Source organism: Amycolatopsis sp. NPDC114478 (genome assembly GCF_055633805.1).
Genome location: NZ_JBVKDO010000002.1, coordinates 54,767 through 163,827 on the forward strand (window position 1 = coordinate 54,767; position 109,061 = coordinate 163,827).

The window sequence follows — 109,061 nt, forward strand, 5'->3', positions numbered from 1 at the left end:
GGCGATCGCGGCGTCGGCGTTCTCCGGGTGCAGAGCGCAGTGGAACCAGTCGAGCATGGTCGTGACGCCGGAGTTCAGGGCTTCGAGGCGGCCGAGGAGGTTGCCCAGGTAGACGTCCTCGGGCCGGTAGTGCGGTTTGAGCGTGCCGTGCGCGGCGACGCGGTACTGGTCGAACGTCCAGTCCGCGCCGAGGCCGCGGAACGCCGTCTGCCAGGTGTGCCGGTGCGTGTCGACGAACCCGGGCAGCACGATCTTCCCCGTCGCGTCGACGATCTCGGCGTCGGCGTCGAGCGTGGCGCCGATGGCGGCGATCCGGCCGTCCTCGATGAGCACGTCGCCACGGGGCAGGTCCCCGAGCGCCGGATCCATGCTGACCACCATGCCGCCGCGCAGCAGTGTCTTCATCGGTCTCCTCCCAGAGTTGACGCGTCAACTCTGTATGCTACGCCCATGTTGGAGCCGGCGGAGTGGGAGTTCTGGGACACCTGGATGCGCGCCCAGCGGCGGCTCGCCGGTGAACTCGACCGCGGGCTGCAGCGCGACTGCGGCATCTCGAAGGCCGAATACAGCGTGCTGAGGACGCTGACCCGCCCGATGCGCGTCGGCGAGCTCGCCGACGCGCTCGACTGGGAGAAGAGCCGCGTCGCGCACCTGCTGACGCGGATGGAGAACCGCGGCCTGGTGGCGCGGACCGAGGACGGCGCCACCGGCCGGCGCACCGGGGTCGAGCTGACCGGCGAAGGCCGTCGCACGGCGGAGCGGGCGACCCGGGCGCACGGCGCCAACATCCGCCGGCTCGTCCTCGATCGCCTCACACCCGGCCAGGCCGCGGCGATCCGGGCGTGGAGCGAGCAGCTGCTCGAGCAGAGCTAGAAGAGCGCCGCGACGAGGGCGACCGCCGGGGGAACCGCCTGGGCGAGGGCGCCGCCCCGGCCCGCGCCGCGGGGCCGGCTGAGGGCGAGCAGGTCGGACACGCCCAGGACGATCCCGGCCAGGGCCATGTACGCGCAGGTGTAGAGCACGAGCGCGCGCCCGGCGGTGGTCTGACCGGTGTGCAGCAGGACCAGCCCGGCGATCGGCCCGGCGGCCAGGAACAGGTTGTAGAACCCGACGTTGAACGACCACAGCCGGGTGGCGGGCAGGTTCGCCGTGGGGATCTTGAAGATGCCCTCGTGCACGCCCGGCCGTTCGAACAGCAGGACCTCCCACGTGAACGCGAGCAGGTGCACCAGCGCGGCGATCCCGGCGCAGACCTGGACGACGGCGTTCACGGCCGCACCAGCTCGACGCCGTGCCGGCTCGCGACCTCCGGGATCCGTTCCGCCGGGGCCTGGTCGACGTCGCGGAAGAAGCGGCCCATGGCGTCGGTCAGGCTGACCGCGAGGAACTTCGCCGACGGCGTGTGCACGGTGAAGGTGTTGACCGCGCCCGCCGGGATGCTGATCGACGCGCCGGGGCCCAGGTCGTGCAGCTCGCCGTCGACGTAGACCGTGATGCGGCCGTGCAGCACGTAGAAGCTCTTCGCCCAGGGCTCGGCGTGCGGCGGGACCGACGGCCCGCGGGGCGCGTCGACCTCGAACAGCTCGTAGGCCCCGCCGGTGTGCTCGGCACCGACCTTGACGGTGATCCGGGCGTCCTTCGAATCGAGTTCCGGGCCTTCGCCCGGGGCGCTGAAGTGGGTCATGGGCCCGACGCTAGGAACCGGGCGGGCGGGGGACCATCCCGGGAATGTGGGATACCCGCACCGGCGCGCGGCGGCGCATACTGCGCTCATGTGGGAGGGTCGGGCGCAGGGCGCGCGGCGCGACATCGCCGCACTCGCGACGGCGGGCCTCGGGGTCGCCGAGCTGCACGCCGCCGCCATCGAGCTGGTCGAGCGGGTGGTGCCCACCGAGCTCAGCTGCTGGGCGTCGCTGGACCCGGACACCGCGGTGATCAGCTCGATGACCAGCGGCCGCGCCCGGATCCCCGGCGAGTACGAGCCGTTGCTGGCGACCTACGAGTACGACGGCGCCCAGCCGCACACCTTCGCCGAGCTGGCCGCGCGCCCGGTGCCGGTGGCCCGGCTCTCGGACCTGCCGCACCGGGACGTCGAACGCAGCGGCCGGCTCAACGACGTCTGGCGGCCGCTCGGCCTCGGCCACGAGCTGCGTGCGGTGTTCCGCGTCGACGGGACGTCGTGGGGCGCGGCCGGCCTGGTGCGCCGCGGCGAGTTCAGCGACCGCGAAGTCGAGTTCCTGACGGCGATCGCGCCGGCGGTGGCGGCCGCGACGCGGGTGGCCGCGCGCACGCGGGACGCGGGGGAGCGGGCCGACCCGGCGATCGTCGTGGCCGGCCCGGACGGCAGGCAGCGGGCGGCCACCGCGGCGGCCGCGGCGTGGCGGTCCGAACTGGACGAGATCGCCGCCGGCCGGTTCGCGGTGCTGCTGTGCGCGGTGGTGACCGGCGCGCGGGCGGCGGTGACGGGCACCTTCCGCGCCCGCGTCCGCGACGCGCGCGGCGGCTGGATCGTGTTGCACGCCAGCAGGTTGGTCGCCGAGGACGCCGACGAGACGGTGGTGACGGTCGCCCGCGCGTCGGGGGCCGAGCTGCTGAGCGTGCGGCTGGCGGCCTACGGCCTGACCGCCCGCGAGCGCGACGTCTGCCGCGAGGTGCTGGCCGGCCGGTCCACTGTGGACATCGCGGACCGGCTCGGCATCTCGGCGCACACGGTGCAGGACCACCTCAAGGCGGTGTTCGCGAAGGTCGCCGTCCGCAGCCGCGGCGAACTGACGGCGAAGCTGCTTTCCTGACCGTTTCCGCGGGCCGCCGGAAACGGCCGAAGAACCGCGGGGTTTTTCCGCCCGGAATTGCGGTGCCGGTTTTCCCGACTGCATGCTACGGTCCGCAAATTGCCGGGCCAGCCGAGCCGAGGGGGCAGCATGTCCGACGACACCACGCGCTACTTGTGCGCGGCTTCCTACCTCGATCCCCGCTACAGCACCGAGGCGATCACCGAGTTCCTCGTCGAGCCGACCCGGCCGGTCCCGCCGTCACCGGGCCTCGACGCCGGCCGCGTGCTCACCGAAGCGGTCCGGGCGCGGGCGCGGCGCAAGAACTACGACGGCCTGCTGGTGGGGCTGATGGCCGTCGTCATCGGGCTGTCGTGGGACAACCCGCTGCTGTACGGCTGGATCGTGCTGTCGGCCGTGCTGGTGCTCGCGCGGGCGGGCAAGAACGCGTACGCGAACGAGCGGGTGTTCACCCCGAAGACGCTCGCCTTGCTGATCGCCGCCGTCGTGGTCGCGTGGCTGCTGCTCTACTCGGACCAGATCTTCGGCTCTTCGAGCTCGTATTCGTCGCGCTACGCCGAGGACATCGACTACGGCGGCACTTCCGGCGACGGCACCGCCCGGTTCGTCGTCGGCGTCGTGCTGGCCGTGGTCGTGCTGATGGTCGTCACGTTCGAGCGCTGGTCGCTGTGGAACCTGCTGACGACCCGCTTCAAGCGCTTCGCCCCGCCGGCCCCGGACACCGGCAGCCTTTCCGGGCTGTTCACCGAGGACTTCCGCGAGCAGCTCGGCCGCTACCGGCGGGGTGACGAGTTCGCCGGGGTGCCCGGCGCGCCGCTGGTGGTGTACCGCGGCTACAAACCCTTCGTGGGCGCGGGTTTCCGCCGGGACGCGTGGTCGATGGCGATCCCGCTGGAGCGGCTCGAAGACGACGAGAGCGACCCGGAGACCCGGCGGGAGCTGACCACCGAGACGCTGTACGAGGAGATCCGCGGCGCGATCGCGGACCTGCGGCAGTCGGCCGCCCTGTCGCCGGACCGGCGGCTGGGCGGCCTGACCGTGACCGACGCGGTGTTCACCCCGGCCGCCGAGCTCATCGACCACCTCGCGGAGGGCGACGCCGCGTCCTTCCTGCCGGACATCGAGTACCCGCCGCACACCCGGCTGACCGAGGCCGAGGTCGAGCGGATCCGGCGCGAGCCCAAGGAATGGGCGCGCTACTACCTGTGCTTCCAGGTGGAGACCTGGGACCGGGACCTGGTGCTCACGACGTTCCTGCACGTGGCCGTGGACGACACGACGCTCTACGTCGAGTGGACGCCGTTCATGCTGCCGCCGATCCGCGCCGAGTACCGCGTCGTGGACAAGATGCGGCAGGAGTCGCTGCGCCCGTTCGGGCAGGGGCTGCTCGCCTGGCTGGAGCTGCCGGCGAGCCTGCCAGGCCGGATCGCCAACCTGGCGTCGTGGATCCGGCGGCCGAAACGCGAGGCCGGCGTGATCGACCCGGAGCGCTACGGCGCCGCGCGCACCCTGCGCGAGCTCGCGGCGGTGAACCTCTTCACCGACTACTTCCAGCTCGTCGACGTCGAACGCTACGAGAAGATCATCGGGAGCAGGCTGCTGCCGACGATCGGCAAGCTGCTCGGCGACGCCGGGTTCTCGACGGCGAAGTTCGAAGAGCAGGCGGCGGTCGTGATCAACAACGACATCAGCATCGGCGGCGACAATCGCGCCCCGATCACCCAGACCGGTCAGCGCGGCCCGCGGCCGCGCGTGCCGAAGACGAACGGCCGCAACGCCGGCACGGAGGCCTGATGGGACACCGGATCACGAACAAGGTCAGCATCGGCGGGGACAACTCGGGGAAGATCACCCAGACCGGCATCGAAGGCACCGCCGCCGACGACCCGGTTCCCGCGCTGCTGCGGCTGGTCGAGCGGCTGACGGCCGAGGTGCGCGGGAAGGACCTCGCGAAGCAGGAGGTGCTCGAAGACGCGCTGACCGACCTGGCGGGCGACCTGCGCGCGGGCGAGGCGGCGGAGCCGGCCGTGGTGCGCAGCCGCTGGGAAAAGATCAAGGGGCTGCTCGGCGGGCTGGCGCAGTTCTCCGAGCTCGTCGCGAAGATCTCCGACCAGGTGCAGAAGATCTTCACCTGAGCCGGGTCAGAGAACCTTCCGCAGCAACGCGGTGACCTCGTCCGGCCGTTCCATCGCCGGCAGGTGGCCGGTGTCGGGGAGTTCGGCGAGCTCGGCGTTCGGCAGCGACGCCGCGAGGTGGTGGGACAGCTCGACGAGGCCGGGCGCGTCCGCCGTCCCGATCACCACCAGGCCCGGGGTCGTGATCTCGCCCAGCCGGTGCCGGGTGTCCGGGATCTTCTCCGTCCACTGTGGAGCGGTCCAGTCGTGCCGGTAGACCTGCTCGCACATCTCTCGCACGAGCGTGACCATGTCCGGCGGCAGGACCGAGACGTCCCGCTCGGGCCCGGCGACGAGGTAGCGGAGGTTCGCCTCGGCCATCGCTCGCACGTCCGCCGGGTCGACGTCGATCTCCCGGGCGGCGTACTGGGCGAGCCGCCCGGCGGGGAGCACCTCCGCGGTCAGCCGGGCGATGTCAGCCTGCATGTGGTCCGGCCAGGTGTGCCCCGTCAGGCCCGAGCCGAGCAGCGCGAGCCGGGTGATCCGCTCCGGCGCGGCCAGGGCGGCGTCCAGCGCGCACGCCCCGCCCATCGACGCCCCGACCAGCGCGGCCCGCTCGATCCCCCGGGCATCGAGCAGGGCCAGCAGGTCCTCGAAGTGGGCGTACTCGCCGGGGCCGTCGGCGGTTTCGCCGAAGCCGCGGCGGTCGTAGCGGATCACCCGGTGCGTGGCGGCGAGCGCGGTGAACTGGGCGTCCCACATCCGGCGGTCGCCGATCGCGGCGTGCAGCAGCACGACCGCGGGCCCCTCTCCCGCTTCGTCGTAGCCGAACGCCGTCCCGCCCACCTCGATCATCGCCATGCCCCCAAGCTAGCCACCCGACCGTGTCACACACCGCAGTTTTCGCTCAGGGCGAGAAGCTAGGGTGCCAACCATGACCGACGGATTCGAGCTGACGCGCGACGGCGAAGTCGCCCGGCTCACGCTGACCCGCCCGGAGAAGATGAACGCGATCACCTACGGCATGTGGTCGGCGATCCCGGACGTCGTGGCCGAGGTCGACGCCGATCCCGCGGTGAAGGTGCTCGTGATCGCGGGCGCCGGGAAGCACTTCTCGGCGGGCGCGGACATCAGCGAGTTCGGCGAGCTGCGCACCACGGCCGAGGGCGCGGCGAGCTACGACAAGGCGGTCGAGGGCGCGGTGGCGGCGCTGACCGCGCTGCGCAAGCCGTCGGTGGCGATGATCCAGGGCAACTGCATCGGCGGCGGCTGCCAGGTCTCGGTCGCCTGCGACTTCCGGTTCGCCGCCGACGGTTCCCGGTTCGGCATCACGCCGGCGAAGCTCGGCATCGTCTACCACTTCGACTCGACGCGCCAGCTCGTGTCGCTGGTCGGGCCGGCGCACGCGAAGTACTTCCTGCTGTCGGGCGAGCTGATCACCGCCGCCCGCGCGCGCGAGATCGGCCTCCTCAACGACGTCTTCCCGGCCGCGGCGCTGGAGTCGTCGACGCAGGAGTTCGTCGCGACGCTCTGCTCGCGGTCGCAGGCGTCGATCCGCGGGATGAACCGGATCATCGAGAAGATCGTCGCGGGCCAGGAGACGCCGGACGCCGAAGTCGAGGAGATCCGCTCCGAGGCCCTGCACGGCGTCGACTACGCGGAGGGAGTCGCCGCCTTCCTGGAGCGCCGCCCGCCGCGGTTCACGTTCCGCTGAGGAGCCTGCGGACTGTCGCGTTCGGACAGTCACGCGTCCAGGTAGGGGCGGAAGTGCTCGGCGACGATGTCCGTCACGCCGGCGGGGTCGAGCCTGCCGTCGATCTCGATGACGCGGATGCCGAGCTCGCGGGCCGAGCGCACGGCCTGTGCGGCGAGCATCCGGTCACGCGTCAGGCGGGTGCGCTGGCGCGGGATGGCGGGCTCGTCCGACTGGTGCCGCAGCTGGTGCTGGCGGAACAGCTCGGTCGGCACCAGCACGACCATCCGGCTCGGCGAATCCACCAGCGGCGCCACCAGTTCCGGGCGCAGCCCCCGGCCCTCGGCGACGATCGGCCGCGGCGAGGTCAGGGCCCGCAGGTCGGCCAGCGCGCATTCGAACCGCTGCCGGAACTCGGCCAGCAGCGCGACCAGCTGGTCGCCGGCGGGGGCGTCGTCGGCCGGGCCGGCAGCGGGCCGGGTCCGGTCGTCGTGGTGGTAGGTCGTCAGCCCGTGCCGCTCGGCCAGCAGCCGGGCGACGGTCGACTTGCCCGTCCACGGGGCACCACCGATCCAGAGCGTTTTGCGCAGAGTCCCGAACGGATCCGAGGTCATCGTTCGACTATTGCGGCACCGGCGCCCCGAGGCCAGCGTTCGGGCGCTGGTTGATCCGTTCAGCTCAGGGATCGCTTTCGCCGTCCACCACGAGCACGGTGGAGTCGTCGGCGAAGTCCGGTTTCCCGCCCACCCGGACGTGGAACCGCGAGCCGGGCCGGACCGCCGCGATCACCTGGGTCTCGGCCGTGTCGAGCACGATGATCGCGAGCTCGGTCGTGATCGGTTCCGGCGGCCGCAGGACTTCCGGCACGACCGGGATCGGCAGCGTGCCGCTGACCGAGCCGGAGCCGTCTTCGCTTTCTTCGACCGGTTCGAACGGCGGCGGCGGAACGAGCCGCGGCCGGCGGCGCCACCAGAGCCCGGCGATCAGGCCGGTCAGCACCCCGCCGGTGCCGCTGACGGCCGAGGCGAGCCCGACGCCGAGACCGGAAGGTTCCTCGGTGGGTTCGGCCCGCGGTGGGGCGGGAGCCGGGGGAGTGGCCGGCAGCGGCCCGAACCGCACGGCGGGGTCGCGGGCGTCGTCGGGCAGCTGCAGCACCTGGCCGGGTTCGATGGCGGCGGGGTCGGTGAAGGGCGTCCCGTCGGGTCTCGGCCGGCCCTGGTTCAGCTTGAAGATCTCGGGGAACCGGTTGCCGTCGCCGAGGGCTCGCTCGGCGATCTTGAACAGCGTGATGTCTTCCGGGTTGTCCGCGTGCGGAACGATGAAGTACTTGACGGCCGGCGGAGGCGGCTGGGTCTGCGCGAGCGCGGGACCCCCGGCGAGCACGGCGAAGAGGACACCGGCTGCCCCGGCCCGCCCGAGCACGCGGCGCACCGCGGGGTTTGCGACCATCGTCGGCCCCTCTCCCCGGTGACCCCGGCGGGTCCCGGTGTTGCCCCTCTACACGGGGGCGGAGCGGATGCGGTTCAGATCTCGTCCCACGGCACGGTTTCGTACGCCTCGGCGAGCAGCTTCACCGCGCGGTCCGCGGGCGGCAGCACGAGGTCGTCGACGGAGGCGACCGCGCGCCCCGGCGTTTCGGAGTTCGTCACGAACATCGCGTCGAAATCGCGCAGGTCCGCGGGCCGTACTTCGCGCGTCTCCTGCGGGACACCGAGGCGGCGCAACGCTTCCTTCTGCACCAGCATCGTGATGCCCGGCAGCACCGCGGCTTCCGGCCACACGACGGTGTCGCCGGCCAGGAAACCGGTGTTCCACACCGAGGCCTCGCTGATCCGGCCGGCCGGATCGATGAACAGCGCATCGTCGAAACCGGCCAGCTCGGCCTGGCGGGAGTGGTAGATCAGCCCGAACGTGCCGAGGTGCTTCACCTGCGGCAGATCCCGCTGGTACCGGACCGTCGCCAGGCGCAGGGGTGCCGGCTCGGGCGGGTGCGGCGGGAGCGTCCGGACCAGGATCTCCGGGGTCATCGGCTCGGCGAACGAGCGCGTGAGGACCATGACCCGCACCGAAAGCGCCGGTTCGCCGGCGATCGCCTGGCGGACGTACGACCGCACGCGGTCGACGTCGAGGTCGGTGCCGAACAGCAGCCGGGTGCTCGTCGCGAGCCGTTCGAGGTGGAAGGCGAGCCCGCGGACCCGCCCGTCCCGGACCTGCATCGCGGTGAAGTGACCGTAGGAGGTCATTCCCGCGACGAAGGCGTCCGGGCCGAGCGGGTCCCCGTTCAGCTCGATGCGGGCCGCCACTACTGGACGGTCACGCCCGTGAACTTCACCTGCTTCGTCGGCGCCCCGGTGCCGTCCTGCGGGTTCGGGTTCGCGATGCCGGCCTTGGCGACGGCGTCGAGGACCTTCAGGCCCTCGTCGCTGATGCTGCCGAACACCGAGTAGTCCGCCGGGAGGCCGTCGGCGTTGCCGTAGACCATGAAGAACTGGCTGCCGCCGGAGTTCGGGGCGGACGTCTTCGCCATCGCGAGGATGCCGCGGCCGTACTTGATCTGCGGGAACGCCTCGTCCGGCATCGTGTAGCCCGGTCCGCCCTGGCCGTCGGCCGTCGGGTCGCCGGTGGCCGAGGGGTCACCGCACTGCAGCATCTGCAGGCCCTCTGTGCCGAGCCGGTGGCACATGGTGTCGTTGTAGAAGTTCTGCTTCGCCAGGCTGATGAAGCTCTGCACCGCGCACGGCGCCAGCGCCCGGTCGAGCGTCAGCGGGATGTCGCCCGCCGTGCTCTTCAGCGTCACGTTCACCGTGCCGGTCGACGGGACGTTCTTGCCGTCGGGCAGGTTCACCTTCTTCGGCGCCTTGCCCGTCGTGTCGGCCTTGAAGTCGCACGTCGTCGGGTTCGGCAGGGCCGTGGCCCGCTTCGGCAGCGCCGCGCGCTGCGTCGGGATCCGGAGGTCGGTCGGCGGCGGCGCGGCCGAAGACGACGCCGCCGGGTTGGCGGTGTTGTCGCCGCCGTTGGCGCTCACGATCCACACCACCACGCCCGCCACGACGAGCACGGCAACGCCGACGACACCAGCGCCGATCCTCCTGCGTCGCTTCTGCTGCTCCAATCGGCGCTCGAGCTGCCTCTCGAGCTTGCGCTTCGCAGCTTCGCGGCGCTGCTGGTTGGTCGCCACCCCGTACCCTCCAGGTTTCCGCTCGTGTCACACGTCTGAGGTAGCGGCAGTGTATGGGCACAGCCTGTGAGGACCATGTACAGGGCCCGCTAGTCTCAACCCGATCGTGATCGGCGCCATCCGGCGCGGATGTCCGGGAGGCGTTCGGTGCTCGTCGTCGGGTTCGGCAGCGGCCCGCTGCAGGCCAACTGCTACCTGCTGGCGGAGGCCGCCGGCGGGCCGTGCGTGGTCGTGGATCCGGGGGAGGACGTCACCGCCCCGCTGACCGCCGCGCTCGCCGAGCACCGGCTGGTCCCGGCGGCGCTGGTGGCCACCCACGGGCACCCGGACCACGTCGCTTCGGCCGCGTCGCTGTCGGCCGCGCACGGCGTCGCGCTGCACCTGCACGCGGGCGACGCGGAGCTCTACGACGGCGACTTCGTGCCGCTCGAAGCGGGAACCTTCGCCGGTTTGGCCGTCGACGTCCGGTACGTGCCCGGGCACACGCCGGGTTCGGTGGTGCTGAACCTGGGGACGGCCGAGGGCGGGCGGCTCGCGCTGACCGGCGACACGCTGTTCGCCGGGTCGGTCGGCCGCGGGGCCGACGCGGAGGCCGTGCGGGACCTGCTGGAGAGCCTGCCCGACGACACGGTGGTGCTGCCGGGCCACGGACCGGCCACGACGATCGGGCGGGAACGCGCGGGCAACCCGTTCCTCGCCGGGACGGGGGCCTGAGCATGGCGGAAGAGACGACCGAGCGGCTCGCGCTGTTCGAGGAGGACCCGCGGGGCCGCCGGCGCCGCGGGATCTCGGGCCTGATCGGCGTGCTGATCGTCGCGGCCGCGTTCGGCGGCGTCGCGGGCCTGATCGGCGGCACGCTGATCGGCCTGGTCGTGGCCCTGGTCATCGCGCTGCCGCTGCTGTACGTGATGGCGGTCAGCATTCGCCGCCGCGTCTGGCTGGAGGGCTCGACGCTGCTCGTGCGCACCTGGGGCCTGCGCCGCGTCGACCTCGTCACCGCGACGCGGCTGGACCTGGTGATCGGCGACGTCCGCGGCTCCCGCACGGTGAGCCTGCTGGTCAACGCCGGCCAGCGCGGCAAGGTCGGGAAGGTCGACCTCGCGGTGTTCTCCGGCACCGGCGGCCGCGAGCTGGGCATCCTCCAGCTGCGGAAGCTGGCGAACGCGCTGATGAACAACACCGAGGCGAACGGCCTGGTGTTCGGCGAGCTGCTGGTTGCCGAGCTGAAGGCCGAGGCGCGCGGCTCCGGCGTGGCCGACCGCCCGCTCTACCGGCTGGCGTCGGTGGCGCCGTCGGGCAAGTACGTGCAGCGGTTCACGATGGAGGCCGTCAGCCGGTTCGTGGCGACTCTCGACTGAGCTCCTCGTCCGCCTCGCGCAGCTGCTCGAGCTGGTAGACGAGCTCCGGCACCTCCTGCGCGATGTACGCGGCGAGGCGCTCGACGTGGTGCAGGGTGGCCCGGACGTCCTCGAGCGCCGCGGCGATGCGCGGCAGCGACTCCACGGCCTGGACGGTGGCGGTGACCACCCGCAGCGCCCCTCGGACGAGGCATCGCGGACCGGCGAGCAGGAACATGGCGCCTCCCGGGTCGGCTGCCGCCTTCCTACCGCGTTCTCGCCGGTCAGGCTCGGTCGGGGTCCGCCGGTGTGTTACGGGTGGGACGGAACGGCCTTCGTGGTGCTGCTGAGGTACCCGGCGGGCTCGCGGGAGGCGATCAGCGCGGCCAGGATCGTCGTCACCGGGACGGCCGCCACGATGCCGACGCTGCCCGCGAGCGTCCGGATGATCTCCTGCGCGATCTCCTCGCTGCCGAGCAGCGAGCCCAGCCCGACGCCGGAGATCGACGAGTACAGCAGCACCGGCAGCGCGGCGCCCGCGTAGGCCATCACGAGCGTGTTGACCGCCGAACCGACGTGGTCGCGGCCGATCCGCAGCCCCGAGTGGTACAGCTCCCGCCAGCTCAGGTCCGGGTTGGCGCGGCGCAGCTCCCAGACGGCGCTGGTCTGGGTGACGGTCACGTCGTCGAGCACGCCGAGCGCGCCGATCACGACGCCGGCGAGCAGGAGGCCCCGCGAGTCGATGCCGTGGCCGAGCGACCCGATGAGCGTCGACGTGCTGTCGTCGAGCCCGGTCAGCGAGGCCGCGGCGGAGAAGATCGCCGACAGGACGCCGATGAGGGCCAGGCTGACCAGCGTGCCGAGGACGGCCGCGGACGTTCTCGCCGACAGCCCGTGGGTCAGGTAGAGGGCGATGAACATGATCGCGCCGGACCCCGCGATGGCCACGACCAGCGGGTTCTCCCCGGCGAGGATGGCCGGGAGGATGAACAGCGCGATCACGAGGAAGGACAGGCCGAGCGCGACGAGCGCGGCGACGCCCTGCCAGCGGCCGAGCACCAGCACGGCGACCGCGAAGAGCGCGGCGAGCACGAGCAGCGGGGTGCCGCGCTGGAAGTCGACGAGCTGGAAGCTGGCCGGGTCGCCGGCGTTGCCGCCGTTGTAGGCGAGCACGACGGCGTCGCCCGCGGCGAACCGCGGCGTGCTCGGCTCGATCGGGACGGTCAGCTTCAGCCGCTTCCCGCTCGCCGGGCCATCGGTCATGGTGAGGTCGACGGTCAGGCAGGGCTTCGCGTTCGGGTCGGTCTGGTCGCCGACCTGGACCTGGCCCTGGGCGAGGCAGGGGCCGGTGGCGGTGGTGCTGATGTCCGCGGCCACCGGCGTGCCCTGCGGGACGACGCTCTTCGGGTCCGGCTTGCCCCAGGGGTAGAGCACGATCATGCCGACGACGGTCGCCAGCGCGAGCGGGGCGAGCAGCCAGATCAGCAGGAGCTTGACGCGCTTCGACGCGGGGGCGGCGGGCCCGTGGCCGTGTCCATGCCCGTGCCCGTGCCCGGTTTCTGGCTCGGGTTTTTCGGCCGTGCGGGCCGGGCGGCGGCCGGGTTCGGCGGCGCGCTGCGGCCCGGTGTCGCCGCGCCGGGAGGTGCGCTGGGGCCCGGTGTCGGCGCGCTTGTCGTGGGGAACGCGCGCGGCGCCGGCGTCGTCGGCCGGGACTCGCTGGGGTCCGGTGTCGGTGCGCCGGCGAGCGGGGTCGGCGGCGCGGCGCGCGCCTTCGGGCGGCGGCGTCCGGCGAGCGGGTTTCCGGGGCGTACCCGGCGTTCCGGACGAACCGCGCGCCGGCGAAGGGGACACCTCGTCCGTGATCCGGCGAATCGGGCCGGTTGCGTCGTCGTCGGGGTCGGGGCGGTCCACGCGCACATCCTGACAGCGGGATCGCGCCGCTCGCACGAGGGGCCGCCGTGGGTCCGGTTCCTCCCGATGCGTCAGCCGTAGGCCTGGCGGACGTGGACGCGCCGGTAGGCCGACGGCGGGGTGTCGAAGTGGTCGAGGAAGGCCTGGCGCAACGTCTCCGTCGAGCCGAAGCCGCAGCGGCGGGCGATCGTCGCCAAGGGGAGGTCCGTGCCCGACAGCATCCTCGCCGCGTGCTCGGTGCGGACCGTGCGGACGTACTTGCCCGGCGTCGTGCCGAGGTGGGCGTCGAAGAGGCGGGTCAGCTGGCGGGTGCTCAGGCCCGCCCGCGTGGCCAGCGCCGGGGTACCGAGGTCGGCGTCGAGGTTCTCGGCGATGTACGCGGTCAGGTCGCGGACCTCGCGGTGCTCCGGTGGCGGGCCGGCCAGGAACAGGCTGACCTGGGCCTGGTTGCCGGGCCGCTGCAGGTACGTCACCAGCGACCGGGCCACTTCGCGGGCCAGCGTCGGGCCGTGGTCGGCCTCCACGAGCGCCATGGTCAGGTCGAGCCCGCTGGTCACGCCGGCGGCCGTGTACACGTTGCCGTGCTGGATGTAGAGCGGCACCGGATCGACGGTCACCTCCGGGTAGGCGTCCGCCAGCCGCGCCGCCCAGCGCCAGTGGGTCGTCGCGCGGCGGCCGTTGAGCAGGCCCGCCGCGGCGAGCACCTCCGCGCCGGTGCAGACCGACGCCACCCGCCTGCTGGTCTGGGCGAGGCGCCGGATGTGGGCGAGCACCCGCTCGTCGGACGCCGCCGTCGTGCTGCCCCAGCCACCCGCGACGACCAGCGTGTCGAGGTCGGCCGCCACCTGGTCGAGCCGCAGGTGGGGCTGCAGGACCAGGCCGGAGCACGTGCGGATGGCCTGGCCGTCGATCGTGGCGAGCCGGATCTCGTACGGCGGGCGGGCGCCGTGGCGGTTGGCGGCATCGAGGACGTCGGCCGGGCAGGCGACGTCCAGCAGTTCGACGTCGGGGAATCCGACGATCGTGACCCGTCTGGGTGAGCCGGCCATGATCGCACGCTAGCAGCCGGACCGGCCTTCGGACGCGGTTCGCAGGATTTCGGACATCCGCGTCCGGCCCGGCGGGGGCCGCCGCCAGGGTGAGGGCCATGACCGCTGAGCAGAAGACCCTCGCCTTCGTCGTCTACCCGGGCCTGACGCCGCTGGACCTGGTGGGCCCGCTCCAGGTGCTGAGCGCCTTGGCGCAGCTGGACCCCGGCTACCGGACCGTCGTCGTGGGGGCCACGAAGGACACCGTCGGAACCGACACACCGCTGAGCGTCGCGCCGAGCCACACGTTCGACGAAGTCCCGTCGCCGTACGCGGTCCTGGTGCCCGGCGGCACCGTCCCGACGCTGCGGGCGATGGCGGACGAGCGCCTGCTCGCCTGGCTACGCGCCGCGGCCGCGGGTGCCGAGCTGGTGACGTCGGTCTGCACCGGCTCGATGGTCCTCGGCGCGGCCGGGCTGCTCGAGGGCAAGCGCGCGACGACGCACTGGATGTTCCGCGACCTGCTCGCCGGCCTCGGCGCGACGCCGGTCGCCGAGCGCTGGGTCGAAGACGGCCGGGTGATCACCGCGGCGGGCGTCTCGGCCGGTATCGACCTGGCGCTGCACCTCGTGGAACGGCTGGCCGGACGGCAGGTCGCGACGAACATCCAGTTCGCCATCGAGTACGACCCCGAACCGCCGCAGGGCCGGCTGGACTGGGCGAACCAGCCGTACGGCGACCTCAAGCCGCTGCGGGAGCACACGCTGCGGGCCGGGCTGGCCGGCCACCCGGAGCTGCTGGGCAAACTGTTGGCAAAAGCCTGAACCAACGGCGTCGGCCATCCGGGTGATCGAGGGAAAAGCCCAGCTTCCGGCGGCTAGATTCAGCTCGCTCGATCAGGTGATCTCGCGGGTGGGGTGTAGCCGTGCGGTTCGAGGTCCTCGGTCCGATGACCGCCACCGTCGCGCTGCCGTCGGCGGCCCAGCCGCGGCGGCTGCTCGCCGTGCTGCTCGCGCGCGCCGGCCAGTTCGTCGGCCGCGACACGCTGGTCGACGAGCTGTGGCCGGACGGCGCACCGTCGAGCGCCGCGGCGATCGTGCAGGTCACCGTTTCGAAGCTGCGCAAGACGCTCTCGCCCGGCCTCGGGGCCGCGGAGGCCGGGCAGCGCCTGCGGTCCGGGCCGCGGGGCTACGCACTGTCCGTCGAGCCCGGGGAGCTGGATGCGGACGACTTCCTGACGCTGCTGTCCGCCGGTGCCGACGACCGGGCGCAACGCCGCCGCGCGCTCGAACGGGCGCTGGCGTGCTGGCGGGGTGACGCCTTCGCCGACGTCGCCGGCGGGCCGCTGCTGGAAGCACACAAGCTCTGGCTGGAAGACCGGCGCTCGGCGGCGCTGCTGCAGCTGGTCGAGCTGGAACTGGCCGACGGCGACGGCCGCGCGGTCGTCGAGCGGCTCGACCCGGTGGTCGCGGCCCGGCCCGCCGACGAGCGCTTCGCCGCCCGGCTCGCGTCCGCGCTCGGCGCCGTCGGCCACCGCGAATCGGCCCTGGAAGTGCTTCGCCGGACGCGGCGGGCGCTGTGGGAAGAAGCGGGTGTGTGGCCGGGCGACGACCTCGTCGCGGTCTACCGCCGGATCGCCGGCACCGAGTGGACGACGCCGGGCCCGCCCGCCGAGCTCCCGCCGGCGGTGCCCGACTTCACCGGCCGCGTGGCCGAGCTCGCCGACGTCGGCCGGGCCTTGCGCGGCCCCGGACCGGTCGTGCTGCACGGCGCCGCCGGGGCCGGGAAGTCGGCGCTGGCCGTCCAGGCGGCCTGGCGGGCGCGCCGCCGCTTCCCGGACGGCCAGCTGACCGCCTCGCTGCGGGGCACCGAGCCGGCCACCGTCCTCACCCGGTTCCTGCGCCTGCTCGGCGCGACGCCGGCCGAACTGGCCGATCGCGTGGGCCTGACCGGGTTGTGGCGCAGCTACACGGCCGACCGCCGGCTGCTGGTGCTGCTGGAGGACGTCACGACCGAGGCGCAGGTGCGGGCGCTGCTGCCGAGCGGGCCCGGCTGCGCGACGCTCGTGACGGCGCGCCGCGAGCTGCCGGGCCTGTGCGGGGCGCGGCCGATCCCGGTCACCGGACTGTCCACAGAGGACGCCTGGGCGCTGCTCGCGGCGATCGCGGGGGAACCGACGCTGCGTGCGGAACCCGAAGCGGTGCAACGGCTTCTCGGGTGCTGTGCCGGGCTCGCGCTCGCCGTCCGGATCGCCGGCGCGAAACTCGCGGCGCGCCCGAACCAGCGGGTGGCCGAACTGACGGCCCGCGTGGCCGACGACCGCCGCCGGCTCGACGAGCTGGCCACCGGTGACCTCGCTCTCCGCGCGGTGGTGACCTCGGCCCTGCGGGAGCGGCCGGCGCCGGATCGGTCGCTGCTGAGGCTGCTCGCGGCGTTCGAGGGGCCGGTGCCGGACTGGTGCGTGGCCGCGCTGCTGGACTGCCCGCTGGACGAGGCCCGCGACCGGCTGGAGGCGTTGGCCGCGGCGCACTTGGTGGACCGGGCCGACCCGGCGTCGAGCGAGGGAACCGGTGACCGGCCCGGCGAAGGAGTGCGTTCGCTGTCCGCCCTCGCCGATCCGGCGGATCGAGCCGGGCCGGCGTCGAGTGAGGGAACCGGTGACCGGCCCGGGGAAGGAGTGCGTTCGCTGCCCGCCCTCGCCGACCCGGCGGATAGAGCCGGCGAAGAACCCGGCGGCCGGTCGTCGGCCTACTCCGGGCCGGCCGACCTCGCCGCACCCCGCTGGGCCTTACCACCCTTCACCCGGCTCCTCCTCACCGAAACCCCGGAAACCGACACGGCCGCCCTCCGCCGGGCCTGCGAAGCCACCCTCGCCCTCGCCGAGCACGCCCGCGGCCGTCCGCCCGTCGACCTGCCGAAGCCCGATCCCGCCGCCGCGAAACGGGTCGCCGGCGATCCGGGCGCCTGGGCGGCCGAGGAGACCGCGCACCTCGCCGCGGCCGCGCGGCTCGCCGCGGCGCACGGCTGGCACGACCTCACCGAACGGCTCGCCGACGCCTGCACCGCGCTGGCCGGCACGCCGTGGCTCGGGCACGCCGCACGGGCCGTGTCGGTGCTCGGGCTGGCCGCCGCCCGCCGTCGGCAGGACCCGCGCGCCGAAGCCGAGAAGCTCTACAACCTCGGCTCGGTGCACTGGCAGCACGGCCACGGCCGGCAGGCCCGCAACTACTTCGTCATGGCCGAGCACCGTTTCCGGCGGCTCGACGACCCGCAGGGCACCGGCGCGGTGCTGGCCGCGCTCGCCGACGTCCACCTCGACGGCGGTGACCCGCGGGCCGCCGAGGCCGAGCTGGTCGAGGCCCTCGGCCTGCTGGGCGCGTGCGGCGACCGCCACGGGCAGGCGGCCGCGGCCGCGCAGCTGGGCTCGCTCGCCGAGGACGTCGGGGACGTGCGCCGCGCGGTCGAGAGCTTCGAAGCCAGCATGCTGCTCGCGAGCGAATGCGACGACGAACGCGGGCACGACCAGGCGGCCAAGCGCTACGCCGACGTCCTGCGCCGCCACGGCGGCTACGACCGGGCCGCCGACCTGCTCACCGGCGCGCTCGGCGGCGCCGTCCGCACCCGCGAGCGGCACTGGGAGGCGCACGTCCTGCGCAGCCTGGGCGCCCTGCACACCGAGGCCGGCGAGCCCGGTGACGGCGAACGCTTCCTGACGCGGTCGCTGACGCTGTTCGAGCAGATCGGGCACCGGCACGCCGCCGCCTACACCCACCGCTGCCTCGCCGAAGCGCGCCGCAGCGCGGGCGACCCGGCGGGCGCGCGGTGGCACCTGCGCGTCGCGATGGGCGTGTTCCGCGAACTGGGGGACCGCCGCGGCGCCGGCTACACCCTGCTCAGCCTGGGCCGGACCCACGCGGACGAGGGCGCCGGGCCGGAGGCCGCGCGGCTCCTGCGGACCTCGGCCGGCCTCTTCCGCGAGCTCGGGTTCCCGCTGTGGGAGCTGCGCGCGCTGCGTGAGCTCACCGCCGTCACCAGTGAATCCCCGGTCCGGGACCGCACTCGTGAAGTCTTGACGAAGATCAGCACCTGACCCGCCGCCGTCCCGGCCCGCGGGGGTGGGCGTTTGGCGAAGTTATGGCCCTCCCGATTTGGCTGCCGCCGTTCGGATCGTCGTACCCGAGGAGGCAAGGCATGCCGGGACAACGGATGCTCGCGCGTGTGGCAGTGGGACTGACCGCTTCGGCCGCGACGGTGGTCTTCGCGACCATCGGCACCGCGTCGGCGACCGTCGAGGTCACCAAGCTCACCCAGGCGCGGGCGGCGTCGCAGCTGTCCGCCGCCGGTGTCACGCATTCGTCGAGCGGGAACTGCACCACGCGGTCCAACTCGACCTGCACGTCCTACGAGCAGATCAACCAGAGCACCGTCAGCGGCGTGATCACGCTGAAGCGGGCGAGCGGCTGCGCGATCAACATCACCGGCGGGACCGAGGTCGGCCACGCGTCGGGCACCTACAGCCACTACAACGGCTACAAGGTGGACATCGCCCACAACAGCTGCATCGACTCCTACATCAAGAACAGCTTCAGCTACATCGGGCTGCGCGGCGACGGCTACCCGCAGTGGCAGGCCGGCTCCGGAAACCTCTACTGCGACGAGGGCAACCACTGGGACATCACGTACTACACCTGCGGCTGCTGACTTCCCCCGGCCGGGGCCTGCCCGTTCCGAGGGCGGCGGGCAGTCCCCGGTTACCGGCCGCTACCACGGGGTACCTCTTCGGGGTGGAGGTGAGGAGATGACTTCGCACAGCACCCCGGCCGGCCACCAGCGGACCGCCGTCATCGGCGCCGCCGCGGGCTTCGTCCTGCTCGCCGGCCTCTACCTCGTGCTCGCCCCGTGGGTCACCGGCTTCGGCGGGGCGGGCGTGCTCGCGCTGAGCAACACCGTCGTCGGCCTGGTCCTGGTCGCGCTGGCGATCGCCCGCGCCGCGACGCGGCGCCTGCGGTTCCTCGGCTGGGTCGTCCCGGTGCTCGGCGCGTGGGCGGCGCTTTCGCCGTGGCTCCTGCGGTCCGCGGCCGAGACGCAGCCGTCCACGACAGCGCTCGTCGGCAACGTGGTCGCCGGCGTCGTGGTCGTCGTGGCGGGCCTGGTCGTGCTCCTGCGCGGCGACTGACCGCGCAGCGGAGGAGATGAGCCCACCGCGTCGGTGTTCGTACGGTCGTTCGCATGACCCTCGCGGAATCGGCGCGGCCGGACTCCGCCGCCCGGCAGGCGGACCCCCGCCGCCTGGCGGCGCTCGTCCTGCTCTGCGCGGCCAACTTCATGGTGATCCTGGACGCCCAGAGCGTGATCATGGGCGTGCCGGTGATCGCGGCCGACCTCGGGCTCTCGCCCGTCGAGGCCCAGTGGATCCTCTCGGGCAACCTGCTGACGTTCGGCGGCCTGCTGCTGCTCGGCGGCCGGGCCGCGGACCTGCTCGGCCGCCGCCGGGTGTTCATGCTCGGCACCGCGCTGTTCCTGCTGGTCTCGATCCTCTCCGCGCTGGCGACGGCCGCGCCGCTGCTGCTGGCGGCCCGGGCCCTGCACGGCGTTTCCGCGGCGCTGATGGCGCCGACCGCGATGGCGATCCTCACCGACACGTTCCCGGAGGGCCGGGCGCGCAACAAGGCGCTGGCGACGTGGTCCGCGATCGCCGCGGTGGGCGCGACGACGGGTCTTCTCCTGGGCGGGGTGCTGCTCGACAAGCTGGGCTGGCAGGCGCTGTTCTACGTCAACGTCCCGGTCGCGATCGTCATGCTCGTGCTGAGCCCGGTGCTGCTGCGGGAAAGCCGGGACGCGTCGGCGTCGCGCACCTTCGACGTCGCCGGGGCGGTGCTCGGCACCGCGTCCCTCGCGCTGCTGGTGTACTTGCTGGTGGAAGCGCCGCAGCTGGGCTGGACCAGCTTCCCGGTCCTCGGCCTCGGCGCGCTGTTCGTGGTCCTCACCGGCTTGACGGTCCTGGTGGAGAAGCGCTCGGCGCACCCGCTGCTGCCCGCGCGGCTCTTCCGGTCCACCACCGTGCTGGGCGCCAACCTGCTGACGATCGTGGCGCTGGTGCCCGGCTTCGGGATGTCGGTCGTGCTTTCGCAGTACTCGCTGGGAGTTCTGGGCTACACGCCGATCCAGTTCGGGCTGAGCCAGTCGGCGATGCCGATCGCCTCGGTGGCGGGCGCGTTCGCCGCCCAGGCGGGCATGGCCCGGCGCGGCGTCCGCCCGGTCGCGGTGACGGCGTTGCTGCTGCTGGGGATCGGCTGCGCGCTGCTGGTCGGGATCTCGGCCGACAGCGGGTACTTCACGACGGTGTTCCCCGGCCTGGTCCTGTTCGGGCTCGGCCTGGGCGCCGGCCCGGTGGCGCTCGCGGCGGCGGCCCTCTCCGGCGCCACCAAGGCCGACGCGGGCATCGCGTCCGGCACGAGCACGGCGGCGTTCCAGATCGGCGGCGCGTTCGGGGTCGCGGTGGTGTCGACGATCATCGCGTCGAGCGCGGCCGCCACGCCCGGCCCGGCCGGGGCGCTGGCCGGGTTCCACGAGAGCCTGGTGATCTGCGCGGTGGTGGCGGCGGCCGGGGCGGCGCTCGCGGTGGTCCTGCTGAAGAACGCGCGACGCGGTCAGCTCACCGTTCTCCCGCGGGTGCACTGAGCTTCCGGGCTCGGCCGCGCACCGGCGGCCGGGCCCGCCCGGTACCCTGGACGCTCCCGCGGACCCGGGTTCGCGCCGCGGCGGTGACCACCGAGCGGAAGGGGTGCCGGGCGCCGATGGCCGACAGGCTCGAGGAGTACCGCGGCAAGCGCGGCCGGGACCGCACCCCCGAACCCTGGCCCGACGGCCCGCCGGAACCCGGGGGCAACGACCTCTTCGTCATCCAGGAGCACCACGCTTCCCGGCTGCACTGGGACTTCCGGCTGGAACGCGACGGTGTGCTCGTGTCCTGGGCCGTCCCGCGCGGCCTGCCGCTCGCCCCCGGGGTGAACCGGCTCGCGGTGCACACCGAGGACCACCCCATGGAGTACCTGACCTTCGAGGGCGAGATCCCGGCCGGCGAGTACGGCGGCGGCCGGATGACCGTGTGGGACACCGGGAAGTACGAAACCCTGCACTGGAACGACCACAAGGTCGAGGTCGTCTTCCACGGCGAACGGGCGCGCGGAAAGTACCTCTTCCTCAACCGCCACAACGCCGACGACGACCGCGACTGGATGCTGCGGCGCCTCGACCCGGCCGAACCCGGGCACGAAGACGCCCCAGAGTTCCTCGAGCCGATGACGGCGGTCCCGGGCGAGCTGCCGGCCGATGACGACGACTGGGCCTACGAGTTCGCGTGGGGCGGCCTGCGCACGATGCTGCAGATCTCCGGCGGCCGCGTCATCGCGCACGACGAAACCGGCGCCGACGTCACCGGCCGCTACCCCGACCTGCACAAGCTGGGCGAAGAGCTCGGGTCGACGGAAGTACTGCTGGACGGCGAAGTCGTCGTCATCAAGGACGGCAAGCCCTCCGCGCAAGGCCTCGAGGAGCGCCGCCGGGCCGACGGCAACGCGGCGAAGCGGCTCAAGGCGCACTGCCCGGTGTTCTACTTCGCCTGCGACGTCCTGCACCTCGACGGCCGGCCGACCCTGGACCTGCCCTACACCGAGCGCCGCGAGCTGCTGGCGGACCTGCCGGTGACCGATCGCCACTGGCAGGTGCCCGCCTACTTCGCCGGCGGTGGCGAGGACGTCCTCGGGGCCAGCCGCCAGCACGGCCTGCCGGGCGTGGTCGCCAAGCGGGCCGCCGGCCCGTACCGGCCCGGCTCCGGCGACTGGGTGTTCATCGGGAACTGAAGGCCGCCGTAACGCCGTGAAGGCCCCCTCCCGGCCACTAGTGCCGGTGAGGAGGCCTTCACGGACCGCGCGGACGTCAGTCGGTCTCCGCCATGGCTTCGGCGAACTGCGCCGCGTACAGCCGCGCGTAGGCGCCGCCGCTGCGCAACAGCGTCTCGTGGTCGCCGTGTTCGACGATCTGGCCGTGCTCCATCACCAGGATCACGTCCGCGTCGCGGATCGTCGAGAGCCGGTGCGCGATGACGAAGCTCGTGCGGCCGCTGCGCAGCGAGTTCATCGCCCGCTGGATCAGCACCTCGGTGCGGGTGTCGACCGAGCTGGTCGCCTCGTCCAGGATGAGGATGACCGGCCTGGCCAGGAACGCCCGCGCCACCGTGATCAGCTGCTTCTCGCCCGCGCTGACCGTGCCGCCCTCGTCGTCGAGCACCGTCTCGTAGCCGTCCGGCAAGGTCCGCACGAAGCGGTCCACGTACGTCGCCTGTGCCGCTTCGATGATCTCCTCGCGGCTCGGGTCGTCCGCGCCGTAGGCGATGTTCTCCGCGATCGTGCCGCCGAACAGCCACGCGTCCTGCAGCACCATGCCGGTCTGGTCGCGCAGCTCCTCGCGGTTCATCTTCGCGATGTCGACGCCGTCGAGCGTGATCCGCCCGCCGTCGAGCTCGTAGAACCGCATGAGCAGGTTGACCAGCGTCGTCTTGCCCGCACCGGTCGGGCCGACGATCGCCACCGTCTGGCCCGGTTCGACCGTGAGCGACAGGTCGTCGATCAGCGGCTTGTCCGGCAGGTAGCGGAACGAGACGTCCTGGAACTCGACGCGCCCGCGGATCACCGCGGGCCGCTCCGGGTGCTCCGGTTCCGGCGCCTGCTCCTCGGCGTCGAGCAGCGCGAACACCCGCTCGGCCGACGCGACCCCGGACTGCAGCAGGTTCGCCATGCTGGCGATCTGCGTGACCGGCTGGCTGAACTGGCGCGAGTACTGGATGAACGCCTGCACCTCGCCAAGCGTCAGGCTGCCCGACGCGACGCGCAGCGCGCCGATCACCGCCACCAGCACGTAGCTCAGGTTGCCGATGAACATCATCGCCGGCTGGATCATGCCGGAGATGAACTGCGCCCGGAAGCTCGCTTCGTACAGCGTCTCGTTCTGCTTGTCGAAGATCGCCGCGGACTCGTCGCGCCGGCCGAACACCTTGACCAGCGAGTGCCCGGTGTACATCTCCTCGACGTGCGCGTTGAGCTTGCCGGTCGTCGACCACTGCTTGATGAAGTTCGGCTGCGCCCGCTTGCCGATCTTCGCCGCCACGACGGCCGACAGCGGCACCGTGAGCAGCGCGATGACCGCCAGCAGCGGCGAGATCAGGAACATCATGATCAGCACGCCGATCACCGTCAGCAGCGACGAGACGATCTGCGACAGCGTCTGCTGCAGCGACATCGCCAGGTTGTCGATGTCGTTGGTGACGCGGGAGAGCACCTCGCCGCGCGGCTGGCGGTCGAAGTACTTCAGCGGCAGCCGCGAGAACTTCGCTTCGACGTCCTCGCGCAGCCGGTACACCGCGTGCTGCACCAGCGTCGTCGTCAGCCGGGCCTGGATCAGCCCGAAGAACGACGCGATGACGAACAGCGCGAGCACGACCAGCAGGATCTGCCCGACCTTGTCGAAGTCGATGCCCACGCCGGGCACGAGGTCGACGCGGCCGTAGATGTCGGCGAGCGTGCCGTCCCCGCGGGCGCGCAGCCCGGCGACGATCTGCTCCTTGGTGACCCCCGGCGGCACCTGCTTGCCGAGCACGCCGGCCAGGATCGCGTCGGTGGCCTGGCCGAGGATCTTCGGCCCGATCACCGTCAGCGCGACGCTCGCCGCGCCGAGCACGAGCACCCCGATCAGGTGCAGCCGTTGCGGGGCCAGCATGCGCAGCAGCCGCTTGAGGGACCCCTTGAAGTCGAGGGCCTTCTCCGGTGGCGCGCCGCCGGCCATCCACCGGCCCGGTCCGACGGTCGCGGCTCCGGTGTTCTTGTGCCGCTCGGCGGTCGGCCGTTCCCCGGCGTCGGTGACGGCGGCCTTGGGCGATTCGGTCGTGCTCACGCCGCCTCCTGCTCGGTGAGCTGCGACAGCACGATCTCGCGGTAGGTCTCGTTGCTGTCGAACAGTTCGTGGTGGGTGCCGGTGCCGACGACGCGGCCCTCGTCGAGGACGATGATGCGATCGGCGGTGCGGATCGTGCTGACGCGCTGCGCGACGATGATCACCGTCGCGTCGGCGGTTTCGGACACGAGCGCGCGGCGCAGGGCCGCGTCGGTCGCGTAGTCCAGCGCCGAGAACGAGTCGTCGAACAGGTAGATCTCCGGCTTGTGCACCAGCATCCGCGCGATGGCGATCCGCTGCCGCTGGCCGCCCGAGACGTTCGTGCCGCCCTGGGCGATCGGCGCCTCCAGGCCCTCCGGCATCGCTTCGACGAAGTCCTTGCCCTGCGCCACTTCCAGCGCGTGCCACAGCTCTTCGTCGGTGGCGTCCGGGTTGCCGTAGCGCAGGTTGCTCGCCACCGTCCCGGCGAACAGGTACGGCTTCTGCGGCACCAGCCCGACCGCGCGGGCGAGCACCGCCGGGTCGAGGTCGCGCACGTCGACGCCGTCGACCTTGACCGTGCCGCGGGTCGCGTCCATCAGCCGCGGGATCAGGTTCAGCAGCGTGGTCTTGCCGGTACCGGTGGACCCGATCACGGCGGTGGTCTCACCGGGCCGCCCGATCAGCGAGATGTCCTGCAGCACCGGCTTTTCCGCGCCGGGGTAGCGGAACTCGACCCCGGAGAGCTCCAGGTGCCCGTGCACCGCGCCGGGGCGGATCGGCGACACCGGCGGGCGGACGCTCGACTCGGTGTCGAGGACCTCGCTGATCCGCTCGGCGCTGACCTCCGCGCGCGGCACCATCATGAACATGAACGTGGCCATCATGACGGCCATCAGGATCTGCAGCAGGTAGGACAGGAACGCCGTCATGGCCCCGATCTGCATGCTGCCGGAGTCGATCCGCTGCCCGCCGAACCACAGCACGGCGACGCTGGAGGCGTTCATCACCAGCATGACGATCGGGAACATCAGCGCCATCAGGCGGCCCACCCGCAGCGACACGGTGAGCAGCTGGTCGTTCGCGACGTCGAAGCGCTCGCGTTCGTGCTTGTCGCGGACGAACGCGCGGATCACGCGGATGCCCATGATCTGCTCGCGCAGCACCTGGTTGATCCGGTCGATCCGCTCCTGCATCAGCCGGAACGCCGGGCGCATCTTGGTGATGATCGTGCCGACCGCGATCGCCAGCACCGGCACGATCACCAGCAGCAGCCCCGACAGCGGCACGTCGAGGTTCAGCGCCAGGATGATCCCGCCGACGCACATGATCGGCGCGGACACCATCAGCGTCAGCGTCATGACCACGAGCATCTGGATCTGCTGGACGTCGTTGGTGGTGCGGGTGATCAGCGACGGCGTGCCGAACTGGCCGACCTCGCGGGCCGAGAAGTCCTGCACCCGGTGGAAGACCCCGGACCGGATGTCGCGGCCGACCGCCATCGCGGTGCGGGCGCCGTAGTACACCGCGCCGATCGAGCCCGCGATCTGGGCCAGCGTCACGGCCAGCATCACCGCGCCGACGCGCAGGATGTACGCCATGTCGCCCTTGATCAGCCCGTTGTCGACGATGTCGGCGTTGAGCGTCGGCAGGTAGAGCATGGCGATCGTCTGCACCAGCTGCAGGGCCACGATGACCCACAGCGTGGTTTTGTACGGGCGCAGGTGCGCACGCAGGAGCTTGACTAGCACAACGGTTCCCCCAGTGGTGTGGTGGTGGTGTTCGGTCCGGGTGGCGGTGCGGTGCCGCCGGTGAGGGTGGGCATCCCGGCGGCCAGCTCGTCCAGCAGCCGTTCCAGGGTCGGGAGGAACGGCTCGCCCTCGGTCATGAACCAGTTGACGAAGGCGACGCGGACAGCGCTTTCCACCGTGGAGGCCATCAGGCGGCACAGGAGGTGGTCCGCCCCGCCCGCCCGTTTCGCGATGGTCTCGGCGAGGACGCGTTCGACCGCCGCGTGGGCGTTGAGGAACTCGCCGCGCAGCATGAGCTGACCCATCAGCTCCCGGATACGCGCAACATACGCGCGATCCGGCTCGCCCTCACGCGAATATTGGTGGATCACCGCCTGCTTGACGGACTCCCAGAGCGGCTCGCCCTCCGGCCGCGCGAGCAGCGCTTCGCGCATCCCCTCGTGCCGGTCGACGACCATCGAGCAGACCGCCTGCTCCTTGCTGGAGAAGTAGTTGTTGAATGTGCGCGGCGAGACCCCGACCTCGTTGGCGATGTCCTCGACGCGGACGTTCTCCAGCCCGCGGTCCAGCGTCAGCCGCAACGCGGCCTGCGCGAGGGCCCGGCGGGCCTCGCGCTTCTTGCGTTCCCGCAGCGTCAGCTTCGGTGGTTCGTCCGGCGGCATGAACAGAGTGTAGCGAAAAACTTGCGTGCCCCGCAAAAATTTGCGTGGCACGCAAAATCAGGGCGAACCGGACACGCCGGATTCCGCGGTGCGCGACCGCCCGGCCTGCGGTATCGGCCGCCGTGTGCGTTCTGTTGCGGGGCGCAAATTGCAAAAATGGACCGATTGGCCTAACGCACTGCGCTCACCAGGAGCTACGCCCCGAAAATCCGCTCACCGACCGCGATCGCGCGCGGACCGGCTGTGGACATCTGGCGAGACTTTCTGCTTGCATGTCGGGCGTCGCCGCCCGGGGGTCGGCGTCGCGTATTCGTTTTCCGCACCTGAGCATGGAAGAAGTGGGACCACATGGCGAGCCGGGCCCGGGAACTCCTGGATCGATCACGCGTCCTGCTGGACCGCTCGCGGGTCGCCGCCGCGCAGTTCCTGACGGCGCCGCCGAAGCACCCCGGGTACCCGGCCGCGCCCGCGGCGGGCCCGGCGATCGCGCAGCTGACGCCCTTGGCGGTCCCGTCCGCCCCGCCGGACGACGCCGTGCTGGCCGAGATCTGCGCCAGCGTCGCCCTGCGCGACCTCAACCTGCTCGACCAGCTGCTGGCCCGGCTCGAGGAGCTGGAGGCGGGGGAGGAGGACCACCACCGCCTCGCCGAGCTCTACCAGCTCGACCACCTCGCGACCCGGCTGCGCCGCAACGCCGAGAACCTGCGCGTGCTGGCCGGCCAGGAGACCGCCGACGACGCCGCCCGCGCGACGTCGGTGCTCGACGTCATGCGCGCGGCGATGTCCTCGATCGACCACTACGCCCGGATCACCATCGGCCGCGTGGTGAACCTCGGCGTCGTCGGCTTCGCCGCGGAGGACCTGGGCCGGGTGCTCGCGGAGCTGTTCGACAACGCCGCCAACCAGTCCTCGCCCGGCTCGCCGGTGAACGTCAGCGCGCACCTGACCGAGCAGGGCAGCGTGCTCGTCCGGATCGAGGACGAGGGCATCGGCATCCCGGCCGACCGGATCGACGGCCTCAACGCCCGGCTGGCCGCCGGCGGCGACCTCGACGACGCCGCGGCGCGGCACATGGGCCTCGCGGTGGTCTCCCGGCTCGCCGCCCGCCACGACGTCACCGTGCGGCTGGACCGGCGCAGCCCGCACGGCACCGTGGCCACCGTGCTGCTGCCCACCGGCATCGTCACCGAGCTGGCCGAAAACGCGTGGTCGGGCACCCGGACCGTCACCGTCGAGCCGGTGCAGGCACCGGAAGGCGAACCGGCCGCCGTCGGCGGGCTGCCGCGCCGCCGCCCGGGCACCTTCCCCCAGGAGGAGCCGGTGCGGGCCGTGCCGCGCAAGCCGACCCCGCGCCCGCGCCCGCCCGAGACCGGCGGCACCACGGCCAACGGCCTGCCGCGGCGCGTGCCCGGCAGCATCCGCGGTGCCGCGCCCGAACCGCCACCACCGCCCCCGGCCGCCGAACCCGCGGCGAACGGGCACGAGCAGCTGCTCGCCGACCTCGGCGCCTTCGCCGACGGCGAGCGGGCCGCGCTCGCCGAGAACCACCGTGCCCAGCAGGACGAGACGCCCGGAGGAACCGCCTCGTGAGCGCCCCCCACCCGGCCCCGGCGAACTTCGCCTGGCTGCTCGACGACTTCGTGCGCAAGGTCCACGGCGTCAGCCACGCGCTGATCATGAGCGTGGACGGCTTCCCCCTCACCGCGTCCGACTCGGTCGGCGAAGCCGAGGCCGAGCAGCTGGCCGCGATCGCCAGCGGCCTGCTCTCCCTCGCCGGTAACAGCGCGGCGCTGTTCGGGAAGGGCGCCTGCGAGCAGATCATCATCCGGCTCACCCACGGCTACTTCCTGTTCATGGGCATCGGTTCCGGTGCCGGGCTCGCGGTGCTGACCTCGGGCGAGGCGGACATGAAGGTGGTCGCCTACGAGATGACCCAGTTCATCACCAACGCCGGCCACGCGCTCACCCCCGAGGTGCGCGCCGAACTGCGCCAGGTGCTCACCGCGCGCCGCCCGAGGGTGTGATCAGCGTGCCCGAGGAGGTTGCCACCGTGTCCGAGAAGGACACCGCCTTGCCGCGGCGCAGCCGCCGGATCCGCGCGTACGCGCTCACCGGCGGCCGCACCAGCACCCGGCACCAGCTGCTGGTGGAGACGCTGGTCTCGGTCCCGCGCTACGACCCCGCGCTGAGCGGCACGCTCATGCCCGAGTCGCGCTCGCTCTACGAACGCGCCCGGGCGCGGTGCTCGATCGCCGAGCTGTCGGTCGGGCTCGACCTGCCGCTGGGCGTGGTGCGGGTGCTGATCGGCGACCTCGCGTCCCAGGGCGCGGTGTTCGTCCACCCCACCGCGCACGCCTACCACCACGACACCAACGTGCTCGAGAGGATCCTTGATGGGCTCAAGCGGCTCCCCGCCTGAGGGCGATCTGCTGACGATCTCCGCGAAGATCGTCGTCGCCGGGGGCTTCGGTGTCGGCAAGACCACGTTCGTCGGCGCGGTGTCGGAAGTGCCGCCGATGAGCAACGAGGCCTGGATGACCGAGGCCGGTCAGGGCGTCGACGAGATCCCGCCCGGCGGCAAGTCGACCACGACGGTGGCGATGGACTTCGGCCGGATCACGCTGCGCCCGGACCTGCTGCTGTACCTGTTCGGCACGCCGGGCCAGGCGCGGTTCTGGTTCCTCTGGGACGACCTGAGCCGGGGCGCCCTCGGCGCGGTCGTGCTGGTCGACACCAGCCGGATCGACGAGTCGTTCGCGGCGATCAACTACTTCGAGAACGACTCCGAGCTGCCGTTCGTCGTCGCGGTCAACCAGTTCGAGGGCATGCCGGTGCACGACCTCGACGAGGTGCGCGAGGCGCTCGCGCTCGACCCGAGCGTCCCGCTGGTCACCTGCGACGCCCGCGACCGCGCCTCGACGATCGCCACCTTGACCGAGCTGGTGAGCCACACGCTGTCGCTGGCCGTGCTGTCCGGTCCGCGCGAGCTGGCCGGCAGCGTCCCGAACGCCTGAGAAGGAGAGCGAGCTTCATGCGCAGGGTTCTGATCGTCGGCGCCGGGCAGTCCGGCTTGCAGCTGGCCCTCGGCCTGCAGGCGAAGGGCTACGACGTCACGGTGATGTCCGCGCGGACACCGGAGGAGATCCGGAACGGGCGCGTGATGTCGACGCAGTGCATGTTCCACGACGCGCTGCAGCACGAGCGGGACCTCGGGATCAACCAGTGGGAGGCCGACACCGTCAACGTCGAAGGCCTCGGCGTGTCGGTGGCCGCGCCGGACGGCGGCCGCGCGCTCGACTGGTTCGCCGAGCTGGACCACGTCGCGCAGTCCGTCGACCAGCGGGTCAAGATGGCGGGCTGGCTGGAGCTGTTCGAGGACCGCGGCGGCAAGCTGGTCATCCACGGCGTGATGACGTCCGAGCTGGACGCCCTGTCCCGGCTCTACGACCTGGTGATCATCTCGGCGGGCAAGGGCGAGCTGGTCCAGCTGTTCGACCGCGTGCCCGAGCGCTCGCCGTACACGAAGCCGATGCGCGCGCTGTCGCTGGCCTACGCCCACGGCGTCCGGCCGCGGCCGGAGCACCCGGACAAGATGGCGGTGCGGTTCAACATCGTCCCCGGCGTCGGCGAGCTGTTCATGATCCCTGCGTACACGCTCACCGGGAACTGCGACATCCTCTTCTTCGAGGGCGTCCCCGGCGGGCCGCTGGACTGCTTCGACGACCGCCCGGGCCCGGCCGAGCACTTCGCGCGGATCCTCGACCTGATGAAGCAGTTCGTGCCGTGGGAGTACGACCGCTGCCGTGACGCCGAGCTCACCGACGCGAAGGCCACGCTGGCCGGCGGCTACACCCCGGTGGTGCGCCGGCCCGTCGGCACGCTGCCGGGCGGGGCGATCGTGCTGGGCATGGCCGACGTCGTCGTCGCGAACGACCCGATCACCGGCCAGGGCTCGAACAACGCGAGCCACTGCGCGGCCACCTACCTGGACGCGATCGTCGAGCGCGGCGAGGAGCCGTTCGACGCCGGGTGGATGGACGCCACGTTCGAGCGCTACTGGGAGTACGCCCGGCACGTAACCGAATGGACCAACGCGCTGCTGCTCCCGCCGCCCCCGCACGTGCTCCAGATCCTCGGGGTGGCCGGCCAGAACCCCGCGGTCGCGCGGCGGTTCGCCAACGGGTTCACCGATCCGACGGACTTCCAGAACTGGTTCATGGACCCGGCACTCTGGGAGAAGTACCTGGCAGAGGTCTAGATCAGACTGTCGCCGAGAGACGATCCGGGCTACGGTTGTCACGTAGCGTGAAGGCGACCGGGTGGTCTATCGGAGGTACGTGGCATGCGGGCGATGTGGAAGGGCTCGGTGTCGTTCGGGCTGGTGAGCATCCCGATCCAGCTGTACGCGGCCACCGAGAACAAGAACGTCTCCCTGCGCCAGGTGCACGAGGCCGACGGCGGCCGCATCCAGTACAAGCGGTTCTGCACGATCGACGGCGCCGAGGTGCCCTACGCCGAGATCGCCAAGGGCTACGAGCTGCCCGACGGCGAGATGGTCGTGATCACCGACGCCGAGATGGCCGACCTGCCGCTGCCCACGCAGCGCACGATCGACGTGCTGGAGTTCGTGCCGCTCGAGTCGATCGACCCGATCCAGTACGACCGGACCTACTACCTGGAGCCGCAGAAGAACGCGGTCAAGCCGTACATCGTGCTGCGGGACGCCCTGCACAAGTCGAGCCAGGTGGCCATCGCCAAGGTCGCGGTGCGCCAGCGGGAGAGCATGGCGGTGCTGCGGGTGCACGCCGACGTGCTGGTGATGACGACGATGCTGTGGCCGGACGAGGTCCGCGAGCCCGACTTCCCGTTCCTGCGCGACGACCCGCCGCAGATCCGGCCGCAGGAGCTGACCATGGCCGGGTCGCTGATCGACTCGCTGGCCGAGCCCGTGTTCGAGCCGGAGAAGTACCACGACCACTACCGCGAGGCCCTCGAGGAGATGATCGAGGCCAAGGTGGCGGGGGAGGAGACGACCAAGCCCGCCGCCGTCACCGCGAAGGCCGACGTCGTCGACCTGATGGCCGCGCTGCAGGCCAGTGTGGACGCCGCCAAGAAGTCCCGCGGGGCGAAGTCCTCTTCGGAGGAGTCCGATGAGGACGGCGAGCCGGCCGCGAAGAAGAAGCCGGCGCCGCGGAAGCGGGCGCCGAAGTCGGCCTGATCCCCGGACGGGTGGTCGGGGCGACACGCCGTCGCGGCCGTCCCGCCTCCGCGTGGTTCGCGGTGGTACCAAGGGTTATGGAATGCGCTTCGTGTGATGCGGGCATCGACCACTGCCACGGCACGCTGGTGGTGCACCCGGAAGGCGGGTTCACCGAGTGCACCGACGCGGCCTGTTCGGACAGCGACCGGGTCCGGCACGGCCTGATCGTCGACTGCCAGGCGCTCGGCAGCGGGTGCGCCTGCGCGGCCGCACCCCGCAAACCCCTGCTGCGCCAAGCTTCCTGAGCCTCCCGCCAGGATCCGTGAAGGCCTTCCCGCCGCGCCTCGCCGCCGGCCGGGGAGGCCTTCACGGCGTCTGTGGAGGGTGTGGACGTAACACGATCGTGTATGCAGCTGTGTACACGGGCTTGGCGATGTGCTAACACTTACGGGGGTCCTTCGGCTCTCCCTCCCCCTCGGAGCCGGAGGACCCTTTTCACGCTTGGCCCGCGCACTGCGGACGGTCTGCTATCGCCGATTTGCGCAGAATTTGCTCTGCGCTTACCTTCCGCGGACCTGCCGACGGGATCGCCGGCCCGATCGCCGAAAGAAAAGCGAACGGCCTGGCACGGCGAGCATTGCTGCTGACGCCGTGCCAGGCCGTTCACGAATTACGGATCAGTACCAGTGCGCACGCCCACCGATCCGGCGGCCCGTGCCGCCCAGGATGGCCAGTGCCACACCGGCCACCGCGAGGATGATGCCGATGGTGTAAAGCACCGGGATACCCACGATGAACCCGATGATCAGGAGAATTACACCGAGAACGATCACTTTGACACACACTCCTTCGCATGGGACCCGTCCGGCATGCCGGCCGGGCGGATGCGCTGTCACGGGGAGGATGGCCACTTTTCCGCCGCGGCAAACTGCGTCAAATGGAGCAATCTCGGATCAGTACCGGTAGTGATCGAGCTTGTACGGACCTTCGACGTCGACGCCGATGTATTCCGCCTGGGCCTTCGTCAGCTTGGTGAGTTTCACACCGAGGGCGTCGAGGTGCAGCCGGGCCACCTTCTCGTCGAGGTGCTTGGGCAGCCGGTGGACGTCGGTGGCGTACTCGCCGGGCTTGGCGAAGAGCTCGATCTGCGCGATGGCCTGGTTGGTGAACGAGTTCGACATCACGAACGACGGGTGGCCGGTCGCGTTGCCGAGGTTCATCAGGCGGCCTTCGGAGAGCACGATGATCGCGTGGCCGTCCGGGAACGTCCACTCGTGCACCTGCGGCTTGATCTCCTTCTTCACGATCCCGGGCAGCTTCGCCAGCCCGGCCATGTCGATCTCGTTGTCGAAGTGCCCGACGTTCGCGACGATCGCGTTGTGCTTCATCCGGCCCATCTGCTCCGCCGAGATGATGCCGAAGTTGCCGGTGGTGGTGATGAAGATGTCGGCCGTCCCGACGACGTCGTCCAGCTCCACCACGTCGAGCCCGTCCATCGCCGCCTGCAGCGCGCAGATCGGGTCGATCTCGGTGACCGCGACCCGGGCGCCCTGCCCGCGCAGCGCCTCGACCGCGCCCTTGCCGACGTCGCCGTAGCCGCAGACGACCACGCGCTTGCCGCCGATCATCACGTCCGTGGCGCGGTTCAGACCGTCCACAAGGGAGTGCCGGATGCCGTACTTGTTGTCGAACTTGGACTTCGTGACGGAGTCGTTGACGTTCATCGCGGGGAAGAGCAGCTCGCCGTCCTTGGCGAGCTTGTAGAGCCGCTTGACGCCGTTGGTCGTCTCTTCGGTGACGCCGCGGATCTCCTTGGCCATGCGGGTGAAGCGGTCGCCGTCGGCCGCGAGGCTCGCGCGCAGCGTCTCGAGGACGATCCGGTACTCCTCGGCGTCCTCTTCGGACGGTTGCGGCACCGCGCCCGCGGCTTCGAACTCGACGCCCTTGTGCACGAGCAGGGTGGCGTCGCCGCCGTCGTCGAGGATCATGTTCGGTGCCTGGCCGCCCGGGAAGGCGAAGAGCCGGTCGGTGCACCACCAGTACTCTTCGAGCGTCTCGCCCTTCCAGGCGAACACGGACGTGCCGGCCGGGGCGTCGACGGAGCCCTCCGGGCCGACGACGACCGCGGCGGCGGCCTCGTCCTGGGTCGAGAAGATGTTGCAGGACACCCAGCGCACCTCGGCGCCGAGGGCGACCAGCGTCTCGATGAGCACGGCGGTCTGGACGGTCATGTGCAGCGACCCGGCGATGCGGGCGCCCTTCAGTGGCTGCGTGGCGGCGTATTCGCGGCGGATCGCCATCAGGCCGGGCATCTCGTGCTCGGCCAGCCGCAGCTGGGTGCGGCCGGCGTCGGCGAGGGACAGGTCGGCGACGGCGAAGTCGAGGCCATTGCGGGTCTGCAGTTTGTCACTCATGCTTCGGTGCACTCCGGAGTTCGTCGGGATGCGCTCGGGAGGCAGCACGGAAGCCCGTGCGGACAAGAGAAAGGCACCTCCCTCGCGGGAGGCGCCCTTGGAGTCGTGGTGCGGGCCGAGCGTGGCGGAAAAGAGTTCCGTCGCAGCGCCTCTCGGCCCGTGACCAGGATGGCAAAGCCGCCGGGAAGCTGTCAAGCGAGCGAGCGGGCCATGAGAACGTCGTGGCCGTCGACGCGGAATTCGGCCCGCAGCACGCCTTCCACGACGAATCCGCACGCCTCGTAGCCGGCTCGCGCCGTCCGGACGGTGCTCAACCGAGCTCCTGCCAGGCCTGTTCGACGATCCCGGCCAGCTCCCGGGCGTCGTGGTTGCCTTCGCTGCTCAGGCTCCGCACCGCGACGGTCATGCCGGGGCCGGTGCGCTGGCAGTTCAGGACGAAGGACTGGTCCGCGTCCGGGGTCGAGCCGGGCGCGGCCGGGGCGTTGTGCACCAGGCACTGCACGGCGCCGACGCGCACCAGCTCGGTGCCCGGTTTGGCCTCGCCGAGGGCCTGGACGTCTTCGTAGGGCGCGAACAGCTCCGGCGACGGCGCGCGCACGGCGACCAGCTGGAAGGACCGCAGCAGCCCCTCGTCCTGGTAGTCCTGGACGACAGCTCCGGCGCCGGCGTAGGCCGCCGACACGCGCGCGGCCGTCTCCTGGTCCGTCTTGGCGATGCGGTCGATCTGGGCCTTGCCGCGCGTGGCGTCGACCTTCGCGATCGCGTCCTGGGCCTTGCTCAGCCCGCCGAGGTTCGCCGGTGCGGTCGGGGCCTGCCCGCTCGGCCCGTCGAACAGGCTCAGCGCCAGCCACGGCACGCCGACGAGGACCGCGCCGACGAGGACGCCGAGCAGGCCGGCGACGACCGGCCGGGCGAGCAACGGGCGCGGGGGCGGGGGCGGTGCCACGGTCGGCGGCGGTCCGGGTGCGGGTTCGAGCGGGAATCCCTCGGTCACCCGGGAATCCTGGCGCACTCCGGTCCGTCCCGGGAAGGGAATTGCGCCCGGCGGGGTCAGATCAAGTGCGCACGCCGCCAGATGCCTTCCGACCGGCCGCCGATCAGCCCCGCCTCGCGCAGGAACGGCACGATCTTCTCGGCCATCCACCGCCGCGTCTCGTGGAAGTGCGGGTTGGCGAGCGCCGCGGCGCGGCCCTCGCGCGGGTCGATCCCGACGCTGCGGTAGACCCGCGCGTCGACCATGCTGTCGATGACGCCGAACGCGACCAGCGCGGTCCGCACGCGGTGCCGTTGCAGCGCCGCCTTCGACAGTTTCGGCGTCTCCCGCAGCACTTCCTCCTTGGCGAACCGGACGTGCCGGGCCTCCTCGACGACGTGGATCCGGTTGACCGAGCGGATCAGCGGCTGGATGCCGTCGTCGTCCATCATCGACCGCTGCAGCCGGTCGGTGGTCTCCTCGGCGACCAGCACGCTGGCGAACATCGACGGCCCGGCCGCGGTCGCGCCGAACACCTTCGCGGCGCGGTGCACGACCTTCGGGACGCCGTAGCGCGGGACGCCCAGCCGTTCGGCGGTGCGGGCGAACATGACCGAGTGCCGGGTCTCGTCGCCGATCTCGGTCATCGCGTACTGCGCGTGCTCGGTGCGCGCGTCGAGGTCGAAGACGTACCGCGCGAGCAGCTGCATGAGGACGATCTCGAACCACAGGCCGACGCTCATGATGCTGGCGATCTCGTGCTTGGACAGCTCGATCCGCTGCTCGGGCGTCAGCTTCGCCCAGAGGTCGGTGCCGTAGAGGGACACGCGCTCCAGCGGCATGTACGCCTTGCCTTCGGCGAGCGGCGCGGCCCAGTCGATGTCGACGTACGGGTCGTAGGAGTTCTTCGCGGAGCTCTTGAGCAGCCTCGCCGCGGTGACGTCCCGGTCCTGGGCCTCGACGCCCATGGCGACCTCCGAAATTAAGGGGTACACGCTGTACTAGCTAGTTTGGGAGCGTACACCGGCTCGCCGGACTTGAGTAGGCTTCCCGGGTGACCAAGGTCGACGGACGGGCGACGCGGTGGGCGGGCCAGCAGGAACGCCGCCGCGCGGAGTTCGTCGACGCGGCCCTGGCGGCGATCGGGGAACACGGCCCGGACGTCTCCACCGAGCAGATCGCCGAACGCGCCGGCGTCGCCCGGACGCGGCTGTACAAGCACTTCGCCGACGCGGCGGACCTGCAGCGGGCCATCGCCCAGCGCGCGGCCGAACTGGTGACGGCCGAGCTGGAGCCGCTCTGGCACCCGTCGGGCTCGCCGAACGAGATGATCTCGACGGTGATCGCGACGCACCTGCGCTGGCTGACCGAGCACGTTTCCCTGCACCGCTACCTGGCCCGCGCGGCACCGGGGCCGACGGACGTCCGCGACACGATCGCCCGCCACCTGAGCGGTCTCTTCGCCGGCTACCTGACGGCGTTCGGCCGCGACCCCGCCCCGGCGGACACCATCGCGTTCGGCCTGGTCGGCTACGTCGAATCGGCAACGACCCGCTGGCTCGACCACCCGGGCGCGCTCACCCTGGACCAGCTGACCGCCCAGCTCAGCGGCACGATCTGGGCGATGCTCGACCACACGCTCCGGGCGGTCGGCGTCGAACTGGACCCGGACCGGCCCCTGCCGCTGCCGGACGGGCTCTAGTTGTGGTGTCCAGGGAGGTTGGTCAGCCGGGCGATGGGTGGCTTGCCGCCGGTGGATGAGTGGGGCCGGTGGTGATTGTGGAAGTGCAGCCACCCAGGCAGCGCTGCCCGGCGTTGGTGTTCGCTGGGGTAGAAGCGGGCGTAAGCCCATCCCTCGGCCAGGGTGCGGTGGAACCGCTCGATCTTGCCGTTGGTGATGCCCAGCCCAGTGCAGGTCTCGCGTCGGGCTGACGAGCGATAACACGCACCGTTGTCGGAGAGCACGCGTTCGACGGTGACGCCGTGGTCGGCGAACCAGGCGACCGCGCGGTGAAGGACGCCGGTGGCGGTGTCGGCTTTCTCGTCGGCGCAGATCTCGGCGTAGGCGAGGCGGGAGTGGTCGTCGATCACGGTGTGCACGAAGGCCACGCCGGTGCGGGCGTGACGGTCGGCGCGCCGGATTCCGGTGCGGCGGGAGGTGGCTGATGTGTTCTTGCCGCCTTGCTGTTTGCCGACGTAGCGCCAGCCTCCGCCGTCGGGGATGTTGCCGAACTTGGTGACATCGACGTGGATCAGCGAGCCGGGGTGGTCGTGTTCGTAGCGGCGCAGCGGTTCGCCGGTGACCCGGTCGATGCGGGACAGGCGGTTGATCCGGCAGCGGGTCAGCACCGCGTGCACGGTCGAGGCGGGGACGCCGAGCCGGCCGGAGATCTGGACCGGGCCGAGCCGGTTGCGCCAGCGCAGCCGCACAATCCGACGCACCAGATGTGCGGACGTGCGGGTGGGACTGTGGTGTGGTCGGCAGCTGCGGTCGGTTATCCCGGCCGCGCCTTCGTTGCGGTAGCGGTCGGCCCATTTGCGGGCGGTTGTGGGGGCGACCATGAACATTTTCGCTGCTGCGGTGCAGGTCCAGCCCCTTGGGGCCTTCATCTCTCAGTGCGACAGGTGATTACCGCCTCAACCCGGGACAACGTCCCTGGACATCACATCTAGTCCTCGCGCGAGAACTCCGCGCGCACCCCCAGGAGCCGCACCGCGCGCGTCAGCTCGAACATCCCCAGTACCTCCTGGGCCGCGCGGTCGATCTCCGCCGCGTCCGACGTCGGCTCGGGGAGCGTGATGCTGTGGGTGTGGGTCAGGAACGGCACGAACCGGACCTTCACCGCGACCCGCGCCGCCGGGCGGCCTTCGTCCAGGACGTCCTGGGACACGCGCTTCGCCAGCGCCGACACCTCCGCCGCCATCTCGGCGGGGTCGGTGAGGTCGCGCTGGAACGTCGTCTCGCGGCTGCGGGAGCGGGCCACGTACGGTGTCGCGCTCACCTCCGCGTCGCTGATCCCGCCGCCGAGCAGGCGCAGCCACGGGCCGGTCTTCGGGCCGAACCGCGCCGCCAGTTCGGCCGGGTCGGCGCCGGCGAGGTCGAGGACCGTCGCGATGCCCAGCTCGGCGAGCTTCTTCGCCGTCTTGCCGCCGATGCCCCACAGCGCGTCGGTCGGGCGCGCGGCCATGACGTCCCACCAGTTCGCCTGCGTAAGCCGGAAGATCCCGCCCGGCTTGCCGAACCCGGTGGCGAGCTTGGCCCGCAGCTTGTTGTCCCCGATCCCGACCGCGCACGACAGCCCGGTCTCGCGCGCGACGGCGTCCTTGATCGCCGCCGCCAGCACCTCGGGATCATCGGTCTCGGCGCCGACGAACGCCTCGTCCCAGCCCAGCACCTCCACCACGACGGGGAACTCCCGCACGGCGGCCATGACATGTTCGGAGACTTCGAGGTAGGCGGGCGGGTCGCTGGGCAGGAAGACGGCGTCCGGGCAGCGCTTGGCGGCGATCCGCAGCGGCATGCCGGACTGGATCCCGAACTCGCGGGCCTCGTACGACGCCGTCGCGACGACGGCGCGTTCGGTGGGGTCGCCGTTGCCGCCGACGACCACGGGCTTCCCGCGCAGCTCCGGGTGGCGGGCGATCTCGACCGCGGCGATGAACTGGTCGAGGTCGACGTGCAGGACCCACTTCACGCCGCCCAGTGTTGCCTCAGACGCGGTGGCGCGCCACGTGGGTCCAGACGGTGCCGGTGAGGGCGAGGATCCCGCAGAGCGTCACGCCGGGGTCGGGCAGGACCAGCCCGAGCACCAGCAGCGTCACGGCGACGGCGTCGACGACGATCAGGAGGGCGCTGCGGAGCGCGCGCGACTTCGGGCGCTTGCCCTCGCGGAGGGCGGTGGCCAGGTCGGGGTCGGTGACCTCGAGGTGCCGCTCGATCTTCTCGAGCTCGGTGCGATCGTGGTGGCTGAGCATCGGGGTACTCCTTCGGCGCCGAACGCACCGTATCGCCAGAGCGAATACCCAATCGTCCTCCTGACGAACCGCCAATCGCCCTCTCATTTTGTGCTTTTTGCTGCTCCGACCGGGTGATCCGCGCTCCGTGACCATCCCGGAACGCGTTAGGTTCGCCTGGCACGAGGCCGGTCTGGCCGGCTTCGCGCCGGGTCGAGGCCGGTCAGGACCTTCAAGCAGCGGAGGACTCCATGACCCTGCCCACCGAACCGATCGGCAGCATCCCGCGTCCCGAGTACCTGATCGAGGGGCTCGGCGCCTTCGCGGCCGGACGGATCGACGCCGCCGCGCTCGCCGAGCTGGAAAGCCGGGCGCTGGCCGACACGATCAGCCGGTTCGAGGAGACCGGCTCACCCGTCGTGTCCGACGGCGAACAGGGCAAGCCGAGCTTCGCGACCTACCCGCTGGCGGGGCTGACCGCGCTCGCGCCGGACGGCGTCGTCATCCCGTTCGCCGACGGCCACACCCGCCAGTTGCCGCGGCTGACCGCGGGCCCCTTCCGCTACGCGACGCACGCGGACGCTTACCTGACGCGCGCGAAAGCACTTACCGGCAAGCCCGTCAAGCAGGCCGTGATCGCCGCTTCGGCGCTCTCGCTGATCTACCCGGCCGACGGCATCGAGGGCTACTCGCAGGACCAGTTCGTCGCCGACCTCGTCGACGAAGCCGAAGCGGACATCCGGCGCAGCCTCGACGCCGGCGCGCACAGCGTCCAGATCGACTTCACCGAGGGGCGGCTGTCGCTGAAGCTCGACCCGTCGGGCGGGCTGCTGCGGGAGTTCGTCGACCTCAACAACGCCGTGCTGGACCGCTTCACGGCGGAGGAGCGCGCGAAGATCGGCGTCCACACCTGCCCGGGCGGCGACCAGGACTCGGTGCACAGCCTCGACGTCGACTACGCGGGCCTGCTGCCGGCCCTTTTCGAGTTGAAGGCGGGCAACTTCTACGTCCAGCTCGCGAGCGAAGCCGAGCCGGAACGCGCGTTGCAGGTGATCGCCGACCACCTGGGGGAGGGCCAGCGGATCTTCGTCGGCGTGATCGACCCGATCGACCCGCGGGTGGAGACGCCGGAGGAGGTCCGCGACCGCGTGCTGACAGCGGCGAAGTACCTGCCGGTGGACCGGCTGGGCACGTGCGACGACTGCGGGTTCTCGCCGTTTGCGGACGACACCTCGACCTCCCGCGACATCGCGTTCGCCAAGATCAAGGCGCGGGTCGAGGGGACCGCGCTGGCGGCCGGGCAGCTGTGACGGCCGGGGCCCGCTCCGGCGGGCCCCTCAGGCCGTCTCGGCGGCGACTTTCAGCCCGAGCGCGACGAGCACGCTGCCGAGCACGGCGTCGAGGCCCCGGCGGACGCGCCCGTCGCTGAAGAACCGCTTGAGCGCGCCGACGACGAGGGCGAGGGCGGCGAACCAGGCGACGGTCCCGGCGGTGGCGATGGCGGCCAGCTCGAGGGTCTGCGCGGTGGAGCCGTCCGCCGGGAGGAACTGGGGGAGCAGGGCGAGGAAGTAGACGGCGACCTTCGGGTTGAGCAGGTTGGTGAAGAGGCCCTGCCGGAAGGCGGCGCCGGCGCCGAGCGACCGGTTCGCGGGGTCGTCCCCGAGGTCCCGGTACTCGCCGCGGCGCACGGCGAGCCAGGCTTTGACGCCGAGGAAGACGAGATAGCCGGCCCCGACGAGCTTCACGACGCTGAAGGCCACAGCGGAGGCGGTGAGCACGGCGGCGACGCCGAAGGCGATGGCGACGACCCAGGCGAAGACACCGAGCGCGACCCCGGCCCCGGCGGCGACCCCGGCCCGCCGCCCACCGGCGAGGGAAGATCGCGTGACGACGACGAAGTCCGGCCCGGGTGACATCGCGCCGAGGATCACGACCAGCAGGAACGAGGCGGCGGTGGCACCGGGGATCATGCGGTCGAGCATACGAGGGCGGCGCCAGCGAATTTCGCTACGCGCGTGACGCTCCGAACTCCGGCGGCCGGATCGGGAAGAACCGGTGATCCACTGGTGTTCGCACCGGTGTCGGCCAGAGCACGATGTTCGAATTTGAACTTCCGGTAGGGTCGGCCGAGTGGGCGATCCCAGGGGAGAGAGCATGACGGCTGAGGTGCGGACGCGGGTGCGGATCCCGCTGCGGCTGCACGGCGGCATCGAGGTCGACGCCGAAGCCGTCACCTTCCGGAACCTCGCCGATGGTGGTGAGCACCTCGCCTTCGTCCTCGGTACGCCCGGGGACGTGCCGCTCGTGCGGCCGCACTCCGAATGCCTCACCGGTGACGTCTTCGGGTCCGCGCGCTGCGACTGCGGTCCGCAGCTGGCCGAGGCCGTCGACCGGATCTCCGCCGCCGGTGGTTATCTGCTCTACCTGCGTCAAGAAGGCCGGGGGATCGGCCTCTACAACAAGCTCGACGCCTATGCGCTTCAAGACCAAGGCCTCGACACCTACGCCGCCAACGCCGCGCTCGGCCTGCCCGAGGACGCCCGCGACTACACCGTCGCCGCGCAGATGCTCCAAGCGCTCGGGGTGGCGGAAGTGAACCTGCTGTCGAACAACCCGGACAAGGCCGCGCAGCTCGAAGCGGCCGGGATCGCTGTGCGCGACCGGGTGCCCACCGGCGTCTTCGCCACCGACAACAACGTGCGCTACCTGCGCGCGAAGGCCGAACTCACCGGCCACACCCTGCCGGGGCTGGCCAGCTAGCTGAGCCGCTGGGCCGCCGCGGCCGCCGGGCTCGTGGTGAGCTTCTCCAGCAGTCCGATGAGGACCGTCTGCTCCGACGGCGTCAGCGACGCCGCCCACGCCCGTTCGCGCGCGTTGTGCGCCTGGTACGCGTCCGTCACCGCCGTGTGGCCCGCCTCCGTCAGCGCGAGCCGGACCGCCCGTCGATCCTCGGGGACCTGCGTGCGGGTCACCAGCCCGTCCCGCTCCAGGGTCTTGACCAGTGCCGACACCGCCGCGCGGCTCATCCCGGCCAGGCGCGCCGCGTGGCGGGACTCGAGCGGGCCGGCCAGCCACAGCACGAACAGCACCCGGAACCCGCCCCAGCTCAGGCCGCGCGGGCGGTGCACCGTCGACTCCCAGTCGTAGACCAGCGCGCCCGCCAGCCGGTGCAGCGTGAGGCCGAGGCGCATCGCGACGGGGTCGGTGTCCGGCAGCTCCGCCTTCGTCTTCCCGATCGCGTAGTCGACGAACGAGAGGTAGTCGAGGTCTTCGGCCGGTCGGTCGGTCATGCGGCCAGGTTAGGGGAAGGGGTTCCGCGAGCGGTCCGGCCGGGTTAGTGTGACCCGGGAGATAGTCAAACCTTTGATCAAAGGAGCGCTCGCCGTGACGAAGAAAGCCTTCGCCTCTTCGGCCGACCTGGCGGAGAAAGCGCAAACCCTCGAAGTCCTGGCCGACGGCGTCTACGCGCTGACCGCCGAAGGCGACCCGAACATCGGCGCCATCGAGGGAGAGGACTTCCTCGTCTGCTTCGAAGCGCTGGCGACGCCGGTCGCGGCGCGCGAGTGGCTCGCGAAACTCCGCGAGCACACCGACAAACCCGTGCGCTACCTGGTATTGAGCCACTACCACGCGGTGCGCGTGCTGGGCGCGTCGGCGTTCGACGCCGAAGTGATCGTCGCGCACGAGAACACCCGGGCGCTGGTCGCCGAGCGCGGCAAGGAGGACTGGGCGAGCGAGTTCGGCCGGATGCCGCGGCTGGCCAAGGGCGCGGACTCGGTGCCGGGCCTGACCTGGCCGACGCTGACCTTCTCCGACCGGCTCACGATCGACCTCGGCGGCGACCGCGGCGACCTCGTCCTGCAGTACTGCGGGCGCGGCCACACCGAAGGCGACCTCGTCGCGTGGCTGCCGCGGCAGAAGATCCTCTACGCCGGCGACCTCGTCGAAGCCGAAGCCGCGCTCTACACCGGCGACGCGGTCCACCGCGACTGGGCTTCGTCCACTTTGGACCGGGTGGCCGCGTTCGGCGCCGAGTCGCTGATCGGCGGCCGCGGCGGGGTGAGCCGCGGCCGCGACGCCGTCGACGCCGCCATCGCGCAGACCCGGCACTTCCTGGACACGATGATCCGCGAGGTCGGCGCGGTCCGCGACGCCGGCGGCACGCTGAAGGAAGCCTTCGAACGCACCCACGCGGCCCTGAACGACCAGTACGGCCACTGGCCGATCTTCGAGCACTGCCTGCCCTTCGACGTCTCCCGGCTGTGGGACGAGCTCGGCGGCATCGAACGGCCGGTGGTGTGGACGGCCGAGCGTGACCGCGAAGTCTGGGACCAGCTCCAAGGATGAGGGTCGCCGTCCTGGGCAGCGGCCCGGTCGGCCAGACGGCCGCGCTGCTGCTGGCGCGCTGGGGTGTACCGGTGGTGCTCGTCGACGAGCACGAGGTGCGCGATCCCGTGGGGTCCAAGGCCATCTGCCAGCAACGGGACACTTTGGACGTCTGGGCGTCGCTCGGCGCGGGCTGCCTCGCCGAGGAGGGCCTCACCTGGACGACCGCGCGGACGTTCCACCGCGCCACCGAGCTGTTCTCGCTGAAGCTCCCCGACGGCGGGTCGGCGCTGCCGCCGTTCGTCAACTTGTCGCAAGCCCGCGTCGAGGAGGTCCTGGACGAGCTGATCGAGCGGCAGCCGCTCATCGACGTCCGCCGCGGCCACCGCGTCCGCGGGCTGACCCAGCCCGGCCGGGTGGTGCTCGAGTGCGACACGGCGGACGGGCCGCGCCGGATCGAGGCCGACTACGCGATCGCCTGTGCGGGCGCGCGAGGCGACACCGTGCGGCGGGCGCTCGGGCAGCACCTCGACGGGGTGTCGTTCCGGGACCTGTTCCTGATCTGCGACATCCGCGCCGACCTGCCGGGCTGGGCGGCCGAGCGGCGGTTCTGGTTCGACCCGCCGTGGAACCCGGGCCGCCAGGTGCTCATCCACCCGTGCCCGGGCTCGGAGTTCCGGATCGACTGGCAGGTGCCCGAGGACTACGACCTCGCGGCCGAGGAGTCGGGCGGGGCGATGGAGGCGCGGATCCGGGCGATCATCGGCCCGGTGCCCTACGAGGTGCTCTGGCGGTCGGTGTACCGCTTCCACACGCGGCTGGTGCCGCGGATGCGGGTCGGCCGGGTGCTGCTGGCCGGCGACTGCGCGCACCTCGTCGCGCCGTTCGGGGCGCGCGGGCTCAACTCCGGCGTGGCCGACGCGGAGAACGCGGCCTGGAAGCTGGCCGCCGTCCTGCGCGGCGACGCGGGGGAGGAGCTGCTGGAGAGCTACCACACCGAGCGGCACGCGGCCGCGGTCGAGAACGCGGGCGTCACGACGGCCACGATGGACTTCCTGGTGCCCCAGGACGACGAGCAGCACCGGCGCCGGCTGGACGTCCTCACGCGCGCGGCGCACGACCCGGCCGCGTGCGAGCAGGTCGACTCGGGCCGCCTGGCCGAACCGTTCTGGTACCCGGATTCGCCGTTGACCACGACGGATCCGCTACGGCCGTTCGCCGGACGGCCGCCGCGCGGGGCAGTGCCGCCGCCGGGGCCGGGCGTGCTGCTCCCCGACGTCACCGTCGCGAGTGGACGGTTGCGGGACCTGGCGCGGCAGGGTTTCCTGCTTCTGACGACGCCGGGTGTGCGGGCGGAGGGCGTGCGGTCGGTGGAAATCCCGCTGGGCGGGGCGCTGGGTGCGCGTCCGGGCGAAGCCTGGCTGGTCCGCCCGGACGCGTACGTCGCCGCCGTGCTACGGGTAGGAGACCAGCGGGCTCACCTGGTGCCCGGTGTTCGCGGCGTCACCCGAGTCGTTGATGACGTGGGCGATCGTGCCCACACCGCCGAGTGACACCGACACCAGGTTGTGGAACCGGACGCCGCTGTTGTTCGGCACCTCGAACGAGTGACTGGCCACAATGGACGGGTTGGTGTTGAAGAAGCAGTAGCTGCCCAGGCCCCAGCCTTCGTGGCTGGTCACCGAGTCGGCCACCTTGTACGCCGCCCAGCCCTGCCGGCCGCCGCCGCTGGACCAGGACGCCTGATCCGGCGGGTCGTACGGCATCTCGTTCTGGAAGAAGTACGTCCGCCCGCCGTTGCCGTTCCAGAGCACCTCGTACTGCTGGTAGTGCTCGACGAACAGGCCGTACATCGTCACGTCCGCGCCGTTGACGACCAGGCCGTTCGCCGCGGTGTTGACGTTCCAGCCGACGCCGTTCGAGTGGTCGCCGCGCCACAGCCACATGTGGTCGCCGATGACGTTGTTCGAGTTGACCACCAGCGTCTGCGTGGCCTTCCCGACGGCCGCGCCGCCGATCCGGAAGAACACGTCGTGCAGCGACGTCGGGTCGGCCGCGTGGTTCGCGGTCGAGCCCGGCTGGCCGACCTGCACCAGCACCGGCGAGTTCACCGCGCCCGCGTCGATCAGCAGCCCGGCGATCTTCACGCCGTCCACATCGGACGTCGTGATGGCCGCCGTGCCGTTGGTGGGCATCAGCGTCGCCAGGCCGAGGCCGAGCACCACGGTGTCCGGGCGCGTGACGTTCAGCGCCTGGTCGAGGTGGTAGACACCGGGCGTCACGAGCAGGTTCTTGCCCGCGGCCAGCGCGGCGTTGAGCGTTGCCGCCGAGTCGGACGGGTGCGCGACGTAGAACTCGCTGAGCGAGATCGACTGCCCGGCCGGGGCGCCGTGGCCCCAGCTGGTGCCGGAGGAGTTCTGCCGCAGCCCCGGGACGAACACGTTGTAGCTGCCCGAGCCGTCGACGTAGAGGAACGGCTTCTCGCGGATCACCGGCGTCTGGCCGACGACGGTCTCCGGCGGGTTCGGGAACGACGCCGGCGGCGTGCCGGTCGAGCCGACGAACACCATGTTCCAGACGCCGCCCTGCCAGCCGCCCAGCTCGCTGTTGCGGGTCAGGAACTGCTGCTGCGAACCGGAAACGGCGACGCCGTCGATCTTGCTGTCGGCGATCAGGCCACCGCTGGCCCAGCCGTCGCCGCCGTTCCACAGCTGGATCTGGCTGCCCTTGAGGTGCATCCGCCGGTAGGGCGCGGCCTGCGCGACGGCCCAGCGCTCGACCTGGCCCGCCGGCAGCGTCACCGACAGGTTTTCCGCCGACCGCCAGAAGTTCTGCGTCGCGTTGCCCTTGTTGGCCGGGTTGTCGCCCTGCTGCAGCCAGTCCGCCTCGACGCGGACGTGGCCGTTGAGGTTGACGTCGTCCGGCGACAGGCCCAGGCCGGCGACCTGCTCGTAGAAGCCGAGGTTGACGTCGGCGTTGTAGCTGCCCGGCTTGAACAGCACGGCGTAGCGCTCGTTGCCGAACTGGTTGGTGTGCTGCTGGTCCGCGATCTGCGTCAGCCGGTTCTGGATCGTCGCGGCCGGCGTCGACGGGTCGAACACCGACACGTTCGGGCCGAGGTCCGGGTTGCGCGGGTCGGTCGGCGGGATGGTCGTCCCGCCGCCGGTGCCGTGCACGGCGACTTCCCAGAGGGAGTAGCCGTAGCCGGTCGCCCGCTGGGTGCCGTAGACCCGCAGGTAGCGCGCGGTGCCGGTGAGGGGCACGGTCTGCGTGCCGCCCGCGCCGGTGGTGGTCGAGTACGCGGTCGTCCAGCTGTTCGCGTCCGAGGACAGCTGGACGCTGAACGCCTTGGCGTACGCGGCTTCCCAGGTGAGTGCCACGTCGCAGAGCTGCTGCGCGGAGCCCAGGTCGACCTGCAGCCACTGCGGGTCGCTGAACGCGCTGGACCAGCGCGTCCCGGGGTTGCCGTCGACCGCGGCGGACGCGGGCGTCCCGCCGTTCTCGGTCGAGGAGGCGGTCGCGGGGTGGCCCTGCGCGAGGTTCGCCGTGCCGCACGCGGCGGCCTGGGCCGGCGCGGAGCCGACCACCGCCGCGGTGGTGACCGCGGTGACGAACGTGGTGGCGATGACGAGGAGGCGGTGTACGGGGGAGAACGTCGTTGATCTCATCGGCCTGCCTGCTGATCGGGGGGAGGACGTGCGAAACGGACCGGGCGAGCCCCACAGCTCGCGCCGGCGTCGGGTGGTGCGGCGGGTCCGCCCCCAGGTCACCCGCCCGGCGCCGTGAGCCGGAGGAGCGGTACCGGGTGGTGCGAGGAGCGCGGACCAGTCAGCCCGAAGGGTGCGTGTCGCGGCGGAACTGCCCCGGTGGCGGTCACGGAACCGGTTCCGTCGGTGAGATCGCAGTTAACAGCGCCGGGCTCGGCGGAGTCAAGGCTCCGGCGCGGATTCTCCTCGCCCGGACCAGTCTTCCGCGTGGTCCGTGACCGTCCGGCGCAGGGAAGTTGACATTTTACGGCTCTTTATTTATATCCTGAACTAAGAGCGTGCCGACGGCCGGGCCCCACACCCGCGCCGAAGACCACGTGAGCCGATCCGCGCCGGGGCAAGGCCGTCCCGGCGCCGGTTCGCCGTGGAGGTGCCCATGCAACGCCGCATGTCGAGGATCCGGGTTCTCGCCGTCCTCGCCCTGACCCTGGCCGCCCTGCTCACCGCGCCGGTGGCGCAGGCCGCGCCCGTCCTGCTCTCCCAAGGCCGTCCGGTGACGGCGTCCTCGACCGAGTCCGCCGCGTTCCCCGCGTCCGCCGCCGTCGACGGCGACCCCGGTACCCGCTGGTCCAGCGCGTTCAGCGACCCGCAGTACCTCCAGGTCGACCTCGGCTCCACCCAGCAGCTGTCCCAGGTCGTGCTGAACTGGGAAGCCGCCTACGCCAAGGCGTTCACGATCCAGGCGTCCGCCGACGGCGCCACCTGGAGCACCCTCTACTCGACCACCACCGCGACCGGCGGCAACCAGACGCTGACCGTCACCGGCAGCGGCCGGTACGTCCGGCTGACAGGCACCCAGCGCGCCACGCAGTACGGCTACTCGCTGTGGGAGTTCCAGGTCTACGGCGGGGGCGGCACGACGCAGCCCGGTGACGTCCTGCTTTCCTACGGCAAGTCCGGCACGGCCTCCTCATACCAGGACGACGGCGCCTGCCCCGGCTGCGTCCCGGCCAAGGCGTTCGACCACGACCCGGCCACGCGCTGGGCGACCAGCGCGACCACCGGCTGGGTCGACCCGGGCTGGATCAGCGTCGACCTCGGCGCGCCCGCCGCGATCCACCAGGTCGTCCTGCAGTGGGACCCGGCCTACGCGGTCGCTTACCAGATCCAGGTGTCGAACGACAACGCGAACTGGACGTCGATCTACTCGACCACGACCGGCAAGGGCTTCAAGGAGACGCTGACCGTCAACGGTTCCGGCCGGTATGTCCGGATGTACGGCACCGCCCGCTCCAACGGCTACGGCTACTCGCTGTGGGGCTTCGACGTCTACGGCACCGGCGGCAACCCGACGCAGCCGCCGCCCGCCCCGCCGGCCCCGCACTTCCCGGGCACGCTGGTCTGGAGCGACGAGTTCAACGGCGCCGCCGGTGCGGCCCCGGACGCGAGCAAGTGGACCGCCGAGACCGGTCCCGGCGTCAACAACGAGCTCGAGTACTACACGAACAACAACAACGCCAAGCAGGACGGCCACGGCAACCTCGTCATCCAGGTCCGCCGCGAAGCCACGCCGGGCAGCGCGTGCCCGGTCGACCCGGTCAGCGGCAGCGGCACCTGCCAGTACACCTCGGGCCGGATCAACACCGCGGGCAAGTTCAGCTTCACCTACGGGCACGTCGAGGCGAACATCAAGGTGTCCGGCACGCAGGGGCTCTGGCCCGCGTTCTGGCTGCTGGGCGCCAACTTCTTCAAAGGCACGCCGTGGCCGAACTGCGGCGAGATCGACATCATGGAGCACGTCGGGAAGTCGCCGAACCTCGCCTACTCGACGATCCACGCGCCGGCGTACAACGGCGCCGGTGGCATCGGCGCGCCGTTCGACCTCGGCCAGGACGTCTCGGCCGGCTTCCACAAGTTCGGTCTCGACTGGGACGCGTCGCACATGACCTTCTACGTCGACGGCAACGCGTTCGAGACGATCAACCGCGACACGGTCGAGAGCACGCGCGGGCCGTGGGTGTACGACCACCCGTTCTTCCTGATCCTCAACAACGCCATCGGCGGCGACTTCCCCGGCCCGCCGGGAGCGGGGACCGTGCTGCCGCAGGACATGGTGATCGACTACGTCCGGGTGTACCAGTGAAGCGGCTGGCCCTCGGCGCCGTGGTCGCGGTGGGCTTGCTCACCGTGCCGCTGTTCACCGCCCAGGCGGCCCCGGCGCTGCTCTCGCAGGGGCACGCCGTGACCGCGTCGTCGACCGAAAGCGCCGCGTTCCCGGCGTCCGCCGCGGTCGACGGCGATCCCGGCACCCGGTGGTCGAGCCTGGCGGCCGACCCGCAGACGCTGCAGGTCGACCTCGGGGCGTCGCACACGCTCAACCAGGTCGTGCTCCAGTGGGAAGCGGCCTACGCCAAGGCGTTTACGCTCCAGGCGTCGGCCGACGGCACCCAGTGGTCCACTGTGTACTCGACGACGACGGGCACCGGCGGCACGCAGACGCTGCCGGTGTCCGGCACCGGCCGGTACGTCCGCCTGACGACGACCCAGCGGGCCACCCAGTGGGGCGTGTCGCTGTGGGAGTTCCAGGTGTTCGGCGACGGTTCGGCCCCGGCGTGCGGCAGCGCGAACACCGCGCTGCGGCAACCGGCGACGGCCTCCAGCGTCCAGTCCGACGCCTTCCCTGCTTCGGCGGCGTTCGACGGGGACGGCGGGACGCGCTGGTCGAGCCTGGCCGCGGATCCGCAGTGGATCCAGGTCGACCTGGGCAGTGCACGCCCGGTCTGCGGCGTCGATCTGACGTGGGAGACGGCGTACGCGAGCGCGTACACGATCCAGCTGTCCACGGACGGCACGTCGTGGACGACGGCGGCGACCGTGGCCGGGGCAGGCGGTACCGAGCACCCCGCGGTGAGCGGAACCGCGAGGTACGTCCGGCTGAACGCCACCGCGCGGGCGACCCAGTGGGGTGTCTCGCTGTGGGAGTTCGCCGTCCACACGTCCGACAGCGCCCCGCCGACGACCACGCCGACCAATCCCGGTGGCTGCCCGTGGGTGGGGTCCACGGCGCCGGTCGCCGACCGCGTCACCCAGCTGATGGCCGTGATGACGGCCCAGCAGAAGGTGAAGGTGCTGCACGGCAACGGCGCGACCGGGCCGTACATCGGCAACACCGACGCGGTGCCGGAGCTGTGCATCCCGGCGCTCGGCCTGCAGGACGGCCCCGCCGGGGTCGGCGACGGCCTCGACGGCGTCACCCAGTTCCCGGCGCCGGTGTCGGCCGCCGCGACCTGGGACACCGGCCTGATGAACCGGTACGGCAGCGCCATGGGTGCCGAGTTCGCGGGCAAGGGCGTCGACATCGCCCTCGGCCCGACGATCAACCTGGTCCGCGACCCGCGGTGGGGCCGCAACTTCGAGACCTACAGCGAGGACCCGTACCTCGCCGGCGCGGCCGGGACCTCGACGATCCAGGGCATCCAAAGCCAGGGCGTGATGGCGCAGGCCAAGCACGCGGCGGCCTACAACGTCGAGGCCGGCGCGTCGCGCGGGACGCCGTCGGACAACGTGATCGTCGACGACCGGACGCTGCACGAGCTGTATCTGCCGGCGTTCCAGCAGGTGGCGAGCCAGGGCCAGGTCGCGTCGATGATGTGCGCCTACAACCAGATCAACGGCGTCCCGGCGTGCCAGAACAGCGGCGTGCTCACCACGGCGATCAAGCAGGACGCCGGGTGGGGCGGGTTCGTCGGCTCCGACTGGGGCTCGGCGACCGGTGGGGCCCGGCAGCTGGCCAACGGCGGGCTCGACATGGAGATGCCCGGCGGCGCGTTCTTCGGCCAGGGCCTGCTCGACGCCGTCTCGCGCGGAGAAGTCACGCAGGCGCGCGTCGACGACATGGTCCGGCGGGTGCTGACGCAGATGTTCAGGTTCGGCGTCTTCGATCGCGCCCGGCGGGGGACACCGGCGTCGGTGGTGACCAACGCGGCGAACGTGACGACCGCGCGGGACGTCGCGGCGGCCGGGTCGGTGCTGCTGAAGAACACCGGCGTCCTGCCGCTCACCGTGTCGACGAAGTCGATCGCGTTGTCCGGCGGCGACGGGATCGACCCGCAGGACATCGGCGGCGGCAGCGCCAAGGTCAACCCGTCGCCGGCGTCGGTCAACCCGATCGACGGCATCAAGGCCCGGGCCGGGTCCGGCGTCACGGTGTCCTATGTGGACGGCGCCGGCGAGCACGTCCAGACGCCGAACATCCCGGCGGCGGTCGCGGCGGCCCGCACCGCGGACGTCGCGATCGTGTTCGCCAGCTACGGCGAGTCCGAAACCCAGGACCTCGACACGATCGACCTGCAGAACCAGCAGAACGACCTGATCGACGCGGTGGCCTCGGCCAACCCGCGCACGATCGTCGTGCTCAACACCGGGTCGGCCGTCACCATGCCGTGGCTGGCCAAGGCGGCCGCGGTGATCGAGGGCTGGTACCCGGGCCAGGAGAACGGGAACGCCCTCGCGTCGCTGCTCTACGGCGACGTCAACCCGTCGGGCAAGCTGCCGATCAGCTTCCCGAAGCAGCTCGCGGACCTGCCGACGGCGAGCGTCCAGCAGTTCCCGGGCGCGAACGACCGGATCGAGTACTCCGAAGGGCTCAACGTCGGCTACCGGTGGTACGACAGCCGGAACCTCGACCCGCTGTTCCCGTTCGGCTTCGGCCTGTCGTACACGACGTTCGGGTTCTCGAACCTGGTCGTCACCCCGCAGGGTACGAACGGCACCGCGACCGTGACGGCGACGGTGACCAACACCGGCACCCGCGCGGGCGCCGACGTCGTCCAGCTCTACGTCGGGCAGCCCGCCGGCAATGGCGAGCCACCCAAGCAGTTGAAGGGGTTCAAGAAGGTTCAGCTGAACCCGGGACAGAGCCAGACGGTGTCGTTCCCGCTCACCTCGCGGGACCTAGCGCACTGGACCGGGTCGTGGACGGCGAACGCGGGCCAGTACCGCGTCTACCTCGGTGATTCCTCACGCAACGTCCCGCTGTCGGCGGCGCTGACCGTCACCTGAGTCGATTCGCGGATCACCAGGGACGTCGGGACGATCAGCGGCTCGTCCGGCTGGGGTGCCCCACCCAGCCGGGCGAGCAGCTGCCGGGCCGCCGTCTCGCCCATTTCGCGCAGGGGCTGGCGGATCGTCGTCAGCGCCGGCTGGGTGTGCGCGGCGAGGGGGATGTCGTCGAACCCGACCACGGCGACGTCCCCCGGCACCGCGCGCCCGGACTTCCGGAGACCGGCCAGCACCCCGGCCGCCGTGAGGTCGTTGTGCGCGAAGACGGCGTCGAACTCCGGGCCGGTGGCGAGCAGCTGCAGGATCGCGGCCTCCCCGCTTTCGCTCGTGAAGTCGCCTTCGATGATCAGACGCGGGTCGAGCCTCAGCCCGGCCTCGCGCACGACGTCGTTGAAACCGTTGAGGCGATCGGTGGTGCAGCCGAAGTCGCGCGGCCCGGTGACGGTGGCGAACCGCGTGCGGCCGGTGTCGAGGAGGTGCCGGGCCGCGGCCGCGCCGCCCTGCCGGTTGTCCGTGCCCACCGACGGGAACGCGGGCCGCCGGCCGCGGTCGTCGATCACCACCACCGGCAGCCCGGAGTCGTGCAGCACGCGCAGGTGCCGCACCGCGTCCGGCGGTTCGACGAGCAGCAGCCCGTCGAACGCCTTCGCCGACACCTGGCGGGAGAACTCGTCGAGGGAGTCCGCGCCGCGGTTGGCCGTCGACAGCAGCAGGCCGTAGCCCTTGGCCTCCACGACGTCGGCGACGCCCTGCAGCACCTCGCCCATCCACGGCCAGGTCAGCCCCGGCACCAGCATCCCGACCGTGCGCGTCACGCCGCGGGCGAGCCCGACCGCGCCGGCGCTCGGGATGTACCCGGTCGCCGCGATCACCTCGCGCACCCGGATCGCGGTCGCCGCGTCCACATCGGCCTTGTTGTTGAGCACCCTCGACACGGTCGTCTTGCTGACCCGCGCCCGGCGGGCGACCTCGGCGATCGTGACGCGCATCCGTCCTCCCGGGGGCCCTGTGCTGCCAAGGTACTCGCCCCGGGACCCACCGCGAACGGTGCGCGATCGATCAAGTCCGGACAGACAGCCGCGAAAGGCTCGCGTCGCCGCTCCGCCAGCGCGTCCGGACGGCCACGTACCGGGCCGGCCCGGTGTCCGCGGTCGCGTAGGTGACGCCGTCGATGCTGGTTTCGACGGTCGCGGCGGGCACGCGGCCGCGGGTCCAGGCCAGTTCGACCGCGGAAACCGCCGTCACCGCCCCGAGATCGACGACCATCCGCCCGTTGGGACCCGGCCGCCACGCCGTCGCCGGGTCGTCGTCGACGGCCGCGGCGGGGCTGGACATCCCCGGCGGCAGCGGTTCGGCCGGGAAGGTGGTCCGCCCGAGCGCGCGGTCGGGCAGCGGGTAGGGGCGGACGTCGCCGAAGACGACCGGCACGGTCCGCCGCGGCGGCAGCAGCACCGGCCGCGCGCGACCGCCGTCCGGGGTCACCGTGACGAGCACGGGCAGCAGCCCGGCCGGCGCGGTGAGGTCGACCCGGCTCGCGTCGCGGACGACCGCCTTCAGCCCGGCGGGGCCGCGCACGGTGAACCGCGGCGGTTCGATCCGGCCTTCCGCCGCGGCCAGCGCGTAGGAGATCTCCGTGCCGGTCCGGGTGACGGTCTGCTCGCCGCGGTACAGCCGGTTCTCTCCCTTGTCCCCGGGGAGGACCGCCGTGCCGCTCGCCGCGGTACCGGAGAGGTTGAGCAGCACGAGGAAGCCATCGGTGACAGTGGCTTCGACCGCGGCGGCGCCGGACGTGACCCGGCCGGACGCCTGCGCCGGGCCGGGACGCAGCTCGGCGGCGAACGGGGCGGCCGGGCCGTCGGAGAGCGTGACGCGGTCGCCGGTGACGGTGAGCGGGTTCGGGCCGGCGACGGTGATCCCGGCGCGGCCGTCGATGTCCAGCCGGCCCTTCGTGCTGCTGAGCGCGGGCACCGGGTAGGCCGCCGCCGTCGTCCACGTCAGGCCGTCTTGCGAGGTTTCGACGCGGTACTTGCGTCCGGCGGCCGCTTCCCAGCTCAGCCGGACGCGGTCGATCGTCTTCGCCGCGCCGAGGTCGACGGCGAGCCAGCTGTCCGCCCGCGGCCGGTCCGATGTGGACACTGCCCAGCGCGTCGTGGCGTCGCCGTCGTTGGCGTACTTGGCTTCCTTACCCGGGCTCGCCGAGGACGCCGACGCGGTTCCCGTGCGCGCGAGGTCCGGGCCGTCGCCGTCGCGGACTTCGAAGGCCCAGAGGGAGTAGCCGTACTGCGGGTCGGGCTGGACGCCGAGCATGCGGACGTGCCGGGCGGTGACCGGGGCGAACGCCAGGTCGTCGGTGCGGGCGCCGGCGGCCGGGGCCTGCGCCTTGATCGTCACGGAGCCTTCGGCGGCGGTGTAGGTGCGATCGCCGTCGAGACCGGGGACGCCCGGCATGACGAGGTTGTAGACGTTCAGGACGCCTTCGCCCTCGGCGACGCCGGTGCTGGCGTACACGGCGGCGCCGGTCGGGAGAGTGGCGAAAGCGGCGTACCCGGTGTCGAAGCGGAGGACGCCGACGGTGCCGTCGAAGCCGTCGCGGACCTTCGCGTAGGTGCTCGCGTGGCGTTCCTTCACGGCGATGTTCGTGGCCGGCAGCAGCATCGGGTTCGCGCCGCCGAGGACGAAGAGCCAGTCGTCGTGGTGCGGCTGCCAGGCGAACTTGACGAAGCCGGGCTTGGTGACGGTGGCCGCCCAGGCGGCGGGGGAGCGGTGGGCGAGCAGCCCGGGCCCGGTCCCGAAGTCGGCGGTCCCGGCTGCGTGGGCGTCGAACTCCTGCTTGGTCACCGGGTTGACCGGACCTTGCCCGGCCCGCCACTCGTGGAGGAGGTAGCTGATGGTGAGTTCGGCCCGGGCTTCCGGCTCGTACTTGGGCTCGCCGGAGAACTTCGTGATCCGGTCGGCGGGCGCGTAGGCCTGGTAGGGCTCGAGCCGGGCGGCCAGCTGGGCCTCGGCGTAGGCGGCGTGGCGGTCGCCGAGGACCTGGGCGCGGAAGGCGAGCGGGATGACGTCCCGGCCGTAGAGGTGTTCCCGGTCGGCGACCATCGGCATCAGCGGCTCGCCGGCGTCGCTGGTCATGAGCAGCATGGTGCGCCAGAGGAGCTCGCCGTTCGGCTGGGCGGTGAGGACCTCGGGCAGCGGCGTGCCGGCGGCGAGGAAGTGCATCGAGTTGCGGCCGGAGGTGCGCCAAAGCTCTTCCTGGTAGTGCGGCCCGAACGAGCCGTGGTTCTCGACGAGGAAGGTGTCGTAGAGGTTGGTGGTGGTGTTCGCGCTGATCGGGACGCCGTCGACGAGCCGCGGGTTGGCGAGGTCGGCGGCGGGCAGCCCGCCTTCGTTGCGGCTCCAGGTGCCGAAGGCTGCTCGCCAGTCTTTCGCTCGTGGGTCGTTCGGTGCCCAGGCGAGGGCGGGCGCGAGTGATTGGGCGTAGACGCCCATTTCTTCGAGTTTGGTGTCGCCTTGGAAGCCGCCCTTGAGGCCGTTGGGGGTCCAGCCACCGGAGGCCGGGTCGTCGTTCGTGCCGAGCGCGGTGGTGTAGGCGGCTTGCCCGGTGGTGATGCGCTCGACGTTCTGCCGGGTGGCGTCGTCGAGTTCCGTCCACAGTAGACGCGCGGCGAGCAGGAAGTACGACTGGAACGTGGTGTCGAAGAACAGCTTCCGGCCCCACTCGGTGCCGCCGGTCAGCAGGTTCGACGCGGCGAAGTGCTCGATGGTGGCGAGGGTGTGGGTCTTGAGGGTTGTCCGGCTGACGCCGGCGACGGTCTCGTCGTAGCCGGGACGGATCAGGAGAAGGGCGTTCCCGAGGACGACGGCGAAGGTGAAGTCCTTCGCGGGGTAGATCCCGGCGGCTTGGTCGAACTGCTGCTCGGCCCACCGGGTGTGCCGCAGCAGAACGCGCAGGTAGGTGGCGGCGACGGGGTCCGGCGGCCCCTGGGGTGTCGTCGCGGCCGCCGCGGTAGTCGTGACGCCCGGCAGCAGTCCCGAGGCCAGCAGGGCCGCGACGCCACCCGCGCCCACGAGGGCCTTCCGCCGGTTCAACTCGCCCATGGTCCGGCCTCCGCTCGCTGACAACCTTGTCAGCGCGGATTCTGGGACGCCCCGCCGCGGCGGGGCAAGCCCGCCGCCGGATCTCGTCCGGTTTCGGACAGCCCCTGGGTAATTCGTATAACGACCTATACCGCCGACGCCGTCGCACGCTGGCCGTCGGTCTCGTCACGACGCGGTGGGAGCAATCTCACCGCAGCCGACCCGGCGGCGCGTGTTGAGATGACAACGTGATCACGGACCCCGGCATCCTCCTCCTGCTCGTCCTCGCCGGTGTCGGAGCCGGCCTGACCGGGACCATCGCCGGGCTGGCCTCGCTCGTCTCCTACCCGGCCCTCCTCGCCGCCGGGCTCCCGCCGGTCACCGCCAACATCACCAACACCGTCGCCATGCTCGGCACCACCGCCGGAGGCGCCGCCGGCGCGCGGCCCGAACTCGCCGGCCAACGGCAGCAGATCGTCCCGCTCTGCGTCATCACCACCGTGGGCGGCGCGTGCGGCGGCCTGGTCCTCCTCCTGACCCCGTCCGACGCCTTCACCGCGATCGTCCCGTGGCTCATCGGCGCCGCTTCGATCGTCCTCATGGCCGGTCCACGGCTGCGCCGCCTGGCCGAAGGCGCCGAACACCACGGCCTGCGCCCGGTCACCGGCGTCGCCGCCTTCTTCATCGGCATCTACGGGGGCTACTTCGGTGCCGCCGCCGGGGTGCTCATGCTCGCCCTGCTCGTCTCCGTCTGGACCCAGCCGCTGGCCCGGACGAACGCCGCGAAGAACCTGGTCACCGGCTCGGCGAACCTGCTCGCCGCGATCGTCTTCGCCGTCACCGGCAAGGTCGTCTGGACGGCCGCCCTCGCCGTCTGCCTCGGCTCCCTCGGCGGCGCGTGGCTGGGCTCGACCCTCGTGCGCCACCTGCCCGCCACGCCGCTGCGCATCGGCATCGGGATCGCCGGCCTGGGGCTCGCGGCGGTACTGGCGTTCTCCTGAAAACAGGGCATGATCGGCGGGGTATCGGCGAGCAGGAGACCAGATGAGCATTGTCGGGACCAGGGTGGTCCGCCAGGAGGATCAGAACCTGATCACCGCGGGCGGCACCTACGTGGACGATCTACGGGAGGAAGCGCTTTCCGGCGCCGCGCACGCGGTGTTCGTGCGCAGTCCGGTCGCGCACGCGCGGATCGAAAGCATCGACGTCAGCGAGGCGAAGGCGGCGCCGGGGGTGCTCGGTGTGTTCACCGCGGCCGACCTCGGCCTCGATCCGCACGACGCGGGTCCGGTGAAGGAACCGTGGCTGGCCGACGGCGTGGTGCGCTACGTCGGCGAGCCCGTCGCGCTCGTCGTCACCGAGGAGCGCTACCAGCTGGCCGACGCGGCCGAGCTGGTCGACATCGACTACGACCCCCTCGACGCCGTCGCGAGCATCGACGCGGCACTGGCCGGCGAGACGCTGCTGTACCCCGACAAGGGCAGCAACGTCATGCAGGTCAACGGCGCGGAGGAGTTCGACGAGTCGATCTTCGACGGCTGCGACGTCGTCGTCACGCAGGCGATCGTGAACCAGCGCGTCGCCCCCGCGCCCCTCGAGGTCCGCGGCGCGTCGTGCGCCTGGGGCGACGACGGCCGCCTGACGCTCTGGCTTTCCACGCAGAACGCCCAGATCGCCCGCATGCAGGTGGCCATGAGCCTCGGCGTCGGCGAGGAGAACGTCCGCGTGGTCGCGCCGGACGTCGGCGGCGGCTTCGGCGCGAAGATCGGCGCGGATCCCGAGGTGACGGTCCTCGGCTGGGCCGCCAAGGAGATCGGCCGGCCGGTGCGCTGGGTCGAGTCGCGCAGCGAGAACCTCACCTCGATGACGCACGGGCGCGCGCAGCAGAACACCGTGACCATCGGCGGCAAGCGCGACGGCACCGTCCTCGCGTACCGCCTCGACGTCGTCCAGGACGCCGGCGCCTACCCGCGGACGCTGTTCCTCCCGACCTTGACCGAGCTGATGGCGGTCGGCGTCTACCGGTTCCCGAAGGTGGAGACGCGCAGCCGCGCGGTCGTCACGAACACGACCCCGATCGCGGCCTACCGCGGCGCGGGCCGCCCGGAGGCGACGGCCGCGGTCGAGCGCGCCATGGACGTGTTCGCGGCCGAAATCGGGCTGGACCCGGGCGAGGTCCGCCGGGCCAACTTCATCCGGCCCGACGAGTTCCCGTACCAGACGCCGACCGGCGCGTCCTACGACACGGGCGAGTACGCGGCGGCGCTGGACAAGGTCCTCGAGACCGCCGGGTACGCCGAGCTGCGCGCCGAGCAGAAGCGGCGCCGGGAGGCGGGCGACCACGTCGAGCTCGGCCTCGGGATCGCTGCCTACGTCGAGATCACCGGCGGTGACGCGGGCGGCGAGAGCGGCCGCGTCGACATCCACCCGGACGGCTCGGTCGTCGCCTGGACCGGCAGCTCCCCGCACGGCCAGGGCCTCGGGACGTCGCTGGCGATGCTCCTGTCCGACCAGCTCGGCGTGCCGCTGGACAAGATCACCGTTCGCCACGGGGACACCGACGAGGTGCCGAAGGCCGTCGGCACGTTCGGCTCCCGGTCGCTGCAGCTGGGCGGTTCGGCGATCCGCCAGGCCGCCGACGAGGTCATCGCGCAGGCCCGCGAACTGGCCGCCGAACTGCTCGAAGCCGCTCCGGAGGACCTCGAGCTGGACGTCGAGCGCGGCGTCTGGCAGGTCCGCGGCGCGCCGTCGAGCACGGTGCTCAGCTGGGCGCAGGTCGCCGAGACGGCGGGCGGCGGCAAGCTCACCGCCGACGTCTGGTTCGGCGGCGGCAAGCCGACGTTCCCGTTCGGCGCACACCTCGCCGTCGTCGAGGTCGACACCGAGACCGGCAAGGTCGAGCTGCGGCGCATCGTCGCCGTCGACGACGCCGGCCCGATCGTCAACCCGCTGACCTTCCGCGGCCAGCGCCACGGCGGGCTCGGCCAGGGCGCCGCGCAGGCGCTCATGGAGGTCGTGACCTACGACGAAGACGGCAACCCGACCACCGCGACGCTGGCGGACTACTCGTTCATCACCGCCGTCGAGCTGCCGGACTTCGAGCTGGTCGACATGGCCACCCCGACCGACCGGAACCTGCTGGGCGTCAAGGGGATCGGCGAAGCCGCGACGATCGGCTCGACGCCCGCGGTGCACAACGCCGTGGTGGACGCGCTTTCGTCCCGCGGTGTGAAGCACCTGGACATGCCCACGACCCCGATCCGGGTCTGGGCCGCACTCGAAGAGGCTGCGTTTCGGGGGTTCCGGGTGGCGGAGCCCCCGGCCCGGGGCGAAGCCCCGGTTGATACAGCTGGGAAGGGAAGCGCGCGGTGAAGGTTTCGATCGAGGTCAACGGGCGCCCGGTGGCCGAGGAGGTGCCGGACCGGACGCTGCTGGTGCACTTCCTGCGCGACAACGCCGGGCTGACCGGCACGAACATCGGCTGCGACACGACGTCGTGCGGCGCCTGCACGGTGCTGCTCGACGGCGAGTCGGTCAAGTCCTGCACTGTGCTCGCCGCGCAGGCCGACGGCCACGCCGTCACGACGGTCGAGGGACTGTCCTCTTCGGACGGTGGGCTGCACCCGGTGCAGCGCGCGTTCCGCGAGCAGCACGGCCTGCAGTGCGGGTTCTGCACGCCGGGCATGATCATGGCGTCGGTGTCGCTGCTGGCGGACAACCCGAAGCCGACGCGCGACGAAGTACGGGCCGGACTTGAGGGCAACCTCTGCCGCTGCACGGGGTACCACAACATCGTCAGCGCCGTGATCGACGCGTCCGGCCAGGAGGTGGACCGGTGATCCCGGCTGCGTTCGAGTACCAGCGAGCGTCCACAGTGGACGAGGCGCTGGGTCTGCTCGCCGCTCACGGCGACGACGCCAAGGTCCTGGCGGGTGGCCATTCCCTGCTGCCGCTGATGAAGCTGCGGCTGGCGGCCCCGGAGTACCTGGTCGACATCGGCCCGGTCGACGAGCTGCGGTACGTCCGCCTCGACGGCGACGACGTCGTGATCGGCGCGTTGTCCCGTTACAGCGACCTTTCGCGGGACCCGGTGCTGCTGGAGCACGCGCCCCTGCTGGCGCACGTGTCGGCTTCGGTGGGCGACCGGCAGGTCCGCCACCGCGGCACGATCGGCGGCTCGCTGGTGCACGCGGACTCGGCGGCGGACCTGCCGGCGGCGATCCTGGCGTCGGACGCGGTCCTGGTCGCGCGCGGCCCTTCGGGTGAGCGCCGGATCCCGGCGTCCGAGTTCTTCCTGGGCCCGTTCACGACGCCGCTGGAGCCGACGGAGCTGCTGATCGAGGTCCGGCTGCCGCGTCAGACGGGCATGGGCTGGGGCTTCGAGAAGTTCACCCGCCGCGCGATCGACTGGGCGATGGTCGGGGTCGCGGTCGTCGGCGGCCGGGTCGGGCTGGTCAACATGGGCGGCGTCCCCCTGCGGGCGACGGCCACGGAGTCGGCGTTGGCGGCGGGGGAGTCCATCGCCGCGGCGGCCGCGCTTGCGGCGTCGGACACGAACCCGCCGGACGAGCCCCACGCGACGGCGGAGTACCGCCGCCACTTGGCCCGGGTGCTCACACGGCGTGCGCTGACGTCCGCAAGCTGACGTTGCCGATCACCGGCGCCCCTCGCGGCGCCGGTGATCGCGACGGCCGATTCCCGCCAGCTTGGCATTTGTGCGTTGGGCAGGATCGAGGGCGTGAAGACTTCTACGCACACGCCCATCGAGCCCGGCATCCTCTATTTCGGCACGCCGGTCGTGCTGATATCCAGTGACAACGAGGACGGTTCGGCCAACCTCGCGCCGATGTCATCGGCTTTCTGGCTCGGGTGGCGCGCCGTGCTCGGGCTCGGTGCGCGGTCCAAGACCACCCAGAACCTGTTGCGTACGCGCGAGTGCGTACTGAACCTGCCTTCGGATGCGCTGGCCGCCGCGGTGGATCGGCTGGCGTTGACCACCGGTTCCGATCCTGTTCCGGCGGGGAAGGTGAAGCGGGGGTATTTCCATGTCGCGGACAAGTTTTCCTGTGCCGGGTTGACTGCTGTTCCGTCCGAAACCGTTTCGCCGCCTCGGGTGGCCGAGTGTCCGGTTGCCATGGAGGCCGTTGTCGAGGCTGTGCATCCGGTTGCTGAGGAGGATCCTGCTCAGCGTGGGGGGATTGTGGCTGTCGAGGTTCGGGTTCAGCGGGTTTTCGTGCATGACTCGATCCGGGTTCCTGGTAGTCCCGATCACATCGATCCGGATGCCTGGCGGCCGTTGATCATGAGTTTTCAGAAGCTTTATGGTCTTGGTCTGCAGGTTCATCCTTCTACGTTGGCCCGAATTCCCGAGCGGTTGTATCGGGGGCCTGATATCGAACGGGCTCGTTGGGTTGTCGGGTCTCGTGGTTGAGTTTTACTGATACGGCTGCCGGGCTCTGTTCGGCACCCGTACGTGTAATGATGGCGCGTTCGAAGTCGGGTAACCTTGTTGTATGGCAACGGAAGCGGTGTGGAAGACGGATGCGATGGCCTTGGCCGATCGCATCTCCACCCTGCTCACCGTCGTGCGTAGCGCCGAGGCCGAGATCGGTGCGCTGCTGGTGGCAATCGAGTCCCGCGGGGTGATGGAACTCTTCGGTTACCGCTCGGTGGCCCGTCTTCTCGAGCACTTGGCGGACATCCCGAAGTCGGCGGTGGAGACGGTGGTCAAACGAGCCCGCGCCCTGCACCCCGACAGCACCGCAGCGCTGGCTCCCTCCACGGCTGCCGTCGCGGCCGAGGGCCGCCTGCGCAACCCGATGATCGACACCATCGTCGGCGCGCTCACGCAGATCCCCCCGGAGCATCGCGAGCAGCACCTGCTGGCCCTGGCCGAAGGCGCAGGCCACAAACTGGTCGCCGCGCTGGGAGCCCGCATCGTGGCGCACCTGGACCCCGACGGCGCCGAACCAGACACCACCGAACCGGCGGTCCCCAGCCGCGAACTGTCCTCGCGCCGCAAAAGAACCGGGGTATGGGAGCTGCACGGCCGTTTCGACGACGAGACGGGAACCCGAGCCAGCGCGCTCCTCGACGCCCTAGCCGAACGCCGCACAGGTTCCGAGGAGGGCGGCGACCACCGGTCCCCGCAGGAACGCTACGGCGACGGGAAAGGCCCGCAGTCACCGGCTCCGGGCCCAGACCCACGCGCGCACCCCGACAGCCGCGCCCTAAACACCTGCGCCCTCAGCGCTTGCGCTTTTCGAGCCGCTGCGGCTCCGCATCAATCTTCCGCTGTCAGTAGCGCACCGGAGGAAGCCGCCGACCTCGTCGATCGTCCGCAGGAGCCGGGCCCAGTCCTCCGGGTCCGAGCGCGCGGCGCACCGCCGTCGGCCACCAGTTGTGTGCGGCCGGTCGTGTGGGGCTTCGCTCGTTCCCTCGAAGCGCGTGCAGACCTGAATCCGCGTCGATCGCTGCCGTGCCTGCCGACTGCGAGTCATCCGCCCTGGCTGGCCAATCCTGCGCATGCCTTCGGCTCCGAGATTTCCGGAGTCAACCCGCCTTGGCTGCATGGCTCGCCTGGAGCCGCTCATGCAATGGCCCTCCCCGCCAAGTCACGTCGCGTCGAGTTGGGTCAGTAGGGGTGTCAACTTGCCGTTACCGCCGCCCGACCCTTTGCCGAACTCGCCGCCGGCTGCTGCGTCAGCAACACCACCACGTACCGCCCACTGACCACCCCAGTCGTGTTCAGTACCAACGCATTGCGCAAGATCATCCACCCCTGCTTGATCTGCCAAGACCTCCCCGGCAGCCCATCCGGGATCCCGAAGTACTGGTCCCACCCGTCGTCCGCCGGGTTGCGGGCCTCAGCCAATGCCGCCAACAACGGTGCCACCACGTCCGACGCGCTCGTCTTCGCCATTCCCCACTGCGTCGGGTCCGCCGGTGGCGTCGTGTGCGGCAGCCCGATCAGCGTCGCCGTGCGGGTCACTATCGCGTTGCCGCCGTTGCGCTCCCAGAACGATGAGGTGATCGCGTCGTTGCTGCCCTCCAGCATGTCCGTCAGGGCCGTGCAATACGGGCTTTCCGCGTCCAGCGCGGCCAGCTGCTTGTCCGACTCGCGGTCGTAGGACGAATCCGACACTCGTTCCGCGCGACGCCGCCGACACCGCGTTGCCCACCTCGGTGCACCCCCGATGACCTGTCGTTTCGCTGTGTCTTGCTGTGGAAACGCTGTGGTCCGCCCACTCGCTGGGACACCCGCGCGGCAGGCGTAGCGTCGGATTGTGGACATTCTCGTGGTGGGCGCCGGCGCGACCGGTGGGTACTTCGGCGGACGGCTTCTGCAAGCGGGCCGGGACGTCACCTTCCTCGTCCGGCCGGCCCGCGCGGAGCTGCTCCGGGAACGCGGGCTGCGGATCGTCGGCCTGGGGGAAGACACCGTCCTCGAGCCGGCGCTCGTCGAGACCGGCTCGCTCGACCGGACCTACGACCTCGTGCTGGTCGCCGTCAAGGCGACCGGCTTGGCCGCGGCCATCGACGATTTCGCCCCGGCCGTCGGCCCCGGCACGCTGATCCTGCCGTTCCTCAACGGGCTCGCCCACGTCGACGTCCTCGACAAGCGCTTCGGCCCGGACGCCGTGCTCGGCGGCGTCGCCAAGGTGCAGACCACCATCGACGACGACGGCGCCATCCGGCGGCTCGGCCCGCTGCAGAGCCTGGCCTACGGGGCCCGCACCGAACCCGCTCCCGGGAAGCTCGCCGACGTCGACGCCGCCCTGACGAACGCCGGGTTCGCCGCCGCCCTCGACGCGCGGATCACCGAGTCGATGTGGGCGAAGTGGGTGTTCATCGCCGCGATCGGCGCGGTCAACACCCTGATGCGCGGCACCATCGGCGACGTCGTGGCCGTCCCCGGGGGCGTGGAGTTCGCCGAAGCCGTCGTGGCCGAAGCCGCCGCCGTCGCCGCGGCCGCCGGGTACCCCGTGCCCGCCGCGGACCTCGCGGCCACCCGCAAGACCGTGACCGACCCCGCGATGGGGGGATCTTCGCTGTACCGCGACCTGCTCGGCGGTCACCCGGTCGAGGGGGAGCAGATCTTCGGCGACCTCACCTCGCGTGCCCGTGAGCTGGGCGTTGCGACGCCGCTACTCGATCTTGTCACCCTCCAGCTGCGCGTTCACCAGCACCGCATCGGGTGACGTGATCACCCAGCGCGCTTTGCCCGCGCAGGCCGGGGATCGTGGTCTTTCGGGCACCCGCGTGGCGGCGCCGACGCGGGGTTCCCGCGCACTGCTAACCTTCGGCAGGAAGGTTGCTTGAGGGTTTGACGAACGAATGCAGCGAGGGGAAATGGCGGACAGGTTCGAGTTCGTCCTCGGGGTCGTCGAAGCCCTCGTCGTCGGTCAGGCGACCGGCGGCGACATCCGGCGCTACCCGTTGCGCGCGGGCAACCTCCCGGCGGACCCGGTGCGGTTCGTGCGGGTCGCGCGCCAGGTGTACGACGCGCTCGAGGAGCGACGGCTTTCGGTGTCGGGCGAACTGCACCCGGGTGTGCGGACGGCGTTCGAGCTGCTGGCCGAGCCACGCGTTTCGGTTGCGGTCAGCGGGATCGACGGCCTCGGCGCCGACGTCGCCGTGCTCGTGGTCACCGACGGCGCCCAGGCGCTCGGCGTCACCCAGGCCCCGGACACCGACGAGCTGCTGTTCTCGCTGTTCGCCGACGAGGAGCTGGTCGAGGTCGTCACCGGCGTCCTGCCGCCCGCCCCGGCCGCGACCACCGGCAAGCACGTCGTGCACCGCGCGGCGGGGCGCGAGGTCTCGGCCATGACGGCGAAGCGGATCGCGGACGCCGAATTCGACGAAGAAGAGACCGACGCCTTCGGCATGATCGAGGTCAAGGCCGTGGTGCGGCCGGGCCGCCGGCCGCCGGCGGCGAAGCCCTCAGACGTCGCCGTGCTCGAGCGGGTGCTCGCCGAACCGCGGCTCGGCGGCGGCCACATCGCCGTCACGGCCCAGAGCAGGCGCGGTGAGCGGCTCTCCGGCGACCCGCTGAGCTGGCTGGACACCGCCGACGGCCGCTACCTGGTGCACACCACGACCGGCGAGGCCGGCGAACTGACAGCCGAGTACGTACCGGCCGGGCGGGCCGACCTCGCCCGCGCGATCCGCGACGCCATCGCCGCGGTGTACTGACCGGAAAGGGAACAGGCCAGATGACGGAAGAGACCGCGGCGGTTGCCCAGGCTCTCCAGGCGACGGCGCAGATGCAGACCGCGACCGAACCCGCGCAGAAGGCGATGGCCGCGGTCCGCGTCGGGCTCGCCGGCGCCCAGCTGAAGCGGCTCGCGCAGTCCGGCGGCTTCGCCATCGACGACACCACGGGCAACCAGCTGATCGAGGCCCTGGAAGGCGTGCTCGAGTCGCTCGAGCAGCGCTGGGCGAACCTGCAGCGCCTGCACGACGCGCCGGCGATGAGCCGGACCGCGACCGGCCAGTGGGTGTCCGCGCACATGGTGAGCACCGCCGCCGACGAGCACGGCCTGGTCACGCAGCTGCAGGCGGCCCGTCAGGAGTTCCCCACCTACATCGAGGCCATCAAGCTGGCCAAGAAGAACTACAAGACCCGGGAAGAGACCACGCGCGCGACGCTGACCTCGCTCCCGACCGCCGACCAGAGCTGAGGGAGACCGTGGCAGCCACCGCCGAGTCCGTCTCGGACCCGTCGTCCCCGGACTACAACCCGCGCAGTCCGCTCTACGACGTGACGGCCGATTCGTCGTCGAAGTACTACGTCGGACCGCTGAAAACGGACAACTCGCCCTCGGGCGACGAGATCCGCGAGATGGCCACCAGGGAGATCGACGACGAGATCCGGGCCGGCTGGCTCGGCCCGGCCGTCGACCCGGTGCTGCGCGACAAGAAGATCCAGGAGCTCTACCAGCAGCACCTCGACGACGCCAAGCACGGCCTCGACGAGGGCCTCGCCATGCGCGAGAACGGCGGCGCCCCGAAGACGTTGTGGGCCAACGCCAGCCACGAGCAGATGAACGACGCCATCACGCAGGACGCCAACCCGGCGACCGTCGCGGAGACGTCGGAGGAGTGGGTGGCGGTCGGCAACGACCTCGGCACGCACCAGAAGACGCTGGCCGACGCGATCAACGCGAGCACGAACAACTGGCAGGGTGACGCCGGTGACGCCGTCCGCGAGCACCTCGCCGGCGTCGGCAAGTGGCTCGGCTCGACCGCGCAGGGCGCGACGCTCGCCGGGCGCCAGCAGGAGATCCACTCCCAGGCGCTGAACGAGACCCAGCGGCAGATGGTCGCGAACCCGCCGGTGCAGTTCGACCTGCAGAGCACCAACCAGAAGCTGATGTCGATGACCGACCCGGTGCAGTACGCCGCGGCGGCCGGCGAGGCGATGCAGACCTACCGCGCGCAGCAGGCCGCGCGGGAGCACGCCGCGCAGATCATGACGCAGTACGACGAGACCATCGGCGCCGCGGTCGCGACGCCGCGGTTCCCGGCCCCGCCGAAGCTCCCGACCGCCACCGCGACGGCGCCGCGGCAGGGCACCGCGGCCGGCGGCGCGGGCACGAGCGGTGCCCAGCCGCTGATGGCGCGCACGGCGATGGACCCGGCGCTCGACCCCACGGCCGCGGGCCGGACCCCGGCCGGCCTCAACGCCGCCGGGCTCGACGGCACGGGTGGCCCCGGCGGCAGCGGTGCCGGGGGCAGCGGCTCCTTCGGCGGCGCGGGTATCCCGGGCGGCGGCCCCGGCGGCGAAGGGTCGGGCTTCTCCGGCAGCGGCATCCCCGGTGGCGGCAGCGGCAGTGGCATTCCCGGCGGTGGGAGCGGCATCCCCGGTGGCGGCGCCGGCGGCTCGGGCTTCTCCGGGGCCGGCATCCCGGCCGCGAGCGGTGGCGGCGGCGCGGGTGGCCCGGGCTTCTCGGGAGCCGGCATCCCCGAAATCCCCGGCGGCAGCTTCACCGGTTCCGGCATCCCCGGCTCGTCGGTGCCGGGCTCCGGCGACTCGACGACGTCGTCCGGCTTCACCCCGTCCGGGATCGGCGGGAGCACCGGCGGCAGCGGCGGCTACACGCCGCCGTCGATCCCGAACATCCCGGACGTCTCGGGCGGTGGCGGTGGCGGCGGCGTCCGCGGCGGCAGCCCGATCCCCGGGTTCACCCCGCCCGGCATCGACCCGATCACCGGCCTGCCCACCGGCCCCGGCCCCGGCGGTATCCCCGGTGGCGGCATCCCGGGCGGCGGCAAGATGCCGACCATCGGGCGCGGCGGCGGGATCAACGGCGAAAGCATCGCGAGCCGCCTCGGCGGCATCGGCGGCGGCTCCGGCGGTGGCTCGCTCGGCGGGATCGGCGGCGGTGGCGCGGGTGCCGGTGGCGGCGTCGGCGGTAGCGTGCGCGGCACGGGTGCGGGCAGCCTGGGCGGCGGTGCCGCGTCCGGCGCGGCCGCCGAGGCCGAAGCGGCGGCGGCGCGCAACGCGGGCATGGCGGGCGGCAAGGCCGGCGCGGCGGGCAGCCCGGGCATGGGCGGCATGGGTGCCGGCCGTGGCGGCAAGAAGGAAGACGACAAGGAACACAAGGCCGCCGACTACCTCGAAAGCGACGACCCGAACTTCTTCGCGGGCGAGCAGGCGGTGGCGCCGCCGGTGATCGGCGACTGGAAGAACCAGGATTGGAAGTGAACGCATGACCGCCGCGGGCTTCGAGGTCGAACCGGATGAGCTGGTCGCGCACGCGAGCCACGTCGAGAGCCTGATCGACCGGCTCGACACGGCGTCCTCCGCGGCCGACTCGGCGATGTCGGACCACGCCTACGGGCTGCTGTGCGCGTTCCTGCCGCCGATCATCCGGCCGACGGGGGAGAAGGCGAAGGAAGCGCTCGGCGCGTCGGCGGAAGGCGTCCGCGGGCTCGTGGACAACGTCAAGACGGCCGCGCAGTCCTACCGCGACGGCGAAGAGGGCAACGCGCAGCCGTTCGAGCGGCAGCTCGCCGCGTCGCCACGCACGGCGGAGGCGAGGCAGGCATGACTTCCCCGAACAACGGCCTGGGCGACCTGATCCAGGACCCGGACGAGGCGATCCGCCGGATGGACGACTGGGCGGCCGGGTTCGCGGCGAAGGCGCAGCGCTACCAGGCGGCGCAGGAGGAGACCGAGCGGCTCCGGCTGACCGCGACCAGCAGCGACGGCGCCGTCAGCGTCACCGTCGGCGCGGACGGCACGGTCACCGACCTGACGTTCAGCAACAAGGTCAAGTCGTTCCCGCTGGACGAGCTGTCCCGGGCCATCCTGACCACCATGCGGCGGGCGCAGTCCGGCATCGCCGAGAAGGTGGCCGGGGTAATGTCCGAGCAGCTCGGCGACGAGGACCGCGAGACCCGGACGTTGCTGCTGGACAACCTCCGCGGCCGGTTCCCCGACCCGGACGAACCCGACGAGCAGCCGCCCACCGACCCGCCGCCCGCCCCGCCGTCGCCGTCCGGTGGCGCCGCGACGCCACCGGCGTCCTCGGGGCCGGCGACGCCGCCGCGCCGCCGGACCGCGGGCGATCCGGACGAGCAGGACAACAACCCCTGGTGACGAGCGTCTGAACGACGGCTCGACAAGGACGGCTTCCGGGGTCGACACTGAGCCGATGACCGGCCTGATCCCCGGAAGCCGCGTCCGCCTGCGCCCTGCCGCAGCCGCGGACGCCGCCCGGTTCGAGGAGATCCTGTCGCACCCGGACATCGCCCGCTGGTGGGCGGACGCCGAAGAGCCGGTGGCCGACCAAGTGTCCTACCTGCTCGACCCCGACGAGGGCACCACGACCTACGCCATCGAGCACGATGACGTCGTCGTGGGCATCGAACTGGCCTTCGAGGAGGCCGACCCGCAGTACCGGCACGCCGGGATCGACATCGCGGTGCACCCGGACTGGCAGGGCCGCGGCCTCGGAACGGATGCGATCCGGACGCTGGCCGAGCACTTGTTCACCGTGCGCGGGCACCACCGGCTGGTGATCGACCCCGCGGCGGACAACAAGTCTGCGATCCAGCTGTACCAGTCGCTGGGCTTCCAGCCGGTCGGCCGGATGCGCGCGTACGAGCGCGGCCCGGACGGCAGCTGGCACGACGGGCTGCTGATGGACCTGCTGGCCGAAGACCTCGTCCCCGCGCTGGCCGGCTCGTGAGCACCCCGGTCGCGGCAAGACAGCTGCGGCGGGTGGCCGTGGCGAGCGCGATCGGGACCACCATCGAGTGGTACGACTACTTCATCTACAGCACGGCGACGGCGCTCGTGTTCGGCAAGCTCTTCTTCACGACGCTCTCGCCCGCGTCCGGCACGCTGGCCGCGTTCGCGACGCTTGGCGTCGGGTTCCTGGCCCGCCCGGTCGGCGGGATCTTGTGGGGCCACTTCGGCGACCGCGTGGGCCGCAAGGCGATGCTGGTGCTGTCGCTGCTCCTGATGGGCTTCGCGACGGTCGGGGTCGGCCTGCTGCCGACCTACTCCTCGATCGGTGTCTGGGCGCCGATCCTGCTGCTCGTCCTGCGCCTGCTGCAGGGGTTGAGCGCGGGCGGCGAGTGGGGCGGCGCGGCGCTGATGGCCGTCGAACACGCGCCGGAGGGGCGGCGCGGGCAGTACGGCGCGTTCTCGCAGATCGGCGTCCCGGCCGGGCTGATCCTGGCGCAGCTGCTGTTCTTCATCCTCGGCCGGTCCCTGACCGACGCGCAGTTCGCGTCGTGGGGCTGGCGGGTGCCGTTCCTGGCGAGCATCGTGCTGGTCGGCGTCGGGCTGGTGATCCGGCTGCGGATCGAGGAGTCGCCGGTGTTCGCGCGGCTGGAGCAGGAAGAGCTGCGCAGCAGCCGGCCGATGGTCGAAGTCCTGCGCGAACGGCCGCGGGCGCTGCTGGTGGCGTCGGGCAGCTTCATCGCCAACACCGCGATCGGCTACATCTTCCTGGCGTACTTGCTTTCCTACGGCACTTCGGTGCTGAAGATCAACCGGACGACGTTGCTGATCGTGGTCATCGTCGGCAGCGTGACGTGGCTGGTGAGCATCCTCGTCACGGCGGCGTGGTCGGACCGCGTCGGCCGGAAACCGGTGTACCTGGCGGGATCGGTGCTGCTGGTCGTCTGGCCGATCCCGTTCTTCCTGCTGGTGGACACGAAAGCGACGGTCTCGCTGATCGTCGCGGTCGTGGTGCTGAACGTCGGGCTGGGCGCGACCTACGGGCCGCAGTCGGCGTTGTTCGCGGAGCTGTTCGAACCGCGGTACCGCTACAGCGGCGCGTCGTTCTCCTACGCCGTGGGCGCGGTGCTGGGCGGCGGGTTCGCGCCGCTGATCGCGACGGCGCTGCAGACGTCCACCGGGACTTCGCTTTCGGTGTCGCTCTACCTGGTGGCGGTGGCGCTGCTGAGCCTGGTGGCGGTGCTGTTCATCCCGCGCTCAGAGCCGGTCTAGCCGGACCGCGGCCGCCATCCGCTCGTAGCCCGCGTCACCCGGGTGGAGGTGGTCGCCGGAGTCGTAGGCGGGCAGCATCCGCAGCGGGTCGGCCGGGTCGCGGACGGCGGCGTCGAAGTCGACGACGCCGTCGAAGACGCCGCTGGTGCGGATGAAGGTGTTCACCGCGGTGCGGGTCGCTTCGAGGGTGGCGTCGTAGACCTGCCAGCCCTTGAACGGCGTGAGCGTGCCGCCGAGGACGCGGATGCCGCGCGCGTGCGCCTGCGTCACCAGCTGGCGGTAGGCCGAGGTGATCGCGTTCGGGTCGGTCTGGTGCGGGTCCTGCTGGATGTCGTTGATGCCTTCCAGCACGATCAGCGTCCGGACGCCGCCGACGCTCAGCACGTCGCGGTCGAAGCGGGACAACGCGTTCTGGCCGGCGCCGGACCCGGGCACGTCGAGCAGCAGCCGGTTGGCGCTGATGCCGGCGTTGAGGACGCCGAAGCGGCCGTGCAGCCGGTCGGCGAGGTAGTCGGGCCAGCGGTGGTTGGCGCCGGCGACCGAGCCGACGCCGTCGGTGATCGAATCGCCGAGCGTCACGATCGAGGCGTCGGCGCCGCCTTGGACGTCGACGCCGGAAACGTAGTGCCAGACGGACGTCTGCTCGGTGTAGGGCGCGCCCGCCTCGCTGCCGGCGAAGTCGCCCGCGCGGGTGAAGTACGACGTCTGCGACGCGGCCGGGTGGTAGGTGACCGGGCCGGACTTCGTGGGCACGTACGTCGTGACGAGCAGGTTGGCGTCGGCCGGGATCCGGGCGTCCACGGGGTCGCTCAAGGCTTCGGCGCCGGCGGGGACGACGACGCTCGGCGCGCCGCCGAAGGTCAGCGACCGCAGGGTGCCGGGCACGGCGTCCGGGCCGGTGGCCTGCACGGCGATGGTGACGTGCCCGAAGGTCAGGGGAGCGGCGCCGAAGGCGTTGGAGAGGTGGACGCGCGCCCGGCCGCCGCCGGCGCTGCTGTGCACGACGTTGCGGATCGAGAAGCCGGGGTAGCCGTCCGGCGTGTTGGCCACGGCGGCCGCGGGCGCGGCGGCCCAGGTGCCGACCCAGCCGTTCACGGCGTGTTCCGCGGTGGCCGGGATAGCGCTTTCCGGATTGGCGCCGCCGGACGTCGTGAGAATGCCGAACCCCGCCAGGACGGCCGCGCTCACGGCCAGGAAGCGTCGCATCCACTCACAGTGGCGCGGCTGCTCCGGGCCAGGGACCGCTGATCAGGTGAGCGAACCGGACAAGATCCCGGACAGTATCGGGGAAGCCGGGGGCGGGCCCGTCCGGGATTCTGGGGATGCCGGACGGGCCCGCGCGAGGAGGCCGTTGCCGCGACGGCCGCTCGCCGGAGTGCCCGGTCCCGATCGGGCGGAGGCTGGCCCGGATCGTTGCGTCATGGCGACTCCGGAGGGCGTGTGCGAGACGCCCTCACCCAGAGCACGGCCGGTGGTGCGCGGCGGTTCAGCGGGAGGGGCGATTTGGCCGCGAATCGCGGTGCACGCAGGTCGGCGACGGGATGGGGAGTGCGCCGGCAGGCTGTGGAGTGCCGGGCGGCGCCTCGGTGTGGTCGGCGGCAGCCGGAATCGCCGACGCCGCGCGGAGCGCCGGGCTTCGCCGCGAAGCAGCTGGCCGGCGGCCGCGAAAGCTAACCCCGGGCATGCCGATGGCCCGGCTCGGAAGCCGGGCCATCCGGGCGGAACCTCAAGCGGCAGCGGGAAAACCGCCACCCAACGCGCGGTGTCCGGCGTCGGTCAGTTCGGCCGGTGCCCACTGGCCCGGCTTCGGCTTGCCCACCGCGCGGATCAGCCCGGCGCGCGCCAGGTCGTGGGCGGTGTTCTGGTCGCAGCACGACAGCCCGTCGACGCGGAGGTCGGGTTCACAGCTGCAGCGGAGCTCGGCGCGCCCGTCGCCGACCGCCTTGAGCATGGCGATCGCGCGGCGGCTCAGCGCGTTCGGGTAGGGGGACATCGGTCTGGCCTTTCGGTGCGCGGCTGGGTTCTGACGGCGAGCGCTGCAGCTCTCACCGATGACTACGCGCCGGGCGTGAGCGAGGTTCACTTCGATCGCCTCTTGACACCGGCAGGGCCAGCGAGCAGGGTCAGTCATCGGATGAATCAGCTCCGCCAACGGCAGATCGGCCACCAAAGGTCGAACTCTGCCGTCCTTCCGCCGTAGTCATCCGATCCCTGGAGGTTCAGTGACGACCTTCCCCCGCCGGCAAGCCCTCGGCATCGCGCTCGGTGGCGCCGTCGCCCTCGGCGCGGCCGGCCTCACCCCGGCCGGTGCCGCCGTGCCCGTGGACGCCGCGCCGGACAGCCCCGGCACCCCGATCGTCCCGCCCCCGGCGCCCGTCCCCGTCGCGCTCGACGCCTGGTTCACCAACGACGGCATCGACAGCGCCTCGGCCACCGGCGGCGACTTCGACGGCTCCGGCTACACCTTCCCGGCCGAGCACCTGCCCGCCGGGCAGACCGCCACCGTCGGCGGGGTCCCGTTCACGCTCGGCTCCGCGGCCGCCGGCGCGAAGAACAACATCGCCGCCACCGGCCAGAAGATCGACCTGCCGAAAGGCCGCTACTTCGTCGCCTACTTCCTGGTCGCGGCCAGCTACGGCACCACCGGCGGCACGGCCACCGTGCACTACGCCGACGGCAGCACGAGCACCGGTTCCCTCTCCGGTCCCGACTGGTACACCGGCTCCGGCGCGCTGGTCTCGCCGTTCCGCTACGCACCCGGCGGAGTCGTCGACAACAACCCGGTTTCCCTGGCCACCGGCCAGGTCTGGGTCGACCCGGCCCGCGACGCCGTCGCCCTGACCTTGCCCACCACCGCGAATCCGGCGCCGAACGTGTCCAGCCTGCACGTCTTCGCGCTCACCCTCCAGCCGGTGGCCGTGGGCCGCTCGGCGCTGGTCCTCGACAGCCGCTCGACGGTGAACCTGCTCTCCGACGGCGGTCCGCAGGCCGCCGAGGCGACGATCGTCAACGCCGGCACCGTGTGGCTCGGGGCCGGGGACAAGGTCGCCGTCACCGTGGACGTCCCCGGTGGCCGGACGACCGTGCCCGCGGCGATCCGCGCGCTGGCGCCGGGGGAGCAGGCGACCGTCCGGCTCGGGATCGCGCCGAACGCGTCCGTGCCGCCGGGAACCACGACGACCGGCCAGGTCCGCGTCACGGCCGGCCGCGGGACCCTCGCCACCCAGCAGGTCCCGATCACCCTCGGCGTCCCGGACTTCCGGCCTACGGACGCGTCGCTCTCGACGCACCGTGCGCCTTACTGGTTCAACGACAGCAAGTTCGGCATCTTCATCCACTGGGGCGTCTACGCCGTGCCCGCGTGGGCACCCGTCGGCCAGCAGTACGCGGAGTGGTACTGGCAGAACCAGCAGGACCCCAACGGCGCGACCTACGCCTACCACCGCGAGAAGTACGGCGAGAACTTCGCCTACGACGACTTCATCCCGCGGTTCACCGCGGCGAAGTTCGATCCGCGCACGTGGCTGAAGCTCATCGCGGACGCCGGCGCCGAGTACTACGTCTTGACCTCCAAGCACCACGACGGCTTCGCGTTGTGGGACACCAAGGTCAGCGACCGCAACTCCGTCAAGCTCGGCCCGAAGCGGAACATCATCGACGAGCTGTTCACGGCGTCCCGCAAGTACACGCCCCAGCTGCGCAACGGTCTGTACTTCTCGCTGCCGGAGTGGTTCAACCCGGACAACCCGTGGATGGGGCACGCGCCGCGCAACCCGTACACCGGCGCGCCGCTGCCCTACACCGGGTACACCGCGGGCAAGGACTTCGTCCGCGACTACCAGGCCCCGCAGGTGCTGGAGCTGATCTCGGAGTTCGACCCGGACGTCCTGTGGTTCGACATCGGTGGCGTAAACGACAGCCGGACCGTGCTCACCGAGTACTTCAACCACGCCAAGAACCGCAAGCGCCCCAAGGACGTCACCTACAACGACCGCGGCGGCATCCCCGACCACGACTTCACCACGCCGGAGTACACGACGTACCCGAACACCGTGGTGGCGAAGTGGGAGGCCAGCCGCGGTCTCGACCCGTTCTCCTACGGCTACAACCGCGCGACCCCCGACGACCGGTACATGACGGCGGAGGAGGTCGTCCGGACGCTCGTCGACATCGTGTCGAAGAACGGCAACTTCCTGCTCGACATCGGCCCGGACTTCGACGGCACGATCCCGGACGTCATGCAGAAGCACCTGCGTGACGCGGGCGCGTGGCTGAAGGTCAACGGCGAAGCCATTTACGGCACGACGTACTGGTCGCGGATGGCCCAGCTCGGCGACCTGCGGTTCACGGTCAAGCAGAACGAGGCCTTCTACGTGCACTCGCTGGCGGCGCCGGGCAGCAGGCTGGTGGTCGACGCGCCGGTGCCGATCCGGGCCGGGGACCGCGTGACGCTCCTCGGCTACCGCGGGAACCTGCACTGGACCGTCGAAAACGGCTCGCTGGTGATCGACGTCCCGGCCGCGGCCCGGCAGGCGGGCCGCTACGCGTGGGTGTTCAAGATCACCTGGAGCTAGCGGTCGGCGTTCTTGCCGATGTACAGCTCCGCGAACGCCGCCGCGGCCGCGGGCGAACCCACCAGGCGGCGCATCCGGGCCTCCGCGATGCGCGCCGCGAACGGGTTTTCGCCCGTGGCCGCGGTGTGGTGGAAGATGTCCGACAGTCATCGGCGCGACCAGGCGCAGCCGGCCGTGGGACATCGGCTCCACGACGTGGTTGTGCATGACGAGGATCAGCTTCCCCTCGACGATCGGGCCGTTCAGTAGTACTGGCGCAGCAGCGGCCACGCCGTCGACCACGGCTCGGTCAGCGTGCACAACGAAACCGGGGTGCCGTTCTCGTCGTTGTCCACGCCGCCGGCGGTGTGGTGCTTGGCGACCACCCGGCAGCCGGTGATCAGCCGGGACGCGGGTGAGCCGCGTTCGAAGCCGCCGACGAGCAGGACCGGGCCGACCAGCCGGTCGGGCGGCGGACCCCAGTCCGCGTAGGACATGTGCGGCGAGTACGGCTGGGGCAGCCCCAGCGCGGGCCCGTAGTGCTCGAGCGCGCCCGCCTCCCCGTAGTTCCCCGCGACGATCACCGCGGTATCCCGCTCGGTGGCCGGGATCCGCTCCCAGGCGCCGGCGACGGTGCCGACGAACTCCGGCCAGCCGACCTGCTCGCCGGGTTCCTTGTTGACCGCCAGCAGCGGGCCGTTCAACGCCGATGCCGGCACCACCGGGAGTCCGGTGAGGACGGACACGACCACGCACACCGCGGCCGCCACGCCGGTCAGCGCCCGCCGGGCTGTGCCACCCCGGGCCAGCCACCGCAGCGCCGGGTCCGCACCCAGCGCCACGAGCGGCAGCAGCAGTGGGATGGCGTAGTACGGCTTCCCGCCCAGAGCCAGGAGCTCGACGCAGACCACCGGGTACGCGATCGCGAGGGCCCGCGCCCAGCGCAGTCCCGGATCGCGCCACGGCCGCAGGAGCCCGGCCACCCAGACCGGCACCAGGATCGGCGACAGCAGGACCAGCTGCATCGGCACGAACAGGATCCGGTTCTCGGCGCCGTCGTCCTCGCTGATCCCGCCGGCGACGGTGAGCATCGGCCAGCCGTGCGACGCCTGCCAGACCACCACCGGCGCGGCCAGCACGACGGCGATCCCGACGCCGGCGGCGAGCCACCACGTCCGCAGCACCCGGCGCGGCCCGGCGACGGCCACGCCGATGCCGAGCCCGGACAGCAGGACCAGGACGAGCCACTTGTTCGTGAGGCCGACCCCCGCGGCGGCGCCGACGGCGAGCCACCACCGGCCGTCGCCGGTGCGCAGGAGCTTCAGGCCGAACAACGCGATCAGCGACCAGAGCAGGACATCCGCGGAGTTGGTGGCCAGCATGTGCGACACCACCAGGACGTACGCCGAGAGCGCCGTCGCGATCGCCGTGAACAGCTGCGCGCCGCGGCCGCCGCCGAACTCGCGCGCGATCCGCGCGACGACCACGACGGTCGCCATGCCGAGCAGGGTCGCGACCACGCGCAGACCGGACGGCGTTTCGCCGAACACCGCCGTCGACGCGCGCGCGAGCCACGGCGTGATCGGCGGGTTGTCGACGTAACCCCAGTCCGGCCGGTGGCCCGCCGCGACGAAGTACAGCTCGTCGCGGTGGAAACCGTAGCGGCCGGACAGCGCGGTCAGCACAACCGCTTGGACGGCGACGACGATCCCCACGGGCACCGCGGCGAACCGCGGCAGTTCTCGACCGGCCCCCATGGCAGTCTCCCCTCGGCGTGCCCGGATGCTACGCCGGCGATCACGCTTCGGGGAGCGCTCCGAGGTATTCGGCGCCCGCGTCCGCGACGAGTTCGGCGAGGGACTGCGCGCGGCGGATCGGCGTGAAGCGGACGTCGCCGCGCTCGCTCACGGTGAAGCCGTGCACGGCCGGGCGCGGCAGCGTGTTGTAGGCGTAGTGCGCGCCGAAGTAGTAGGCGCCGGTGTCGTGGGCTACGACGAGGTCGCCGGGCTCGAGCAGCGGCAGCGGCCGCTCCTTCGCCAGGAGGTCGCCCGCGAAGCACAACGGCCCGGCGACGTCCTGCGGCACTTCGGGCCCGGTCTTCGGGCGGCCGTGCGCGTCGAGCGCGGTGAGCCGCAGCGGCCAGTGCTCCGGCTGCAGGACCGTGCGGGCGGCGACCTGCGCGCCGGCGTGGGTCACGGCGATGGGCCGGCCGCCGGAGACCTTCGTGTACTCGACGGTGCTGACGAGGAAGCCGTTCTTCGCCAGCAGGGACCGGCCGAACTCGGTGACGAAGGTGTAGTGCCCGTCGGCGAGCGCGGGGACCTTCGCCAGGAGCGTCGTGACGTAGTCGGCGTACGTCGGGCCCGGGTCCTCGGAGGCGAAGTTCACCGGGAGGCCGCCGCCGAGGTCGAGGCTGGTGACCTGCCGGTAGCCGACGCGGTCGTTGATCTCCTCGGCCAGTTCGTGGATCGCGGCGACGCCGTCGGCCATCAGCTCCGGCGGGCAGCCCTGCGAGCCGACGTGGACGTGCAGCCGGGTCAGCCACGGCCTCCGCGCGAAGGCGTCGAGGATGGCGGTCCGGTTGTCCCGCAGGGGAATGCCGAACTTCGACGTCGAGGTCGCCGTGCTGGTGTCGCCGATCCGGCCGGCGCCGACCTGGGGGTTGATCCGGAGGCCGAGCACCGAGCGCGGGTGGTCCACCAAGCTGTCGAGCCGGGCCAGTTCCTGGAAGTTGTCGGCGTTGATCGCGGTGCCTTCGGCCAGGGCGTGCGCGAGTTCGGCCGTCGTCTTGGCGGGGGAGTCGAGGACGAGCCGGGCGCCGCGCAGGCCGGCGGCTTCGGCGACCGCCGTCTCACCGGGGCTCGCGACCTCGGCGTCGACCCCGAGGTCGGCGAGGTAGCGCAGGACGGGAGCCAGGCCGCACGCCTTCGCGGCGACGGTGTGCTGGACCCGGCCGAGCGGCGCGAACGCCTTGGTCAGGTCTTCGACGGCTTCGCGGAGCCCGGCGAGGTCGATGAACCCGGCCAGCGGGTCGAGAAGGCCTTGGTCCGCCGCGGCGGCGAGGGCGTGGAGCTTCCGATCGGTGCGGTTCACGTCCCCAGTTTCGGACCGGTCCGCGTGAGGGGTCCAAGACTTCGTCCCTCTTGATCTATAGGCCGGGCCTATAGTGGCTGGGTGGACCTGCGCCGATGGCACTACTTCGCCGTGCTCGCCGAAGAGATGCACTTCACGCGGGCGGCGGCGCGGCTGTTCGTTTCGCAGCCGTCGCTGAGCCAGCAGATCCGGGCGTTCGAGGCGGAGCTGGGCGTGGCGCTGCTGGACCGGTCGGGGCCGCGGTTCGCGCTGACGGAAGCGGGCCGGGTGGCGGCGGCGGAAGCGCGGGAGCTGCTTTCGCGCTTGGACCGGGCCCGCGGCGTGATCGTGGCGGCCGGCCGGGGCGACGCGGGGCGGCTCCGGATCGCGTACACGCGTTCGGCGCCGGGCCCGCTGGCCGGCGACCTGGTGGCGGCGTACCGCGCGGCCTTCCCGGAGGTCGAGCTGGCGCTGGAGACGGGCTGGACGAGCCTGAACCTGGCGCGGCTGGCCGCGGGCGAGATCGACGTGGGCTTCGTGCGGCCGCCGGTGGTCGCGCCGGGCATCGAGGTGGCGGCGGTCGGGTCGGAGGAGGTGCTGATCGCCGTGCCGTCGGGGCACGCGCTGGCCCGGCGGCGTGGGCGGCTGCGCCGGGAGTGGATCGCCGCCGAGCCGGTGGTGTTCTGGCCCCGCGCGAACGGGCCGGGGCAGTACGACGCGATCAGCGCGCAGGTGTGGCCGGGCGGCGTACCGCCGATCGTGCGCGAGGAGCCGGAGGACGAGCAGCTGATGCGCGCGGTCGCCGAGGGGGCGGGCATCGCGGCGGTCCCGGAGCACCGCGCCCGCGGGCTCAAGCGGCGCGGAGTGGTCTTGCGCCGGTTGACGGACCCGGTGCCGGTGATCGACCTGGGGCTGGCCTGGCGCGCGGGCACGCCGGCGCCGGTGGTGCGGAGCTTCGTGGACCTGGCCCGCGGCGGTTAGCCCGGCGGTCAGTCGCAGGCCTTCAGGACCGCGTCCGCGACCTCGCCCAGGTGCGCCGCCGCGCTGTGGCCGGACACCAGCCGGTCGGTCAAGTAAGCGAACACCAGCCGCCGGCCCGGGTCGGCCCACGCTATGCAGCAGTTGCTCCCGTTGTGCCCGAACGTGTCCCGCGCGCTCAACGTCCCCATCGGACGGCCCACCCCGCCCAGCTGGAAGCCCTGGGCCCAGCGGATGCGCGTCCCGATCGTGCGGTCGACCACCGCGTCGCCCGAGGGCCGGCGGGCCTCCGTGACCGCCGCTCCCGCGAAACCGTCCAGCAGGGCCTGGTAGAACCGGGCCAGGTCGCGGGCCGTCGTCGAGATGCCCGCCGCCGGGATCACCGCCCGGCGGACCGCGCGGCGGTTCACCACCCGGGCCGTCACCGGCCCGCCCAGGCCGTAGCCGCGGACCGGGACGTGCCGGGACCACAGCGACGACGGCAGCCCGAGGAACGTGTCCGCTAGACCCAGCGGGACCAGGAACTCCGACGAGAGCAGCGACTCCACCGGCGTGCCGGTCACCCGCCGGACCAGCTCGCCCAGGATGTGCCCGAACACGAGCGGCTGGTACGCCGCCACCGAACCGGGCTCCCAGCGCAGCGGCGCGCGCTCGATCGCCCGGACCGCGCGCGGCCAGTCGGTCATCGTGAGGGCGTCGCCGGCGAACCCGCGGGCTGTCGCGAAGCCCGACCGGTGCCGCAGCACCTGCCGGATCGTCACCGCGCCCTTGCCGCCGCCCGCGAACTCCGGCCAGTAGCGGGCCACCGGCGCGTCCAAGTCCACCTCGGACCGCACCGCCAGCTGGTGCACCAGCAGCGCGACGAACGGCTTGCTGGCCGAGAAGATCCAGTACAGCGCGTCCGGCGGGCCGATGTCGAGCAGCACCCGGCCGTCGCGCAGGACGCACAGGCTCGCCCGCGCGCCACGGGCGCGCACCAGTTCCGCGACGTGGATCACCAAGCGAGGCTACCCGCGCGGCGTATGCTCACGGGCGGACAGGAGGGGATTTGCCATGGCAGGCCACGAAATCACCGACCGCATCGCCGACCTGATCGACGAGGAGCACCGCCTCCGCACGGGCGCCCTTCACCACGGCGGGCTGACCCCGGAGGAGCGGCTGCGGCTCAAAGACCTCGAACAGCAGCTCGACGCGGCCGTCGACCTGCTGCACCGCCGCCAGGCCCTCTCGGTCTTCGACGAAGACTGACGCCGCGGTGCTCAGGCGTGGCGCAGGATGGCGCCGAAGCCTTCCCAGAGGTCCAGGCGCTCGTCCAGCACCACCACGCGCGCGCCGGTCGCCACCGCCGCGAAGGGGAGCGCCTCGTCCGCCCGGCGCGGCTCCGGCTCGCTGACCCCCAGCGCCCGCAAACCGGCCTTGCCCACGGCCACCTGCGCCGGGTCGGGGCCGCCGAACACCGCGGTGTCGCCCGGCGATCCCACCAGCAGCGTCTCGACGTTCGCCTCGGACAGTGCGCCCGCGACCGCCTCGAGGCCGCTGACCGCCAGTCCGTCCTCGCGGCCGGAGCCGGCGCGGAACTGCTCGGCCAGGTCGTCGAGCACCGCGAGGTGGCGGTCGGCCAGCAGCTCGTGCACCTGCCGGTCCAGCTCCGCGCGCGACGAGCCGTCGGCCCGGGTCGCGCCTTCGACCTCGCGGGTGATCCGGCGGACGGACTCCGGCAAGATCTCGTGCAGGGCCCTGCGCGCCTGGATCTCCCCGGCCAGGACGACGAGCTGCGCGCCGGACCGCTGCGCCGCCTTCGCCACGTGCTCGGCCACGGTGGCCAGGTTGCGGCGAGCCGTCTCCTCGGCCGAGTTCTGCAGGTGTTGGTGGGCCGGGCCGCCGCCCCGGACCTTGTGCACGGGGTGGTCCGCACCCTCGACCGTTTCGGTGCGGGGCTCGCCGCCGGCGTACTCGGTGATGTCGGCGCCGATCCGGTCGGTCACGACCAGGACGTAGGCCGGGGCCTCTTCGGTGTGGGTCGCCAGCGGCAGCAGGTACGGCAGCGCCGAGAAGCGCACGACCTGGGCCGGCGGCGGGGCGGTGAGGCGCCGGTCGAGCAGCACCTCGCCGTGCGCGGCGACGATGCTCCGGCCCGCTTTGCCGGCCGGTGGCTCGCTTTCGCGCACCGCCCGCCGGACGGCTTCGACCGTCGCCTGGTCGGCCCGCTGGTCGCTCAGGGCCGCTTCGATCTCTTTCAGCCGGAGTTCGAGGACCTTGGCGGCGTCTTCGGTGTCGTGCGAGAAGTCGAAGTGGACGGACGCGAACGGCCCGTCCGCGACGGTCAGGTCGCGCAGCGGCGAGGTGTCCACGGTGGACTCCTTTCCGGATCGGGGCACGGAGTTCGACCCCTGCGGTTACCGCCCTCCCGCGTGCCTAAACGTCGCCGAGCGCCGAGCGCACCGCCGCCACCACGTCCGGGTGACCGAGCGGCAACGGCGGTGGCACCCGGTCTTCCGGACCTCCGGTCGTCGACGCGACCAGCCGCACCTCAGTACCCGCTTCGCGCAGCTTCGCCACCACGTCCTCACGCTCGGCCAACCACTCCTCGTTGGCCTTCGCGGCGTCGCCGGCGGACAGGAACGCGTCCGACGCCGGGTCGACCAGCAGCAGGTGCGTGGCGCCGCCCGGGTGGCGTTCGACGAGCTGGAGGGCTTCGGCCGCGAACGGGCCGCCGGCCACCACGGCGATGTCGGGATCGCCGGGCCCGTGGTCGCCCACGAGGTCGTCGGCCTCGGTGAGCGCGCCGCCGGCCGGAACCCGGCACCAGAAGATGCCGCGCTCTTCCGCCAGCGGACGCCAGGTGGCGGGCAGCTCGTCGTGCCGAGCGGCGCCCGCCGGGTCGAGCACGATGATCTTCGGCCCGGACGGGTCGCCCGCGGTCACGACCGACGGGCCTTCGGAACGAGCGGGTGCGGCGGCCATGGAAGATCCTCTCACTGCCGGGGGAGTTCGGGGGAGTCGGTGTCGAGCGGGACCGCGCCGGAGCGGACGAGTCCCAATTGGACGGTCTGGCGGCCGGTCAGCCGGTCCAGGACCCAGTCGACCGCCGTGCGCACGCGGTTGCCGGGCATCGCCATGAGGTGGTAGCCGCGCGTCACGGCCTTCGCCGGGAGCCCGGAAAGGGGGATGTGCAACGGGTTCGCCGCCGCGGCCCCGGCCCCGAGGTCGACGACGAAGCCGAGGTCGTGGTGGCGGTAGGTACCGGGACGGCCGTAGCCCAGCGACGCCGCGACGTTGCGCCCGGCGAGCTTGCCCTGCCGTTCCGCGTGCTGCGCGGTCATCGCGGTGTACTCGCCGGGGCGGGTGAGGTCGGGCACCGCGGCCGCGTCACCGCAGGCGAAGACGTCGTCGCGGCCGGGCACGGTCAGCTGCCCGGTGACGACCAGCCGGCCCTTGGCCGTCTCCAGCCCGAGGTCGGCGACCAGCGGGTCCGGCCGCACGCCGACGCACCACACCAGCGTGTGGGTCGGCACCGGGTCGCCGGTGCTCAGCGTGACGCCCTTGGCGTCGGCGTGGTCGATCGAGGTCTTCATCAGCACCTCGACCCCGCGGGCGCGCAGCACTTCGTCGGCGGTCCGGCCGAGCCGCTTGCCGAGCTCGGGCAGCACGCGCTCGGCGACGTCGAGCAGCAGCCAGCGGATCTTCTGCCCGGCCAGCTCGGGGTGGCGCCGGGCGAGGGCCTCGGTGAACGCGGGTCCCTGCGCGGCGACCTCGGTGCCGGTGTACCCGGCGCCGACGACCACGAACGTGCAGCGCGCGTCGCGTTCGGCGGGGTCGTCGGCGGCCGCGGCGAGCTCGATCTGGCGCGTGATGTGGTCACGCAGGTAGAGCGCCTCGGGCACGCCGCGGAAGCCGTGCGCGTACTCCGCGACACCCGGGATCGGCAGCAGCTTGTTGACGCTGCCCGCGGCGAGCACGACCCGGTCGTAGCGGATCCGGTGCTCGCGGTCCTCCGGGTCGGTGTAGCAGACCTCGCGGGCGTCGAAGTCGACCCCGGTCGCCCGGCCGAGCACGAGCCGCACCCCCGGCAGCGTTTCGGGGATCGACACCGTCACCCGCCGCGGGTCGAGGATCCCGGCCGCCACCTCGGGCAGCAGCGGCAGGTAGAGGAAGTAGTCGGTGGGGTTCAGCACGACCACTTCGACGTCCGCGCCGGCGGTCTTCCGCAGGCTCTTGGCCGTGTGGTAGCCGGCGAACCCGCCACCGACGATCACGACACGCATGGGTCTCCCTCCGGAGCGGACGCTTTCCGCGCCGGTTACCCGAGGGCGCGCCGCGGAAACCCCGCGGGGTTGACCTGAGGGCTCAGGGGCGTACGGTCATGGAGTTGGCTGTTGTTCAGAATCACGTGCTCCGGTCAGCGCCCCTGCACGCTGCGTTAGGGAGCGCCATGTATCGTTTTCGCACGATTGACGAACCGTCCGGCTTGACCTTCACCACCACCACCCGACCGGGCGATGTCCGGGTCGTCACGGTGGTGGGTGACATCGACGCCGCCACGGTCACCACCCTCGACGAAGCTCTCGCCACCGGCGAGCGGCTGGTCGTCGACTTGACCCGCGTCGCCTTCCTCAGCTGCGCCGGCGTCCGGTCGCTGCTCGAGGTGAACACCCGCGCCGACGTCGCCGTCGTCGTGAGCGGCCACGCGGTCACCCGCTCGCTGGAAGCCACCGGCGCGGACCTGCTGCTGAGGATCCACCCCCGGGTCGGCGCGGCGATCGCCGAGCTGACCCCGTTGCCCGGCCGGGAGGCGTGACCGCCCTGCGGTCCCGCCTCCCGCCGTCCACTGTGGACAACATGTAACCGTCAGTCGTCCGGCCAGTCGCCGGTGGCCTTCTCGTACCCGATGGCACCGGCCCGCTCGGTCGCGGCCTTGACGGCGGCGAAGATCGCGCCCTGCACCGCCGCCGCGATGATCACCTGCTGCCAGGTGTAGTCGCGGTCGGTGGCGTCGGGCGCGTCTTCTTCGCCGGCCACGCGCTTCCACACCTGCTTGAACACCTGTCCGGCGAGGATGCCGCCGAGGGCGCCGACGACCCAGCTCAGCGGCTTGTACAGCGCCTTGTTCACGAGTCGTTCCTCCGTCGCAGGATCAGCCGGATCACGATCACCAGGCCCAGCACGCCGGCGAACACCGGCAGCGGGTTGCTCCGGACGACGTCGGCGCCCTGGCGGAACTTGACCGCGGTCGGCGCGTTCGTCACGTCGGCGACCTTCGCGGTCGCCTGGTCGAGCTTCTCGTCGACGCTTTCCTTGACCCGGGTCTTCACGTCGAGCTTCTGCCCGAGCGCTTCCAGCGTCTCGGTCAGCTCTTCCCGGGTGGTGTCCCGGTCGAGCCGCGCCTCTTCGGCGTTCTTGGGGAAGTCCCCGCTCATGAATGCACTCCCTGCTTCACGGTGTCCACGTCCTGGCGGACCCCGCTGATCGCTTCCTCGGGCACCGGTGGCACGCCCTGGGTGACTTCCTTCTTCCCGATCAGCGCGGCGATCCCGGCGACCAGGAACAGCGCGACCGCGACGAGCACCGCGGCCAGCCAGCCCGGCACGACGAGCGCCAGCGCCAGCACGGCGGCCGCGACCAGCGTGCCCGCGCCGAACAACGCGAACAGGCCCGCGGCGCCGAACAGCCCGGCGCCCACGCCCATCTTCTTGCCCTTGCGCTGCAGTTCGAACACCGCGAGCCGCATCTCGTCCCGGACGAGCCGCTTGACCTCGTCGGTCAGGTCCGTCACCAGCTCACCGACCGAGCGGTCGGCCGCCGGCTTCTTGTTCACTTCTTCGATCACGGAACACCTCCTTGCCTGGCCGCCGTGTACCCGGGTCCGCGCGGGGTCAACCACGCCGGGTTTGGCGGGTGCGGCACCGGGTAGCCGATTCGGCGTCACCACCGACGAGCCCACCGACGAGGAGGAGTGCATGAGCACGATCACCGAAATCGTGGACGTGGAGGTCCCCGTTTCGACCGCGTACAACCAGTGGACGCAGTTCGAGGAGTTCCCGCGGTTCATGGAGGGCGTCGAAGAGATCCGGCAGGTCGACGCCACCCACACCCACTGGGTGACGAAGTTCGGTGGCGTGACGCGCGAGTTCGACGCGACGATCACCGAACAGCACCCCGACGAGCGGGTCGCCTGGACGTCCGACTCCGGTCCGGACCACGCCGGTGTGATCACGTTCCACCGGCTCGACGACTCCCACACCCGGGTCACCGCCCAGATGGACATCGACCCGGAGGGCTTCGCCGAAAATGTGGCGGACAAGCTGGGTGTCCTCGGCCGCCGGGTGAAGGGCGACCTCAAGCGCTTCAAGGAGTTCATCGAGCACCGCGGCGGCGAGACCGGCGCGTGGCGCGGTGATGTGGACCGGCCGGGCACCTAGTTCACACGATCGAGTGACGCGGCGGGGCGGCCACCGCCCCGCCGTGTTTCGTGCGCGGACCCCTCGGGTAGGCGGCAGGCATGACGACCACCGACGTCCCGGCCGTGGAACTGAACAACGGCGTGCGGATCCCGCAGTTCGGGTTCGGCGTGTTCCAGATCCCGCCGGAGGACACCGCCGAAGCCGTGCGGACCGCGCTGGAAGCGGGGTACCGCCACATCGACACCGCGCAGATGTACCGGAACGAAGAGGGCGTCGGCGCCGGCGTCGCGGAATCCGGGCTCGCGCGTGAAGACGTGTTCGTCACCACGAAACTGGCGAACGACGCGCACGGGCACGACAACGCGATCACCGCGCTGGAAGGCAGCTTGCGGCGCTTGGGTTTCGACTACGTCGACCTCTACCTGATCCACTGGCCGTTGCCGCACAAGGACAACTACGTCCGCACGTGGCAGGGCTTCGAGGACATCCTGCGGGCGGGCAAGGCCCGCGCCATCGGCGTCTCGAACTTCCAGCCCGCCCACCTCGACCGGCTCGCCGAGGAGACCGCAACAGTGCCCGCGGTGAACCAGATCGAGCTGCACCCGGCGCTGCAGCAGGCCGAACTGCGCGCATACCACCGGGAACACGGCATCGCGACCGAAGCGTGGAGCCCGCTGGCCCAGGCGGAAGTCCTCGGAGACCCGGTGCTGAAGGAACTGGCCGAAAAGCACGGCCGGACGGCCGCGCAGGTGGTGTTGCGCTGGCACATCCAGCTCGGCACCATCGTCTTCCCCAAGTCGTCGTCGCCGGAGCGGATCCGGCAGAACATCGACGTCTTCGATTTCCAGCTCGACGACGAGGACATGGCGGCCATCGGCGAGCTCGACGCGGGGCACCGCACCGGGCCGGATCCGGACACCTTCACGGGGTGACCGCGGCGTTTCCCTCCGCAACCGGCCGGGTACTACACCCGGAGAGGTCCCCCTGGAAGGAGCGTCCCCGCATGAGCACCAACGCGTACCTGTCGTTTCTCGTGATCGGGGTGGTGCTGGTTCTGATCGACGGGCAGATCATCTACCGCAGCGGCCGCCGCTACCTGGAGAGCTCCTACGGCGACCCGGCGGCGGGTGCTTCGATGACCCGCCTGGTCACGGTGCTGTTCCACCTCGCGACCCTGGGTGTGCTGGCCCTGGTGTCGACCATCGACCTCGGCGGCGACATCACGGGCGTCGTCGCCCGCATCGGCGTGCTCCTGCTGATCCTGGCCATCGCTCACGGGATCACGCTCGCCGTGCTGTCGCGCATCCGCGGTGAGCAGGAGGTCGAGGCGGTCGTCCAGCGCGGCCCCCGGCCGCGGGTCGACCCCGAGCCGCAGAGCCCGACGGTGACGCCGGTGGTGCCGGGCCAGCCGGCTTCCTACCCGGACGTCAGCCCGTCGATGGAGAACCGGTCCCCGTACTCGGCCCAGTAGCCGGCGAAAGGATCGTGGGCGGCACTTTCGCGCGAAAGTGCCGCTTTCGATCGCGTCAGGCTTCGGCCACCGGGAGATCGACCTCGGTGTGCCGGGCGGCGAGCGTCAGGGCCAGGTCGGCCAGCTTGACGTTCAGGTCCTGGGACGCGCGGCGCAGCACGTCGAAAGCTTCGTCGGCGGTGATGCCCCGCCGCTGCATCAGGATGCCCTTCGCCTGGCCGATCACGTCCCGGCTCTCGACCGCGCGGCGCAAGTGCTCGCGCTCCAGCTCGGCCGCCGCTACGGACTGGGTGTGCGCCAGCGCCAGCGACGCGTGCGTCGCCAGCAGGAGGGCCAGGTCGAGCGAGTGGCTGTCGAACGCGTCCGGCCGGCTCGAGTAGATGTTGAGCGCCCCCGAGCGCCGGGGCGGGCGGGCGTCGGGCAGCAGCGCCGTCGCCAGCACCGAGTGGTAGCCGAACGCGGCCGCGGCCGGGCCGAACGACGGCCAGCGCGCGTCGTTCGCGAGGTCCTGCGACCAGCCGATGGCCGGGCCGTCCGGCCGGGCCGACTCCACGCACGGCCCTTCGCCGTGGTCGTACTGCACCTGGTCCAGCCGCACCGCGACCGGGTCGGTCTCGACCGGGGTGTGGTACCTGCCGTCGGGCTCCCGCAGGGTGACGCTGACCAGGTCGGCGCCGGGGACGAGCGCGCTCGCGGCGCCGACGACGAGCCGCAGCACCCCGCCGACGGTCGGCGTCACGTCCAGCAACGTGCGCGTGAGTTCGGCGAACTGCCGCGTCAGCGGGCCGGCCGGCGGCTCGCCGTCCTGCCCGAAGCGTGCCCGGTCGCGGGCCCATTCGTCTTCACCGATGCTCATGCCGGTCGTCGTCCTCCTTCAGGTGCCGGATCCCATTCAACCCGATGCCGGCACCCGCCCCGTGCTCAACCGGGTGAGTCGGAGGCGCGGCGGAGCGCGTCCCGCGCCCGGTCCACGAAACCCGGGCCTGGCCACAGCTGGTCGATCTGCGGCACCCGGTCGGACAGATCCGGGTGCGGCACCGTCGCCGCGGCTTCGCGGACCGCGAGGACCTCCTTGCCCAGCTCGGCCCGCCGCTCGGGCGAACAGGTGAGGCGAACCTGGCGAACCGCCGCCGGGCCCTCGTCGTGGACGTGCCGCCGGACGGCGCGGATGAGCCCGCCCAGCAGCCGCTCGAACCGCGTCTCCTGCGGTCCCGCCCCCTCCAGCTCCCGCATCAGGCCGTCCGCCTCGGCGAGCGCGCCGTCGCCGTCGATGAAGGACTCTTCGGCGACGGCGTGGCGGACCAGCTCCGCGATGAGGTGGTCGGCGAGGTCCTTGCGGTTCTCCGGACTGCCCTGGCCGAGCTCGAGCTCGGTGCACAGGCGGTCCAGCTCCCGGTGGTCGCCGGCGAGGACGGTGGTCAGGTCGGTTGCGGGCTGGCTGCCGTTCATGCACGCTCCTGGTCCGGGGCTCGTGGTTCGCGTTCGGGATACCCGCCGCTCGCACGGCGAATCCCGTGTCGGGCCGCCGCACGCCGGGTATCCGCAGGGAGAACCGGTCCCAGAGGAGGATGATCATGGCAGCGCCGTCGTCGGTGACCGAACGCGAGCGCAAGTACGAGATCGTCGCGGGCAGCGGGGTGCCGAAGCTCGTCGGCGTCGCCGGTGTCGCGACGCAGGACGATCCGGTCGAGCAGATCCTCGACGCGTCCTACTACGACACCGAGACGTTCCGGCTGGCCAGGAGCGGCATCACCCTGCGCCGCCGCGTCGGCGGGCACGACGCCGGCTGGCACCTCAAGCTGCCGGTCTCCGCAGACGAGCGGCAGGAGATCCAGCTGCCGCTGGGCGGCGACCCGAACAAGGTCCCTGGCCGGCTGCGCCGCCTCGTGCGCGCGTTCACGCTGGGGGAGAAGCTGGTGCCGATCGCGCACCTGCGCACCGACCGGTTCGCCCACCGCCTGGCCGACGGCGACGGCCGGACGGTCGCGACGCTCACCGACGACCACGTCACCGGCGAGGCCGGCGGCGAGAGCGCGCGGCTCGACGAGTGGCGCGAGCTGGAGCTAGAACTGGAGCCCGAGACCGACCCCGGCCGGCTCGACGAGTTCGACCGGGCCCTGGCCGACGCCGGCGCCTCGGCCTCGCCGTGGCCGTCGAAGCTGCGGCGCCTGATCGGCGACCGCGTGCCGGCGCCGCCCCGCGGCCGCAAGAAGCCGACGGCGGGCGACGTCGTGCTGGCCTCGCTGCGCGAGCACCACGCCCGCCTGCGCCGCGCGGACGTCGGGGTCCGGCTGGACGTCGAGGACTCCGTGCACCAGATGCGCGTCGCGACCCGGAAGCTGCGCAGCGCCCTGCGCACGTTCGGGTCCATTGTGGACAAGGACGCGACCGCGCCGCTCACGGCCGAGCTGAAGTGGCTGGGGCAGCAGCTCGCCGCGGCCCGGGACACCGAGGTCACCGAGGAACGGCTGCGCGAGCGGCTGGACGACGTGCCGTCGGAGCTGGTGTTCGGGCCACTGCGCCAGTACCTCACGCGCTACTTCGCCCGCGAGGCCGAAGAGGGCCGGACCCGGGCGATGGCGGCGCTGACCGGCAAGCGGTACCTGAACCTGCTGCGCGCGCTGGACACCCTGGTCGAGGAACCGCCGCTGACCGCCCGCGCCCGCAAGCCCGCCAAGGCCGCGCTGCGCAAGCCGCTGCGCAAGGCGGCGAAGAAGCTGCGTCGCGCCGAAGCGGCCGCGAGCGGCGAGGAGGGCCACGAACTGGAGACGGCCCTGCACGACGTCCGTAAGAAGGCGAAGCGGGCCCGGTACGCCGCCGACACCGTGAAACCGGTCTACGGCAAGAAGCTGCGAGCGTGGCGCAAGAACGTCAAGGCCGTCCAGAGCACGCTGGGTGAGCACCAGGACACCGTGGTCGGCCGGGACGTCCTGCACCACCTGACCATCGCCGGGCACGGCGAAGGGCAGAACACCTTCACCTTCGGGCTGTTGTACGCGCGGGACGCCGCGGCGGCGGAGGAGCTGCGCGAGCGGTTCGCGGGGGAGTGGCGCCGGCTGCGCAAGGGCGACCGGCCGGGCTGGCTCTGAGCAGCACCGTATCGCTTTGAATGAGTCATTCAGGACCGAGAGGTCCTGAATGACTCATTCAAGACGGGTGGTGGAGAAGAGGAGCGGGAGCCGGCGGGCGTTCAGCCTTCGCCGGTGAGCTTCCCGCGGAGCTGCTCCAGCGTCTGCGACAGCAGCCGGGAGACGTGCATCTGGGAGATCCCGACGCGGTCGGCGATCTGCGTCTGCGTCAGCCCGCCGAAGAACCGCATCACGAGGATCGCGCGTTCCCGCTTGGGCAGTTCCTGCAGCAGCGGCTGGAGGGCCTCGTGGTTCTCGACCATGGCCATCTCGTGGTCGGGTTCCCCCATGGTGTCCGCCAGCGACAGCGCCTCGGCGTCGTCGTGCACCGGCTTGTCCACCGACAGGGCCTGGTAGGCGTTGCCGGCCACCAGTCCTTCGCGGACCTCTTCGACGTCGAGGCCGAGGTGCTCGGCCAGCTCGGTCGGCGTCGGCGCGCGGCCGAGCCGCTGGGACAGCACCGCCGAACCCTGGCTCAAGGACAGGTGCAGCTCCTTGAGCCGCCGCGGGACCCGCACCGACCAGCCGGTGTCCCGGAAGTGCCGCCGCACCTCGCCCATGATCGTCGGCACGGCGAAGGACAGGAAGTCGTGGCCGCGGCTGGGGTCGAACCGGTCGACGGCGTTGATCAGGCCGATCCGCGCCACCTGGACCAGGTCCTCACGAGGCTCGCCGCGTCCGGAGAACCGGGTCGCGATGTGCTCGGCCAGCGGCAGGAGCTCGGTCACCAGCTTGCTCCGGACCGCCTCCCGCCGCGGGTCGCCGTCGTCCAGCGTCCCCAGCTCTTCGAACAGCGGCTCGCAGTGGGCGTATTCGTCCGGGCGGTGCAGGAGGGTTTTGCGCTCGCCGCTCACGCGCTCGTTCCCGGGTTCAGCACCAGCTCGATCGTGACGATGCCCGCGCCTCCACCGGGGAGGACGTCGCAGTGCGCGGTCACCGACCGGCTCAGCGTGGTGAGCACGTGCCAGCCGAACGTGCGGTCGCTGGGTGGGCGCGGATCCGTCGACCGGGTCGAGACGACCACGTGCAGACCGTCGACGGCCTGCACGAACCGGCAGTGCAACTGGGTGCCGAGCTCGGCCAGCTGGACCAGCTGGGCGCACGCCTCGTCGACGGCCATCTTCGCGTCGGCGATGGCGTCCAGCCCGAAGTCCGCGCGCGACACGACGCCGTGCGTGAGCATCCGGACCAGCGGGATCTGCTCCGCCATGGCGGGCAGCCGCAGCTCGACCGGCTCTTCGAGCAGTTCGTCCAGCGTTGGCTTGCCGCTGTGCGCGCCGCCGCTTCGTGTTTCTTCCATGCGCGAGTTACTACCCATCTGGGGGAATGCTGACACGTGCCGATCAGGGGTTTCCGGTCTCGTCACCGGCCCAGCGCCCGTTCGAGTTCCTTCTTGGTCATCGTCGAGCGGCCGTTGATGTTCCGCTTCTTCGCTTCGTTGTACAGCTGGTCCTTCGTCGGGCCGCCGGGGCCCTTGCGGTTGCCGGAGCGCTCGCCGCCGCGCTGCTGCGGCGACTTGTCGTTGACCGACGTCCTGCTCGCCTGCCGGGACTCGCCCGACTGCGCGCGGTTCTTGTTCACGGTCCGGGCCGCGATCTCCTTCGCCCGTTTCGTGCTCGCCCCGCGGTCCTCGGCCGAGTCCTTGACGTGCTCGTATTGCCGTTCGCGCTTGGCGCTCCACGACTGAGGCATCGCACATTCCCTTCTCCTTGCGGGCGGGATACCCGGTTGATCACCCGGTAAACCCCGCGAAGGCCGGTTACCCACGCCACCGGGCGGGTACGCGGGGAGCCGACCCGAGAGGAGGCGCCGATGAAGATCGGCTACACGCTGATGACCGAGCAGGCCGGACCGAACGACCTGGTCCGGTTCGCCGCCGGTGCGGAACAGGCCGGCTTCGACTTCGAGGTGATGAGCGACCACTACTCGCCGTGGCTGGACGAGCAGGGGCACGCGCCCTACGCCTGGAGCGTGCTGGGTGCGGTCACGCAGAGCACCGAACGCGTCGAGCTGATGACCTACGTGACCTGCCCGACCGTGCGGTACCACCCGGCGGTGGTGGCGCAGAAGGCGGCGACGGTCCAGGCGCTGTCGGGCGGCCGGTTCACCCTCGGGCTCGGCGCGGGGGAGAACCTCAACGAGCACGTCGTCGGCCGCGGCTGGCCGCCGGCCAACGTCCGGCACGACATGCTCGCCGAGGCCCTGCAGATCATCGGCGGCCTCTTCGACGGCGGGTACTTCGACTACGAGGGCAAGCACTTCCGCGTCGACTCCGCGAAGCTGTGGGACCTGCCGGAGACCCGGGTGCCGATCGGGGTCGCGGTGTCCGGTTCGCAGTCGATCCGGCGGTTCGCGCCGGTCGCCGACGCGATGATCGCCGTCGAACCGAAGGCGGAGCTGTCGAGCGAGTGGGACGCGACGAAGCTCGGCCCGCCGAGCCGCAAGATCGGGCAGATGCCGGTGTCGTGGGGCACCGACCGTGACGCGGCGGTGAAGCGCGCTCACGAGCAGTTCCGCTGGTTCGCCGGCGGCTGGAAGGTCAACGCCGAGCTGCCGGGGCCGGCCGGGTTCGCCGGGGCGACGCAGTTCGTCCGCGAGGACGACGTCGCCGGCTCGATCCCGTGCGGCCCGGACGCCGGGCCGATCGTCGAGGGCCTGCGCGAGTTCGAGAAGGCGGGCTTCACCGACGTCGCCCTGGTCCAGATCGGCGGCGACCAGCAGGACGGCTTCCTCGACTTCGCCGAGAAGGAGCTGCTCCCGGCCCTGCGGGGGTAGTTCCACCCGTTCGGGGGAACGCGGGACGTCGCCATCAGGAGTAATACGCGGGTTACGGGACAGTCCGGCGACAGGAGTTGCGGATGACCGAGGTGAAGCCGGCACCGAGCCTGCGGGCGGTGCCCCTGGCCGTGGCGCGACGCGGCCCGAAGGGCGGGACGCTGCTCGCCCTGTTCCGGACCACCGACCCGAAGCAGATCGGGCTGCTGTACCTGACGACGTCGTTCGCCTTCTTCATGGCGGGCGGCGCGATGGCGCTGCTGATGCGGGGCGAGCTGGCCCGGCCGGGACTGCAGTTCCTCTCGCCGGAGCAGTACAACCAGCTGTTCACCATGCACGGCACGATCATGCTGCTGCTCTACGCCACCCCGAACCTGTTCGGGTTCGCCAACTACATCCTGCCGCTGCAGATCGGCGCGCCGGACGTCGCGTTCCCCCGGCTCAACGCGTTCGCCTACTGGCTCTACCTGTTCGGCGGGCTGATCGTGATCAGCTCGTTCCTCACCGCGGGCGGCGCGCCCGACTTCGGCTGGACGGCCTACACGCCGCTGTCCAACGCGATCCACTCGCCGGGCGTCGGCGGCGACCTGTGGATCATGGGCCTGATCGTGTCCGGGCTCGGCACCATCCTCGGCGGGGTCAACATGGTGACCACCGTCGTCTGCCTGCGCGCCCCCGGGATGACGATGTGGCGGATGCCGATCTTCACCTGGAACATCCTGTTCACCGCCGTGCTGATCCTGCTGGCGTTCCCGATCCTCACCGCCGCGCTGTTCGGCCTGGAGGCGGACCGCCGGCTAGGGGCGCACGTGTTCGACCCCGAGAACGGCGGGGCGATCATGTTCCAGCACCTGTTCTGGTTCTTCGGCCACCCCGAGGTCTACATCGTGGCCCTGCCGTACTTCGGGATCGTCACCGAGATCGTCCCGGTGTTCAGCCGGAAACCGCTCTACGGCTACCGGCTGATGGTGTTCGCGACCGTCGCGATCACCGGGCTGTCGGCGGTCGTGTGGGCGCACCACATGTTCGCCACCGGCGCGGTGCTGCTGCCGTTCTTCTCGATCATGACGTTCTTCATCGCGGTGCCGACCGGGATCAAGTTCTTCAACTGGATCGGCACGATGTGGAAGGGGCACCTGTCCTTCGAGACGCCGATGCTGTGGTCGGTCGGCTTCATGGTGACGTTCCTGTTCGGCGGCCTCACCGGCGTCATCCTGGCGTCGCCGCCGCTGGACTTCCACGTGACCGACTCCTACTTCGTCGTCGCGCACTTCCACTACGTCCTGTTCGGCACGATCGTGTTCGCGACCTTCGCCGGGATCTACTTCTGGTTCCCGAAGATGACCGGGAGGATGCTCGACGAAGGCCTCGGCAAGTGGCACTTCTGGACGACGTTCATCGGCTTCCACACGACGTTCCTGATCCAGCACTGGCTGGGTGACATGGGCATGCCGCGCCGGTACGCGGACTACCTGTCGTCGGACGGCTTCACGACGCTGAACACGATCTCGACGATCGGCGCGTTCATCCTGGGCGCGTCGACGCTGCCGTTCATCTGGAACGTGGTGAAGAGCTACCGCTACGGCGAGCAGGTCCTGGTGGACGACCCGTGGGGCTACGGCAACAGCCTCGAATGGGCGACGACGTGCCCGCCGCCGCGGCACAACTTCCTGGACCTGCCGCGGATCCGGTCGGAACGGCCCGCCTTCGAGCTGCACCACCCGGAGGCGGTGGAGCGGATGAAGGAGGAGCGGTACGTCCGGTCGAAGCGGGCCAAAGCCAAGCTCCTCGATCCGGGCGCCGACCCGGCCGGGTCGCGGGAAGGCCACGCGGGCTCGGCGGGCTCGTCGCGCTGATCGGGCGGGCAGCCGCCCCGGAGTCAGGCCGGAGCGGGCTCGGGCCGTCCGGTGGCGATCGTGAGGCGCTGGTCGGCGGCCGTCACCCGCAGGGCGCGCCGGACCATCGGGTTCGTCCCGGTGACCACCAGCAGCTCGGTGCCGTTCTGCTCGGCTTGCAGCGCCGCGTGCAGCAGCACGCGGACGGCCGCCACGCCGAGGAAGTCCACTTCGGACAGATCGAGGGTGAGCCGCTCCGGAACCGCCCACAGGCGGTCCGAAACCAGCGAGGCGAGGTCCGCCGCCGTCGCCGTGTCGAGGGCTCCGCGGGCGGTGATCAGCACCGCGTGCGGGGCGGGCCACGTCGTGCGCAGCCGGAGTGCGGGATTTCGGGGTCGGGGGACCTGCATGCCGGTTCGCCGCCGTCCTGGGTGCGCGGGCCGGAGCACCGCGCTGGAGGGTGTTCCTGAGCCGGCTGCTGTGCTGAACCGTCACCCGAGCCTAACCGCGTCCGGACCGGCCGCAACCGGCGTTGCTCCGAACGGGCGTGTCGCCGCGCCGTGGCGGTGACCGCTTGTGCCTGCCGTGACCGGGATGCAGTAATCTCGCGCTGGACCCGTTAAAGCGCTAGCGGCCCACTAGTGGCGCGCGCCCGGGTCCTCCCTGGTTGAGAGCGCCCCGAGAACCGAGTAAAGGGGCGTCACCAGGATGACGGGCGGCGATGAGCAGCTCACCGCGCGGTTGGACGAGGTCACGCTGGCGATGGAGTCGCTGACCGCGATGCTGGACACCGAGCTGGACCTCGGGCAGATGCTGCAGTCGGTGTGCGACCACGCCGTGCAGGTGGTGCCCGGGGCCGACATGGCCAGCATCACGCTGGTGCGCGAAGGCGTGCCCGAGACGGTCGCCAGCACCGACCAGCGGGCGGTGAACTTCGACCGCGAGCAGTACCGGATCGGGGACGGGCCGTGCCTGCGCGCCGCCGAGACCGGGCAGCCGGTCCGCGTCGGCGTCGGCGCGGTGGGGGACGTGTGGCCGCAGTTCGTGTCGGCGGCCGAGCAGCTCGGGGTGGCCAGCTTCCTGGCCGCGCCGCTGACCGTGGACGAGGACATGTCCGGCGCGGTCAACCTCTTCGGCTTCGGCGAACACGGCTTCAGCGAGCTGGGCACGAAGATCCTCGAGCTGTACACGGCGACGGTGGTGATCGGCCTGCGCAGCGCCCGCCGGTACTTCGCGGCGCGCGAGCTGATCGACCAGCTGAACCGGGCCCTCGAGACGCGCGCGGTGATCGACCAGGCCAAGGGGATCCTGATGGCCGCGCACCGGATCACCGCGGAGGAGGCGTTCCAGCGCCTGGTGAAGCGGTCCCAGGACGGCAACCGGAAGCTGCACGAGGTGGCGGCGGAGTTCGTGGCGGCGGTCGCGACCACGAGGGCCTAGCCGGGGGGACTGTCGGGGCGGACGCTCCGGCCCGGCTGCCTCGGCGACCGGCTGTGCCCCGGGCCTCGCGAGCCGGTGAGCTAGCCGGCCGGGACCTCGTCCGGCGGCGCTTCGGTCTCCGCCGCCTCGGGTCTGTGGCGGCCGCGCTGGCACGTCGTGCAGACCAGCGTGCGGCCGAGGACGGTCCCGTCGTCGGCCACCACCCGGGCGACGTGCATCGTCGGGAAGCCGCACACTTCGCAGGGCAGCGACCCGTCCTCGCGGCTGATGCGGAGCTGGGTGCCCATCCGGCCTCCTGGTGTGACTTGGGTCTCACACACCTTGCCGGTTCCCCCGGCAGAACCGGGCGAATTCACTCGTTCGGCCCAGTGGCGGTCGTCTCCGGGAACCCGATCGGTGCCTCTTGTGTTGGGCAGGGTGAGACGGGGTAATCGGCCGGCGACCGGGGTCACCCGGGGGACTGCCGGAGGGGAGCGAACATGCGAGACAAGCGGAACGACCTGCGACCGGTGGCGGACCTGCTGCTCGAAGGCGGGGACACGCCGGCCCAAGAAGATACGCGGCGCAAGGCCGCGCTGGCCGTCGCGGCCCGGGCGAAGGATCCCGAGGACTGCGCGCAGCTGCTCGACATGCTGGGCCTGCACCGGTCCGGCGGGCGCAGCAGCGAAGTCGCCTGACGCACGACCCCCGGAGCCCGCCGAGACCACCCGTCCGGCGGGCTCCGGTGCGTCACCCTCCGCTACGACGGGGCGTTTCGGGCCGTGATCACGCGGGTATCGCTGCCGGTGAGGAGGTCGACATGGCCAGACCGGTGTGGAGCGGTGCCCTGAGCCTGGGGCTGGTCACCGTCCCGGTGGAGCTGTACCCCGCGGTGGCGGACCACACGATCCACTTCCACCAGTTCGAACGGGGGACGTCGGACCGGATCCGCAACCGGCGGGTCAACGAGCGGACCGGTGACGAGGTCACCCAGGACGAGATCGTCAAGGGCTACGACCTCGGCGGCGGCGACCACGTGCTGGTGGAGCCCGACGAGCTGGACGAGATCGCCCCCGAGCGGTCGCGGCGGATCGACATCGAGCAGTTCGTCGGACTCGACGAGATCGACCCGTGGTTCTACGACCGCACGTACTGGCTGAAGCCGGCGAAGGAGGACTTCGCGAAGGCGTACGGCCTGCTGCTGCAGGCGATGGACCGCAGCGAGAAGGCCGGGATCGCGAAGTTCGTGCTGCGCGGCAAGGAGTACCTCTCGGCGATCCGCGCCGGCGAGGACGTCATGGTGCTCAACACCCTGCACTTCGTCGCCGACCTGCGGAAGCCGAAGGACGTGCTGGGCGGGCTGCCCAGCCTGCCCAAGCCGCGGCCCAAGGAGCTCGACATGGCGCTCGCGCTCGTCGACGAGATGACCGCGCCGTGGAAGCCCGAGGACTACCGCGACGAGTACTCCGAGCGCGTCGAGGAGCTCGTCAAGGCCAAGAAGCAGGGCAAGGAGATCGCCCACGAAGAGGAGCCGGAGCCTTCGGCCGACGTCGTCGACCTGTTCGAGGCGCTGTCGCGCAGCGTGAAGAACCGCAAGGGTGGCGGCAAGAAGACGGCGAAGAAGAAGGAGCCGGACCTCGCGGAGCTGTCCAAGTCCGACCTGGACAAGCTGGCCCGCGAGCAGGGCGTGAAGGGCCGCTCGAAGATGACGCGCGCCGAGCTGGAGAAGGCGCTGAAGGCCTCGTGACCGGAGGGACGGGACCCGGCTGGCGCGAACCGGCGCTGGCCACGCTCACCGACCGCCGGTTCTCCGACGAGGACTGGATCTACGAGCGCAAGCTCGACGGCGTCCGGGCGATCTGCGTGCGCGACTCGGGCACCCCGACGCTCTACTCGCGCAACCACAAGGTCATGGACAACGCCTACCCCGAGCTCGTCGAGGCGCTGGCGGCGCAGGGCGGGCCGCGGTTCGTGGCGGACGGCGAGATCGTGGCGTTCGACGGCGCGAACACCAGCTTCGCCGCGCTGCAGCCGCGGATCCACCTCACCGATCCGGACCGGGCGCGGGCCACCGGCGTGCGCGTCCACTACTACTGTTCGACCTGCTGTACTACGACGACCAGGACACGACCGGGCTGCCCCTGCGGCAGCGGAAGGCGTTGCTGCGCGACGCGTTCGACTTCCAGGATCCCCTGCGGCTCTCGGCCCACCGCAACACCGAAGGTGAGAAGTTTTACGCGGAAGCCTGCCGGCGCGGCTGGGAGGGCGTCATCGCGAAGCGGGCGGAGGCGCCGTACCACCACGGACGGACCCCCGACTGGCTGAAGTTCAAGTGCGCCCAAGGGCAGGAGTTCGTCATCGGCGGTTTCACCGACCCGCAGGGCACCCGCCACGGCTTCGGCGCCCTGCTGCTCGGCTACCACGAGGACGGCGGCCTGAAGTACGCCGGCAAGGTCGGCACCGGGTTCGACGAGCGGCTCCTGGCGTCCCTGCACGCGCGGCTGCGGGAGCATGAGACTACGCGGTCGCCGTTCGCCGGGACGGTGAAGGAAAAGGGCGCGCACTGGGTCCGGCCGGACCTCGTCGCGCAGATCGGCTTCTCGGAGTGGACGCGCGACGGGCGGCTGCGGCACCCGCGGTTCGCCGGGCTGCGCGAGGACAAGAAAGCGGCGGACGTCGTGCGGGAGCGCGGATGAAGATTTCCCACCCGGACAAGGTGTACTACCCCGGCGACGGGCTGACGAAGGGTGACGTCGTCGAGTACTACCGCGCGGTCGCCGACGTCATGGTGCCGCACCTGCGCGGCCGCCCGCTGACGCTGCGGCGCTACCCCGACGGCATCGAGGGCCAGGGCTGGTTCCAGAAGCACCCGGGGGAGCACTTCCCGGACTCGATCCGCGTCGAAAGCGTCCCCCGGCGGGGCGGCGGCACGGACGACTACGTCGTCTGCGAGGACGCGGAAACGCTGGAGTACCTGGCCGGGCAGGGCACGCTGGAGTTCCACGTCTGGCTGTCCACCGTGGACGCGCCGGAGCGGCCGGACCGGCTGGTGCTCGACCTCGACCCGCCGGACGGCACGCCGGTCGCCGAGCTGCGCGCGGTCGCGCGGCGGATCCGCGACCACTACGAGCGGGCGGGGCTGACGCCGTTCGTCCAGGCGACGGGCGGCCGCGGCTTCCACGTGCTCGCGCCGCTGGACGCCAAAACCGACACCGAGACCGTCCTCGAGCTGTCGCGGGCGCTGGCGGACCGCGTCGCCGCGGACGACCCGGACCGCCTGACGACGGCCCAGCGCAAGGACAAACGCGGCGACCGGATCTTCCTGGACGCCAACCGCAACGGTTACGCGCAGACGTTCGTCGCGCCGTACTCGCTGCGCGCTCGCCCGGGCGCCGCCGCGGCGACCCCGCTGGACTGGCGCGAGCTGGGCAAGGCGGAGCCGGCCGGGTGGAGCCTGGCGAAGGAGAAGCAGCGCTTGGCGCGCAAGGAGGACCCGTGGCGGGACCTGGACGCGCACGCGGCGTCGGCCGAAGCGGCGCTGAAGCAGCTCACTTGAGCAGCTTGCTCGCGGCCTTGAGGTCGTCGACGAACGCCGCGTAGGCCTCGTCGCGGTCGGGCGCCCGCAGGACCGCCGACGGGTGCACGGTCGCGATCGCGGCGGGGACCAGCTCGGCCACGTCCTCGGGCGCTTCGACCGCTTCGCCGCGGTGGGCCGTCAGCTTGAACTCGGTGCCCAGCAGCGACTGCGCGGCCGTCGCGCCCAGCAGCAGCACCAGCTCCGGACGAACCGCGCGCAGCTCCGCCAGCAGCCACGGCCGGCAGGCGAACACCTCGGTGCGGCCGGGCTTCTGGTGGATGCGGCGTTTTCCACGTTCGTCGCGCTTGAACTTGAAGTGCTTGACGGCATTGGTGACGTACAGGGCCTTCCGGTCGAAACCGGCCTCTTCGAAGGCGCGGTCGAGGAGCTTCCCGGCCGGCCCGACGAACGGCTCGCCCGCGAGATCCTCCTTGTCGCCCGGCTGTTCGCCGACGACCAGGACCTTCGCCTGCTTCGTGCCTTCGCCGAACACGGTCTGGGTGGCGTCCTGGTACAGCGAGCAACCTCGGCAGCCGGCCGCCGCCGACCGCAACCGGTCGAGATCGGTGGTGTCCGGCGGCTCGGCTCCGCGGGTGTCCGGCATGTGCCGGGAATTTCCCCCGCGGCGCCCGGGTAAACCCCCGCCCGGGAGCCGGACACCGTGCGCGACGGTGATTCCTTCCCGGGTGGCCCGGGTACCCCGCGGGTATGTCACGCAGCCGAGGAAAAGTCGAAGTCGCGACCCGCGTCGCCCTGGACACCGCCGAGGACCTGGCCGAGCACTACACACCGGGCGTCGCGGACCAGGCGAAGCGGGTCGGTGACGATCCGTCGGTCCTCGCCCGCGAGACGGTCAAGGGCAACTCGGTCGCCATCGTGTCCGACGGGTCCGCCCTGCTCGGGCTCGGCGACCGGGGCCCGGCCGCCGCGCTGCCCGTGATGGAGGGCAAGGCGGCGCTGCTCAAGCGGTTCGCCGACGTCGACGCGTGGCCGATCTGCCCGGTGAGCCGCGAACCCGACGACCTCGTCCGCACCGTGAAGGACCTGGCGACGTCGTTCGGCGCGATCAACCTCGAGGACATCGCCGCGCCGCGGTGCTTCACCGTCGAGCGGCGGCTGCACGACGAGCTCGACATCCCGGTGTTCCACGACGACCAGCACGGGACGGCCGTCGTCGTGCTCGGCGCGCTGCACAACGCGCTGAAGCTGACCGGCCGCGAGCCCGAGGGCACGTCGGTCGTCATCGCTGGAGCGGGCGCGGCGGGCAGCGCGATCGCCCGGCTGCTGCTGCGCGCGGGCTACCGGGCCGACGGCATCGTCGTCTGCGACAGCGAAGGCGTGCTCCACCCGGACCGGGACCTCATGGGGGAGAAGCACTGGCTGGCCGAGCACACCAACGCCGGCCGCGTCACCGGGAGCGTCCAGGACGCGCTGCGCGACGCGGACGTGTTCATCGGCGTCAGCGCGGGCGGCCTGCTCGACCCCGGCGACCTCGCCGCGATGGCCGACCGCCCGATCGTCTTCGCGCTGGCCAACCCCGAGCCGGAGGTCGATCCGGAAGCGGCGGGCGACCACGCGGAGATCGTGGCGACGGGCCGCAGCGACTTCCCCAACCAGATCAACAACGTGCTGGCGTTCCCGGGGATGTTCCGCGGCCTGCTCGACTCGGGGGCGCCGAAGGTGACTCCCGAGATGCTGCTGGCGGCGGCGCACGCACTGGCGGACGTGGTCGGCGACGACCTGGACGCGGGGCACATCGTGCCGAGTGTGTTCGACGAGGCGCTGGTGCCGGCTCTGGCGGAGGCGGTGGCCGGCGCGGCGAAGGCGGCCGATCAGTCCACCGTGGACCCGGCCGCCGGCGTCCCGTCCTGAGCGGACTTCGGGGCCGCCTCGGTGCGGGCGATGTGCCACGCCACCAGCGCACCGGCGCCGACCGTGCCCCAGAGCACGAGCGCGGCGTCGCGGGCGAACAGGCCGACGACGAGCATGACCACCGCGGTGATGTCGCACAGCACGAGCAGCAGGTTCCAGCGTTTCGCCTCGCGCAGGGTGCGGCCGGTGAAGGCGGCGGCGAACGCGGGGTCGCTCGCCTGCAGCTCCGCTTCGATCTCGCGCAGAGCGTGACGCTCTCGGTCCGGCAGCATGGTGGCCTCCTCGCCTTCGGCTACCGCAGAGGTACCCCCTCCTCGCGCCTCCCAAGCAGCGCTTTCTCGTGAAATCGGCGCTAGTGGTTGTCGCGGGGGATGCCTTTCGTCTTGGCGATCCGCTGGTAGGCCACGGCCGGGCGGAGCACCATGCCGTCGCACAGCTGGTCGACCATCGAGCGCTGGATCTCCTGCCACGGCGTCTGCGCGTCCGGGACCGGGTATCCGCCCGCTTCGGCCAGCTCCTTGTGCCGGAGTGCCAGCTCTTCGTCCGGGATCAGGACGTCGGCGGTCCCGGCGGCGAGGTCGATCCGCACCCGGTCGCCGGTCCGCAGCACCCCGAGCCCGCCGCCCGCGGCGGCTTCGGGGGAGGCGTTGAGGATCGAGGGCGACCCGGACGTGCCCGACTGGCGGCCGTCGCCGAGGCACGGCAGCTCGTGGACGCCCCGCTTGATCAGCTCCGCCGGCGGCCGCATGTTGACCACCTCCGCGGAGCCGGGGTAGCCGAGCGGGCCGGTGCCGCGCATGACGAGCAGCGAGTGCTCGTCGACGCCGAGGTCCGGGTCGTCGATGCGGGCGTGGTAGTCCTCGGGGCCGTCGAACACGACGGCGGTGCCCTCGTAGACGCCGCCGGCCAGGTAGCGGCGCCGGAACTCCGGCGAGATCACGCTGGACTTCATGATGGCCGCGTCGAAGAGGTTGCCCTTGAGGACCAGGAACCCGGCGTCTTCGGTGAGGGCGGTGCCGAACGTGCGGATGACGTCGCGGTCCCCGGCCTCGGCGTCGCGGCAGTTGTCGCCGAGCGTGCGGCCGTTGACCGTGCGGGCGCCTTCGTGGATGAGGTCGTGGCGCATCAGCTCGTGCACGACGGCGGGGACGCCGCCCGCGCGGTGGAACTCCTCGCCGAGGTACTTCCCGGCCGGCTGGAGGTCGACGAGCAGCGGGACGGCGTAGCCCAGCCGCTGCCAGTCCTCGAGGGGCAGGTCGATGCCGACGTGCCGGGCGATCGCGCCGATGTGGATCGGCGCGTTGGTCGAGCCGCCGATCGCCGAGCTGACGACGATGGCGTTCTCGAAGGCTTCGCGCGTCAGGATGTCCGACGGCTTGAGGTCTTCGCGCACCATCTCGACGATCCGTCGCCCGGTCAGGTAGGCCATCCGCGCGCGGTCGCGGTGCGGCGCCGGGATGGCGGCGCAGCCGGGCAGGCTCATCCCGAGCGCCTCGGCGAGCGCGTTCATGGTCGAGGCGGTGCCCATGGTGTTGCAGTGGCCGGGCGAAGGCGCGGAGGAGGCGACGAGCTCCATGAACCCGGCGTCGTCGATCTCCCCGGCGGCGAGCAGTTCGCGCGCCTTCCAGACGATGGTCCCGGACCCGGTGCGCTCGCCCTTGTGCCAGCCGTTGAGCATGGGGCCGCCGGACAGCACGATGGCGGGGAGGTCCACGGTCGCGGCGGCCATCAGGCAGGCGGGGGTGGTCTTGTCGCAGCCGGTGGTGAGGACGACGCCGTCGATGGGGTAGCCGTAGAGGGTCTCGACGAGCCCGAGGTAGGCGAGGTTCCGATCCAGGGCGGCGGTCGGACGCTTGCCGGTTTCCTGGATGGGGTGGACCGGGAACTCGATGGCGATGCCGCCGGCCTCCCGGATGCCCTCCCGGGTGCGGTCGGCGAGCTGCAGGTGGTGCCGGTTGCAGGGGGACAGGTCGGAGCCGGTCTGCGCGATGCCGATGATCGGCTTCCCCGACTGCAGCTCTTCGCGGGTCAGGCCCCAGTTCATGTACCGCTCGAGGTAGAGGGCGGTCATCCCGGGGTCGGCGGGGTTGTTGAACCAAGCTTCGCTGCGCAGTCCCATACCGGCCAGTTTGGCAACGTGGGCGGCCGGATGCACGCCTTCGGGGTGGGGAAGGTCTTGGATGAGTCCTCGCCCCTGCCTCACCGCGGCCCCCCTGCCTCACCGCGCCTTCCGGGCGCGCCCTGGCTCCTGCTTCACCCGCGCCTCCCGGGCGCGCCCTGGCTCCTGCCTCACCGCGCCCCCGGCCGCGCGCTCGCCCCGGCCGCCCGAGCGTCCTGAATGACTCATTCAGGTCCCCCGACGCCCTGAATGGGCGCAGCAGGGGGCGGCGCGGTGGGGCCGGGGCAGGCGCGTTCGGGCTGAGACCTGGTCTCAAAACTCGGCGTGTCACTAGGTGAACCAACGGCCCGCCCCTGGCTCCGCACCGCCCGCCTGTGGGCCCGGCCGACGGACCGCGAGGTCTGTCAGAGAGACTGGGGGCCAGTGCCCGCCCTCTCGACCTGGAGCCGTTGATGCCGCAAGGGACCGTCCGTTGGTTCGACGCCGAACGGGGTTTCGGCTTCCTCGCGCCCGAGGACGGCTCGCCGGACGTGTTCGTGCACGCCTCCGAGATCGTCGGGGACGGCGGCGGGAAAGTGCTCCGCGAGGGTCAGGCCGTCGTGTTCGAGGTCGGCGAGAACGACCGCGGGCCCCAGGCGCTGCGCGTTCGCGTCACCGCCGATGCGGCCACCGGCAGCGCCGTGGGCCTGCTCGGCACCGTCAACTGGTACGAGCCGGGCAAGGGGTACGGCTTCGCGTCGCCGGACGGCGGCGGCGCCGACATCTTCGTGCACAGCTCCGCCATCGTGACCGGCGGCGTGGTCACCGAGGGGCAGCGGGTGGCCTTCCTGATCGTCGAAGGCGAGCGCGGCCCGCAGGCCGGGCACGTGATCCCGCTGGGAGCAGGGGCCGGCTCACCCGCTGCGGCCGGTATCGCGGACGGTGCCGACGGCACGGTGGCCTGGTACGACGAGGACAAGGGCTTCGGCTTCATCAACCCCGACTCCGGCGCAGGGGACGTCTTCGTTCACGCCCGGGCCCTGGCCGAGGGGCTGACGTGGCTCGCGGAGGGCGACCGCGTCGCCTACGAGGTGGCCAGTGGAGACAAGGGCCCGCAGGCCCGCGACGTGCACCTGGTCCGGGGCGCCGAGCCCCAGACGGCGCCGCAGCGGTCGGCACCTGCCGCGGCCGCAGGGCCGGCGGCGCGGGACGTGCCCGTTCGAGGCGGCGAGGGCGTCGTCGCGCGCTACGACGCCGACCGCGGCTTCGGCTTCATCACCCCGGACGCAGGCGGCGACGATCTCTTCGCCCACGCGTCCGTGATCATGGGGTCGGAGCCGCTGCAGAAGGGTGACCGGGTCCGGTACGCGGTGCGTCAGAGCGACCGGGGCCCGCAGGCCGACCGCATCGAACGCCTCTGAAGAGGCGGCCCCACCGACGGCTGATCACTTCCCGACGAGAGTGCTCGTTCATCCCGGTCGATGGTGCCGTCAGCAACGCGGCTGCAGCCTCCTCCAGGAGATCGATCTCTCTCGTGGTGACGGGACCCGGCCGAGGCGGGACTTGCCCTCAGTCCCGCGCCGGGCGATACGGCCCTTGATTCCGCGGCGGGTCAGGTAGCGGCGGTAGTCGTAGCCCTTGTCGGCGTGCAGCTTGTCCGGTCGGCATCGAGGCCGGGCCGCCCGGCCGTGGTGGCCGCGCACGGTCGGGTTCGTGTCCAGCAGCGGCTCGAACAGCTTGCTGTCGTAGGTGTTTGCGGCCGGTCAGCTCGCCCCCTTTTCGACCGCACCGACACCGCGTCGATGCAGCCTCTGGTCCAGTCGAGCTCGTCGATGTCGGACAGCTCATCGAGCACGAGCTGGTGCAGCCGGTCCCGCACGCCGGCGTCCTGCCACTCACGTAACCGCCGCCTCGCGGTGTGCCCGGAACCGCATCCGAGCTGCTCGGGTAGGTCTCGCCAGCGGCAGCCGGTGTCGAGCACGAACAAGATCCCCTCTAGCGCGGCACGGTCATCGATCCGGGGCCGCCCGCCCGGACCGCGCGGCGCTGGTCGGGACGGGATCAGGGGTTCGATCAGCTCCCGGAGCCGGTCTTCGACCCGCCGCTGCTGCGTCGTCTTCGCCACGACTGCCCACGATCGACGACCAGGACCGGCAGGTTACGCAGTGACACACCCTTAAGTTTTGAGACCAGGTCCAAGTGGAGCGGGGCTCGGGTCGTGTGCGGTGACGGTCGCGGACCGTAAAGCCCTTCCGGCACCCCGAAGCTGTCATTGTGACTACGGCCGGCAACACCGCGTCAAGGCGGGAAAGATGCCTTGACCCGGCGCTGCCGGCCGTGTTCTGGCTTCGGATCGGGGTGCGGGGGAGTCTGGGTTCTCGTTCGTGCCAGTTCTCTCGTTCCCCTTGCGTCTGCCGCTGGCGTGGGCGGCGCGGGCGCGGCGTAAGGTGCGGCGGCCGGGCCCGGATCCCTCGGGCCCGGCCGCACCCCTCGGCGGGCGGTGGCGGCCGGCCGCGCCGGTGGCCGCCACCGCGGTGCGGGTCAGCCGAGGCCGTTCAGGCCGATCACCCGGGAGTACCAGTGCGCGCTCTGCTTCGGCGTCCGGCGCTGCGTCTTGTAGTCCACGTGGACCAGGCCGAACCTCTTCGCGTACCCCTCGGCCCACTCGAAGTTGTCCAGCAGCGACCAGTAGAAGTACCCGCGCAGATCCACCCCCGCCGCCAGTGCCTCGTGCGCTGCCCGCAGGTGGGAGTCGAGGAACGCCACGCGGTCGGTGTCCACGATCTCGCCGCCGTCGGCCAGCACGTCCGGGTACGCCGCGCCGTTCTCCGTGATGTACAGCGGCACGCTCCGGTAGCCGCGGTGGACCTGCAGCAACGACTCCGTCAGGCCGGCCGGCTGGACCTCCCAGCCCGAGTCCGTGCGTGGGGCCGCCGGGTCGGGGACGAAGTGGACGTCACCCGCGCCGACCCACTCGGGGCCCGCCGGCTCGCTGCCCGGCACCGGGCGGCCCGCCACGCGGTAGTCGCGGTAGTAGTTCACGCCCAGCCAGTCGATGTGCGCGGCGATGACCGCGGCGTCCTCGTCCCGGACCACGTCGCCGAGCCCGAACGGGGCCAGGTCGGCGACCAGGTCGTCCGGGTAGCCGCCGCGCAGGACCGGGTCGAGGAACAGCCGGTTCTGCAGGCCGTCGATGCGCCGGGCGGCGGCGACGTCGCTGACGTTCGCCGGGTCGTGCGGGGCGACCGGGTACAGGTTGAGCGTGATCCCCGCCGGCGTGCCCGGCGCGTGCCGCCGGATGATGTCCATCGCCAGCCCGTGGCCCAGCAGCAGGTGGTGCGTGGCGGCGACGGCGGCCGGGTGGTCGGTGCGGCCGGGCGCGTGGATGCCGCCCGCGTAGCCGAGCATCGCCGCGCACCACGGCTCGTTCAGCGTCGACCAGCTGGCGACGCGGTCGCCGAGCCGGGCCAGCACGGTCTCGGTGTACTCGGCGAACCGGTACGCCGTGTCACGCGAAGTCCAGCCGCCCTTCTCCTCGAGCGTCTGGGGGAGGTCCCAGTGGTAGAGCGTCGCCCACGGCTGGATCCCGGCCTCCAGGAGGCAGTCGACCAGCCGGTCGTAGAACGCGAGCCCGGCGGCGTTCGGCGCGCCGCCGTCCGGGCGGACGCGGGGCCAGGCCAGCGAGAAGCGGTACGCGCCGAGCCCGAGCTGGCGCATCAGGCCGACGTCTTCGCCGTACCGGCGGTAGTGGTCGGCCGCCGGGTCGCCGGTGTCGCCGCCCACGACCGCACCCGGACGGCGCGCGAAGACGTCCCAGACCGAGTCGGTGCGACCGTCGGCCGTGGTGGCCCCTTCCACCTGGAACGCCGCGGTGGCGGCGCCCCAGACGAAGCCGGGCGGGAACATCAGCGCTGTCTCCGCCCGAACGCTGTCGGGATGTACGGACATGTTCACCCTTTCACGGCACCTTGCATGATCCCGGCCACGATCTGGCGGCCGAGGAGGACGAAGACGATGAGGATCGGGATGGTGGCCAGGGTCGTACCGGCCAGCACCAGCGAATAGTCGACGTAGTAGCCGCTCTGCAGCTTCTCCAGCGCGACCTGGACGGTCGGGTTGCCCGCGTCCAGGACCACCAGCGGCCACAGGAAGTCGTTCCACGACATCATGAACGTGAACATCGCCAGGATCGCCGCGGCCGGCCGGACCGCGGGCAGGCAGACGTTCCAGAAGATCCGGATCATGCTGCAGCCGTCGACGCGCGCGGCCTCGATCAGCTCGTACGGCAGCGCGTCCACTGTGTACTGCCGCATCCAGAACACGCCGAACGCGGTGACCAGGTTGGGCACGATCACCGCCTGGAGGTGACCGGCCCAGCCCAGCTCCGACATCGCGATGAACAGCGGGATGATGCCCAGCTGCGTGGGCACCGCGAGCGTCACGACGATGAACACGAACAGCCCGTTGCGGCCCTTGAACCGCAGTTTCGCGAAGGCGAACCCGGCCAGGGACGAGAACAGCACCGTCGTCAGCGTGACCGTGCCGGACACGATGACGCTGTTGGCCAGCGCCTTCCAGAACGGCACGGAGTCGAACACCCGGGCGGCGTTGGCGAAGAAGTTGCCGCCGGGCAGGAACGGCGGGATGCGCTCGGTGAGCATCCCGTTGTCGCGGCTGGCCACCAGGAACGACCAGTAGAACGGGAACAGCGAACCGACGACGAAGATCGCCAGCACGACGTACGTCGCCTTGCGCGGCTTGCCGAGCGTGGCGACGGACCTGCGGAGTCCACTCTGGACAGTTGTCATTTCTTCTTCACCGCCGGGGTGCGCGCCAGCCGGCTGGTGAGGAAGAAGTTCACCAGCGCGATGAGCACGATGATCACGAACAGGACCCAGGCGATCGCCGAGGCGTAGCCGAGGTTGTAGTTCTCGAACGCCGACTGGTACAGGTACAGCGTCACGGTCTGGAACTGGTTGGTGGAACCGCCGTTGTTCGACCCGGGCAGGGCGTCGAACAGCTTCGGCTCGGTGAAGATCTGCAGGCCGCCGATCGTCGAGGTGATGATGACGAAGATCAGGGTCGGCTTCAGCAGCGGCAGGGTGACGTTCCAGAAGCGGCGCCACATGCCCGCGCCGTCGATCAGCGCCGCCTCGTGCAGCTCCTTCGGGATGGCCTGCATGGCCGCCAGCACGATCAGGGCGTTGTAGCCCGTCCAGCGCCAGTTCACCATGATCGCGATGGCGACGTGGCTGCCGAAGCGACTGGCCTGCCAGTCGACCGGGTCCAGCCCGATCGTCTGCAGCACCC

At 71.9% G+C, this 109,061-nt stretch carries 109 protein-coding genes, 3 pseudogenes and 1 riboswitch (2 of these 113 running past the window's edge); of the genes and pseudogenes, 59 read left to right on the top strand and 53 right to left on the bottom strand.

Going from position 1 to position 109,061, the window contains the following annotated elements; translation table 11 throughout:
- Positions 1–405, bottom strand: partial view of an amidohydrolase family protein gene (locus tag ACZ7OH_RS04880; RefSeq protein ID WP_470279642.1) — the beginning only. The gene continues 864 nt to the left of window position 1, outside the view; only the first 405 of its 1,269 coding nucleotides appear in the window; it begins with the start codon at positions 403–405; its stop codon lies off the left edge, out of view.
- 45 nt (positions 406–450) lie between these two features.
- On the opposite strand from ACZ7OH_RS04880, the gene ACZ7OH_RS04885 reads away from it, so the two are divergent.
- Positions 451–873, top strand: a complete 423-nt coding sequence (locus ACZ7OH_RS04885; RefSeq protein WP_470279643.1) for a MarR family winged helix-turn-helix transcriptional regulator — start codon at positions 451–453, stop codon at positions 871–873.
- Here ACZ7OH_RS04885 and ACZ7OH_RS04890 read toward each other — a convergent pair.
- Positions 870–1,271 (bottom strand): DUF1304 domain-containing protein, encoded by a 402-nt coding sequence (locus tag ACZ7OH_RS04890; RefSeq protein WP_470279644.1) that lies wholly within the window; start codon positions 1,269–1,271, stop codon positions 870–872. The two genes, ACZ7OH_RS04885 and ACZ7OH_RS04890, sit on opposite strands and share 4 nt — an antisense overlap.
- Entirely contained in the window at positions 1,268–1,684 is a 417-nt protein-coding gene (locus ACZ7OH_RS04895) for a cupin domain-containing protein (protein WP_470279645.1), read from the bottom strand. The genes ACZ7OH_RS04890 and ACZ7OH_RS04895 overlap by 4 nt, the downstream gene beginning before the upstream one ends.
- Positions 1,685–1,772: 88 nt before the next feature.
- On the opposite strand from ACZ7OH_RS04895, the gene ACZ7OH_RS04900 reads away from it, so the two are divergent.
- From ACZ7OH_RS04900 to ACZ7OH_RS04910, 3 genes are all read left to right on the top strand, one after another.
- Positions 1,773–2,792 (top strand): helix-turn-helix transcriptional regulator, encoded by a 1,020-nt coding sequence (locus ACZ7OH_RS04900; protein ID WP_470279646.1) that lies wholly within the window; start codon positions 1,773–1,775, stop codon positions 2,790–2,792.
- Positions 2,793–2,921: 129 nt separating this feature from the next.
- Complete coding sequence (locus tag ACZ7OH_RS04905) at positions 2,922–4,586, top strand: hypothetical protein (protein ID WP_470279647.1); 1,665 nt, start codon at positions 2,922–2,924, stop codon at positions 4,584–4,586.
- Positions 4,586–4,927 (top strand): hypothetical protein, encoded by a 342-nt coding sequence (locus ACZ7OH_RS04910; protein ID WP_470279648.1) that lies wholly within the window; start codon positions 4,586–4,588, stop codon positions 4,925–4,927. The genes ACZ7OH_RS04905 and ACZ7OH_RS04910 overlap by 1 nt, the downstream gene beginning before the upstream one ends.
- 6 nt (positions 4,928–4,933) lie before the next feature.
- On the opposite strand, the gene ACZ7OH_RS04915 is transcribed toward ACZ7OH_RS04910, so the two are convergent.
- A complete protein-coding gene (locus ACZ7OH_RS04915; RefSeq protein WP_470279649.1) occupies positions 4,934–5,767 on the bottom strand; it encodes an alpha/beta fold hydrolase in 834 nt (277 codons plus the stop codon).
- Positions 5,768–5,840: 73 nt separating this feature from the next.
- On the opposite strand from ACZ7OH_RS04915, the gene ACZ7OH_RS04920 reads away from it, so the two are divergent.
- Entirely contained in the window at positions 5,841–6,620 is a 780-nt protein-coding gene (locus ACZ7OH_RS04920; RefSeq protein ID WP_470279650.1) for an enoyl-CoA hydratase/isomerase family protein, read from the top strand.
- 29 nt (positions 6,621–6,649) lie between these two features.
- Here the strand turns inward: ACZ7OH_RS04920 and ACZ7OH_RS04925 are convergent, their stop codons facing one another.
- The 4 genes from ACZ7OH_RS04925 to ACZ7OH_RS04940 form a co-directional block, all read right to left on the bottom strand.
- Entirely contained in the window at positions 6,650–7,213 is a 564-nt protein-coding gene (locus tag ACZ7OH_RS04925) for a hypothetical protein (RefSeq protein ID WP_470279651.1), read from the bottom strand.
- A 64-nt stretch (positions 7,214–7,277) separates the two neighbouring features.
- Positions 7,278–8,048: a LysM peptidoglycan-binding domain-containing protein gene (locus ACZ7OH_RS04930; RefSeq protein WP_470279652.1), complete on the bottom strand. Its 771-nt coding sequence runs from the start codon at positions 8,046–8,048 to the stop codon at positions 7,278–7,280.
- Positions 8,049–8,122: 74 nt separating this feature from the next.
- The gene (locus tag ACZ7OH_RS04935; RefSeq protein ID WP_470279653.1) at positions 8,123–8,902 is read right to left on the bottom strand and encodes an aminotransferase class IV; all 780 of its coding nucleotides are present in this window, start codon (positions 8,900–8,902) and stop codon (positions 8,123–8,125) included.
- Positions 8,902–9,777: a peptidylprolyl isomerase gene (locus ACZ7OH_RS04940; RefSeq protein WP_470279654.1), complete on the bottom strand. Its 876-nt coding sequence runs from the start codon at positions 9,775–9,777 to the stop codon at positions 8,902–8,904. Before ACZ7OH_RS04940 ends, ACZ7OH_RS04935 begins: the two co-directional genes overlap by 1 nt.
- Positions 9,778–9,924: 147 nt before the next feature.
- Here ACZ7OH_RS04940 and ACZ7OH_RS04945 point away from each other — a divergent pair, with 147 nt between their 5' ends.
- A complete protein-coding gene (locus ACZ7OH_RS04945) occupies positions 9,925–10,491 on the top strand; it encodes an MBL fold metallo-hydrolase (RefSeq protein ID WP_470280309.1) in 567 nt (188 codons plus the stop codon).
- A gap of 2 nt (positions 10,492–10,493) precedes the next feature.
- Positions 10,494–11,135, top strand: coding sequence for a hypothetical protein (locus ACZ7OH_RS04950; RefSeq protein WP_400909031.1), 642 nt, complete (start codon positions 10,494–10,496; stop codon positions 11,133–11,135).
- On the opposite strand, the gene ACZ7OH_RS04955 is transcribed toward ACZ7OH_RS04950, so the two are convergent.
- The 3 genes from ACZ7OH_RS04955 to ACZ7OH_RS04965 form a co-directional block, all read right to left on the bottom strand.
- Positions 11,107–11,352: a hypothetical protein gene (locus ACZ7OH_RS04955; protein WP_470279655.1), complete on the bottom strand. Its 246-nt coding sequence runs from the start codon at positions 11,350–11,352 to the stop codon at positions 11,107–11,109. The genes ACZ7OH_RS04950 and ACZ7OH_RS04955 overlap by 29 nt on opposite strands.
- Before the next feature lie 74 nt (positions 11,353–11,426).
- The gene (locus ACZ7OH_RS04960) at positions 11,427–13,025 is read right to left on the bottom strand and encodes a YibE/F family protein (RefSeq protein WP_470279656.1); all 1,599 of its coding nucleotides are present in this window, start codon (positions 13,023–13,025) and stop codon (positions 11,427–11,429) included.
- A 71-nt stretch (positions 13,026–13,096) separates the two neighbouring features.
- Positions 13,097–14,074 (bottom strand): GlxA family transcriptional regulator, encoded by a 978-nt coding sequence (locus tag ACZ7OH_RS04965; RefSeq protein WP_470279657.1) that lies wholly within the window; start codon positions 14,072–14,074, stop codon positions 13,097–13,099.
- A gap of 98 nt (positions 14,075–14,172) precedes the next feature.
- Here ACZ7OH_RS04965 and ACZ7OH_RS04970 point away from each other — a divergent pair, with 98 nt between their 5' ends.
- From ACZ7OH_RS04970 to ACZ7OH_RS04995, 6 genes are all read left to right on the top strand, one after another.
- Entirely contained in the window at positions 14,173–14,877 is a 705-nt protein-coding gene (locus ACZ7OH_RS04970) for a DJ-1/PfpI family protein (protein ID WP_470279658.1), read from the top strand.
- Between the two features lie 101 nt (positions 14,878–14,978).
- Entirely contained in the window at positions 14,979–18,143 is a 3,165-nt protein-coding gene (locus ACZ7OH_RS04975) for an AfsR/SARP family transcriptional regulator (RefSeq protein ID WP_470279659.1), read from the top strand.
- 128 nt (positions 18,144–18,271) lie between these two features.
- Positions 18,272–18,754: a hypothetical protein gene (locus tag ACZ7OH_RS04980; protein ID WP_470279660.1), complete on the top strand. Its 483-nt coding sequence runs from the start codon at positions 18,272–18,274 to the stop codon at positions 18,752–18,754.
- A 97-nt stretch (positions 18,755–18,851) separates the two neighbouring features.
- Positions 18,852–19,229 (top strand): SPW repeat protein, encoded by a 378-nt coding sequence (locus ACZ7OH_RS04985; protein ID WP_470279661.1) that lies wholly within the window; start codon positions 18,852–18,854, stop codon positions 19,227–19,229.
- A 53-nt stretch (positions 19,230–19,282) separates the two neighbouring features.
- Positions 19,283–20,734: an MFS transporter gene (locus ACZ7OH_RS04990; protein ID WP_470279662.1), complete on the top strand. Its 1,452-nt coding sequence runs from the start codon at positions 19,283–19,285 to the stop codon at positions 20,732–20,734.
- Between the two features lie 116 nt (positions 20,735–20,850).
- A complete protein-coding gene (locus ACZ7OH_RS04995; protein ID WP_400909052.1) occupies positions 20,851–21,915 on the top strand; it encodes a DNA polymerase ligase N-terminal domain-containing protein in 1,065 nt (354 codons plus the stop codon).
- A gap of 76 nt (positions 21,916–21,991) precedes the next feature.
- Here ACZ7OH_RS04995 and ACZ7OH_RS05000 read toward each other — a convergent pair whose 3' ends face one another.
- Genes ACZ7OH_RS05000 through ACZ7OH_RS05010 form a run of 3 tightly spaced genes read right to left on the bottom strand, consistent with a single transcriptional unit; the run spans position 21,992 to position 26,393 of the window.
- A complete protein-coding gene (locus tag ACZ7OH_RS05000; protein WP_470279663.1) occupies positions 21,992–24,001 on the bottom strand; it encodes an ABC transporter ATP-binding protein in 2,010 nt (669 codons plus the stop codon).
- Positions 23,998–25,731, bottom strand: a complete 1,734-nt coding sequence (locus tag ACZ7OH_RS05005) for an ABC transporter ATP-binding protein (protein WP_470279664.1) — start codon at positions 25,729–25,731, stop codon at positions 23,998–24,000. Before ACZ7OH_RS05005 ends, ACZ7OH_RS05000 begins: the two co-directional genes overlap by 4 nt.
- Entirely contained in the window at positions 25,725–26,393 is a 669-nt protein-coding gene (locus ACZ7OH_RS05010) for a TetR/AcrR family transcriptional regulator (RefSeq protein ID WP_400909060.1), read from the bottom strand. The genes ACZ7OH_RS05005 and ACZ7OH_RS05010 overlap by 7 nt, the downstream gene beginning before the upstream one ends.
- A gap of 348 nt (positions 26,394–26,741) precedes the next feature.
- Between ACZ7OH_RS05010 and ACZ7OH_RS05015 the strand changes: the two genes are divergently transcribed.
- From ACZ7OH_RS05015 to ACZ7OH_RS05045, 7 genes are all read left to right on the top strand, one after another.
- On the top strand, positions 26,742–27,983 hold the full coding sequence (locus ACZ7OH_RS05015; protein WP_470279665.1) for a sensor histidine kinase: 1,242 nt from the start codon (positions 26,742–26,744) through the stop codon (positions 27,981–27,983).
- Complete coding sequence (locus ACZ7OH_RS05020; protein WP_125315245.1) at positions 27,980–28,417, top strand: roadblock/LC7 domain-containing protein; 438 nt, start codon at positions 27,980–27,982, stop codon at positions 28,415–28,417. The genes ACZ7OH_RS05015 and ACZ7OH_RS05020 overlap by 4 nt, the downstream gene beginning before the upstream one ends.
- A gap of 26 nt (positions 28,418–28,443) precedes the next feature.
- Positions 28,444–28,812 (top strand): DUF742 domain-containing protein, encoded by a 369-nt coding sequence (locus tag ACZ7OH_RS05025; protein WP_086678176.1) that lies wholly within the window; start codon positions 28,444–28,446, stop codon positions 28,810–28,812.
- A complete protein-coding gene (locus tag ACZ7OH_RS05030) occupies positions 28,787–29,407 on the top strand; it encodes a GTP-binding protein (protein ID WP_400909066.1) in 621 nt (206 codons plus the stop codon). Before ACZ7OH_RS05025 ends, ACZ7OH_RS05030 begins: the two co-directional genes overlap by 26 nt.
- 17 nt (positions 29,408–29,424) lie before the next feature.
- Positions 29,425–30,651, top strand: a complete 1,227-nt coding sequence (locus tag ACZ7OH_RS05035) for a styrene monooxygenase/indole monooxygenase family protein (protein WP_470279666.1) — start codon at positions 29,425–29,427, stop codon at positions 30,649–30,651.
- An 84-nt stretch (positions 30,652–30,735) separates the two neighbouring features.
- Positions 30,736–31,611: a non-homologous end joining protein Ku gene (ku, locus tag ACZ7OH_RS05040; protein WP_470279667.1), complete on the top strand. Its 876-nt coding sequence runs from the start codon at positions 30,736–30,738 to the stop codon at positions 31,609–31,611.
- Between the two features lie 77 nt (positions 31,612–31,688).
- Positions 31,689–31,898, top strand: coding sequence for a hypothetical protein (locus tag ACZ7OH_RS05045; RefSeq protein WP_470279668.1), 210 nt, complete (start codon positions 31,689–31,691; stop codon positions 31,896–31,898).
- A gap of 372 nt (positions 31,899–32,270) precedes the next feature.
- On the opposite strand, the gene ACZ7OH_RS05050 is transcribed toward ACZ7OH_RS05045, so the two are convergent.
- From ACZ7OH_RS05050 to ACZ7OH_RS05070, 5 genes are all read right to left on the bottom strand, one after another.
- A complete protein-coding gene (locus tag ACZ7OH_RS05050; protein ID WP_086678182.1) occupies positions 32,271–32,426 on the bottom strand; it encodes a hypothetical protein in 156 nt (51 codons plus the stop codon).
- A gap of 120 nt (positions 32,427–32,546) precedes the next feature.
- Entirely contained in the window at positions 32,547–34,007 is a 1,461-nt protein-coding gene (ahcY, locus tag ACZ7OH_RS05055; protein WP_470279669.1) for an adenosylhomocysteinase, read from the bottom strand.
- Between the two features lie 82 nt (positions 34,008–34,089).
- Positions 34,090–34,167, bottom strand: a riboswitch (S-adenosyl-L-homocysteine riboswitch).
- A 31-nt stretch (positions 34,168–34,198) separates the two neighbouring features.
- The gene (locus ACZ7OH_RS05060) at positions 34,199–34,321 is read right to left on the bottom strand and encodes a hypothetical protein (RefSeq protein ID WP_470279670.1); all 123 of its coding nucleotides are present in this window, start codon (positions 34,319–34,321) and stop codon (positions 34,199–34,201) included.
- Positions 34,318–35,001, bottom strand: a complete 684-nt coding sequence (locus tag ACZ7OH_RS05065) for a hypothetical protein (RefSeq protein WP_470279671.1) — start codon at positions 34,999–35,001, stop codon at positions 34,318–34,320. The genes ACZ7OH_RS05060 and ACZ7OH_RS05065 overlap by 4 nt, the downstream gene beginning before the upstream one ends.
- A gap of 56 nt (positions 35,002–35,057) precedes the next feature.
- Positions 35,058–35,948, bottom strand: a complete 891-nt coding sequence (locus tag ACZ7OH_RS05070; RefSeq protein WP_470279672.1) for an AurF N-oxygenase family protein — start codon at positions 35,946–35,948, stop codon at positions 35,058–35,060.
- 86 nt (positions 35,949–36,034) lie between these two features.
- Between ACZ7OH_RS05070 and ACZ7OH_RS05075 the strand changes: the two genes are divergently transcribed.
- Positions 36,035–36,682 carry a TetR/AcrR family transcriptional regulator gene (locus ACZ7OH_RS05075; protein ID WP_470279673.1) on the top strand — a complete coding sequence of 216 codons (648 nt, stop codon included), beginning with the start codon at positions 36,035–36,037 and terminating at the stop codon, positions 36,680–36,682.
- Here ACZ7OH_RS05075 and ACZ7OH_RS05080 read toward each other — a convergent pair.
- The 3 genes and pseudogenes from ACZ7OH_RS05080 to ACZ7OH_RS05090 form a co-directional block, all read right to left on the bottom strand.
- Positions 36,679–37,575, bottom strand: a pseudogene (locus tag ACZ7OH_RS05080) (IS481 family transposase); the annotation flags it as partial. The gene ACZ7OH_RS05075 and the pseudogene ACZ7OH_RS05080 sit on opposite strands and share 4 nt — an antisense overlap.
- 74 nt (positions 37,576–37,649) lie before the next feature.
- The gene (locus ACZ7OH_RS05085; protein WP_470279674.1) at positions 37,650–38,675 is read right to left on the bottom strand and encodes a DNA polymerase IV; all 1,026 of its coding nucleotides are present in this window, start codon (positions 38,673–38,675) and stop codon (positions 37,650–37,652) included.
- A 16-nt stretch (positions 38,676–38,691) separates the two neighbouring features.
- Positions 38,692–38,955 carry a DUF3040 domain-containing protein gene (locus tag ACZ7OH_RS05090; protein ID WP_470279675.1) on the bottom strand — a complete coding sequence of 88 codons (264 nt, stop codon included), beginning with the start codon at positions 38,953–38,955 and terminating at the stop codon, positions 38,692–38,694.
- Between the two features lie 230 nt (positions 38,956–39,185).
- Here ACZ7OH_RS05090 and ACZ7OH_RS05095 point away from each other — a divergent pair, with 230 nt between their 5' ends.
- The gene (locus ACZ7OH_RS05095) at positions 39,186–40,244 is read left to right on the top strand and encodes a cobalamin-independent methionine synthase II family protein (protein ID WP_470279676.1); all 1,059 of its coding nucleotides are present in this window, start codon (positions 39,186–39,188) and stop codon (positions 40,242–40,244) included.
- A gap of 27 nt (positions 40,245–40,271) precedes the next feature.
- Here the strand turns inward: ACZ7OH_RS05095 and ACZ7OH_RS05100 are convergent, their stop codons facing one another.
- Positions 40,272–40,904, bottom strand: coding sequence for a LysE family translocator (locus tag ACZ7OH_RS05100; protein ID WP_470279677.1), 633 nt, complete (start codon positions 40,902–40,904; stop codon positions 40,272–40,274).
- A 184-nt stretch (positions 40,905–41,088) separates the two neighbouring features.
- Here ACZ7OH_RS05100 and ACZ7OH_RS05105 point away from each other — a divergent pair, with 184 nt between their 5' ends.
- On the top strand, positions 41,089–41,694 hold the full coding sequence (locus tag ACZ7OH_RS05105; RefSeq protein WP_400909103.1) for a GTP cyclohydrolase II: 606 nt from the start codon (positions 41,089–41,091) through the stop codon (positions 41,692–41,694).
- Here ACZ7OH_RS05105 and ACZ7OH_RS05110 read toward each other — a convergent pair.
- Positions 41,691–42,224, bottom strand: coding sequence for a MarR family winged helix-turn-helix transcriptional regulator (locus ACZ7OH_RS05110; RefSeq protein ID WP_470279678.1), 534 nt, complete (start codon positions 42,222–42,224; stop codon positions 41,691–41,693). The genes ACZ7OH_RS05105 and ACZ7OH_RS05110 overlap by 4 nt on opposite strands.
- Positions 42,225–42,318: 94 nt before the next feature.
- Between ACZ7OH_RS05110 and ACZ7OH_RS05115 the strand changes: the two genes are divergently transcribed.
- Both ACZ7OH_RS05115 and ACZ7OH_RS05120 read left to right on the top strand, forming a co-directional pair.
- Positions 42,319–43,281, top strand: a complete 963-nt coding sequence (locus ACZ7OH_RS05115) for an MBL fold metallo-hydrolase (protein ID WP_470279679.1) — start codon at positions 42,319–42,321, stop codon at positions 43,279–43,281.
- Positions 43,278–44,813 carry an FAD-dependent monooxygenase gene (locus ACZ7OH_RS05120; protein WP_470279680.1) on the top strand — a complete coding sequence of 512 codons (1,536 nt, stop codon included), beginning with the start codon at positions 43,278–43,280 and terminating at the stop codon, positions 44,811–44,813. The genes ACZ7OH_RS05115 and ACZ7OH_RS05120 overlap by 4 nt, the downstream gene beginning before the upstream one ends.
- On the opposite strand, the gene ACZ7OH_RS05125 is transcribed toward ACZ7OH_RS05120, so the two are convergent.
- Entirely contained in the window at positions 44,715–46,928 is a 2,214-nt protein-coding gene (locus ACZ7OH_RS05125) for a discoidin domain-containing protein (RefSeq protein WP_470279681.1), read from the bottom strand. The two genes, ACZ7OH_RS05120 and ACZ7OH_RS05125, sit on opposite strands and share 99 nt — an antisense overlap.
- Before the next feature lie 475 nt (positions 46,929–47,403).
- Between ACZ7OH_RS05125 and ACZ7OH_RS05130 the strand changes: the two genes are divergently transcribed.
- Both ACZ7OH_RS05130 and ACZ7OH_RS05135 read left to right on the top strand, forming a co-directional pair.
- Complete coding sequence (locus ACZ7OH_RS05130) at positions 47,404–49,110, top strand: discoidin domain-containing protein (RefSeq protein ID WP_470279682.1); 1,707 nt, start codon at positions 47,404–47,406, stop codon at positions 49,108–49,110.
- A complete protein-coding gene (locus ACZ7OH_RS05135) occupies positions 49,107–52,028 on the top strand; it encodes a glycoside hydrolase family 3 C-terminal domain-containing protein (protein ID WP_470279683.1) in 2,922 nt (973 codons plus the stop codon). Before ACZ7OH_RS05130 ends, ACZ7OH_RS05135 begins: the two co-directional genes overlap by 4 nt.
- On the opposite strand, the gene ACZ7OH_RS05140 is transcribed toward ACZ7OH_RS05135, so the two are convergent.
- Complete coding sequence (locus tag ACZ7OH_RS05140; RefSeq protein ID WP_470279684.1) at positions 51,971–53,017, bottom strand: LacI family DNA-binding transcriptional regulator; 1,047 nt, start codon at positions 53,015–53,017, stop codon at positions 51,971–51,973. The two genes, ACZ7OH_RS05135 and ACZ7OH_RS05140, sit on opposite strands and share 58 nt — an antisense overlap.
- Positions 53,018–53,087: 70 nt before the next feature.
- Entirely contained in the window at positions 53,088–56,123 is a 3,036-nt protein-coding gene (locus tag ACZ7OH_RS05145; protein WP_470279685.1) for a discoidin domain-containing protein, read from the bottom strand.
- Positions 56,124–56,350: 227 nt separating this feature from the next.
- Here ACZ7OH_RS05145 and ACZ7OH_RS05150 point away from each other — a divergent pair, with 227 nt between their 5' ends.
- The 6 genes from ACZ7OH_RS05150 (at position 56,351) to ACZ7OH_RS05175 (ending at position 62,743) form a co-directional block, all read left to right on the top strand.
- Entirely contained in the window at positions 56,351–57,103 is a 753-nt protein-coding gene (locus tag ACZ7OH_RS05150) for a sulfite exporter TauE/SafE family protein (RefSeq protein ID WP_470279686.1), read from the top strand.
- 43 nt (positions 57,104–57,146) lie between these two features.
- On the top strand, positions 57,147–59,474 hold the full coding sequence (locus tag ACZ7OH_RS05155) for a xanthine dehydrogenase family protein molybdopterin-binding subunit (protein ID WP_470279687.1): 2,328 nt from the start codon (positions 57,147–57,149) through the stop codon (positions 59,472–59,474).
- Positions 59,471–59,941, top strand: coding sequence for a (2Fe-2S)-binding protein (locus ACZ7OH_RS05160; RefSeq protein WP_400909132.1), 471 nt, complete (start codon positions 59,471–59,473; stop codon positions 59,939–59,941). The genes ACZ7OH_RS05155 and ACZ7OH_RS05160 overlap by 4 nt, the downstream gene beginning before the upstream one ends.
- Positions 59,938–60,747: an FAD binding domain-containing protein gene (locus tag ACZ7OH_RS05165; protein WP_470279688.1), complete on the top strand. Its 810-nt coding sequence runs from the start codon at positions 59,938–59,940 to the stop codon at positions 60,745–60,747. The genes ACZ7OH_RS05160 and ACZ7OH_RS05165 overlap by 4 nt, the downstream gene beginning before the upstream one ends.
- Before the next feature lie 93 nt (positions 60,748–60,840).
- Positions 60,841–61,533, top strand: coding sequence for a flavin reductase family protein (locus tag ACZ7OH_RS05170; protein WP_470279689.1), 693 nt, complete (start codon positions 60,841–60,843; stop codon positions 61,531–61,533).
- An 82-nt stretch (positions 61,534–61,615) separates the two neighbouring features.
- Positions 61,616–62,743, top strand: a complete 1,128-nt coding sequence (locus ACZ7OH_RS05175) for a DUF222 domain-containing protein (RefSeq protein ID WP_470279690.1) — start codon at positions 61,616–61,618, stop codon at positions 62,741–62,743.
- A 5-nt stretch (positions 62,744–62,748) separates the two neighbouring features.
- Here the strand turns inward: ACZ7OH_RS05175 and ACZ7OH_RS05180 are convergent, their stop codons facing one another.
- Positions 62,749–63,246: a hypothetical protein gene (locus tag ACZ7OH_RS05180; RefSeq protein WP_470279691.1), complete on the bottom strand. Its 498-nt coding sequence runs from the start codon at positions 63,244–63,246 to the stop codon at positions 62,749–62,751.
- 142 nt (positions 63,247–63,388) lie between these two features.
- Here ACZ7OH_RS05180 and ACZ7OH_RS05185 point away from each other — a divergent pair, with 142 nt between their 5' ends.
- The 8 genes from ACZ7OH_RS05185 to ACZ7OH_RS05220 all read left to right on the top strand — a co-directional run bounded on the left by ACZ7OH_RS05185 (position 63,389) and on the right by ACZ7OH_RS05220 (position 70,572).
- A complete protein-coding gene (locus ACZ7OH_RS05185; RefSeq protein ID WP_470279692.1) occupies positions 63,389–64,303 on the top strand; it encodes a 2-dehydropantoate 2-reductase in 915 nt (304 codons plus the stop codon).
- 151 nt (positions 64,304–64,454) lie between these two features.
- Positions 64,455–65,297 carry an ESX secretion-associated protein EspG gene (locus ACZ7OH_RS05190; RefSeq protein ID WP_470279693.1) on the top strand — a complete coding sequence of 281 codons (843 nt, stop codon included), beginning with the start codon at positions 64,455–64,457 and terminating at the stop codon, positions 65,295–65,297.
- A gap of 20 nt (positions 65,298–65,317) precedes the next feature.
- On the top strand, positions 65,318–65,785 hold the full coding sequence (locus ACZ7OH_RS05195; RefSeq protein WP_470279694.1) for a hypothetical protein: 468 nt from the start codon (positions 65,318–65,320) through the stop codon (positions 65,783–65,785).
- 8 nt (positions 65,786–65,793) lie between these two features.
- Positions 65,794–67,812, top strand: a complete 2,019-nt coding sequence (locus ACZ7OH_RS05200; protein WP_470279695.1) for a hypothetical protein — start codon at positions 65,794–65,796, stop codon at positions 67,810–67,812.
- A gap of 4 nt (positions 67,813–67,816) precedes the next feature.
- Positions 67,817–68,158, top strand: coding sequence for a type VII secretion target (locus ACZ7OH_RS05205; protein ID WP_400909156.1), 342 nt, complete (start codon positions 67,817–67,819; stop codon positions 68,156–68,158).
- Positions 68,155–68,709, top strand: coding sequence for a YbaB/EbfC family nucleoid-associated protein (locus ACZ7OH_RS05210; protein WP_470279696.1), 555 nt, complete (start codon positions 68,155–68,157; stop codon positions 68,707–68,709). The genes ACZ7OH_RS05205 and ACZ7OH_RS05210 overlap by 4 nt, the downstream gene beginning before the upstream one ends.
- 55 nt (positions 68,710–68,764) lie before the next feature.
- Positions 68,765–69,301 carry a GNAT family N-acetyltransferase gene (locus ACZ7OH_RS05215; RefSeq protein WP_400909161.1) on the top strand — a complete coding sequence of 179 codons (537 nt, stop codon included), beginning with the start codon at positions 68,765–68,767 and terminating at the stop codon, positions 69,299–69,301.
- Positions 69,298–70,572 carry an MFS transporter gene (locus ACZ7OH_RS05220; RefSeq protein ID WP_470279697.1) on the top strand — a complete coding sequence of 425 codons (1,275 nt, stop codon included), beginning with the start codon at positions 69,298–69,300 and terminating at the stop codon, positions 70,570–70,572. Before ACZ7OH_RS05215 ends, ACZ7OH_RS05220 begins: the two co-directional genes overlap by 4 nt.
- On the opposite strand, the gene ACZ7OH_RS05225 is transcribed toward ACZ7OH_RS05220, so the two are convergent.
- Both ACZ7OH_RS05225 and ACZ7OH_RS05230 read right to left on the bottom strand, forming a co-directional pair.
- A complete protein-coding gene (locus tag ACZ7OH_RS05225) occupies positions 70,558–71,778 on the bottom strand; it encodes an SGNH/GDSL hydrolase family protein (protein ID WP_470279698.1) in 1,221 nt (406 codons plus the stop codon). The two genes, ACZ7OH_RS05220 and ACZ7OH_RS05225, sit on opposite strands and share 15 nt — an antisense overlap.
- A 520-nt stretch (positions 71,779–72,298) precedes the next feature.
- The gene (locus ACZ7OH_RS05230; protein ID WP_470279699.1) at positions 72,299–72,565 is read right to left on the bottom strand and encodes a hypothetical protein; all 267 of its coding nucleotides are present in this window, start codon (positions 72,563–72,565) and stop codon (positions 72,299–72,301) included.
- 229 nt (positions 72,566–72,794) lie between these two features.
- On the opposite strand from ACZ7OH_RS05230, the gene ACZ7OH_RS05235 reads away from it, so the two are divergent.
- Positions 72,795–75,146 carry an alpha-L-fucosidase gene (locus tag ACZ7OH_RS05235; RefSeq protein WP_470279700.1) on the top strand — a complete coding sequence of 784 codons (2,352 nt, stop codon included), beginning with the start codon at positions 72,795–72,797 and terminating at the stop codon, positions 75,144–75,146.
- Positions 75,147–75,164: 18 nt separating this feature from the next.
- Positions 75,165–75,395 (top strand): hypothetical protein, encoded by a 231-nt coding sequence (locus ACZ7OH_RS05240; protein WP_470279701.1) that lies wholly within the window; start codon positions 75,165–75,167, stop codon positions 75,393–75,395.
- Here ACZ7OH_RS05240 and ACZ7OH_RS05245 read toward each other — a convergent pair.
- Both ACZ7OH_RS05245 and ACZ7OH_RS05250 read right to left on the bottom strand, forming a co-directional pair.
- A complete protein-coding gene (locus ACZ7OH_RS05245) occupies positions 75,389–76,882 on the bottom strand; it encodes an ArnT family glycosyltransferase (RefSeq protein ID WP_470279702.1) in 1,494 nt (497 codons plus the stop codon). The genes ACZ7OH_RS05240 and ACZ7OH_RS05245 overlap by 7 nt on opposite strands.
- Before the next feature lie 40 nt (positions 76,883–76,922).
- On the bottom strand, positions 76,923–78,218 hold the full coding sequence (locus ACZ7OH_RS05250) for a type III PLP-dependent enzyme domain-containing protein (protein WP_470279703.1): 1,296 nt from the start codon (positions 78,216–78,218) through the stop codon (positions 76,923–76,925).
- 81 nt (positions 78,219–78,299) lie between these two features.
- Here ACZ7OH_RS05250 and ACZ7OH_RS05255 point away from each other — a divergent pair, with 81 nt between their 5' ends.
- Entirely contained in the window at positions 78,300–79,178 is an 879-nt protein-coding gene (locus ACZ7OH_RS05255) for a LysR family transcriptional regulator (protein WP_470279704.1), read from the top strand.
- An 8-nt stretch (positions 79,179–79,186) separates the two neighbouring features.
- On the opposite strand, the gene ACZ7OH_RS05260 is transcribed toward ACZ7OH_RS05255, so the two are convergent.
- Positions 79,187–80,173: a serine hydrolase domain-containing protein gene (locus ACZ7OH_RS05260; protein WP_470279705.1), complete on the bottom strand. Its 987-nt coding sequence runs from the start codon at positions 80,171–80,173 to the stop codon at positions 79,187–79,189.
- 55 nt (positions 80,174–80,228) lie between these two features.
- Here ACZ7OH_RS05260 and ACZ7OH_RS05265 point away from each other — a divergent pair, with 55 nt between their 5' ends.
- Complete coding sequence (locus ACZ7OH_RS05265) at positions 80,229–80,423, top strand: DUF2630 family protein (RefSeq protein WP_400909185.1); 195 nt, start codon at positions 80,229–80,231, stop codon at positions 80,421–80,423.
- An 11-nt stretch (positions 80,424–80,434) separates the two neighbouring features.
- Here ACZ7OH_RS05265 and ACZ7OH_RS05270 read toward each other — a convergent pair whose 3' ends face one another.
- The 3 genes from ACZ7OH_RS05270 to ACZ7OH_RS05280 form a co-directional block, all read right to left on the bottom strand.
- Complete coding sequence (locus ACZ7OH_RS05270) at positions 80,435–81,526, bottom strand: Rv2629 family ribosome hibernation factor (protein ID WP_470279706.1); 1,092 nt, start codon at positions 81,524–81,526, stop codon at positions 80,435–80,437.
- A 64-nt stretch (positions 81,527–81,590) separates the two neighbouring features.
- Positions 81,591–82,139 (bottom strand): hypothetical protein, encoded by a 549-nt coding sequence (locus ACZ7OH_RS05275; RefSeq protein ID WP_470279707.1) that lies wholly within the window; start codon positions 82,137–82,139, stop codon positions 81,591–81,593.
- Between the two features lie 11 nt (positions 82,140–82,150).
- Entirely contained in the window at positions 82,151–83,440 is a 1,290-nt protein-coding gene (locus ACZ7OH_RS05280; RefSeq protein ID WP_470279708.1) for an NAD(P)/FAD-dependent oxidoreductase, read from the bottom strand.
- 203 nt (positions 83,441–83,643) lie between these two features.
- Here ACZ7OH_RS05280 and ACZ7OH_RS05285 point away from each other — a divergent pair, with 203 nt between their 5' ends.
- Complete coding sequence (locus ACZ7OH_RS05285) at positions 83,644–83,973, top strand: STAS domain-containing protein (protein ID WP_470279709.1); 330 nt, start codon at positions 83,644–83,646, stop codon at positions 83,971–83,973.
- 50 nt (positions 83,974–84,023) lie between these two features.
- Here ACZ7OH_RS05285 and ACZ7OH_RS05290 read toward each other — a convergent pair whose 3' ends face one another.
- Genes ACZ7OH_RS05290 through ACZ7OH_RS05300 form a run of 3 tightly spaced genes read right to left on the bottom strand, consistent with a single transcriptional unit; the run spans position 84,024 to position 85,002 of the window.
- Positions 84,024–84,287 (bottom strand): DUF4235 domain-containing protein, encoded by a 264-nt coding sequence (locus tag ACZ7OH_RS05290; protein ID WP_400909199.1) that lies wholly within the window; start codon positions 84,285–84,287, stop codon positions 84,024–84,026.
- A complete protein-coding gene (locus ACZ7OH_RS05295; RefSeq protein ID WP_470279710.1) occupies positions 84,284–84,592 on the bottom strand; it encodes a DUF3618 domain-containing protein in 309 nt (102 codons plus the stop codon). Before ACZ7OH_RS05295 ends, ACZ7OH_RS05290 begins: the two co-directional genes overlap by 4 nt.
- Positions 84,589–85,002, bottom strand: coding sequence for a phage holin family protein (locus ACZ7OH_RS05300; protein WP_400909204.1), 414 nt, complete (start codon positions 85,000–85,002; stop codon positions 84,589–84,591). Before ACZ7OH_RS05300 ends, ACZ7OH_RS05295 begins: the two co-directional genes overlap by 4 nt.
- Positions 85,003–85,132: 130 nt before the next feature.
- Between ACZ7OH_RS05300 and ACZ7OH_RS05305 the strand changes: the two genes are divergently transcribed.
- The 3 genes from ACZ7OH_RS05305 (at position 85,133) to ACZ7OH_RS05315 (ending at position 87,047) form a co-directional block, all read left to right on the top strand.
- Entirely contained in the window at positions 85,133–85,594 is a 462-nt protein-coding gene (locus ACZ7OH_RS05305; RefSeq protein ID WP_470279711.1) for an SRPBCC family protein, read from the top strand.
- Between the two features lie 80 nt (positions 85,595–85,674).
- Complete coding sequence (locus ACZ7OH_RS05310) at positions 85,675–86,508, top strand: aldo/keto reductase (protein ID WP_470279712.1); 834 nt, start codon at positions 85,675–85,677, stop codon at positions 86,506–86,508.
- A 71-nt stretch (positions 86,509–86,579) separates the two neighbouring features.
- Entirely contained in the window at positions 86,580–87,047 is a 468-nt protein-coding gene (locus ACZ7OH_RS05315; RefSeq protein ID WP_470279713.1) for a hypothetical protein, read from the top strand.
- 55 nt (positions 87,048–87,102) lie between these two features.
- Here the strand turns inward: ACZ7OH_RS05315 and ACZ7OH_RS05320 are convergent, their stop codons facing one another.
- Both ACZ7OH_RS05320 and ACZ7OH_RS05325 read right to left on the bottom strand, forming a co-directional pair.
- The gene (locus tag ACZ7OH_RS05320; protein ID WP_470279714.1) at positions 87,103–87,903 is read right to left on the bottom strand and encodes an ANTAR domain-containing protein; all 801 of its coding nucleotides are present in this window, start codon (positions 87,901–87,903) and stop codon (positions 87,103–87,105) included.
- 65 nt (positions 87,904–87,968) lie between these two features.
- Entirely contained in the window at positions 87,969–88,496 is a 528-nt protein-coding gene (locus ACZ7OH_RS05325; RefSeq protein ID WP_470279715.1) for a hemerythrin domain-containing protein, read from the bottom strand.
- A gap of 125 nt (positions 88,497–88,621) precedes the next feature.
- Here ACZ7OH_RS05325 and ACZ7OH_RS05330 point away from each other — a divergent pair, with 125 nt between their 5' ends.
- The gene (locus tag ACZ7OH_RS05330; protein ID WP_470279716.1) at positions 88,622–90,136 is read left to right on the top strand and encodes a CYTH and CHAD domain-containing protein; all 1,515 of its coding nucleotides are present in this window, start codon (positions 88,622–88,624) and stop codon (positions 90,134–90,136) included.
- Between the two features lie 101 nt (positions 90,137–90,237).
- On the opposite strand, the gene ACZ7OH_RS05335 is transcribed toward ACZ7OH_RS05330, so the two are convergent.
- The 3 genes from ACZ7OH_RS05335 to ACZ7OH_RS05345 all read right to left on the bottom strand — a co-directional run bounded on the left by ACZ7OH_RS05335 (position 90,238) and on the right by ACZ7OH_RS05345 (position 91,867).
- Entirely contained in the window at positions 90,238–91,029 is a 792-nt protein-coding gene (locus tag ACZ7OH_RS05335) for a SigB/SigF/SigG family RNA polymerase sigma factor (protein WP_470279717.1), read from the bottom strand.
- On the bottom strand, positions 91,026–91,475 hold the full coding sequence (locus tag ACZ7OH_RS05340; protein ID WP_470279718.1) for an ATP-binding protein: 450 nt from the start codon (positions 91,473–91,475) through the stop codon (positions 91,026–91,028). Before ACZ7OH_RS05340 ends, ACZ7OH_RS05335 begins: the two co-directional genes overlap by 4 nt.
- Before the next feature lie 62 nt (positions 91,476–91,537).
- On the bottom strand, positions 91,538–91,867 hold the full coding sequence (locus ACZ7OH_RS05345) for a plasmid stabilization protein (RefSeq protein WP_470279719.1): 330 nt from the start codon (positions 91,865–91,867) through the stop codon (positions 91,538–91,540).
- A 120-nt stretch (positions 91,868–91,987) separates the two neighbouring features.
- Between ACZ7OH_RS05345 and ACZ7OH_RS05350 the strand changes: the two genes are divergently transcribed.
- Complete coding sequence (locus ACZ7OH_RS05350; protein ID WP_470279720.1) at positions 91,988–92,950, top strand: LLM class F420-dependent oxidoreductase; 963 nt, start codon at positions 91,988–91,990, stop codon at positions 92,948–92,950.
- Between the two features lie 83 nt (positions 92,951–93,033).
- Positions 93,034–94,806 (top strand): aa3-type cytochrome oxidase subunit I, encoded by a 1,773-nt coding sequence (gene ctaD, locus ACZ7OH_RS05355; RefSeq protein ID WP_470279721.1) that lies wholly within the window; start codon positions 93,034–93,036, stop codon positions 94,804–94,806.
- A 23-nt stretch (positions 94,807–94,829) separates the two neighbouring features.
- Here the strand turns inward: ctaD and ACZ7OH_RS05360 are convergent, their stop codons facing one another.
- The gene (locus ACZ7OH_RS05360) at positions 94,830–95,195 is read right to left on the bottom strand and encodes an STAS domain-containing protein (RefSeq protein ID WP_470279722.1); all 366 of its coding nucleotides are present in this window, start codon (positions 95,193–95,195) and stop codon (positions 94,830–94,832) included.
- A 298-nt stretch (positions 95,196–95,493) separates the two neighbouring features.
- Between ACZ7OH_RS05360 and ACZ7OH_RS05365 the strand changes: the two genes are divergently transcribed.
- A complete protein-coding gene (locus tag ACZ7OH_RS05365; protein ID WP_400909235.1) occupies positions 95,494–96,225 on the top strand; it encodes an ANTAR domain-containing protein in 732 nt (243 codons plus the stop codon).
- Between the two features lie 80 nt (positions 96,226–96,305).
- Here the strand turns inward: ACZ7OH_RS05365 and ACZ7OH_RS05370 are convergent, their stop codons facing one another.
- Complete coding sequence (locus tag ACZ7OH_RS05370; RefSeq protein ID WP_400909237.1) at positions 96,306–96,512, bottom strand: hypothetical protein; 207 nt, start codon at positions 96,510–96,512, stop codon at positions 96,306–96,308.
- Between the two features lie 192 nt (positions 96,513–96,704).
- Here ACZ7OH_RS05370 and ACZ7OH_RS05375 point away from each other — a divergent pair, with 192 nt between their 5' ends.
- The 4 genes and pseudogenes from ACZ7OH_RS05375 to ligD (ACZ7OH_RS05390) all read left to right on the top strand — a co-directional run bounded on the left by ACZ7OH_RS05375 (position 96,705) and on the right by ligD (ACZ7OH_RS05390) (position 99,760).
- Positions 96,705–96,902, top strand: a complete 198-nt coding sequence (locus tag ACZ7OH_RS05375) for a hypothetical protein (protein ID WP_470279723.1) — start codon at positions 96,705–96,707, stop codon at positions 96,900–96,902.
- A gap of 122 nt (positions 96,903–97,024) precedes the next feature.
- The gene (ku, locus tag ACZ7OH_RS05380; protein WP_470279724.1) at positions 97,025–97,951 is read left to right on the top strand and encodes a non-homologous end joining protein Ku; all 927 of its coding nucleotides are present in this window, start codon (positions 97,025–97,027) and stop codon (positions 97,949–97,951) included.
- Positions 97,948–98,900 (top strand): annotated as a pseudogene (gene ligD, locus ACZ7OH_RS05385) (non-homologous end-joining DNA ligase). The gene ku (ACZ7OH_RS05380) and the pseudogene ligD (ACZ7OH_RS05385) overlap by 4 nt, the downstream one beginning before the upstream one ends.
- Positions 98,897–99,760, top strand: coding sequence for a non-homologous end-joining DNA ligase (gene ligD, locus ACZ7OH_RS05390; RefSeq protein ID WP_470279725.1), 864 nt, complete (start codon positions 98,897–98,899; stop codon positions 99,758–99,760). The pseudogene ligD (ACZ7OH_RS05385) and the gene ligD (ACZ7OH_RS05390) overlap by 4 nt, the downstream one beginning before the upstream one ends.
- Here ligD (ACZ7OH_RS05390) and ACZ7OH_RS05395 read toward each other — a convergent pair.
- A complete protein-coding gene (locus ACZ7OH_RS05395) occupies positions 99,753–100,385 on the bottom strand; it encodes a UdgX family uracil-DNA binding protein (RefSeq protein ID WP_470279726.1) in 633 nt (210 codons plus the stop codon). The genes ligD (ACZ7OH_RS05390) and ACZ7OH_RS05395 overlap by 8 nt on opposite strands.
- A 104-nt stretch (positions 100,386–100,489) precedes the next feature.
- On the opposite strand from ACZ7OH_RS05395, the gene ACZ7OH_RS05400 reads away from it, so the two are divergent.
- Positions 100,490–101,653 carry an NAD(P)-dependent malic enzyme gene (locus ACZ7OH_RS05400; protein ID WP_470279727.1) on the top strand — a complete coding sequence of 388 codons (1,164 nt, stop codon included), beginning with the start codon at positions 100,490–100,492 and terminating at the stop codon, positions 101,651–101,653.
- Here the strand turns inward: ACZ7OH_RS05400 and ACZ7OH_RS05405 are convergent.
- Positions 101,614–101,925, bottom strand: a complete 312-nt coding sequence (locus ACZ7OH_RS05405; protein ID WP_470279728.1) for a DUF3040 domain-containing protein — start codon at positions 101,923–101,925, stop codon at positions 101,614–101,616. The two genes, ACZ7OH_RS05400 and ACZ7OH_RS05405, sit on opposite strands and share 40 nt — an antisense overlap.
- An 80-nt stretch (positions 101,926–102,005) precedes the next feature.
- Positions 102,006–103,772 (bottom strand): IlvD/Edd family dehydratase, encoded by a 1,767-nt coding sequence (locus tag ACZ7OH_RS05410; RefSeq protein ID WP_470279729.1) that lies wholly within the window; start codon positions 103,770–103,772, stop codon positions 102,006–102,008.
- A 452-nt stretch (positions 103,773–104,224) separates the two neighbouring features.
- Here ACZ7OH_RS05410 and ACZ7OH_RS05415 point away from each other — a divergent pair, with 452 nt between their 5' ends.
- Entirely contained in the window at positions 104,225–105,172 is a 948-nt protein-coding gene (locus tag ACZ7OH_RS05415) for a cold-shock protein (protein ID WP_470279730.1), read from the top strand.
- A 93-nt stretch (positions 105,173–105,265) separates the two neighbouring features.
- On the opposite strand, the pseudogene ACZ7OH_RS05420 reads toward ACZ7OH_RS05415, so the two are convergent.
- From ACZ7OH_RS05420 to ACZ7OH_RS05435, 4 genes and pseudogenes are all read right to left on the bottom strand, one after another.
- Positions 105,266–105,876, bottom strand: a pseudogene (locus tag ACZ7OH_RS05420) (transposase); the annotation flags it as partial.
- A gap of 416 nt (positions 105,877–106,292) precedes the next feature.
- Positions 106,293–107,705: a GH1 family beta-glucosidase gene (locus ACZ7OH_RS05425; RefSeq protein ID WP_470279731.1), complete on the bottom strand. Its 1,413-nt coding sequence runs from the start codon at positions 107,703–107,705 to the stop codon at positions 106,293–106,295.
- Positions 107,702–108,559: a carbohydrate ABC transporter permease gene (locus ACZ7OH_RS05430; protein WP_470279732.1), complete on the bottom strand. Its 858-nt coding sequence runs from the start codon at positions 108,557–108,559 to the stop codon at positions 107,702–107,704. The genes ACZ7OH_RS05425 and ACZ7OH_RS05430 overlap by 4 nt, the downstream gene beginning before the upstream one ends.
- Positions 108,556–109,061, bottom strand: partial view of a carbohydrate ABC transporter permease gene (locus tag ACZ7OH_RS05435; protein ID WP_470279733.1) — the 3' portion only. It continues 484 nt past the right edge of the window; only the last 506 of its 990 coding nucleotides appear in the window; its start codon lies off the right edge, out of view — the gene reads right to left on this strand; the stop codon is at positions 108,556–108,558. Before ACZ7OH_RS05435 ends, ACZ7OH_RS05430 begins: the two co-directional genes overlap by 4 nt.

Excerpts from the sequence above, each read along its gene's own strand:
- ACZ7OH_RS04885 (WP_470279643.1), top strand. The coding sequence starts at position 451 with ATGTTGGAGCCGGCGGAGTGGGAGTTCTGGGACACCTGGATGCGCGCC.
- ACZ7OH_RS04895 (WP_470279645.1), bottom strand. The coding sequence starts at position 1,684 with ATGACCCACTTCAGCGCCCCGGGCGAAGGCCCGGAACTCGATTCGAAG.
- ACZ7OH_RS04900 (WP_470279646.1), top strand. The coding sequence starts at position 1,773 with ATGTGGGAGGGTCGGGCGCAGGGCGCGCGGCGCGACATCGCCGCACTC.
- ACZ7OH_RS04905 (WP_470279647.1), top strand. The coding sequence starts at position 2,922 with ATGTCCGACGACACCACGCGCTACTTGTGCGCGGCTTCCTACCTCGAT.
- ACZ7OH_RS04910 (WP_470279648.1), top strand. The coding sequence starts at position 4,586 with ATGGGACACCGGATCACGAACAAGGTCAGCATCGGCGGGGACAACTCG.
- ACZ7OH_RS04915 (WP_470279649.1), bottom strand. The coding sequence starts at position 5,767 with ATGGCGATGATCGAGGTGGGCGGGACGGCGTTCGGCTACGACGAAGCG.
- ACZ7OH_RS04920 (WP_470279650.1), top strand. The coding sequence starts at position 5,841 with ATGACCGACGGATTCGAGCTGACGCGCGACGGCGAAGTCGCCCGGCTC.
- ACZ7OH_RS04925 (WP_470279651.1), bottom strand. The coding sequence starts at position 7,213 with ATGACCTCGGATCCGTTCGGGACTCTGCGCAAAACGCTCTGGATCGGT.
- ACZ7OH_RS04930 (WP_470279652.1), bottom strand. The coding sequence starts at position 8,048 with ATGGTCGCAAACCCCGCGGTGCGCCGCGTGCTCGGGCGGGCCGGGGCA.
- ACZ7OH_RS04950 (WP_400909031.1), top strand. The coding sequence starts at position 10,494 with ATGGCGGAAGAGACGACCGAGCGGCTCGCGCTGTTCGAGGAGGACCCG.
- ACZ7OH_RS04955 (WP_470279655.1), bottom strand. The coding sequence starts at position 11,352 with ATGTTCCTGCTCGCCGGTCCGCGATGCCTCGTCCGAGGGGCGCTGCGG.
- ACZ7OH_RS04965 (WP_470279657.1), bottom strand. The coding sequence starts at position 14,074 with ATGGCCGGCTCACCCAGACGGGTCACGATCGTCGGATTCCCCGACGTC.
- ACZ7OH_RS04970 (WP_470279658.1), top strand. The coding sequence starts at position 14,173 with ATGACCGCTGAGCAGAAGACCCTCGCCTTCGTCGTCTACCCGGGCCTG.
- ACZ7OH_RS04985 (WP_470279661.1), top strand. The coding sequence starts at position 18,852 with ATGACTTCGCACAGCACCCCGGCCGGCCACCAGCGGACCGCCGTCATC.
- ACZ7OH_RS04990 (WP_470279662.1), top strand. The coding sequence starts at position 19,283 with ATGACCCTCGCGGAATCGGCGCGGCCGGACTCCGCCGCCCGGCAGGCG.
- ACZ7OH_RS04995 (WP_400909052.1), top strand. The coding sequence starts at position 20,851 with ATGGCCGACAGGCTCGAGGAGTACCGCGGCAAGCGCGGCCGGGACCGC.
- ACZ7OH_RS05010 (WP_400909060.1), bottom strand. The coding sequence starts at position 26,393 with ATGCCGCCGGACGAACCACCGAAGCTGACGCTGCGGGAACGCAAGAAG.
- ACZ7OH_RS05015 (WP_470279665.1), top strand. The coding sequence starts at position 26,742 with ATGGCGAGCCGGGCCCGGGAACTCCTGGATCGATCACGCGTCCTGCTG.
- ACZ7OH_RS05030 (WP_400909066.1), top strand. The coding sequence starts at position 28,787 with ATGGGCTCAAGCGGCTCCCCGCCTGAGGGCGATCTGCTGACGATCTCC.
- ACZ7OH_RS05035 (WP_470279666.1), top strand. The coding sequence starts at position 29,425 with ATGCGCAGGGTTCTGATCGTCGGCGCCGGGCAGTCCGGCTTGCAGCTG.
- ku (WP_470279667.1), top strand. The coding sequence starts at position 30,736 with ATGCGGGCGATGTGGAAGGGCTCGGTGTCGTTCGGGCTGGTGAGCATC.
- ACZ7OH_RS05045 (WP_470279668.1), top strand. The coding sequence starts at position 31,689 with ATGGAATGCGCTTCGTGTGATGCGGGCATCGACCACTGCCACGGCACG.
- ahcY (WP_470279669.1), bottom strand. The coding sequence starts at position 34,007 with ATGAGTGACAAACTGCAGACCCGCAATGGCCTCGACTTCGCCGTCGCC.
- ACZ7OH_RS05070 (WP_470279672.1), bottom strand. The coding sequence starts at position 35,948 with ATGGGCGTCGAGGCCCAGGACCGGGACGTCACCGCGGCGAGGCTGCTC.
- ACZ7OH_RS05090 (WP_470279675.1), bottom strand. The coding sequence starts at position 38,955 with ATGCTCAGCCACCACGATCGCACCGAGCTCGAGAAGATCGAGCGGCAC.
- ACZ7OH_RS05095 (WP_470279676.1), top strand. The coding sequence starts at position 39,186 with ATGACCCTGCCCACCGAACCGATCGGCAGCATCCCGCGTCCCGAGTAC.
- ACZ7OH_RS05100 (WP_470279677.1), bottom strand. The coding sequence starts at position 40,904 with ATGATCCCCGGTGCCACCGCCGCCTCGTTCCTGCTGGTCGTGATCCTC.
- ACZ7OH_RS05105 (WP_400909103.1), top strand. The coding sequence starts at position 41,089 with ATGACGGCTGAGGTGCGGACGCGGGTGCGGATCCCGCTGCGGCTGCAC.
- ACZ7OH_RS05110 (WP_470279678.1), bottom strand. The coding sequence starts at position 42,224 with ATGACCGACCGACCGGCCGAAGACCTCGACTACCTCTCGTTCGTCGAC.
- ACZ7OH_RS05120 (WP_470279680.1), top strand. The coding sequence starts at position 43,278 with ATGAGGGTCGCCGTCCTGGGCAGCGGCCCGGTCGGCCAGACGGCCGCG.
- ACZ7OH_RS05125 (WP_470279681.1), bottom strand. The coding sequence starts at position 46,928 with ATGAGATCAACGACGTTCTCCCCCGTACACCGCCTCCTCGTCATCGCC.
- ACZ7OH_RS05130 (WP_470279682.1), top strand. The coding sequence starts at position 47,404 with ATGCAACGCCGCATGTCGAGGATCCGGGTTCTCGCCGTCCTCGCCCTG.
- ACZ7OH_RS05140 (WP_470279684.1), bottom strand. The coding sequence starts at position 53,017 with ATGCGCGTCACGATCGCCGAGGTCGCCCGCCGGGCGCGGGTCAGCAAG.
- ACZ7OH_RS05145 (WP_470279685.1), bottom strand. The coding sequence starts at position 56,123 with ATGGGCGAGTTGAACCGGCGGAAGGCCCTCGTGGGCGCGGGTGGCGTC.
- ACZ7OH_RS05155 (WP_470279687.1), top strand. The coding sequence starts at position 57,147 with ATGAGCATTGTCGGGACCAGGGTGGTCCGCCAGGAGGATCAGAACCTG.
- ACZ7OH_RS05175 (WP_470279690.1), top strand. The coding sequence starts at position 61,616 with ATGGCAACGGAAGCGGTGTGGAAGACGGATGCGATGGCCTTGGCCGAT.
- ACZ7OH_RS05190 (WP_470279693.1), top strand. The coding sequence starts at position 64,455 with ATGGCGGACAGGTTCGAGTTCGTCCTCGGGGTCGTCGAAGCCCTCGTC.
- ACZ7OH_RS05195 (WP_470279694.1), top strand. The coding sequence starts at position 65,318 with ATGACGGAAGAGACCGCGGCGGTTGCCCAGGCTCTCCAGGCGACGGCG.
- ACZ7OH_RS05205 (WP_400909156.1), top strand. The coding sequence starts at position 67,817 with ATGACCGCCGCGGGCTTCGAGGTCGAACCGGATGAGCTGGTCGCGCAC.
- ACZ7OH_RS05210 (WP_470279696.1), top strand. The coding sequence starts at position 68,155 with ATGACTTCCCCGAACAACGGCCTGGGCGACCTGATCCAGGACCCGGAC.
- ACZ7OH_RS05215 (WP_400909161.1), top strand. The coding sequence starts at position 68,765 with ATGACCGGCCTGATCCCCGGAAGCCGCGTCCGCCTGCGCCCTGCCGCA.
- ACZ7OH_RS05225 (WP_470279698.1), bottom strand. The coding sequence starts at position 71,778 with ATGCGACGCTTCCTGGCCGTGAGCGCGGCCGTCCTGGCGGGGTTCGGC.
- ACZ7OH_RS05230 (WP_470279699.1), bottom strand. The coding sequence starts at position 72,565 with ATGTCCCCCTACCCGAACGCGCTGAGCCGCCGCGCGATCGCCATGCTC.
- ACZ7OH_RS05240 (WP_470279701.1), top strand. The coding sequence starts at position 75,165 with ATGTACAGCTCCGCGAACGCCGCCGCGGCCGCGGGCGAACCCACCAGG.
- ACZ7OH_RS05245 (WP_470279702.1), bottom strand. The coding sequence starts at position 76,882 with ATGGGGGCCGGTCGAGAACTGCCGCGGTTCGCCGCGGTGCCCGTGGGG.
- ACZ7OH_RS05265 (WP_400909185.1), top strand. The coding sequence starts at position 80,229 with ATGGCAGGCCACGAAATCACCGACCGCATCGCCGACCTGATCGACGAG.
- ACZ7OH_RS05275 (WP_470279707.1), bottom strand. The coding sequence starts at position 82,139 with ATGGCCGCCGCACCCGCTCGTTCCGAAGGCCCGTCGGTCGTGACCGCG.
- ACZ7OH_RS05280 (WP_470279708.1), bottom strand. The coding sequence starts at position 83,440 with ATGCGTGTCGTGATCGTCGGTGGCGGGTTCGCCGGCTACCACACGGCC.
- ACZ7OH_RS05295 (WP_470279710.1), bottom strand. The coding sequence starts at position 84,592 with ATGAGCGGGGACTTCCCCAAGAACGCCGAAGAGGCGCGGCTCGACCGG.
- ACZ7OH_RS05305 (WP_470279711.1), top strand. The coding sequence starts at position 85,133 with ATGAGCACGATCACCGAAATCGTGGACGTGGAGGTCCCCGTTTCGACC.
- ACZ7OH_RS05310 (WP_470279712.1), top strand. The coding sequence starts at position 85,675 with ATGACGACCACCGACGTCCCGGCCGTGGAACTGAACAACGGCGTGCGG.
- ACZ7OH_RS05315 (WP_470279713.1), top strand. The coding sequence starts at position 86,580 with ATGAGCACCAACGCGTACCTGTCGTTTCTCGTGATCGGGGTGGTGCTG.
- ACZ7OH_RS05320 (WP_470279714.1), bottom strand. The coding sequence starts at position 87,903 with ATGAGCATCGGTGAAGACGAATGGGCCCGCGACCGGGCACGCTTCGGG.
- ACZ7OH_RS05325 (WP_470279715.1), bottom strand. The coding sequence starts at position 88,496 with ATGAACGGCAGCCAGCCCGCAACCGACCTGACCACCGTCCTCGCCGGC.
- ACZ7OH_RS05330 (WP_470279716.1), top strand. The coding sequence starts at position 88,622 with ATGGCAGCGCCGTCGTCGGTGACCGAACGCGAGCGCAAGTACGAGATC.
- ACZ7OH_RS05340 (WP_470279718.1), bottom strand. The coding sequence starts at position 91,475 with ATGGAAGAAACACGAAGCGGCGGCGCGCACAGCGGCAAGCCAACGCTG.
- ACZ7OH_RS05345 (WP_470279719.1), bottom strand. The coding sequence starts at position 91,867 with ATGCCTCAGTCGTGGAGCGCCAAGCGCGAACGGCAATACGAGCACGTC.
- ACZ7OH_RS05350 (WP_470279720.1), top strand. The coding sequence starts at position 91,988 with ATGAAGATCGGCTACACGCTGATGACCGAGCAGGCCGGACCGAACGAC.
- ctaD (WP_470279721.1), top strand. The coding sequence starts at position 93,034 with ATGACCGAGGTGAAGCCGGCACCGAGCCTGCGGGCGGTGCCCCTGGCC.
- ACZ7OH_RS05360 (WP_470279722.1), bottom strand. The coding sequence starts at position 95,195 with ATGCAGGTCCCCCGACCCCGAAATCCCGCACTCCGGCTGCGCACGACG.
- ACZ7OH_RS05365 (WP_400909235.1), top strand. The coding sequence starts at position 95,494 with ATGACGGGCGGCGATGAGCAGCTCACCGCGCGGTTGGACGAGGTCACG.
- ACZ7OH_RS05370 (WP_400909237.1), bottom strand. The coding sequence starts at position 96,512 with ATGGGCACCCAGCTCCGCATCAGCCGCGAGGACGGGTCGCTGCCCTGC.
- ACZ7OH_RS05375 (WP_470279723.1), top strand. The coding sequence starts at position 96,705 with ATGCGAGACAAGCGGAACGACCTGCGACCGGTGGCGGACCTGCTGCTC.
- ku (WP_470279724.1), top strand. The coding sequence starts at position 97,025 with ATGGCCAGACCGGTGTGGAGCGGTGCCCTGAGCCTGGGGCTGGTCACC.
- ligD (WP_470279725.1), top strand. The coding sequence starts at position 98,897 with ATGAAGATTTCCCACCCGGACAAGGTGTACTACCCCGGCGACGGGCTG.
- ACZ7OH_RS05395 (WP_470279726.1), bottom strand. The coding sequence starts at position 100,385 with ATGCCGGACACCCGCGGAGCCGAGCCGCCGGACACCACCGATCTCGAC.
- ACZ7OH_RS05400 (WP_470279727.1), top strand. The coding sequence starts at position 100,490 with ATGTCACGCAGCCGAGGAAAAGTCGAAGTCGCGACCCGCGTCGCCCTG.
- ACZ7OH_RS05405 (WP_470279728.1), bottom strand. The coding sequence starts at position 101,925 with ATGCTGCCGGACCGAGAGCGTCACGCTCTGCGCGAGATCGAAGCGGAG.
- ACZ7OH_RS05410 (WP_470279729.1), bottom strand. The coding sequence starts at position 103,772 with ATGGGACTGCGCAGCGAAGCTTGGTTCAACAACCCCGCCGACCCCGGG.
- ACZ7OH_RS05415 (WP_470279730.1), top strand. The coding sequence starts at position 104,225 with ATGCCGCAAGGGACCGTCCGTTGGTTCGACGCCGAACGGGGTTTCGGC.
- ACZ7OH_RS05430 (WP_470279732.1), bottom strand. The coding sequence starts at position 108,559 with ATGACAACTGTCCAGAGTGGACTCCGCAGGTCCGTCGCCACGCTCGGC.